Origin of the sequence: Mycobacterium sp. PSTR-4-N, from assembly GCF_022348085.1 — a bacterium.
Taxonomy (GTDB): Bacteria; Actinomycetota; Actinomycetes; order Mycobacteriales; family Mycobacteriaceae; genus Mycobacterium.
The window spans coordinates 115344-229412 of sequence record NZ_JAKRFN010000003.1 but is presented as its reverse complement, the minus strand read 5'-3'; the positions used below and the strand labels follow the sequence as shown (position 1 = coordinate 229412).

At 69.1% G+C, this 114069-nt stretch carries 109 protein-coding genes and 1 pseudogene (2 of these 110 running past the window's edge); 72 read left to right on the top strand and 38 right to left on the bottom strand.

Annotated elements, in window-relative coordinates:
* The 4 genes in view from uvrC to whiA are tightly spaced (each overlapping or abutting the next) and all read left to right on the top strand, a layout consistent with a single transcriptional unit that may run on beyond the window.
* A protein-coding gene (gene uvrC, locus MHN84_RS06205) for an excinuclease ABC subunit UvrC (protein WP_241203743.1) crosses the window boundary here: on the top strand, positions 1-600 show its 3' end. The gene continues 1452 nt to the left of window position 1, outside the view; only the last 600 of its 2052 coding nucleotides appear in the window; its start codon lies off the left edge, out of view; it ends in the stop codon at positions 598-600.
* Positions 597-1487, top strand: coding sequence for an RNase adapter RapZ (gene rapZ / locus MHN84_RS06200; RefSeq protein WP_241203742.1), 891 nt, complete (start codon positions 597-599; stop codon positions 1485-1487). Before uvrC ends, rapZ begins: the two co-directional genes overlap by 4 nt.
* Positions 1484-2515 (top strand): uridine diphosphate-N-acetylglucosamine-binding protein YvcK, encoded by a 1032-nt coding sequence (gene yvcK / locus MHN84_RS06195; RefSeq protein ID WP_241203741.1) that lies wholly within the window; start codon positions 1484-1486, stop codon positions 2513-2515. The genes rapZ and yvcK overlap by 4 nt, the downstream gene beginning before the upstream one ends.
* Positions 2512-3489: a DNA-binding protein WhiA gene (whiA, locus tag MHN84_RS06190; protein WP_221361351.1), complete on the top strand. Its 978-nt coding sequence runs from the start codon at positions 2512-2514 to the stop codon at positions 3487-3489. The genes yvcK and whiA overlap by 4 nt, the downstream gene beginning before the upstream one ends.
* A gap of 2 nt (positions 3490-3491) precedes the next feature.
* Here whiA and MHN84_RS06185 read toward each other — a convergent pair whose 3' ends face one another.
* Positions 3492-4136 carry a hypothetical protein gene (locus MHN84_RS06185; RefSeq protein ID WP_241203740.1) on the bottom strand — a complete coding sequence of 215 codons (645 nt, stop codon included), beginning with the start codon at positions 4134-4136 and terminating at the stop codon, positions 3492-3494.
* Positions 4133-5377, bottom strand: a complete 1245-nt coding sequence (locus MHN84_RS06180; protein ID WP_241203739.1) for a threonine/serine exporter family protein — start codon at positions 5375-5377, stop codon at positions 4133-4135. Before MHN84_RS06180 ends, MHN84_RS06185 begins: the two co-directional genes overlap by 4 nt.
* Before the next feature lie 32 nt (positions 5378-5409).
* On the opposite strand from MHN84_RS06180, the gene MHN84_RS06175 reads away from it, so the two are divergent.
* From MHN84_RS06175 to secG, 5 genes are all read left to right on the top strand, one after another.
* The gene (locus tag MHN84_RS06175) at positions 5410-6012 is read left to right on the top strand and encodes an ABC transporter substrate-binding protein (protein ID WP_241203738.1); all 603 of its coding nucleotides are present in this window, start codon (positions 5410-5412) and stop codon (positions 6010-6012) included.
* Between the two features lie 104 nt (positions 6013-6116).
* Positions 6117-7139, top strand: a complete 1023-nt coding sequence (gene gap, locus MHN84_RS06170) for a type I glyceraldehyde-3-phosphate dehydrogenase (RefSeq protein WP_143817730.1) — start codon at positions 6117-6119, stop codon at positions 7137-7139.
* Between the two features lie 4 nt (positions 7140-7143).
* Positions 7144-8352: a phosphoglycerate kinase gene (pgk, locus tag MHN84_RS06165; protein WP_241203737.1), complete on the top strand. Its 1209-nt coding sequence runs from the start codon at positions 7144-7146 to the stop codon at positions 8350-8352.
* A gap of 20 nt (positions 8353-8372) precedes the next feature.
* On the top strand, positions 8373-9158 hold the full coding sequence (gene tpiA, locus MHN84_RS06160; protein WP_241203736.1) for a triose-phosphate isomerase: 786 nt from the start codon (positions 8373-8375) through the stop codon (positions 9156-9158).
* A 124-nt stretch (positions 9159-9282) separates the two neighbouring features.
* Positions 9283-9516 carry a preprotein translocase subunit SecG gene (secG, locus tag MHN84_RS06155; RefSeq protein ID WP_046361928.1) on the top strand — a complete coding sequence of 78 codons (234 nt, stop codon included), beginning with the start codon at positions 9283-9285 and terminating at the stop codon, positions 9514-9516.
* On the opposite strand, the gene MHN84_RS06150 is transcribed toward secG, so the two are convergent.
* Positions 9503-10747 carry an NAD(P)/FAD-dependent oxidoreductase gene (locus MHN84_RS06150; RefSeq protein ID WP_241203735.1) on the bottom strand — a complete coding sequence of 415 codons (1245 nt, stop codon included), beginning with the start codon at positions 10745-10747 and terminating at the stop codon, positions 9503-9505. The two genes, secG and MHN84_RS06150, sit on opposite strands and share 14 nt — an antisense overlap.
* A 60-nt stretch (positions 10748-10807) precedes the next feature.
* Between MHN84_RS06150 and ppc the strand changes: the two genes are divergently transcribed.
* Positions 10808-13612, top strand: coding sequence for a phosphoenolpyruvate carboxylase (gene ppc, locus MHN84_RS06145; protein WP_241203734.1), 2805 nt, complete (start codon positions 10808-10810; stop codon positions 13610-13612).
* Positions 13613-13618: 6 nt separating this feature from the next.
* On the opposite strand, the gene MHN84_RS06140 is transcribed toward ppc, so the two are convergent.
* Positions 13619-13993 (bottom strand): ATPase, encoded by a 375-nt coding sequence (locus tag MHN84_RS06140; RefSeq protein ID WP_241203733.1) that lies wholly within the window; start codon positions 13991-13993, stop codon positions 13619-13621.
* Between the two features lie 55 nt (positions 13994-14048).
* Between MHN84_RS06140 and MHN84_RS06135 the strand changes: the two genes are divergently transcribed.
* The 3 genes from MHN84_RS06135 to MHN84_RS06125 are packed head-to-tail and all read left to right on the top strand — an operon-like array spanning position 14049 to position 16868.
* Complete coding sequence (locus MHN84_RS06135) at positions 14049-14789, top strand: (Fe-S)-binding protein (RefSeq protein ID WP_241203874.1); 741 nt, start codon at positions 14049-14051, stop codon at positions 14787-14789.
* The gene (locus MHN84_RS06130; protein ID WP_241203732.1) at positions 14786-16255 is read left to right on the top strand and encodes a lactate utilization protein B; all 1470 of its coding nucleotides are present in this window, start codon (positions 14786-14788) and stop codon (positions 16253-16255) included. Before MHN84_RS06135 ends, MHN84_RS06130 begins: the two co-directional genes overlap by 4 nt.
* Positions 16248-16868: an LUD domain-containing protein gene (locus MHN84_RS06125; protein WP_241203731.1), complete on the top strand. Its 621-nt coding sequence runs from the start codon at positions 16248-16250 to the stop codon at positions 16866-16868. The genes MHN84_RS06130 and MHN84_RS06125 overlap by 8 nt, the downstream gene beginning before the upstream one ends.
* On the opposite strand, the gene pgl is transcribed toward MHN84_RS06125, so the two are convergent.
* From pgl to tkt, 5 genes are read right to left on the bottom strand one after another with little or no spacing between them, the layout of a single operon-like run.
* A complete protein-coding gene (gene pgl, locus MHN84_RS06120; protein ID WP_241203730.1) occupies positions 16865-17596 on the bottom strand; it encodes a 6-phosphogluconolactonase in 732 nt (243 codons plus the stop codon). The genes MHN84_RS06125 and pgl overlap by 4 nt on opposite strands.
* Complete coding sequence (gene opcA, locus MHN84_RS06115) at positions 17593-18504, bottom strand: glucose-6-phosphate dehydrogenase assembly protein OpcA (RefSeq protein ID WP_241203729.1); 912 nt, start codon at positions 18502-18504, stop codon at positions 17593-17595. The genes pgl and opcA overlap by 4 nt, the downstream gene beginning before the upstream one ends.
* Positions 18501-20030 carry a glucose-6-phosphate dehydrogenase gene (gene zwf / locus MHN84_RS06110; protein WP_241203728.1) on the bottom strand — a complete coding sequence of 510 codons (1530 nt, stop codon included), beginning with the start codon at positions 20028-20030 and terminating at the stop codon, positions 18501-18503. The genes opcA and zwf overlap by 4 nt, the downstream gene beginning before the upstream one ends.
* A 10-nt stretch (positions 20031-20040) precedes the next feature.
* On the bottom strand, positions 20041-21156 hold the full coding sequence (gene tal, locus MHN84_RS06105; RefSeq protein WP_241203727.1) for a transaldolase: 1116 nt from the start codon (positions 21154-21156) through the stop codon (positions 20041-20043).
* Between the two features lie 24 nt (positions 21157-21180).
* A complete protein-coding gene (tkt, locus tag MHN84_RS06100; protein WP_241203726.1) occupies positions 21181-23274 on the bottom strand; it encodes a transketolase in 2094 nt (697 codons plus the stop codon).
* 193 nt (positions 23275-23467) lie between these two features.
* Here tkt and MHN84_RS06095 point away from each other — a divergent pair, with 193 nt between their 5' ends.
* The gene (locus MHN84_RS06095; RefSeq protein ID WP_241203873.1) at positions 23468-24406 is read left to right on the top strand and encodes a heme o synthase; all 939 of its coding nucleotides are present in this window, start codon (positions 23468-23470) and stop codon (positions 24404-24406) included.
* Position 24407: 1 nt separating this feature from the next.
* Here the strand turns inward: MHN84_RS06095 and MHN84_RS06090 are convergent, their stop codons facing one another.
* Positions 24408-25385: a quinone oxidoreductase gene (locus tag MHN84_RS06090; protein ID WP_241203725.1), complete on the bottom strand. Its 978-nt coding sequence runs from the start codon at positions 25383-25385 to the stop codon at positions 24408-24410.
* A gap of 19 nt (positions 25386-25404) precedes the next feature.
* Here MHN84_RS06090 and MHN84_RS06085 point away from each other — a divergent pair, with 19 nt between their 5' ends.
* Positions 25405-26361, top strand: coding sequence for a hypothetical protein (locus tag MHN84_RS06085; protein WP_241203872.1), 957 nt, complete (start codon positions 25405-25407; stop codon positions 26359-26361).
* On the opposite strand, the gene MHN84_RS06080 is transcribed toward MHN84_RS06085, so the two are convergent.
* Positions 26311-27246, bottom strand: a complete 936-nt coding sequence (locus tag MHN84_RS06080) for a heme A synthase (protein ID WP_374238330.1) — start codon at positions 27244-27246, stop codon at positions 26311-26313. The two genes, MHN84_RS06085 and MHN84_RS06080, sit on opposite strands and share 51 nt — an antisense overlap.
* 54 nt (positions 27247-27300) lie before the next feature.
* Positions 27301-27888, bottom strand: a complete 588-nt coding sequence (locus MHN84_RS06075; protein ID WP_241203724.1) for a TetR/AcrR family transcriptional regulator — start codon at positions 27886-27888, stop codon at positions 27301-27303.
* A gap of 97 nt (positions 27889-27985) precedes the next feature.
* Here MHN84_RS06075 and MHN84_RS06070 point away from each other — a divergent pair, with 97 nt between their 5' ends.
* Positions 27986-28627 carry a hypothetical protein gene (locus MHN84_RS06070; protein ID WP_241203723.1) on the top strand — a complete coding sequence of 214 codons (642 nt, stop codon included), beginning with the start codon at positions 27986-27988 and terminating at the stop codon, positions 28625-28627.
* Here MHN84_RS06070 and MHN84_RS06065 read toward each other — a convergent pair.
* Genes MHN84_RS06065 through mptB form a run of 3 tightly spaced genes read right to left on the bottom strand, consistent with a single transcriptional unit; the run spans position 28595 to position 32018 of the window.
* Positions 28595-29410, bottom strand: a complete 816-nt coding sequence (locus MHN84_RS06065) for an ABC transporter permease (RefSeq protein WP_241203722.1) — start codon at positions 29408-29410, stop codon at positions 28595-28597. The genes MHN84_RS06070 and MHN84_RS06065 overlap by 33 nt on opposite strands.
* Complete coding sequence (locus tag MHN84_RS06060; RefSeq protein ID WP_241203721.1) at positions 29407-30342, bottom strand: ABC transporter ATP-binding protein; 936 nt, start codon at positions 30340-30342, stop codon at positions 29407-29409. The genes MHN84_RS06065 and MHN84_RS06060 overlap by 4 nt, the downstream gene beginning before the upstream one ends.
* Positions 30339-32018: a polyprenol phosphomannose-dependent alpha 1,6 mannosyltransferase MptB gene (gene mptB, locus MHN84_RS06055; protein ID WP_241203720.1), complete on the bottom strand. Its 1680-nt coding sequence runs from the start codon at positions 32016-32018 to the stop codon at positions 30339-30341. Before mptB ends, MHN84_RS06060 begins: the two co-directional genes overlap by 4 nt.
* Before the next feature lie 48 nt (positions 32019-32066).
* Between mptB and MHN84_RS06050 the strand changes: the two genes are divergently transcribed.
* The 7 genes from MHN84_RS06050 to MHN84_RS06020 are packed head-to-tail and all read left to right on the top strand — an operon-like array spanning position 32067 to position 38387.
* Positions 32067-32897, top strand: a complete 831-nt coding sequence (locus MHN84_RS06050; protein ID WP_374238319.1) for a helix-turn-helix transcriptional regulator — start codon at positions 32067-32069, stop codon at positions 32895-32897.
* Complete coding sequence (sufB, locus tag MHN84_RS06045) at positions 32894-34333, top strand: Fe-S cluster assembly protein SufB (RefSeq protein ID WP_241203718.1); 1440 nt, start codon at positions 32894-32896, stop codon at positions 34331-34333. Before MHN84_RS06050 ends, sufB begins: the two co-directional genes overlap by 4 nt.
* Before the next feature lie 14 nt (positions 34334-34347).
* Positions 34348-35514 carry a Fe-S cluster assembly protein SufD gene (gene sufD / locus MHN84_RS06040; protein ID WP_241203870.1) on the top strand — a complete coding sequence of 389 codons (1167 nt, stop codon included), beginning with the start codon at positions 34348-34350 and terminating at the stop codon, positions 35512-35514.
* A gap of 2 nt (positions 35515-35516) precedes the next feature.
* Positions 35517-36287 carry a Fe-S cluster assembly ATPase SufC gene (sufC, locus tag MHN84_RS06035; protein WP_241203717.1) on the top strand — a complete coding sequence of 257 codons (771 nt, stop codon included), beginning with the start codon at positions 35517-35519 and terminating at the stop codon, positions 36285-36287.
* 17 nt (positions 36288-36304) lie between these two features.
* Positions 36305-37579, top strand: coding sequence for a cysteine desulfurase (locus tag MHN84_RS06030; protein WP_374238329.1), 1275 nt, complete (start codon positions 36305-36307; stop codon positions 37577-37579).
* Complete coding sequence (sufU, locus tag MHN84_RS06025; RefSeq protein WP_241203715.1) at positions 37576-38046, top strand: Fe-S cluster assembly sulfur transfer protein SufU; 471 nt, start codon at positions 37576-37578, stop codon at positions 38044-38046. Before MHN84_RS06030 ends, sufU begins: the two co-directional genes overlap by 4 nt.
* Positions 38043-38387 (top strand): metal-sulfur cluster assembly factor, encoded by a 345-nt coding sequence (locus tag MHN84_RS06020; RefSeq protein ID WP_241203714.1) that lies wholly within the window; start codon positions 38043-38045, stop codon positions 38385-38387. Before sufU ends, MHN84_RS06020 begins: the two co-directional genes overlap by 4 nt.
* Here the strand turns inward: MHN84_RS06020 and MHN84_RS06015 are convergent, their stop codons facing one another.
* Positions 38388-39056, bottom strand: a complete 669-nt coding sequence (locus MHN84_RS06015; protein WP_241203713.1) for a haloacid dehalogenase type II — start codon at positions 39054-39056, stop codon at positions 38388-38390.
* A 102-nt stretch (positions 39057-39158) separates the two neighbouring features.
* On the opposite strand from MHN84_RS06015, the gene MHN84_RS06010 reads away from it, so the two are divergent.
* Positions 39159-39875, top strand: coding sequence for a flavodoxin family protein (locus MHN84_RS06010; protein ID WP_241203712.1), 717 nt, complete (start codon positions 39159-39161; stop codon positions 39873-39875).
* Between the two features lie 71 nt (positions 39876-39946).
* Here the strand turns inward: MHN84_RS06010 and MHN84_RS06005 are convergent, their stop codons facing one another.
* On the bottom strand, positions 39947-40249 hold the full coding sequence (locus MHN84_RS06005; protein WP_241203711.1) for a hypothetical protein: 303 nt from the start codon (positions 40247-40249) through the stop codon (positions 39947-39949).
* A 73-nt stretch (positions 40250-40322) separates the two neighbouring features.
* Between MHN84_RS06005 and MHN84_RS06000 the strand changes: the two genes are divergently transcribed.
* The 5 genes from MHN84_RS06000 to MHN84_RS05980 all read left to right on the top strand — a co-directional run bounded on the left by MHN84_RS06000 (position 40323) and on the right by MHN84_RS05980 (position 45045).
* On the top strand, positions 40323-41813 hold the full coding sequence (locus tag MHN84_RS06000; protein WP_241203710.1) for a family 16 glycosylhydrolase: 1491 nt from the start codon (positions 40323-40325) through the stop codon (positions 41811-41813).
* Between the two features lie 40 nt (positions 41814-41853).
* A complete protein-coding gene (trxA, locus tag MHN84_RS05995) occupies positions 41854-42216 on the top strand; it encodes a thioredoxin (RefSeq protein WP_241203709.1) in 363 nt (120 codons plus the stop codon).
* Positions 42217-42248: 32 nt separating this feature from the next.
* The gene (locus MHN84_RS05990) at positions 42249-43061 is read left to right on the top strand and encodes an enoyl-CoA hydratase (RefSeq protein ID WP_241203708.1); all 813 of its coding nucleotides are present in this window, start codon (positions 42249-42251) and stop codon (positions 43059-43061) included.
* 91 nt (positions 43062-43152) lie between these two features.
* Positions 43153-44781, top strand: coding sequence for an ABC-F family ATP-binding cassette domain-containing protein (locus MHN84_RS05985; RefSeq protein WP_241203707.1), 1629 nt, complete (start codon positions 43153-43155; stop codon positions 44779-44781).
* A 63-nt stretch (positions 44782-44844) separates the two neighbouring features.
* Positions 44845-45045: a helix-turn-helix domain-containing protein gene (locus tag MHN84_RS05980; RefSeq protein ID WP_255729998.1), complete on the top strand. Its 201-nt coding sequence runs from the start codon at positions 44845-44847 to the stop codon at positions 45043-45045.
* Here MHN84_RS05980 and MHN84_RS05975 read toward each other — a convergent pair.
* A complete protein-coding gene (locus MHN84_RS05975; protein WP_241203706.1) occupies positions 45042-45617 on the bottom strand; it encodes a TetR/AcrR family transcriptional regulator in 576 nt (191 codons plus the stop codon). The genes MHN84_RS05980 and MHN84_RS05975 overlap by 4 nt on opposite strands.
* Positions 45618-45628: 11 nt before the next feature.
* Entirely contained in the window at positions 45629-48448 is a 2820-nt protein-coding gene (locus tag MHN84_RS05970) for an aconitate hydratase (RefSeq protein ID WP_241203705.1), read from the bottom strand.
* A gap of 167 nt (positions 48449-48615) precedes the next feature.
* Here MHN84_RS05970 and MHN84_RS05965 point away from each other — a divergent pair, with 167 nt between their 5' ends.
* The 10 genes from MHN84_RS05965 (at position 48616) to MHN84_RS05920 (ending at position 58412) form a co-directional block, all read left to right on the top strand.
* Complete coding sequence (locus MHN84_RS05965) at positions 48616-49155, top strand: DUF6676 family protein (protein WP_241203704.1); 540 nt, start codon at positions 48616-48618, stop codon at positions 49153-49155.
* 175 nt (positions 49156-49330) lie between these two features.
* Positions 49331-50740, top strand: a complete 1410-nt coding sequence (gene ripA / locus MHN84_RS05960; protein WP_374238328.1) for an NlpC/P60 family peptidoglycan endopeptidase RipA — start codon at positions 49331-49333, stop codon at positions 50738-50740.
* The gene (ripB, locus tag MHN84_RS05955) at positions 50740-51426 is read left to right on the top strand and encodes an NlpC/P60 family peptidoglycan endopeptidase RipB (protein ID WP_374238327.1); all 687 of its coding nucleotides are present in this window, start codon (positions 50740-50742) and stop codon (positions 51424-51426) included. Before ripA ends, ripB begins: the two co-directional genes overlap by 1 nt.
* Positions 51427-51569: 143 nt before the next feature.
* Positions 51570-52715 (top strand): MoxR family ATPase, encoded by a 1146-nt coding sequence (locus tag MHN84_RS05950; protein ID WP_241203702.1) that lies wholly within the window; start codon positions 51570-51572, stop codon positions 52713-52715.
* A gap of 46 nt (positions 52716-52761) precedes the next feature.
* On the top strand, positions 52762-53679 hold the full coding sequence (locus MHN84_RS05945; RefSeq protein WP_241203867.1) for a DUF58 domain-containing protein: 918 nt from the start codon (positions 52762-52764) through the stop codon (positions 53677-53679).
* Between the two features lie 34 nt (positions 53680-53713).
* The gene (locus tag MHN84_RS05940; RefSeq protein ID WP_241203701.1) at positions 53714-54721 is read left to right on the top strand and encodes a VWA domain-containing protein; all 1008 of its coding nucleotides are present in this window, start codon (positions 53714-53716) and stop codon (positions 54719-54721) included.
* Positions 54718-55728 carry a VWA domain-containing protein gene (locus MHN84_RS05935; protein WP_241203700.1) on the top strand — a complete coding sequence of 337 codons (1011 nt, stop codon included), beginning with the start codon at positions 54718-54720 and terminating at the stop codon, positions 55726-55728. Before MHN84_RS05940 ends, MHN84_RS05935 begins: the two co-directional genes overlap by 4 nt.
* An 87-nt stretch (positions 55729-55815) precedes the next feature.
* A complete protein-coding gene (fabG1, locus tag MHN84_RS05930) occupies positions 55816-56547 on the top strand; it encodes a 3-oxoacyl-ACP reductase FabG1 (protein ID WP_241203699.1) in 732 nt (243 codons plus the stop codon).
* Between the two features lie 20 nt (positions 56548-56567).
* A complete protein-coding gene (gene inhA / locus MHN84_RS05925) occupies positions 56568-57377 on the top strand; it encodes an NADH-dependent enoyl-ACP reductase InhA (protein WP_241203698.1) in 810 nt (269 codons plus the stop codon).
* 12 nt (positions 57378-57389) lie between these two features.
* Positions 57390-58412, top strand: a complete 1023-nt coding sequence (locus tag MHN84_RS05920; RefSeq protein WP_241203697.1) for a ferrochelatase — start codon at positions 57390-57392, stop codon at positions 58410-58412.
* On the opposite strand, the gene MHN84_RS05915 is transcribed toward MHN84_RS05920, so the two are convergent.
* Positions 58409-59266, bottom strand: a complete 858-nt coding sequence (locus MHN84_RS05915; RefSeq protein WP_241203696.1) for a hypothetical protein — start codon at positions 59264-59266, stop codon at positions 58409-58411. The genes MHN84_RS05920 and MHN84_RS05915 overlap by 4 nt on opposite strands.
* A 59-nt stretch (positions 59267-59325) precedes the next feature.
* Here MHN84_RS05915 and MHN84_RS05910 point away from each other — a divergent pair, with 59 nt between their 5' ends.
* The 3 genes and pseudogenes from MHN84_RS05910 to MHN84_RS05900 all read left to right on the top strand — a co-directional run.
* Positions 59326-59760, top strand: a complete 435-nt coding sequence (locus MHN84_RS05910; protein ID WP_241203695.1) for an NfeD family protein — start codon at positions 59326-59328, stop codon at positions 59758-59760.
* A 12-nt stretch (positions 59761-59772) separates the two neighbouring features.
* Positions 59773-60990 (top strand): SPFH domain-containing protein, encoded by a 1218-nt coding sequence (locus MHN84_RS05905; RefSeq protein ID WP_241203694.1) that lies wholly within the window; start codon positions 59773-59775, stop codon positions 60988-60990.
* 14 nt (positions 60991-61004) lie between these two features.
* A pseudogene (locus MHN84_RS05900) lies at positions 61005-61340 on the top strand (DoxX family protein); the annotation flags it as partial.
* Here the strand turns inward: MHN84_RS05900 and MHN84_RS05895 are convergent.
* A complete protein-coding gene (locus MHN84_RS05895; RefSeq protein ID WP_241203866.1) occupies positions 61234-61968 on the bottom strand; it encodes a TVP38/TMEM64 family protein in 735 nt (244 codons plus the stop codon). The pseudogene MHN84_RS05900 and the gene MHN84_RS05895 overlap by 107 nt on opposite strands.
* A gap of 132 nt (positions 61969-62100) precedes the next feature.
* On the opposite strand from MHN84_RS05895, the gene mutA reads away from it, so the two are divergent.
* The 5 genes from mutA (at position 62101) to MHN84_RS05870 (ending at position 69999) form a co-directional block, all read left to right on the top strand.
* Entirely contained in the window at positions 62101-63963 is a 1863-nt protein-coding gene (mutA, locus tag MHN84_RS05890) for a methylmalonyl-CoA mutase small subunit (RefSeq protein WP_241203693.1), read from the top strand.
* On the top strand, positions 63960-66224 hold the full coding sequence (gene scpA / locus MHN84_RS05885; protein ID WP_241203692.1) for a methylmalonyl-CoA mutase: 2265 nt from the start codon (positions 63960-63962) through the stop codon (positions 66222-66224). Before mutA ends, scpA begins: the two co-directional genes overlap by 4 nt.
* Positions 66225-67211 carry a methylmalonyl Co-A mutase-associated GTPase MeaB gene (meaB, locus tag MHN84_RS05880; protein WP_241203691.1) on the top strand — a complete coding sequence of 329 codons (987 nt, stop codon included), beginning with the start codon at positions 66225-66227 and terminating at the stop codon, positions 67209-67211. It begins immediately after the preceding gene.
* Between the two features lie 59 nt (positions 67212-67270).
* Positions 67271-68539 carry a serine hydrolase domain-containing protein gene (locus tag MHN84_RS05875; protein WP_241203690.1) on the top strand — a complete coding sequence of 423 codons (1269 nt, stop codon included), beginning with the start codon at positions 67271-67273 and terminating at the stop codon, positions 68537-68539.
* Positions 68540-68847: 308 nt separating this feature from the next.
* Positions 68848-69999, top strand: coding sequence for an MEDS domain-containing protein (locus MHN84_RS05870; RefSeq protein ID WP_241203689.1), 1152 nt, complete (start codon positions 68848-68850; stop codon positions 69997-69999).
* On the opposite strand, the gene MHN84_RS05865 is transcribed toward MHN84_RS05870, so the two are convergent.
* Complete coding sequence (locus tag MHN84_RS05865; protein ID WP_241203688.1) at positions 69980-70714, bottom strand: hypothetical protein; 735 nt, start codon at positions 70712-70714, stop codon at positions 69980-69982. The two genes, MHN84_RS05870 and MHN84_RS05865, sit on opposite strands and share 20 nt — an antisense overlap.
* 12 nt (positions 70715-70726) lie before the next feature.
* Positions 70727-71098, bottom strand: a complete 372-nt coding sequence (locus MHN84_RS05860) for an XRE family transcriptional regulator (RefSeq protein ID WP_241203687.1) — start codon at positions 71096-71098, stop codon at positions 70727-70729.
* 136 nt (positions 71099-71234) lie between these two features.
* Between MHN84_RS05860 and MHN84_RS05855 the strand changes: the two genes are divergently transcribed.
* Positions 71235-71843, top strand: coding sequence for a hypothetical protein (locus MHN84_RS05855; RefSeq protein WP_241203686.1), 609 nt, complete (start codon positions 71235-71237; stop codon positions 71841-71843).
* 218 nt (positions 71844-72061) lie between these two features.
* Positions 72062-75178 carry an isoleucine--tRNA ligase gene (gene ileS / locus MHN84_RS05850; RefSeq protein WP_241203685.1) on the top strand — a complete coding sequence of 1039 codons (3117 nt, stop codon included), beginning with the start codon at positions 72062-72064 and terminating at the stop codon, positions 75176-75178.
* Positions 75179-75181: 3 nt separating this feature from the next.
* Here the strand turns inward: ileS and MHN84_RS05845 are convergent, their stop codons facing one another.
* On the bottom strand, positions 75182-75388 hold the full coding sequence (locus tag MHN84_RS05845; RefSeq protein WP_241203684.1) for an RNA-binding S4 domain-containing protein: 207 nt from the start codon (positions 75386-75388) through the stop codon (positions 75182-75184).
* A gap of 32 nt (positions 75389-75420) precedes the next feature.
* Between MHN84_RS05845 and MHN84_RS05840 the strand changes: the two genes are divergently transcribed.
* Positions 75421-76809: a DNA polymerase IV gene (locus MHN84_RS05840; RefSeq protein WP_241203683.1), complete on the top strand. Its 1389-nt coding sequence runs from the start codon at positions 75421-75423 to the stop codon at positions 76807-76809.
* On the opposite strand, the gene MHN84_RS05835 is transcribed toward MHN84_RS05840, so the two are convergent.
* Entirely contained in the window at positions 76774-77658 is an 885-nt protein-coding gene (locus tag MHN84_RS05835) for an asparaginase (protein ID WP_241203682.1), read from the bottom strand. The genes MHN84_RS05840 and MHN84_RS05835 overlap by 36 nt on opposite strands.
* 33 nt (positions 77659-77691) lie before the next feature.
* Between MHN84_RS05835 and lspA the strand changes: the two genes are divergently transcribed.
* The 5 genes from lspA (at position 77692) to dnaE (ending at position 84406) form a co-directional block, all read left to right on the top strand.
* A complete protein-coding gene (gene lspA, locus MHN84_RS05830; RefSeq protein ID WP_374238318.1) occupies positions 77692-78288 on the top strand; it encodes a signal peptidase II in 597 nt (198 codons plus the stop codon).
* Positions 78285-79214: an RluA family pseudouridine synthase gene (locus MHN84_RS05825; protein ID WP_241203680.1), complete on the top strand. Its 930-nt coding sequence runs from the start codon at positions 78285-78287 to the stop codon at positions 79212-79214. Before lspA ends, MHN84_RS05825 begins: the two co-directional genes overlap by 4 nt.
* The gene (rarD, locus tag MHN84_RS05820; protein ID WP_241203679.1) at positions 79211-80101 is read left to right on the top strand and encodes an EamA family transporter RarD; all 891 of its coding nucleotides are present in this window, start codon (positions 79211-79213) and stop codon (positions 80099-80101) included. Before MHN84_RS05825 ends, rarD begins: the two co-directional genes overlap by 4 nt.
* Before the next feature lie 52 nt (positions 80102-80153).
* Positions 80154-80777, top strand: a complete 624-nt coding sequence (locus MHN84_RS05815) for a TetR/AcrR family transcriptional regulator (protein ID WP_241203678.1) — start codon at positions 80154-80156, stop codon at positions 80775-80777.
* A 92-nt stretch (positions 80778-80869) separates the two neighbouring features.
* Complete coding sequence (gene dnaE, locus MHN84_RS05810; protein ID WP_241203677.1) at positions 80870-84406, top strand: DNA polymerase III subunit alpha; 3537 nt, start codon at positions 80870-80872, stop codon at positions 84404-84406.
* Positions 84407-84425: 19 nt separating this feature from the next.
* Here the strand turns inward: dnaE and MHN84_RS05805 are convergent, their stop codons facing one another.
* Positions 84426-84656: a hypothetical protein gene (locus MHN84_RS05805; protein ID WP_241203676.1), complete on the bottom strand. Its 231-nt coding sequence runs from the start codon at positions 84654-84656 to the stop codon at positions 84426-84428.
* Positions 84657-84737: 81 nt separating this feature from the next.
* Between MHN84_RS05805 and MHN84_RS05800 the strand changes: the two genes are divergently transcribed.
* Positions 84738-85718: a GlxA family transcriptional regulator gene (locus MHN84_RS05800; RefSeq protein ID WP_241203675.1), complete on the top strand. Its 981-nt coding sequence runs from the start codon at positions 84738-84740 to the stop codon at positions 85716-85718.
* Here the strand turns inward: MHN84_RS05800 and MHN84_RS05795 are convergent.
* The 3 genes from MHN84_RS05795 to MHN84_RS05785 are packed head-to-tail and all read right to left on the bottom strand — an operon-like array spanning position 85693 to position 87709.
* Entirely contained in the window at positions 85693-86118 is a 426-nt protein-coding gene (locus MHN84_RS05795) for a cupin domain-containing protein (RefSeq protein WP_241203674.1), read from the bottom strand. The two genes, MHN84_RS05800 and MHN84_RS05795, sit on opposite strands and share 26 nt — an antisense overlap.
* Positions 86115-87032 (bottom strand): NADP-dependent oxidoreductase, encoded by a 918-nt coding sequence (locus MHN84_RS05790; protein ID WP_241203865.1) that lies wholly within the window; start codon positions 87030-87032, stop codon positions 86115-86117. The genes MHN84_RS05795 and MHN84_RS05790 overlap by 4 nt, the downstream gene beginning before the upstream one ends.
* A gap of 38 nt (positions 87033-87070) precedes the next feature.
* A complete protein-coding gene (locus MHN84_RS05785; protein ID WP_241203673.1) occupies positions 87071-87709 on the bottom strand; it encodes an HD domain-containing protein in 639 nt (212 codons plus the stop codon).
* Positions 87710-87882: 173 nt separating this feature from the next.
* Between MHN84_RS05785 and ilvA the strand changes: the two genes are divergently transcribed.
* Positions 87883-89175: a threonine ammonia-lyase IlvA gene (gene ilvA / locus MHN84_RS05780; protein ID WP_241203864.1), complete on the top strand. Its 1293-nt coding sequence runs from the start codon at positions 87883-87885 to the stop codon at positions 89173-89175.
* Here ilvA and treZ read toward each other — a convergent pair.
* From treZ to MHN84_RS05760, 4 genes are read right to left on the bottom strand one after another with little or no spacing between them, the layout of a single operon-like run.
* Entirely contained in the window at positions 89163-90896 is a 1734-nt protein-coding gene (gene treZ / locus MHN84_RS05775) for a malto-oligosyltrehalose trehalohydrolase (protein ID WP_241203672.1), read from the bottom strand. The genes ilvA and treZ overlap by 13 nt on opposite strands.
* Positions 90889-93183 carry a malto-oligosyltrehalose synthase gene (gene treY / locus MHN84_RS05770; RefSeq protein WP_241203671.1) on the bottom strand — a complete coding sequence of 765 codons (2295 nt, stop codon included), beginning with the start codon at positions 93181-93183 and terminating at the stop codon, positions 90889-90891. Before treY ends, treZ begins: the two co-directional genes overlap by 8 nt.
* Positions 93183-95324 (bottom strand): glycogen debranching protein GlgX, encoded by a 2142-nt coding sequence (glgX, locus tag MHN84_RS05765; RefSeq protein WP_241203670.1) that lies wholly within the window; start codon positions 95322-95324, stop codon positions 93183-93185. Before glgX ends, treY begins: the two co-directional genes overlap by 1 nt.
* Positions 95306-97483: an acyltransferase family protein gene (locus MHN84_RS05760; RefSeq protein WP_241203669.1), complete on the bottom strand. Its 2178-nt coding sequence runs from the start codon at positions 97481-97483 to the stop codon at positions 95306-95308. Before MHN84_RS05760 ends, glgX begins: the two co-directional genes overlap by 19 nt.
* 32 nt (positions 97484-97515) lie before the next feature.
* On the opposite strand from MHN84_RS05760, the gene MHN84_RS05755 reads away from it, so the two are divergent.
* The 4 genes from MHN84_RS05755 to MHN84_RS05740 are packed head-to-tail and all read left to right on the top strand — an operon-like array spanning position 97516 to position 101180.
* Complete coding sequence (locus tag MHN84_RS05755; protein ID WP_241203668.1) at positions 97516-98808, top strand: adenosylmethionine--8-amino-7-oxononanoate transaminase; 1293 nt, start codon at positions 97516-97518, stop codon at positions 98806-98808.
* A gap of 34 nt (positions 98809-98842) precedes the next feature.
* Positions 98843-99985, top strand: coding sequence for an 8-amino-7-oxononanoate synthase (locus tag MHN84_RS05750; RefSeq protein ID WP_241203667.1), 1143 nt, complete (start codon positions 98843-98845; stop codon positions 99983-99985).
* Complete coding sequence (bioD, locus tag MHN84_RS05745) at positions 99982-100659, top strand: dethiobiotin synthase (protein ID WP_241203666.1); 678 nt, start codon at positions 99982-99984, stop codon at positions 100657-100659. The genes MHN84_RS05750 and bioD overlap by 4 nt, the downstream gene beginning before the upstream one ends.
* Positions 100659-101180, top strand: a complete 522-nt coding sequence (locus MHN84_RS05740) for a 2'-5' RNA ligase family protein (RefSeq protein WP_241203665.1) — start codon at positions 100659-100661, stop codon at positions 101178-101180. The genes bioD and MHN84_RS05740 overlap by 1 nt, the downstream gene beginning before the upstream one ends.
* Here MHN84_RS05740 and MHN84_RS05735 read toward each other — a convergent pair.
* Positions 101177-101752, bottom strand: a complete 576-nt coding sequence (locus MHN84_RS05735; RefSeq protein ID WP_241203664.1) for a TetR/AcrR family transcriptional regulator — start codon at positions 101750-101752, stop codon at positions 101177-101179. The two genes, MHN84_RS05740 and MHN84_RS05735, sit on opposite strands and share 4 nt — an antisense overlap.
* 76 nt (positions 101753-101828) lie before the next feature.
* Between MHN84_RS05735 and bioB the strand changes: the two genes are divergently transcribed.
* From bioB to MHN84_RS05720, 3 genes are read left to right on the top strand one after another with little or no spacing between them, the layout of a single operon-like run.
* A complete protein-coding gene (bioB, locus tag MHN84_RS05730; protein ID WP_241203663.1) occupies positions 101829-102824 on the top strand; it encodes a biotin synthase BioB in 996 nt (331 codons plus the stop codon).
* Positions 102824-103051, top strand: coding sequence for a hypothetical protein (locus tag MHN84_RS05725; RefSeq protein WP_241203863.1), 228 nt, complete (start codon positions 102824-102826; stop codon positions 103049-103051). The genes bioB and MHN84_RS05725 overlap by 1 nt, the downstream gene beginning before the upstream one ends.
* Positions 103048-103674, top strand: coding sequence for a DUF2567 domain-containing protein (locus MHN84_RS05720; RefSeq protein ID WP_241203662.1), 627 nt, complete (start codon positions 103048-103050; stop codon positions 103672-103674). Before MHN84_RS05725 ends, MHN84_RS05720 begins: the two co-directional genes overlap by 4 nt.
* Here the strand turns inward: MHN84_RS05720 and MHN84_RS05715 are convergent.
* Positions 103610-104962, bottom strand: coding sequence for a lipase family protein (locus tag MHN84_RS05715; protein ID WP_241203661.1), 1353 nt, complete (start codon positions 104960-104962; stop codon positions 103610-103612). The two genes, MHN84_RS05720 and MHN84_RS05715, sit on opposite strands and share 65 nt — an antisense overlap.
* Before the next feature lie 42 nt (positions 104963-105004).
* Positions 105005-105682, bottom strand: coding sequence for an NUDIX domain-containing protein (locus MHN84_RS05710; RefSeq protein ID WP_241203660.1), 678 nt, complete (start codon positions 105680-105682; stop codon positions 105005-105007).
* A 47-nt stretch (positions 105683-105729) separates the two neighbouring features.
* Between MHN84_RS05710 and nadA the strand changes: the two genes are divergently transcribed.
* From nadA to MHN84_RS05690, 4 genes are read left to right on the top strand one after another with little or no spacing between them, the layout of a single operon-like run.
* Entirely contained in the window at positions 105730-106761 is a 1032-nt protein-coding gene (gene nadA, locus MHN84_RS05705) for a quinolinate synthase NadA (protein ID WP_241203659.1), read from the top strand.
* The gene (locus tag MHN84_RS05700; RefSeq protein WP_241203658.1) at positions 106758-108335 is read left to right on the top strand and encodes an L-aspartate oxidase; all 1578 of its coding nucleotides are present in this window, start codon (positions 106758-106760) and stop codon (positions 108333-108335) included. Before nadA ends, MHN84_RS05700 begins: the two co-directional genes overlap by 4 nt.
* Positions 108335-109198, top strand: a complete 864-nt coding sequence (gene nadC, locus MHN84_RS05695) for a carboxylating nicotinate-nucleotide diphosphorylase (RefSeq protein ID WP_241203657.1) — start codon at positions 108335-108337, stop codon at positions 109196-109198. Before MHN84_RS05700 ends, nadC begins: the two co-directional genes overlap by 1 nt.
* A 3-nt stretch (positions 109199-109201) precedes the next feature.
* Entirely contained in the window at positions 109202-109651 is a 450-nt protein-coding gene (locus MHN84_RS05690; protein WP_241203656.1) for a hypothetical protein, read from the top strand.
* Between the two features lie 3 nt (positions 109652-109654).
* Here the strand turns inward: MHN84_RS05690 and MHN84_RS05685 are convergent, their stop codons facing one another.
* Together MHN84_RS05685 and MHN84_RS05680 are read right to left on the bottom strand one after the other, a co-directional pair.
* The gene (locus tag MHN84_RS05685) at positions 109655-110293 is read right to left on the bottom strand and encodes a LysE family transporter (RefSeq protein ID WP_241203655.1); all 639 of its coding nucleotides are present in this window, start codon (positions 110291-110293) and stop codon (positions 109655-109657) included.
* Positions 110290-110715 (bottom strand): nitroreductase family deazaflavin-dependent oxidoreductase, encoded by a 426-nt coding sequence (locus MHN84_RS05680; RefSeq protein ID WP_241203654.1) that lies wholly within the window; start codon positions 110713-110715, stop codon positions 110290-110292. The genes MHN84_RS05685 and MHN84_RS05680 overlap by 4 nt, the downstream gene beginning before the upstream one ends.
* A 63-nt stretch (positions 110716-110778) precedes the next feature.
* On the opposite strand from MHN84_RS05680, the gene hisD reads away from it, so the two are divergent.
* The 4 genes in view from hisD to hisH are tightly spaced (at most 10 nt apart) and all read left to right on the top strand, a layout consistent with a single transcriptional unit that may run on beyond the window.
* Positions 110779-112095: a histidinol dehydrogenase gene (gene hisD, locus MHN84_RS05675; RefSeq protein ID WP_241203862.1), complete on the top strand. Its 1317-nt coding sequence runs from the start codon at positions 110779-110781 to the stop codon at positions 112093-112095.
* Positions 112092-113198 carry a histidinol-phosphate transaminase gene (locus MHN84_RS05670; protein WP_241203653.1) on the top strand — a complete coding sequence of 369 codons (1107 nt, stop codon included), beginning with the start codon at positions 112092-112094 and terminating at the stop codon, positions 113196-113198. Before hisD ends, MHN84_RS05670 begins: the two co-directional genes overlap by 4 nt.
* Positions 113195-113812 (top strand): imidazoleglycerol-phosphate dehydratase HisB, encoded by a 618-nt coding sequence (gene hisB, locus MHN84_RS05665; RefSeq protein WP_241203652.1) that lies wholly within the window; start codon positions 113195-113197, stop codon positions 113810-113812. Before MHN84_RS05670 ends, hisB begins: the two co-directional genes overlap by 4 nt.
* A 10-nt stretch (positions 113813-113822) precedes the next feature.
* Positions 113823-114069, top strand: partial view of an imidazole glycerol phosphate synthase subunit HisH gene (gene hisH / locus MHN84_RS05660; RefSeq protein ID WP_241203651.1) — the 5' portion only. 374 nt of this gene lie beyond the right edge of the window; only the first 247 of its 621 coding nucleotides appear in the window; its start codon is at positions 113823-113825; the stop codon falls past the right edge of the window.

The window sequence follows — 114069 nt, the reverse complement described above, 5'->3', positions numbered from 1 at the left end:
ACCCAGCAGCCCGTGCAGCATGACCGAGAGGCCGCCGGTGCTCGACGTTTTGCATACCCGCCCAACCTGTTCGTCGTCGACGGTGGCGCCCCGCAGGTCAACGCGGCCGCGGCGGTGCTCGACGACCTCGGTGTCACCGATGTGGCGGTGATCGGGCTGGCCAAGCGGCTCGAAGAGGTGTGGGTGCCGTCCGAAGCGGACCCGGTGATCATGCCTCGCAACAGCGACGGGCTGTATCTTCTGCAGCGGGTCCGCGACGAGGCCCACCGGTTCGCGATCAGCTATCACCGCAGCAAGCGGTCGAAGCGGATGACCGCCTCGGCGCTGGATTCGGTGCGGGGACTGGGGGAGCACCGGCGCAAGGCGCTGGTGACGCACTTCGGTTCGTTGGCGCGGCTGCGTCAGGCGTCGGTGGAGGAGATCACCGCCGTGCCCGGCATCGGCGTGGCCACGGCCACGGCCGTGCTGGAGGCGCTGGGGGTGACGGTCGACGAGCCACCTGCAGCCGACCCGGTTGCCGAAGCCGATGCGCAACAGCACACCGAACACGGGGCGGGGGCGTCGCAGATCGGCGATGATCGGAGCACGGTGACGGGATGACAGAAGCGGACATGCACAGCGAATCGGGCGGAATCGACGTGGTCCTGGTGACCGGTCTGTCGGGAGCCGGTCGCGGCACCGCGGCCAAGGTCCTCGAAGACCTGGGATGGTACGTCGCCGACAACCTGCCGCCGGAGCTGATCGCGCGGATGGTCGACCTCGGGCTGGCCGCAGGTTCGCGGATCACCCAGCTGGCCGTGGTGATGGACGTGCGCTCCCGCGGCTTCACCGGCGACCTGGACGGCGTGCGCAGCGAGTTGGCGGCGCGCGACATCACTCCCCGTGTGGTGTTCCTCGAAGCGTCCGACGACATGCTGGTACGCCGCTACGAGCAGAATCGACGAAGCCATCCGCTGCAGGGCAATCAGACGCTGGCCGAGGGGATCGCCGCCGAGCGGGCACTGCTCGCCCCGGTGCGGGCCGCCGCGGACCTGGTGATCGACACGTCGTCTCTGTCGGTGCACGGTCTCCGGGAGAGCGTCGAGCGCGCGTTCGCGGCCGAAACCGTGGCCAACACCAACGTCACCGTCGAGTCGTTCGGGTACAAGTACGGGCTCCCCATGGACGCCGACACGGTGATGGACGTGCGATTCCTGCCCAATCCGCACTGGATCGACGAGCTGCGCCCGCACACCGGGCAACATCCCCGGGTTCGTGACTACGTCCTCGGCCAACCCGGTGCCGTGGAGTTCATCGACTCCTACCATCACCTGTTGGACGTCGTGATCGACGGATACCGGCGGGAGGGGAAGCGCTACATGACCGTGGCCATCGGCTGCACTGGGGGCAAACACCGCAGCGTCGCCATGGCCGAGGCACTGGCCGACCGGCTCCAGGACGCCGCGCTCACGGTGCGTGTCCTGCACCGGGACCTGGGGCGCGAATGAGTGTGCGCATCGTCGCCCTCGGCGGTGGGCACGGCCTGTACGCCACCCTGTCGGCGGCGCGGCGCCTCACCCCGCACGTCACCGCCATCGTGACGGTCGCCGACGACGGCGGCTCGTCGGGCCGGCTGCGCAGCGAACTGGACATCGTGCCGCCGGGCGATCTGCGAATGGCATTGGCGGCGTTGGCATCCGACAGCCCGCACGGTCGGCTGTGGGCCACCATCATCCAGCACCGCTTCGGGGGCAGCGGCGCACTGGCCGGCCATCCCATCGGGAATCTGATGCTCGCCGGCCTCAACGAGGTGCTCGCCGATCCGGTGGCCGCGCTCGACGAACTGGGTCGCATCCTGGGCGTCAAGGGCCGGGTGTTGCCGATGTGCCCGATGGGATTGAGCATCGAGGCCGACGTCGCCGGCCTGGAGTCCGACCCGCGGGTCAGCCGCGCCATCCGCGGTCAGGTCGCCATCGCCACGACCGTCGGGAAGGTGCGCAGGGTGCGGTTGCTGCCGGGCGATCCGCCGGCCACCCACCAGGCCGTCGACGCGATCATGGACGCCGATCTGGTGGTCCTCGGGCCGGGCTCGTGGTTCACCAGCGTCATCCCGCACGTGCTCGTGCCCCAACTGGTCGCGGCCCTGCAGAGCACCACCGCACGGCGCGCGCTGGTGCTCAACCTGGTCGCCGAACCCGGCGAGACGTCCGGGTTCTCCGTCGAGCGCCACATCCACGTGCTGGCCCAGCACGCGCCCACCTTCACGGTCAACGACATCATCGTCGACTCGTCGCGGGTCCCCAGCGAGCGTGAGCGGGACCAACTGCGCCGCACCGCGACGATGCTCGAGGCCCGCGTCGAATTCGCCGACGTGTGCCGACCTGGTACACCTTTACATGACCCCGCGAGGTTGGCGGCGGCGCTGGAAGGCGTGCTCCGACGGGGCACGCCAGGGGGAGCAGCACCCCCCGGCACACCGCAGACGGTGCCCACACCGACAGTGAACCGACCGAGAGGTGACGACCCGTGGCGATGACAGCCGAGGTCAAAGACGAGCTCAGCAGGCTCGTGGTGAATTCGGTCAGCGCTCGCCGCGCCGAGGTGGCCGCGCTGTTGCGGTTCGCCGGCGGCTTGCACATCGTGTCGGGGCGGGTTGTCGTCGAGGCCGAGGTGGACCTCGGCATCATCGCGCGCCGGCTGCGCAAGGACATCTACGACCTGTACGGCTACCACGCCGTCGTGCACGTGCTCTCGGCCAGCGGTATCCGCAAGAGCACCCGCTACGTGGTGCGGGTGGCCAAGGACGGCGAGGCGCTGGCGCGCCAGACCGGGCTGCTGGATCTGCGTGGCCGTCCGGTGCGCGGCCTGCCCGCGCAGGTGGTCGGCGGCAGCGTGGCCGACGCGGAAGCCGCTTGGCGGGGAGCGTTTCTCGCGCACGGGTCGCTGACCGAACCGGGCCGATCCTCGGCGCTGGAGGTGAGTTGCCCGGGCCCGGAAGCTGCACTGGCGCTCGTCGGTGCCGCCCGCCGGCTGGGTGTGAGCGCCAAGGCGCGCGAGGTGCGCGGCGCCGACCGGGTGGTGGTCCGCGACGGCGAGGCCATCGGCGCGCTGCTGACCCGCATGGGTGCCCAGGACACGCGGCTGACCTGGGAGGAGCGCCGGATGCGGCGCGAGGTGCGTGCGACGGCCAACCGGCTCGCCAACTTCGACGACGCGAACCTGCGCCGGTCCGCCCGCGCTGCCGTGGCCGCGGCCGCACGGGTCGAGCGGGCACTGGAGATCCTGGGCGACACGGTGCCCGACCATCTGGCCGCCGCGGGCAGCCTGCGTGTCGCGCACCGGCAGGCGTCGTTGGAGGAGCTGGGCCGGCTCGCCGACCCGCCGATGACCAAAGATGCTGTGGCAGGACGTATTCGGCGACTGCTGTCGATGGCCGACCGCAAGGCCAAGATCGACGGCATCCCCGACACCGAGTCGGCGGTGACGCCGGATCTGCTCGAGGACGCCTGAATCTAGCGTTCGAGCAGGTGCTCGAGCGTGTCCCGGTCGATCGCGTCGAACTCGTGGTCCTCGACGTGCATGTAGTGGCGCACCCGGTTGACGAAGTCGTTGATCGAGGAGTTGAACGCGTCGGTGGCCGCGTTGCGCTGCTCCAGGGACAGGGCACTGGTGATCTCCTGGGCGAACGCGGTGTAGATGACGCGCTGCGCACTGTCGGCGATGTCGCTCGGCGCGACCAGGCGCAGTTCGGTCAGCAGCGTGATGGCGCGCTTGACGTCGTCCTCGAGCACCCCGGTGGCGCGCACCACCCGGAACAGCACGGCCAGCCGATCCATGCTCTCGGGGATCGACGGGTCGGACTCGCGCGCCAGCGCCAGGAATTCCTCGCGGTCGGTGGTGCGGGCCAGCTTCTTGGTCATCTCCGCCCACTCCGCGGACAGCTGTGTGAGCCCGGTACTGGCCACCGAGATCTCCGTCATCGCGGCGATGAAACGGATAGTCGTATCCCGCAACAGGTCGAACCGTTGCCGTTCCTCGTCGACCACGCTCTGGCGCTCGTGCGTCTTCTTCGCCGTCCAGTACGTCGCGATCCCGCCCACCATGGTGCCGAGCAGGCTGGCTGAGGCGGTGATCGCCGGGATCACCCAATCGGTCATGGACGGCAGTATCGCGCTCCGCGCCCGAGCGCGGCAGGCAACTGCCGACACGCACTCCACACCAGCAGCCCTGCCTGGATGCCGAGGGCGATCGAGATCATCGAGATCACCGTGACCCCGACGGCGTCGGAGCTGTCGTTGCCGATCAACTCCGTGACGCCGATGAACCCCAGCGAGCCGGGCACGAGCAGCCAGAACCCGGGCAGCAGCAGCGTGGCGGCCGACGGGGTGTTCGGCCGGCGCGCCACGAACAGCGCGCACAGCGCCAGCGCCAGTCCGCCGCCGAAACCACTGGCGTAACTCCCCAGCGTCGCGTTGCCGGCGAGCTGACCGGCGTAGGAGACGAACAGGATCACCAGCATCCAGCCCATGAAGCGGGTCGGCGGGCCGTGGTACAGGAAGAGGCCGACGGCGTAGAGCGCGCAGCCCACCCACGGCGCCCACGGCCCGAACCGGTCCACCACCGCCACGCTGAGTTCGCTCGCGGTGAGACCGACCAGCTGGGCGGCGATGAGGATGCCGAAAGCCAACTGCGCCAACCGCATTGCGCCGGCGATCAAACGGGCCGAGCCCGAGATCATGTCGCGGGTGCTGAGCTCGATGACCGCCAGCGTGATCGCGGTGCCGGGCAGGAACATCACCAGTGCCGGGGCCAGTGCCCTCAGGCTGCCCTCGCCCAGATGCAGCAGGCGGCCCAGGCTGAACGAGCACAGCGCGACGGTGAACGCCGCGAGCACGGGAAGGAGCTGGGTCAGCGGTTCGCTGCGGCGGGCCAGCACGCCGGCCACCCCGACACCGAACCCGAACAGCGTGGCCGCGCCGAGTGCCACCAGGTTGGGCTGCAGGATGAGGGCGAACGCTGCGCTCTGCAGCGTGTAGCCGAGCACGAATGCCCACGAGCCGAAGCGGGCGTCCATCGCGTCGATGCGGGCCAGCTCGGCGAGGCCGTCAACCGGGCTGATCTCGCCGCGACGGGCCTGCCCGACCAGGGTGGCCAGCGGAAAGGTCTGGTCGAAGCGCACCTCGACCTCGGCGCTTTTCATCTCCAGCGAGTCGCCGCCGCTCAACTGGATGTGGTTGGGCAGCACCAGCATCTCGCCCGTGACGCCGTAGCTGCCGGCGCAGGTGGCCAGCGTCGTGCGCACGGTCCCGATCGGATATCCGGCGGCGATCATCGCCGCGCCCAGACGGGTGAGGAACAGCGTCGGGCTCGCCCGCATGTCTGTCGATTCGTCTCCCACCGGGCGCACAGTAAACCCCTTACGGTGGGGTCATGGGCACATTGCGGGCGGGGCTGGTCGGGCCGTACCCACCCTTCACTGCCGAGGACGGCGGTCTGGACGTCGACCTGATCTCCGCGTTGGGCGAGCGCCTCGGCGACGACGTCGTCACCACGCCCGTCGAGAGCGTCGCCGCTGCGGGGGAGTTCGACTGCATCCTCGGCGGGCTGACGACCGGCAGCGAGGGTCTGGCCTTCCTGCCCCCGTACGTGATCACCGGCGACGGGCTCGCGGTGAACACCCGCCGCCTGCCGCACGTGCACTCGGCGGCCGACCTCGACGGGCTGACGGTGCGCCGCTGTGACCGCGGCGGGCTCGTCGCCGCGGTCGCCGACCTGGCCTCGGGCGCCTGTGACGCGCTGATCGACCTCGCGCCGGTCCTCGGTGAACTGGTCCGTGACGTGCCCGACGTCGAGGTGGTGGCGCGGGGGCTGTCGGTCGACGAGATCGCGATCGCGGTGGCGGGGGAGGACACCGCGCTGCTGGCGCGTCTGCAGGTGGGGCAGGCAGAGCTGGAGGAGGACGGCACGCTGCAGCGGCTGCGCCGGAAGTGGCTCGGCAATCCCTTCGTCGACCAGGCCGCGGCGGTGCACTAGAGCAGTCCCGGGGCAACCGCGCGCATGCACAACGCCACGCACTAGGCTGGCTGCGAGTGTTTCAACGACTGCGAGAAGTTCAACGAACCGAGTAGGAGACTGACGTGACGATCCGGGTAGGCGTGAACGGTTTCGGCCGTATCGGGCGCAACTTCTTCCGCGCCCTGGACGCGCAGAAGCAGGCGGGCAAGAACACGGACATCGAGATCATCGCGGTCAACGACCTCACCGACAACGCGTCGCTGGCCCACCTGCTGAAGTTCGACTCGATCCTGGGCCGGTTGCCCTATGAGGTCGGGCTGGAGGGCGACGACACGATCGTCGTCGGTGACGTCAAGATCAAGGCGCTCGAAGTCAAAGAGGGACCGTCCGCCCTTCCCTGGGGTGACCTGGGTGTCGACGTCGTCGTCGAGTCCACCGGCATCTTCACCGCCCGCGCCAAGGCGCAGGGCCACCTCGACGCCGGCGCCAAGAAGGTGATCATCTCCGCGCCCGCGAGCGACGAGGACATCACGATCGTGCTCGGCGTCAACGACGACAAGTACGACGGCAGCCAGAACATCATCTCCAACGCCTCCTGCACCACGAACTGCCTCGGCCCGCTGGCCAAGGTGCTCAACGACGAGTTCGGCATCGTCAAGGGCCTGATGACCACGGTGCACGCCTACACCCAGGACCAGAACCTGCAGGACGGCCCGCACAAGGATCTGCGCCGTGCCCGCGCTGCCGCGCTGAACATCGTGCCGACCTCGACCGGTGCCGCCAAGGCCATCGGCCTGGTGCTGCCCGAGCTCAAGGGCAAGCTCGACGGCTACGCGCTGCGCGTGCCGATCCCGACCGGGTCGTGCACGGACCTGACCGCCGAGTTGTCGAAGGCCGCGTCGGCCGACGAGATCAACGCGGCGATGAAGGCCGCCGCCGACGGCCCGCTCAAGGGCATCCTCAAGTACTACGACGCGCCGATCGTGTCCAGCGACATCGTCACCGACCCGCACAGCTCGATCTTCGACGCCGGGCTGACCAAGGTCATCGACAACCAGGCCAAGGTCGTGTCCTGGTACGACAACGAGTGGGGCTACTCCAACCGGCTGGTCGACCTCGTCGGCCTGGTCGGCAAGTCGCTGTAGCCCGATGGCGATCAAATCCCTCGAAGACCTGCTCGCAGAGGGAGTTTCGGGGCGGGGCGTGCTCGTGCGCTCCGACCTGAACGTCCCCCTCGACGGCGACACCATCACCGATCCGGGCCGGATCATCGCGTCCGTGCCGACATTGAAGGCACTCAGCGACGCGGGCGCCAAGGTCGTCGTGACCGCGCACCTGGGCCGGCCCAAAGGTGAACCCGACCCGAAGTTCTCGCTGAAGCCGGTGGCCGCGGCGCTGGCCGACAAGCTCGGTCGGCACGTCCAGCTCGCCGGTGACGTGGTCGGTAGCGACGCCCTGGCCCGCGCCGAGGGTCTGACCGACGGCGACATCCTGCTGCTCGAGAACATCCGCTTCGATCCGCGGGAGACCAGCAAGGACGACGCCGAGCGGCTGGCGTTGGCCAAGGCGCTCGTCGAGCTCGTCGGCGAGGATGGTGCTTTCGTTTCCGACGGCTTCGGTGTGGTGCACCGCAAGCAGGCGTCGGTGTACGACGTCGCGACGCTGCTGCCCCATTACGCGGGCACGCTGGTCGACACCGAGGTCAAGGTGCTCGCCCAGCTCACCGAATCGACGCAGCGGCCCTACGCCGTGGTGCTGGGCGGGTCGAAGGTCTCGGACAAGCTCGCCGTGATCGAGAACCTCGCCACCAAGGCCGACAGCCTGATCATCGGCGGTGGCATGTGCTTCACTTTCCTTGCCGCGCAGGGGCTTTCGGTCGGTAGCTCGCTGCTAGAAGAGTCCATGATCGACACGTGCCGAAAGCTGCTCGACGATTACGGCGACGTGCTGCACCTGCCGGTCGACATCGTCGTCGCTGAGAAGTTCGCAGCCGATTCGCCGGCGGAGACGGTGGCGGCCGACGCGATCCCCGACGCCAAGATGGGCCTGGACATCGGACCGGAGTCGGTGAAGCGGTTCGCGGCGCTGCTGTCGAACGCCAAGACGATCTTCTGGAACGGCCCGATGGGTGTGTTCGAGTTCCCGGCGTTCGCCGCCGGCACCAAGGGTGTGGCCGAGGCCATCATCGGGGCGACCGGCAAGGGCGCGTTCAGCGTCGTCGGCGGCGGTGACTCGGCGGCCGCGGTGCGCCAACTCGGCCTGCCCGAGGACGGTTTCTCGCACATTTCCACCGGTGGCGGTGCGTCGCTGGAATACCTTGAGGGCAAACAACTGCCCGGTATCGAAGTTCTTCAGTAGTACTTGATTAGGAGACGCACGTGTCCCGTAAGCCGCTGATCGCCGGCAACTGGAAGATGAACCTGAACCACTTCGAGGCGATCGCGCTGGTGCAGAAGATCGCATTCTCGTTGCCGGACAAGTACTTCGACCGGGTCGACGTGACGGTGATCCCGCCGTTCACGGACCTGCGCAGCGTGCAGACGCTCGTCGACGGCGACAAGCTGCGGCTCACCTATGGGGCCCAAGACGTCTCGCAGCACGACTCGGGCGCCTACACCGGTGAGATCAGCGGTGCGTTCCTGGCCAAGCTGGGGTGCACCTTCGCCGTCGTCGGACACTCGGAGCGCCGCACCTATCACCACGAGGACGACGCGCTGGTGGCCGCCAAGGCCGCGGCCGCACTCAGGCACGGGCTGACCCCGATCGTCTGCATCGGTGAGCCGCTCGAGGTGCGTGAGGCGGGCGACCACGTCGAGTTCAACGTGACGTCGCTGCGCGGTTCACTGGCCGGGCTGTCCGCCGAGCAGATCAGCAAGACCGTCATCGCCTACGAGCCGGTGTGGGCGATCGGTACCGGCCGGGTCGCGAGCGCCGCCGACGCGCAGGAGGTGTGTGCCGCCATCCGCAAGGAACTGGGGGAGCTCGCGTCTGCGGAGATCGCGGCGGGGGTGCGCGTGCTCTACGGCGGCTCGGTGAACGCCAAGAACATCGGCGAGCTCATCGGGCAGGGCGATGTGGACGGTGCGCTGGTCGGCGGGGCCTCACTGGACGGCGAGCAGTTCGCCACGCTGTCGGCGATCGCCGCGGGCGGCCCGCTGCCCTGACCTGAACGACGCCCAAACCGATGTTCGGGCGTAGATTTTCGAGACGGGCACGCCTTTTCGCCGATCTCGGCGCGACCGGGGCGTGATTGGCTGCCGGTGATCAGCGCCCTGTAGTCTGGCGGCCATGGAATTGGCCCTGCAGATCATCCTGGTCGTGACCAGCGTGCTGGTCGTGCTCTTGGTTCTGCTGCACCGTGCCAAGGGTGGCGGTCTGTCCAGCCTCTTCGGTGGCGGCGTCCAATCCAGCCTCTCGGGCTCCACCGTGGTCGAGAAGAACCTGGACCGGTTGACGCTGTTCATCACCGGCATCTGGGTGGTCTCGATCATCGGCATGGCGCTGCAGATCAAGTACAGCTGAGCACCGCCTCGGCGGCTCGCCGCCCGCTGACCAGCGCTCCCTGAATCGAGGCCGTGTCGCGGTGGTCGCCGCACACCCACAGGCCCGACGGGTCGCGTACCGGTTTGCGCACCACCAGTGGCGGCAGCTGGGGCGGCAGTGCGTCGCGCACCACGTGCCGGATCACCGGCTGCCAATCCGTCCCGGTCACCCCGAGGATCGTCGCCGCATGCGCGCGCATCTGCTCTTCACGGGGCTCGGGATGTCGCGGCCCCAGCAGCGCTGACGCGGCGACCAGGTGCCGCCCCGGCGGCGCATAGCTGGGTGCTGCGGCGCTGATGACGGCGGTGTTCACCACCGGTCCCGTCGCTCCCGGCCTGCCGTCCACCCACAGCATGGGCGGACCGTGCCACGGCTGATCGGTGGCCCACCAGTCGGTGACGACGCCGTGCATCCCGGCGGGGGTGCCGTCGATCCACTGCGCGGCCCGGGGCGCGTCCGTCGCGACCACCACCTCTCGCGCGTCCACCGTGCTTCCGTCCTCGGCGCGCACCAGCCACCCGGCGCCCGCCCGCGTGATCTCGACGACCCGGCGGTGCAGGACCACACGATCGCCGAGCGGTGCTGCGAGCTGGCGGGGAAGCGCCGCCATGCCCTCTGCCGGCAGCGACGGCACGCCGAGCGCGAACGTGCGCACCAGCAGCAGCGCGAACGCGTTCGACGTGTCCCCCGAATCGTCGAGCACGACCCCGGACAGGAACGTGTCGATCACGCGGCGCAGCTCACCGGAGACGCCGCTGCGGTCCAGCGCCGCCGAGAGCGAGGTGTCGCCGCCTCGCTTGAGATGCCCCGGCCGCAGTGCGTCATGGGCCCAGCGCGCCACCGCCAGCACGTCCTTGGGGGAGACCGCTCGGCGCGCCAGCATCGCCGGTACGCGCGACGGCGCCCGCAGCGGGTGCGCCAGCACGACGTCGCCGCGCTGCCGGCGCACCCCCACCCCCGCGCCGAACGGTTGCAGCTGCAGCGCCGCGAGGTCGATGCAGCGGTCCAGTTCCGGATAGGCGGGATTGAGCACCTGGAAACCGCGGTCGCAGCGGAATCCGTCGACGACATCGGTTCGGATGCGGCCGCCCACGTCGTCGGCGGCCTCCCACAGCTGCACCTCACGCCCCGCGTCGGCCAGCATCGATGCGCACCGCAACCCGGCCAGACCGGCGCCGACCACCAGGACCTCAGCTTCGGTGACGCTCATCCGGCCACGCTACCGTGGCTCGCCGTGCGTCCCCTTCTGGCTGCGTCGATACTGGGCACCATGCCGCCGACAACCGACAGCCTGCTCGAACCCATCGGAGCCGTCCAGCGCACGCAGGTGGGGCGCGAAGCCACCGAACCGATGCGGGAGGACATCCGCCTGCTCGGCGCGATCCTCGGCGACACCGTGCGCGAACAGAACGGCGACGAGACGTTCGGACTGATCGAGCAGGCCCGGGTCGAGTCGTTCCGGGTGCGCCGCTCGGAGATCGACCGCTCGGAGCTCGCGCAGCTGTTCGACGGCATCGACGCCCGTCGGGCGATCCCGGTGATCCGCGCGTTCACCCATTTCGCGCTGCTGGCCAACGTCGCCGAGGACATCCACCGCGAACGCCGTCGCGCCGTGCACGAGGCGGCCGGGGAACCCCCGCAGGACAGCACCCTTGCCGCGACCTACCGCAAGCTCGACGACGCCGACCTCGACAGCACGGAGGTGGCGGACGCGCTCGCGGGCGCGCTGGTCGCCCCGGTCATCACGGCGCACCCCACCGAGACGCGGCGCCGCACCGTGTTCGACACCCAGCACCGCATCACCGAGTTGATGCGGATGCGGCTGCGCGGGCTCACCCACACCGAAGACGGCCGCGACATCGAGCGCGAGCTGCGTCGCCACATCCTCACGCTGTGGCAGACCGCGCTGATCCGGTTGTCGCGCTTGAAGATCTCCGACGAGATCGAGACAGGTCTGCGGTATTACCCGGCGGCGTTCCTCGACGTCATACCGCGGGTCAACGCCGAGGTGCGCGCGGCGCTGCAGAGCCGCTGGCCCGACGCGGACCTGCTGGCCGAGCCGATCCTGCGCCCAGGGTCCTGGATCGGCGGTGACCGCGACGGCAACCCGAACGTCACGGCCGAGATCGTGCGGATGGCGACCGGGAGCGCGGCGTACACCGCGTTCGCGCACTACTTCGCCGAGCTCAGCACTCTCGAGCAGGAACTGTCGATGTCCGTCCGGCTGGTCCACGTCAGCGAGGAGCTGGCCGCCCTGGCCGATGCGTGCACCGAGCCGGCCCGCGCCGACGAGCCCTACCGGCGCGCGCTGCGCGTCGTGCACGCGCGGTTGACCGCCACCGCCGGTCAGATCCTGGACCGGCAACCCGAACACCAACTCGACCTCGGCATGGCGCCCTATGACACGCCCGCCGAGCTGTCCGCCGACCTCGACATCGTCGATGCGTCGCTGCGGGCCAACGGCAGCGCGGTGGTCGCCGATGATCGCCTGGCTCGGCTGCGGGAAGCGGTGCGCGTCTTCGGTTTTCACCTCAGCGGTCTGGACATGCGGCAGAACTCCGACATGCACGAGGAGGTGGTCGCCGAGCTGCTGGCCTGGGCCGGCGTGCACGCCGACTACGCGTCGCTGGGCGAGGACGAGCGGGTCGAGTTGCTCGCCGCCGAGCTCGCCACCCGCCGCCCGCTGATCGGCCCGGGTGCACAGCTGTCGGATCTGGCCCGCAAGGAACTCGACATCGTGATCGCCGCCGCGCGCGCGGTGCGCGTGTTCGGGCCCGCCGCGGTGCCCAACTACATCATCTCGATGTGTCAGTCGGTGTCGGACATGCTCGAGGCGGCGCTGCTGCTCAAGGAGGCTGGGCTGCTCGACGCGTCGGGGGAGCACCCCTATGCGCCGGTCGGCATCGTGCCGCTGTTCGAGACGATCGACGACCTGCAGCGCGGCTCGGCGATCCTGCAGGCTGCCCTGGACCTTCCGCTGTACCGGGCCGTCGTGGCCGCACGCGGGGACAGCCAGGAGGTGATGCTCGGCTACTCCGACTCGAACAAGGACGGCGGGTACCTCGCCGCGAACTGGGCGCTGTACCGGGCCGAGCTGGACCTCGTGGAGACGGCGCGCACCGCAGGAATCCGGTTGCGGCTCTTCCACGGACGCGGTGGCACCGTCGGACGCGGCGGGGGTCCGAGCTACGACGCGATCCTGGCCCAGCCGCCGGGCGCGGTGAACGGGTCACTGCGCATCACCGAGCAGGGCGAGGTGATCGGCGCGAAGTACGCCGAACCCCGTCTCGCGCACCGCAACCTGGAGACGCTGCTGGCCGCCACGCTGGAGGCCACCCTGCTCGACGTCGAAGGTCTGGGCGACGAGGCAGAACCGGCCTACGCCGTTCTCGACGACCTGGCAGCGCGTGCGCAGCGCGCCTACGCCGAATTGGTCCACGAGACACCGGGTTTCGTCGATTACTTCAAGGCCTCGACGCCGGTCAGCGAGATCGGCGCCCTGAACATCGGGAGCAGGCCGACCTCGCGCAAGCCCACCACGTCGATCTCCGACCTGCGGGCCATTCCGTGGGTGCTGGCCTGGAGCCAGTCACGGGTCATGCTGCCCGGCTGGTACGGCACCGGCACCGCGTTCGAGGACTACATCGGCGACGGCCCCGACAGCGAGGCGCGGCTGGAGGTGCTGCAGGACCTGTACCGGCGGTGGCCCTTCTTCGCGACGGTGCTGTCGAACATGGCGCAGGTGCTGGCGAAGTCGGACCTGGGGTTGGCGGCGCGCTACGCCGAACTGGTCGACGACGTCGAGCTGCGACACCGTGTGTTCGACAAGATCGTCGACGAGCACGCCCGCACCATCAGGATGCACGAGCTCATCACCGGTCACGACGATCTGCTCGCCGACAATCCGGCGCTGGCACGGTCGGTGTTCAACCGCTTCCCCTACCTGGAGCCGCTGAACCACCTGCAGGTCGAACTGCTGCGCCGCTACCGCTCCGGCGACGAGGACGAGCTGGTCCAGCGGGGCATCCTGCTCACGATGAGCGGGCTGGCCACCGCGCTGCGCAACAGCGGCTAGATCGGGTCAGCCCAGCCCGGCGCCCTTCCTCACTTTGTCCAGGACCCCGCGGACGACCTGATCGGTGATGGCCAGCGGGGCGACCAGCGATTCGCCCACCCCGACGATCCGCTCGACCCGTGTCACGATCCCCTCGAGTCGGTCGACCACTGCGATCAGGCGGGGAGCCAGCTCGTCGATGCTGCTGATGGTGTCATTGAAGCGGGCCAGGGTCGCATCCAGGTTGCCCGTGGACTTGTCCAGGTCCTCCAGCGTCTCGCTCAACCCCTCCAGGATGGTGTCGACCTGTTCGACGGTGACGTCGGCGTTCATCGCGGCCTGCGCCAGCTTGCGGATGCGCTCGGACCCGGTGCGCACGGGCCTACCGCTTCGATCTGCCATGTCGGCCAGTATGACCCGCCCGGTCGGATACGGTGGTCAAGATGTCCGTATGAGCATGCGGGTGGGGCTGTTCGCCGCCTGCTACAACGACCTGATGTGGCCGGAGACGCCGAAAGCCGTTGTCCGGCTTCTGCGCCGGCTGGGCTGCGAGGTGGACTTCCCACGCGCCCAGACCTGTTGTGGGCAGATGTTCACCAACACCGGGTACGCACTCGAGGCCGTACCCGCCGTCCGTGCGTTCACCTCGGCCTTCGCCGACCACGACGTCGTCGTCGCACCCTCGGGATCCTGTGTCGGATCGGTGCGGCACCAACACCGCGAGATCGCCGCCCGGTCGGGCGACGAGGAGTTGGCGGCGCGGGTGGCCGCCGTCGCGCCGCGGGTCTACGAGCTCTCCGAGTTCCTCGTCGACGTGCTCGGTGTCACCGACGTCGGGGCGTACTTCCCGCATCGGGTCACCTACCACCCGACGTGCCACTCGCTGCGTCTGTTGGGGGTGGGGGACCGGCCCCGCCGGCTGCTCGAGGCGGTCCGCGGCCTCGAGCTCATCGAGCTGGAACAAGCCGACCAGTGTTGCGGGTTCGGTGGCACATTCGCGACGAAGAACGCCGACACGTCTGTCGCGATGGGTTCGGACAAAGCTCGCGCGGTCCGCAACACCGGCGCCGAAGTGCTTGTCGCCGGCGACAATTCGTGTCTCGCCCACATCGGTGGGCTGCTGTCGCGCCAGCGGTCCGGCGTACGGGTCCTGCACCTGGCGCAGGTGCTCGCCGGCACCGAGGAGCATCCGACATGACCGAAGCTCCCGGGTTCCTCGGTTTCCCCTCCTTCCCCGTCGCGGCCAAGGCCGCCCTGGACGATTCGGTGCTGCGCCGCAACCTGACCCACGCGACCGGCACGATTCGCGCCAAACGCGCCAACGTCGTCGCGGAGATCGCGAACTGGGAGGACCTGCGGCTGGCGGCAGCCGCGATCAAAGACGCGGCGCTGCACCGGCTCGACGAACACCTGCAGGCGTTCGAGGCCAACGCCACCGCGGCGGGGGCCACCGTGCACTGGGCGCGCGACGCTGCCGAGGCCAACCGCATCGTCGTCGAGCTGGTGCGGGCGCAGGGCGCCTCCGAGGTCGTCAAGGTCAAGTCGATGGCCACTCAGGAGATCGAGTTGAACGAGGCGCTGGCCGAGGCCGGCATCGATGCCTGGGAAACCGATCTGGCCGAACTCATCGTCCAGCTCGGCGACGACCGGCCGAGTCACATCCTTGTCCCGGCGATCCACCGCAATCGAGCCGAGGTGCGCGAGATCTTCCTGCGCGAGATGGGCCGGGTGGGCCGGCCCGCGCCCGCGGATCTCACCGACGAGCCGCGTCGCCTCGCCGAGGCGGCACGGCTGCATCTGCGGGAGAAGTTCCTGCGGGCGCGGGTGGCCGTCTCGGGTGCCAATTTCGCGATCGCCGACACCGGCAGCCTGGTGGTGGTGGAGTCGGAGGGCAACGGGAGGATGTGCCTGACGCTGCCCGACACGCTGATCTCCGTGGTGGGAATCGAAAAGGTGCTGCCGTCGTGGCGCGACCTCGAGGTGATGTTGCAGGTGCTGCCGCGCAGCAGTACCGGGGAGCGGGAGAACCCGTACACATCGATCTGGACGGGCTCCGCTGCGGGCGACGGGCCCACCACCGTGCACATCGTGCTGCTCGACAACGGCCGCACCGACGTGCTGGCCGATCCGGCCGGCCGCGACGCGCTGCGATGCATCCGATGCTCGGCGTGCCTCAACGTGTGCCCCGTCTACGAACGCACGGGTGGGCACTCCTACGGCTCGGTGTATCCCGGGCCGATCGGCGCCGTGTTGACCCCGCAACTGCGCGGCACCGCGAGCGCGATCGACAGATCGCTGCCCTACGCGTCGAGTCTGTGCGGTGCCTGCTTCGACGTCTGCCCGGTGCGCATCGACATTCCGTCGATGCTGGTGCACCTGCGGACCCGCGTGGTCGACGAGCACCGCGACGGGCTGCCGTCGACAGAGCAGGCGGCGATGACGGCGGCGAGTTGGTTACTCGCCGACCACCGGCGCCTCGAGGCTCTCGAGAAGACCGCCGCCGTCGGGGCGAAGATGATGCGCAGCAAGCTGTTCGGCGGTAAGGATCGACTGCGCTGGCTGCCATGGCCCGCCAGCGCGTGGTCGGGGGCGCGCGACGCGCCGGTGCCGCCGACGGAGTCGTTCCGGTCGTGGTGGCAGCGCACCGGTGGCGGCCATGAGTGAGGCACGCGAAGCGATCCTCGCTCGGATCCGCGCTGCGCTGGCCGATCGGCCGGCGCCGGCCGACATCCCGTGGCGCTACGGCGCTGACGTCGGGACCGGCGAACAGGAGCTGGTGGCGCGGTTCTGCGACAGGGTGGCCGACTACCGGGCCCGTGTCGACCGGGTCGCCGAGGCCGATGTCGACGCGGTTGTCGCCGCCGCGCTACACGGCGCCCGAAGTGTGGTCGCCGACGCCGTGGTCCAGGCGGCGTGGCCGGACGCCGCGTCGTGGGTCTCCGACACCGAGCTGAGCGCCGATGAACTCGACGCCGTGGATGCCGTGGTCACCACCGCGACCGTGGCGATCGCCAACACCGGGACGCTCGTGCTCGACCACGGCCCGGGCCAGGGCCGGCGGGCGGTGAGCCTGGTGCCCGACCTGCACGTGTGCGTGGTCCGGGTCTCCCAGATCGTCGACGACGTGCCCAACGCCGTTGCGCGACTCATCGATTCGGGTGCGCACACTCGACCGTTGACGTGGATCAGCGGACCGAGCGCCACCAGCGACATCGAGCTCGACCGGGTCGAGGGCGTGCACGGTCCGCGCACGCTGCACGTGATCGTCGTCGACTAGAGTTTGCTCGCCGCGTCCTCGTCGAGCAGCCACACCGTCGCTTCGCGGCCGACGGCGCCCGCGGCGGGCAGGTCGACCGGCGCGGCCCCGCCCAGTGCGGCCGCCACCGCATCGGCCTTGCCCTCGCCGGAGACCACCAACCACACCTCGCGGGAACGCGCAACGGCGGGCAGGGTCAACGTGATCCGGCGCGGCGGCGGTTTGGGGGAGTCGGTCACGCCGACCACCGTGCGCTCGGTCTCCTTGACCGCGTCGGTGTCGGGGAACAGTGAGTTGATGTGTCCTTCGGGCCCCATACCCAGCAGATGGACGTCGAACTCGCGGTCAGGGGCGACGAACGTCTCGTTCAGCAATTGCTCATAGCCTGCCGCCGCCGCGTCGAGGTCGTCGCCGAACTCGCCGTCGCTGGCGGCCATCGCGTGCACGTTGACCGCCGGAATGTCGATGTCGTCCAACAACGCCTCCCGGGCCTGCTTGTCGTTGCGCTCGTCGTCGTCGGCGGGAACGAACCGCTCGTCGCCCCAATAGAGGTGCACCTTCGACCAGTCGATCTCGCCGCTGCGCTCCTTGACCCGCTCGAGCAGTCCGATGCCGGTGCCGCCGCCGGTCAGCACCACGCTGGCCTGTCCTCGAGCCGCGACGGCCGCGGTGATCGTGTCCACCAGACGATCCCCGGCGGCTTTGACCAGTGCGTCTTTGTCGGCGTAGCGCTCCACGGTCGCATTCACACGTACTGCACTTTCTCGATTCCCTGCAGGGCCTCGTGGTAGATCTCGTCGGCGTCGAGGCGCCGCATGTCCTCTGCGAGGCACTCGCGAGTTTCCCTGCGCGCCAACGGCACCAGTGCTTCCGGTTGGGACGTGCGGGTGAGTTTCGCGGTGACTCCGTCCTGGGGTCGGCTCAGCGAGATCGTCTCGCCGTCGCGGACCAGCTCCACTTTCAGCTCACCCACCGCGCGTCGCACCGGCCCGTCGATGCGGTAGGCCAACCACCCGGCCAGCACGTCGAGCGCCGGCTCGGTGGCCAGCCCGGAGACCAGCGCCGAGGTGATCGGCTCGTGCGGGGGAAGGTCGACCGCCGAGGTGAGCAGCGCCCGCCAGTACGTGATCCGGCTCCATGCCAGGTCGGTATCACCCGGCGTGTAACCCTTGAGGCGCCCCTTGATCGATGCCAGCGGGTCGGTGCCGTTGGTGGCATCGGTGATACGCCGGATGGCGAGTTTGCCCAGCGGATCCTCGGCGGGCACATCGGGTGCGACGTCGGGCCACCACGTCACCACCGGGGTGTCGGGGAGCAGGAACGGCATCACCACACTGCTCGCGTGGTTGGCCAGCGGACCGGAAAGGCGAAGGCACACGACCTCGTTCGCGCCTGCGTCCCGTCCCACGCGTAACTGTGCGTCGAGCCTGGCCTTGTCGGCGAGGCGGTCACCGGGCGCGACGACGACGACGCGACAGGGATGCTCGCGGCTCGCCGCGTTCGCCGCCTCGATCGAGTCCTCGAGCAGTGCCTCGGTGGTGGGGGCGATGACCAGGGTCAGCACCCGACCCAGCGTGATCGCGCCGCCCTCTTCGCGCAGCGCGATGATCTTCTTGTTGATGACGTCGGTCGTGGTGTCCGGCAGATCGAGGATCACGGCCTCCTCCATTCCCGGCCGGTGCGCCGCAACATCTCGAAGGCGGATTCAGGACCCCACCCGCCCGCTTCGTAGGGGTCCGGCTTCCCATGCGAGGCCCAGTACTCGAGGGCGGGATCGAGGATGCGCCAGGCCAATTCGACCTCCTGGTTGACCGGGAACAGCGACGGCTCGCCGAGTAGGACGTCGAGGATCAGGCGCTCGTAGGCTTCCGGCGATTCCTCGGCGAACGCCGATCCGTAGGAGAAGTCCATGCTGACATCGCGGACTTCCATCATGTTGCCCGGCACCTTGGACCCGAAGCGCAGCGTGATGCCCTCGTCCGGCTGGACTCGGATCACCAGTGCGTTCTGCCCCAGCTCTTCGGTCATGGTGGCGTCGAACGGCAGGTGCGGGGCGCGCTTGAAGATCAGCGCGATCTCGGTGACCCTGCGGCCCAACCTTTTTCCGGTCCGCAGGTAGAACGGCACACCGGCCCAGCGGCGGGTGTCGACGTCGACGGTGATCGCGGCGAACGTCTCGGTGGTCGAAGTCTTCGAGAATCCCTCCTCCTCCAGCAGCCCGACCACCCGCTCACCCCCCTGCCAGCCCGCGGTGTACTGACCCCGCGAGGTGGTCTCGTCGAGCGGCTCGGCCAGCTTGCTCGCCGAGAGCACCTTGATCTTCTCCGCCTGCAGCTCGTCGGGGGAGAAGCTGACGGGTTCCTCCATCGCTGTCAGCGCCAGCAGCTGCAGCAGATGGTTCTGGATCACGTCACGGGCCGCGCCGACACCGTCGTAGTACCCGCCGCGTCCGCCGAGCCCGATGTCCTCGGCCATCGTGATCTGCACACTGTCCACGTAGTGCGAGTTCCACACCGGCTCGAACAGCTCGTTGGCGAACCGCAACGCCAGGATGTTCTGCACCGTCTCCTTGCCGAGGTAGTGGTCGATGCGGAACACCGACGACTCCGGGAAGACGTTGTTGACGATCGCGTTGAGCTCTTCGGCGCTCTTCAGGTCGTGACCGAACGGCTTCTCGATGACGACGCGGCTCCAACTGCCCTCGGGCTTCTTGGCCAGGCCGGTACGGGAGAGCTGTTCGAGCACCTGAGGAAACGCCTTCGGCGGAATCGACAGATAGAACGCGTGATTGCCGCCGGTTCCGCGCTCGGCGTCGAGCTTGCCCAGCGTCTCGGCCAGGCTCTCGAACGCTTTCTCGTCGTCGAAGGTGCCCTGCACGAAGCGCACCCCTTCGGACAAGCGGTCCCAGACCTCCTGGCGGAACGGCGTGCGGGCGTGCTGCTTGACCGCGTCGAGGACGACCTGGGAGAAGTCCTGGTCGGCCCAGTCCCGCCGCGCGAAACCGACCAGGGCGAACGACGGCGGCAGCAGCCCCCGATTGGCCAGGTCGTAGATCGCGGGCATCAGCTTCTTGCGGGCGAGATCCCCGGTGACACCGAAGATCACCACACAGCACGGGCCCGCGATGCGGGGCATGCGTTTGTCGCGCTTGTCCCGCAGCGGGTTCTGCCAGGCTTCGCTCATCTCGCCCGGATCACTTCTTCTCGTCGAGCTGGCCTTGCGTGGCTTCGATGAGCTCCTGCCACGACTTCTCGAACTTCTCCACGCCTTCGTTCTCCAGCACCAGGAACACGTCGGTGAGGTCGATGCCCACACCCGAGAGTTCGTCGAAGATCTCCTGCGATTCCGCGCCCTTGCCGGTGACCGTGTCGCCGGTGACCACGCCGTGGTCGGCGACCGCGTCCATCGTCTTCTCCGGCATGGTGTTCACGGTGTTGGGGGCCACCAGCTCGGTGACGTAGAGGGTGTCGGAGTAATCGGGGTTCTTCACGCCCGTCGACGCCCAGAGCGGCCGCTGCACGCGTGCGCCGTCGTTCTTGAGCTTCTCGAAGCGCTCCCCGCCGAGGAACACCTCTTCGTAGGCGGCGTAGGCCAGTCGGGCGTTGGCGACGCCGGCCTTGCCGCGCAGCGCCAGCGCCTCGTCGGAACCGATGTCCTCGAGCCTCTTGTCGATCTCGGTGTCCACGCGGGAGACGAAGAACGACGCCACCGAATGGATGCGGGACAGATCGTGGCCCGCTTCCTTGGCCTTCTCGAGGCCCTTCAGGTAGGCGTCCATCACCAGGCGATAGCGCTCGACGGAGAAGATCAGCGTCACGTTCACCGAGATTCCCTCGGCGAGAACGGAAGCGATCGCGGGAACACCGGCCTCGGTGGCGGGGATCTTGATCAGCAGGTTGGGCCGGTCGACGATCTTCCACAGCTCGATCGCCTGCAGGATCGTCTTGTCCGTGTCATGGGCCAGCCGCGGGTCCACCTCGATGGACACCCGGCCGTCGACGCCGTCGGACTGCTCGTAGATCTTGGCGAACACGTCGCACGCGTTGCGCACGTCGTCGGTGGTGACGGTCCGGATGGTGGCGTCGACGTCGGCGCCACGCTCGGCGAGTTCTTTGATCTGGTCGTCGTAGGCGTCACCCTTGGACAGCGCCGCCTGGAAGATCGACGGGTTGGTGGTCACGCCCACCACCGACTTCGTGTCGATGAGCGACTGCAGGTTGCCGGTCTGCAGCCGTTCGCGGGACAGGTCGTCGAGCCATACGGAAACGCCTGCGGCCGAGAGAGCCGCCAAATTCTCGTTCTGGGTCATGTCAATTCCTCGATTGTTCGCTGGCTAGTTCGCAATGCTGCGTTCCGCGGCGGCCACCACTGCCTCTGGGGTGAAACCGAATTCGCGGAACAGCGTCTTGTCGTCGGCCGACTCGCCGAAGTGCTCGATCGAGATGATCTCGCCGGTGTCGCCGACGATCTTCCACCAACTCTGCGCGACCGCTGCCTCGATGGCGACCCGAGCCGACACCTGCGGAGGCAGCACGCTGTCCCGGTACTCCTTGGGCTGGGACTCGAACCACTCCAGGCACGGCATCGACACCACGTAGGCGTTGATGTTCTTCTCCCGCAACGCTTTCTGCGCTTCGACTGCGATCTGCAGTTCGGAGCCCGTGCCGATCAGGATGACGTCGGCGTCGTCGGCGGGGGAGCCGCCACCAAGCACGTACCCGCCCCGGGCGACGCCCTCGGCGTCGGTGCCCTCCAGCACGGGGATGCCCTGACGGGTAAGGATGAAACCGACCGGGCCGCTGCCGTTACCGCGGGCGAGGATGCTCTTCCACGCGTACGCCGTCTCGTTCGGGTCACCCGGGCGCACCACCGACAGGTTCGGGATGGCTCGCAGCGCCGCCAGGTGCTCGATGGGCTGGTGGGTGGGCCCGTCCTCGCCCAGGCCGATCGAATCGTGGGTCCAGATGTAGATGGTGTCGATGTCCATCAGCGAGGCCAACCGCACCGCGGGACGCATGTAGTCGGAGAACTGCAGGAACGTCCCGCCGAACGCGCGCGTCGGGCCGTGCAGCACGATGCCCGACAGGATCGAGCCCATCGCGTGCTCGCGGATACCGAAGTGCAGCACCCGGCCGTACCAGTCGGCCTCGAAGTCCGACGTCGAGATCGACGGCGGGCCGAACGACTTGACGCCCTTGATCGTGGTGTTGTTGCTGCCCGCCAGGTCGGCCGAGCCGCCCCACAGTTCGGGCAGCTTCGGCGCGACGTCGTTGAGCACCTGCCCGAACGCCGCGCGGGTGGCGACGGCCTTGGAACCGGGCTCCCAGTAGGTGATGTCGGAGTCCCACCCGTCGGGCAGTTCCTCGGCGGTCAGGCGGTCCAGCAGCTTCTTGCGCTCGGGCTCACGTTCGGCCCAGGCGTCGAAGCCCGGCTGCCACTTCTCGTGCGCCTCGCGTCCGCGGTCGACCAACTTGCGGGTGTGCTCGAACACCTCGTCGCTGACCTCGAAAGTCTTGTCCGGGTCGAAGCCCAGGATCTTCTTGGTGGCCGCGACCTCGTCGTCGCCGAGAGCCGACCCGTGCACACCGCCGGTGTTCATCTTGTTCGGCGCCGGATATCCGATGATCGTGCGCAACGCGATGAACGACGGCTTGTCGGTCACCTTTTTCGCTTCCGCGATCGCCTGTTCGATGGCAACCACGTTCTCGCCGCCCTCGATCTCCTGCACGTGCCAGCCGTAGGCCCGGTAGCGCGCGGCGACGTCCTCGCTCAGCGCGATGTTGGTGTCGTGCTCGATGGAGATCTGGTTCTTGTCGTAGAACACGATCAGGTTGCCGAGCTGCTGGGTGCCGGCGAGCGAGGACGCCTCGCTGGTGACGCCTTCTTCGATGTCTCCGTCGGAGGCGATCACGTAGATGTAGTGGTCGAACGGGCTTTCACCGGCCGGGGCGTCTGGGTCGAACAGGCCACGCTCGTAGCGTGACGCCATCGCCATGCCGACCGCCGAGGCCAGCCCCTGCCCCAGCGGGCCGGTGGTGATCTCCACGCCCCTGGTGTGGCGGAACTCGGGGTGGCCGGGCGTCTTGGACTTGAACGTCCGCAGCGCCTCGATGTCGGACAGTTCGAGCCCGAAGCCACCCAGGTAGAGCTGAAGGTAGAGCGTCAGGCTGGAATGCCCGCAGGACAGGATGAACCGGTCGCGGCCCAACCAGTCCGTGTCGCTGGGATCGTGGCGCATCTGGCGCTGGAACAGCGTGTAGGCCAGGGGCGCCAGACTCATCGCCGTCCCGGGGTGACCGTTGCCCACCTTCTGGACGGCGTCGGCGGCCAGCACGCGGACGGTGTCCACCGCGCGGGAGTCCAGCTCGGTCCAGTCGTCGGGATGGTTCGGTCGGGTCAGCGAAGAGATCTCTTCGAGCGTGGTCACGAGGCGCACTCCTTGGACTTGGTGGGGCGTGTCGATCCGCACCAACCACCCTAGTGCTCACCGACGCCGGGACGCAGGGGTGATACCCACGGTGCCGGGAACCATCCGTGACACCCCGAGATTTCGGCGACGGCCCCGAGCGGTCTACCATCGCCTGTAGTAGACGCGGCGTGAAGGAGTTGGTTGGGTGAGGATCCGCGAAGGCGACCTCGTCGGGGATTCGGCCGACGCCGCCCCGCGCGGTTTCCGCACCACCCTGCTCGGCTACCTGGCTCTGACGAAACCGCGCGTCATCGAACTCCTGCTGGTCACCACGATTCCGGCGATGCTGCTGGCCCACCGCGGCAGCGTGGACCCGCTGCTGATCCTCAACACGATGTTCGGCGGACTGCTGGCCGCCGCCGGCGCCAACACGCTCAACTGCGTCGCCGATGCCGACATCGACAAGGTGATGAAGCGCACCGAGCGCCGTCCGCTGGCGCGCGCCACGGTGCCCCGCAGCCACGCCCTGGTGTTCGGCTTGGCGCTCTCGGTCGGGTCGTTCTTCTGGCTGTGGTGGACCACCAACATGCTCTCGGCGCACCTGGCCGGCGCCACGATCGCGTTCTACGTGCTGGTGTACACGCTGCTGCTCAAGCGGCGGACCTCGCAGAACGTCGTGTGGGGCGGAGCCGCCGGCTGCATGCCGGTGATGATCGGCTGGTCGGCGGTGACCGGCACGATCAGCTGGCCCGCGATCGTGATGTTCTTGATCATCTTCTTCTGGACGCCGCCGCACACCTGGGCGCTCGCCATGCGCTACAAGGAGGACTACAAGGCGGCGGGCGTGCCGATGCTGCCGGTGGTCGCGACCGAGGTGCAGGTCACCAGGCAGATCCTCGTCTACACCTGGTTGACCGTGATCGCGACGCTGGCGCTGGCCATGGCCACCGGCTGGCTGTACGCCTCGGTGGCCATCCTGGCCGGTACCTGGTTCCTGGTGATGGCCCATCAGCTCTACGCCGGCGTGCGGCGCGGGGAACCGGTCAAGCCGCTGCGGCTGTTCCTCCAGTCGAACAACTACCTCGCGGTGGTGTTCTGCGCGCTGGCCGTCGACTCGGCTCTGAACCTGCCCACCCTGCTGCACCTCTGAGTCAGCCGGGCAGCAGCACCACCGATCCGACGGTCTTGCGGCCCTGCAGGTCGCGGTGTGCCTGCTCCGCATCGGCGAGCGCATAACGGTTGCTGACGGTCACGGTCAGCGTGCCGTCGGCGATGGCGCTGAGCAGTTCGCCCGCCCGCCACGAGAATTCGTCGGCCGTGCGGGTGTGGTGGGCGAGATTCGGTCGCGTCAGGAACACCGAACCGGCGGCGTTGAGGCGCTGCGGATCGAACGGCGGCACCGGCCCGCTCGCCGCTCCGAACAGCGCCAACGTGCCGCGCACCGCGAGGCTTGCCAGGCTCGCCTCGAACGTCGAGGCACCCACCCCGTCGTAGACCGCCTGCACGCCCTGGCCGTCGGTCAGCTCCCGGATGTGCGCGCCGAACGTCTGCGGATCGTCCGGATAGTCGAGCACCTCGACCGCACCGGCCTGGCGGGACAACTCGGCCTTGTCGGACGTCGAGACCGTCGTGATCACCTTGGTCGCGAGGCTGGTGGCCCATTGGGTCAGGATCAGACCGACGCCGCCGGCGCCGGCGTGCACCAGCACGGTGTCGCCCTGCTGGATCGGGTAGGTGGACTTGATCAGGTAATGCGCCGTCATACCCTTCAACAGCGCCGAGGCGGCCACGTCGGGTGCCACGCCCTCGGGCACGTAGGCGACGAAGTCGGCAGGGGCCAGGCAGTAGTCGGCGTAGGCGCCGAGAGCCTGGGCGGTCACCACACGGTCGCCGACGTTGAGCGCGGCGACATCGTCGCCGACGGCCTCGATCGTGCCGCACACCTCGGTGCCGACGACGAACGGCAGCTCCCGCGGATACAGCCCAGAACGGAAGTACGTGTCGATGAAGTTGACGCCGATCGCCTCGGCCTTGATCAGCACCTGATCGGGTCCGGGTGCGGGGCGGGACTTCTCGACGTAGGACAGAACTTCCGGCCCGCCGGTCTCGGCGACTTCGATCGCGTACATAGGTGACATCATGCCCGTCATGAAGCTCGCCCGCCCCGAGGTGTTCCATCCGCGCATCGTGCTGGCGGGATGCCCCGCGCTGCCCGAGGGCGACGGTGACGATGCCGGCTTGGTGGGGGCGCTGCGGACGCGCGGACTTCACGCCCGGTGGCTCTCCTGGGACGACCCCGCAACGCTGGATGCCGACGTGGTGATCCTGCGCGCGACGTGGGACTACACCGAACGGCTTGGCGAGTTCATGGCCTGGACCTCTCGGGTGCGCAGGCTGCTCAACGGGCGCGATGTGGTCGCGTGGAACACCGACAAGCGGTATCTGGCCGACCTCGCGGCCGCCGGCGTGCCGACCGTACCAAGCGCGTTCTTCGCGCCGGGGGAGCCGGTCGTCATCGGGGAGGTCGGTGGGGAGGTCGGTGGGGAGATCGTGGTGAAACCAGCGGTCGGCGCCGGATCGGTGGGGGCGATGCGGTTCCGCGACGCGGACGCGGCGTACGCGCATGCCGTGGCCTTGCAGGCCGACGGACGGACGGCGCTGGTACAGCCCTACGACGCTCGGGTGGCCGACGGCGAGACCGCGATGGTGTTCCTGCGCGGTGAGCCGTCACACGCCTTCACGAAGGGTCCGATGCTGCCCGAGGCGGGCCGGGGGCCGGTGCTCGATCCGTCCGGCACCTACGCCGAGGAGCGTCTGCAGCGCGCGGACCCGGCGGACGAGCTGTGGGAGGTCGGCCACGCCGCCCTCGCCGCCGCGGCGGCGCATCTGCGCATCCGGGTCACCGATCTGCTGTACGCGCGCGTCGATGTGTTGGGTGGACCGGATGCGCCGGCGCTGCTGGAACTCGAGCTCGTCGAGCCGTCACTGGGGTGGCGGCAGCTCGATCAGGCGGCCCGGGACCGGCAGCAGCGCCGATTCGCGCTGGCGCTGGAGTCAGCCCTCGACGAGCTCGGGCTGGGTCCGTTCGCGCATCGCGGCCCATAGCGCGGCCGTCGCGGCGGTACACGCCGCGGCCCCCGCGACGTGGAACGCCACCAGCACCGCCGGCACCCCGGTCGCGAACTGGACCGCACCGAGCAGCCCCTGCGCGGCGATCAGGACCACCAGCACCCGCAATCGCCTCAGCACCGGAGGCGCCGTGCGGGTCGCCAGCAGCCCGAAGCCCAGCCCTATCACCAGCGACAGGTAGGCCACGAGCAACGACGAGTGCAGGTGGACGAGCGTGGTGATCTCGACCTCCAGCCGTGGCACCGGGCGCTCGATGCTCTTGTCGCCGGCGTGGGGTCCCGCCCCGGTGACCATCGTGCCGGTGACGAGCACCGCGGCGAGGGTCAGTGCGCTCAGTGCGGTCAGCTGGCGCAACGCTCGTGGCGCGCGTGAGACCGTCACGCCCTGATCGGGTTGACCGATCTTGACGAACAGCAGGACCGAGAGCCACACCATCAGCATCGAGGCGAGCAGGTGCACCGCCACGGTCCACCACAGCAGGCCGGTGAGAACCGTGATGCCGCCGATCACGGCCTGCAGCACGGTCGAGGCCGGCATCAGCCAGGCGTAGATGAGCACCTCGCGGCGGCGCCGGGCCCGGGTCACCACGATGACGGCCGCGGCCGCGGTCAGCACGACCAGGAACGTGATCAACCGGTTGCCGAACTCGACGGCTTGATGGATGCCCGGAACCTCGGCATGGGGGACGGGCGTGAAGCTGCCGGGGAAGCACTGCGGCCAGGTCGGGCAGCCCAGTCCCGACGCAGTGACACGCACGATGGCGCCGGTCACGGCGATGCCGCCCTGGGTCAGGATCACCGCGGCGGCGACGATGCGCTGCACGCGCAGGCTCGGCTCCGGGAAGAGATCGACGAGCCGCACGAAGAGCCGTGGCAGGAGTCGTCGGCTGGGCACGGTGTCGATGGTAGAGCCCGGCTAACTACGGGTCGTAGTAGGGGCGGTGAGCGGCACCAGCACCTCGTCGACGAGCGTGAGCACCAGGTCGTCGTCGATGGGGTCGCCGGTGATCAGGAGGTGGTGCCACAGCACGCTCTGGCCGAGTTCCCTGACGACGCCGATCGGGATGTCGGCCCGCACGTCCCCGCGGTCGATCCCGCGCTGCACCAGGGCGGTCACGTCGGCCTTGCGGCTGCCGATGACGTCGGCGTGGAACGTCTCGGCCAGTTCGGGGTCGGCCGCCACCGCCATCACGATCGAGCGCATCAACGGTCCGCGTGGGCCGGCGAACAGCTCGGCCCACCCGCGCAGCACGGCCAGCATGTCGGTGCGGAACCCGCCGGTGTCCGCGGTGGGGATCGCCGCCGAGGCGACCTCGATGAGGGTGTCGCGCAGGAGGGCGCGGCGGTCGGACCACCGCCGGTAGAGCACGGGCTTGCTGGTGTGGGCGGCCGCGGCGACCGCCTCCATCGTGACGCCGTCGGGTCCGTGCGCGGCCAGCAGATCCATGACGGCCGACTTGATCGCCGCATCGAGCTCCGGGCCGCGTCGACGGGTGGTGGGCATGATCACACTCGATTCCGAAGAGAAACGCTTGCGTATCTTATTGCGGCCATCGTACCGTCTCTCTTTAGAAACGCAAACGTATCTTCTAAGGACGGACATGTACCACCCGCCACTTCCCGTGCTGTACCCGATGCGGCCGATCGACTCGGCATCGGTGCAGTTCATCGACTGTGCCCACGGCCGGCGCCGGATCACGATCGACCACCGACCCCTGGCCGGGGTCACCCCGGCGATGCTGCTCGACTGGTTCACCCACCTGGACGGCACGATGCAGTACGGCGGACGGATCGTCGATCGCTATCTGGCCTGGCACCCGACCGATCACATCCGGTGGGAGCTGTGGCGGCCCGCGCCCGGTGGCGGAGCCGGCGAAGGTGCCCGGTTCCACGTCGTCGAGGCGTTCGGCGGTGATCCCAGGTTCGGCGTCGACGTCGTCGACCGGGTCGAGAAACTCGACGTCACCGGCATCCGGTTGGTGCAGCGGCTCGCCGGGGTGCCGATCGTCGCCCTCGAGCACACGTGGTCGGCGGGCGTCGAGGGCGCCCACTACGTGTCCGTGCTGGACATCGGCGCGCGCAGCGCGGTGATGGCCCCGGTCAATGCGCTGCTGCGACGCCGCTTCCCGCCGACGATGGCCGAAGCATGGGTCCGGCACAACATCGAGGAGGTCGGTCGGCTGGAGTATCTGCTGCCTCAGGTGGCGAGCTCAGGTGAAGCGGAACCAGCGCAGCGCGCATAGCGCGGCGGCCGCGCCCCAGATCGCCATCACCGCAAGGCCGAACCAGTCGACCGACAGCGTCATCGCCTGCGTCAGCGCCTCGGTCAGCGCGCCCGACGGCGTCAACCGCGCGATCCACTGCACAGCGGCCGGCACGATGCCCCCGTCGGTACCACCCTCGACGGTCAGCGCGCCCACCCCGGCGAAGACGAACCACATCAGGTTCGCCACCGCGAGCACGATCTCGGCGCGCAGGGTGCCGCCGAGCAGCAGACCCAGCGCGGCGAAGATCGCGGTGCCGAGCGCGATGATCACCGCGCCCAGCGCGAGGCCGGCCGGCGCGGGCCGCCAGCCCAGGCCGAGGCCGATGGCGCCCAGCAGGATCGACTGCAGGAACACCACGGTCACCACTGCCAGCGATTTTCCGGCGATGATGCCCCACACCGGCAACGCGGTGGCTCCGAGCCGCTTGAGGGCGCCGTACCGGCGATCGAAGGCCACCGCGATGGCCTGCCCGGTGAATGCGGTCGAGATGACCGCCAGCGCCATGATCGCGGGGGTGAACGTCCCGGCGCGATCCGGACCGAACGAGCCCAACGGAAGCAGGGTCAACCCGATCAGCAGCGTGATCGGGATGAACATCGTCAGCAGCAGCTGCTCGCCGTTGCGCAGCAGCAGCCGCAGTTCCAGTCCGTACTGCGCGGCCAGCATCCGCGGCACGGGGGCCGGCCGCGGATCGGGGGAGAAGGTGCCCTCGGCGAAACGGTTCGAGGTGTGCTTCGGTGTGTTCCTCGGCGTGCTCATTGCCGCAACTCCCGCCCGGTGACGTCGAGGAACACGTCCTCGAGGCTGCGCTGCTCGACACGCATGTCGGTGGCGAGCACGTCGAGCCGGGCGCACCACGCCGTGACCGTCGCCAGCACCTGCGGATCGATGCGTCCCTCGATGAGGTACTCACCGGGCGAGGGCTCGGTGGCCCGGTAGCTCTCGGGCAGCGCCGCGATAAGCAGCGAGAGGTCCAGCATGCGCGGCGCCCGGAATCGCAGCTGGTTCTCGGCGCCACTGCGCATCAGCTCGGCGGGCGTGCCGCCGGCCACGGCCTGGCCCCTGTCGATGATCAGGATGTGGTCGGCCAGTTCCTCGGCCTCGGTGAGCTGATGGGTGGTCAGCACCACCGTCACGCCGTCGCGCCGCAGCGCGTCGATCAGCTCCCACACCACCAGGCGTGCGTGCGCGTCCATCCCTGCCGTCGGCTCGTCCAGGAACACCAGCTCGGGCCGGCCGACCACCGCGCAGGCCAGGGCCAGCCGCTGCTGCTGGCCACCGGAGAGCCGCCGGTAGGCGGTGCGCGCCGAATCGGTCAGGCCCAGGGTGTCCAGCAGCCACGCCGGGTCCAGCGGATTGGCCGCATACGAGGCCACCAGCGCCAGCATCTCGCCGGCGCGTGCGGCCGGGTAGGCGCCGCCACCCTGCAGCATCACCCCGGTCCGTGCCCGCACCTCGGCGTTGTCGGCCACCGGGTCGAGCCCGAGAATCTCGATGCTGCCGTCGTCGGGACGGACGAAGCCCTCGCACATCTCGACCGTCGTCGTCTTACCGGCGCCGTTGGGTCCCAGCAGCGCGAAGATCTCCGCCGCTCCCACCTCGAGGTCCAACGTGGACACCGCCACGGTGTCGCCGTACCGCTTGGTCACGCCACGCAGTCGCACGGGCGCGTCGCCGGAACGGGAGGTCACGGAGATTCAGCGTAGGCGTCGGCCTTGGGATCGGCCGTGGGGGCCGCTCCTACCGGCTCGTCGAGGCGACCTGTCGCGGCTGCCGGCACCGCGCGCCACGGCAGCCACCGGTAGGTCAGCGCGATCAGGGTGGCCACGATCACGGTGCTGGCCAGTGTCGCGAGCACGATCTGGAACAGGGCGAAGCGGTCGCCGTTGGCGGTGGGGCCGAAGATCCCGACGATGAGGGTGACGGCGATGACCGCGGCGCGGAACCCCGGCCGGGTGGCCCAGGCGGCCAGCGGGATGATCGGCCACAGCAGATACCACGGTTGCACCACCGGGAACAGCAGCACGGTGACGCCGAGCGCGACGCCCAGGCCGCCGACCGGATGCAGGCGGTTACGCAGCACGGCGAACAGCAGCCAGGTGACGATCATCGCGATCAGGGTCACGCCGATCGCGCGGGTCAGACCGAGAACAGCGGTGGTGTGGTCGCCCAGGCCCAGCAGGATGCCCACCTGACCGGTGCCCAGGGCCAGCAGCGTCGGCGGGGACATCCAGCTGCGGACGACGTTGGCAGTGCCGAGGGTGAACAGCCAGCCGAAGCCCAGCCCGCTGGCCCACCCGATCAGCGCCATCACCGCCAGGGACACCGCGCCCAGCGCGCTGCCGGCCATCAGGAACGCCTTGACTGTGCCGCCCCACCGCGCGGCCAGCGCCATCGCTACGAAACCGAGCGCCAACAACCCCGGCAGCTTGACCTGCGAGGACATCGTGATCAACACCGTTCCGGCCAGCAGCATGGCCGGCGCGTACCCGCGGTGCCGGACGGCGTCACCCACCGCGGTGCCCCTGGGAAAAGCGGAGATACCGCGCAGCGCGAATTCGGTGCCGGCCAGCATCAGACCCAGCATCAGCGCCTCGTTGTGGATGCCGGCGATCAGATGCATGAACAGCAGCGGGTTGGTCGCGCCCAGCCAGAGTGCGCTGACCTCGGCGACGCCGCAGCGGCGTGCCAGCCGGGGCGTCGCCCACACGATCAGGCCGACGCCCAACAACACCATCAGCCGGTGGAACAGCACCGCTTCGACGATGTTCTCGCCCGTGATCCGCGAGATGCCGCGCCCGATCCACAAAAACAGCGGCCCGTACGGGGCGGGCGTCTCGCGCCACAGGCTGGGTACCGACAGCGTGAAGACGTGATCGAGCCCCAGACCGGGGGCCGGCCCGACCCGGTAGGGGTCGTTGCCCTGCAGGGAGATCTCGCTCTGGGCCAGGTAGGAGTAGACGTCCTTGCTGTACATCGGCGGGGCGATCAGCAGCGGTAGCGCCCACAGCAGCAACGTGCGATCGACCTGGCTGCGGGTCATGCGGCGCTTGCCCAGCGCGAACCGGCCGAGCATCAGCCAGGCCAGTGCCATCATCACCGCGCCGGTGGTGGTCATGGTCAGTGACACCGTCTGGATGCGCGATGGCAGATTGAGCAGGCGCACGCCGAAGGTGGGGTCCTGCACGACGGGGCGCGCACCGGCCCCCAGCGCGCCGATCGCCATCAGCACGGTGCCCGTCGCGCCGAACAGGCGGGTGCGGTGCAGCGCAACCAATTCGGCGGGGTCCAGGGGGCTGCCGACGGTGCGCTCGTCGCCGTGGAGACCGGCGATGGAGGTGCTGAGCGAGTGTCGGCGGGCTGCCACTCAGGCAGCGTAGCGGGCGGCTATTCCCGGTTCGGCCGCCCAGACGGTGTGAGAAGTATGACGACGTCGCTAAGGGTGGCCTTGGTGGACCCGGTCTGGCAATTGCGTCACACTGGTGTTGTGAAATTCCGTCCGGAGGGCACTGTCGTGCCGACTGAGGGGGCCCCGGCGCTGTCGGTGTCACCCTCGGCTGCCGACGGTGACACCAGGACGGCGATCGTGCGTCTGCTGCTGGAGTCCGGTTCGACGACGGCAAGCAGCATCGGCGAGCGACTCGGCCTTTCGGCGGCCGGGGTGCGCCGACATCTCGACGCACTGATCGAGGCGGGCGACGCGCAGGCCAAGTCCGCTGCCGCCTGGCAGCAGGAAGGCCGCGGCCGGCCCGCCAAGCGCTACCAGCTCACCGCCGCCGGACGCGCGAAACTCGAGCACACCTACGACGATCTGGCGTCGGCGGCCATGCGGGCGCTGCGCGAGATCGGCGGGGACGACGCGGTGCACACGTTCGCCCGGCGGCGCATCGACACGATCCTGTCCGGCGTCGCGCCCGCGGCGTCCGAGCGCGCCGAGGACGTCGAGGCCGCCGCAGAGCGCGTCGCCGACGCGCTGAGCCGGGCCGGCTACGCCACGACGACCACGCAGGTGCGCGGTCCGCTGGGCGGGGTGCAGATCTGCCAGCACCACTGCCCGGTGTCCCACGTCGCCGAGGAGTTCCCCGAACTCTGCGAGGCCGAACAGCAGGCGATGTCCGAGGTACTGGGTACTCACGTCCAGCGGCTCGCCACGATCGTCAACGGGGATTGTGCCTGCACCACCCACGTTCCGGCGCACAGCCCGCGCCGGAGCCCGTCAGCTAGCAAAAGGAGTGTGTCGCAATGACACTCACACCTGAGGTCAAGCCCGAAACGCTGACCCAGGAGGAGACCATCGCCTCCCTGGGCAAGTACGGGTACGGCTGGGCCGACTCCGACGTCGCCGGTGCCAGCGCACAGCGCGGCCTGTCCGAGGCGGTGGTGCGCGACATCTCGGCGAAGAAGAGCGAGCCCGAGTGGATGCTCGACATCCGCCTGAAGGCGCTGCGCACCTTCGACAAGAAGCCGATGCCGAACTGGGGGTCCAACCTCGAGGGCATCGACTTCGACAACATCAAGTACTTCGTGCGCTCCAGCGAGAAGCAGGCCGCCACCTGGGACGATCTGCCCGCGGACATCAAGAACACCTACGACAAGCTCGGCATCCCCGAAGCCGAGAAGCAGCGCCTGGTCTCGGGCGTGGCCGCCCAGTACGAGTCGGAGGTCGTCTACCACTCCATCCGCGAAGACCTCGAGGCCCAGGGCGTCATCTTCCTCGACACCGATTCCGGTCTGCGCGAGCATCCCGAACTGTTCCGGGAGTACTTCGGCACCGTGATCCCGGCCGGGGACAACAAGTTCTCCGCGCTCAACACCGCGGTGTGGTCCGGCGGGTCGTTCATCTACGTCCCCAAGGGCGTGCACGTCGACATCCCGCTGCAGGCCTACTTCCGGATCAACACCGAGAACATGGGTCAGTTCGAGCGGACGCTGATCATCGTCGACGAGGACGCCTACGTGCACTACGTCGAAGGCTGCACGGCGCCGATCTACAAGAGCGACTCGCTGCACAGCGCGGTCGTCGAGATCGTCGTCAAGCCCGGCGGGCGGTGCCGGTACACGACCATCCAGAACTGGTCGAACAACGTGTTCAACCTGGTCACCAAGCGGGCCCGCGCCGAGGCCGGTGCCACGATGGAGTGGGTCGACGGCAACATCGGCTCTAAGGTCACCATGAAGTACCCGGCGGTGTGGATGACCGGTGAGCACGCCAAGGGCGAGGTCCTCTCCGTCGCGTTCGCCGGCGAGGGACAGCACCAGGACACCGGCGCCAAGATGCTGCACCTGGCGCCGAACACGTCGTCCAACATCGTGTCCAAGTCCGTCGCCCGCGGCGGTGGCCGCGCGTCGTATCGCGGCCTGGTGCAGGTCAACAAGGGTGCCCACGGATCGCGTTCGAGCGTGAAATGCGATGCGCTGCTGGTGGATACGATCAGCCGTTCCGACACCTATCCCTACGTCGACATCCGCGAGGACGACGTCACGATGGGCCACGAGGCCACCGTGTCGAAGGTCAGCGAGGATCAGATGTTCTACCTGATGAGCCGCGGCCTGACCGAGGACGAGGCGATGGCGATGGTGGTCCGCGGTTTCGTCGAGCCGATCGCCAAGGAGCTCCCGATGGAGTACGCGCTGGAGCTCAACCGGCTGATCGAGTTGCAGATGGAAGGCGCGGTCGGCTAGTGGCAGAGTCTGATGTGACGACGAATGTGACGGCAGCCCTCGAGGGTGCCAACAAAGGCGAGCTGTTCACCTCGTTCGACGTCGACGCCTTCGAGGTGCCCGGCGGCCGTGACGAGATCTGGCGTTTCACCCCGCTCAAGCGGCTTCGCGGTCTGCACGACGGCTCGGCGGTCGCCACCGCGGAGGCCACCGTCGAGGTGGCCGGTGCCGATGTCGTGCGGGTCGAGAAGGTGTCCCGCACCGACGATCGCCTGGGCGACGCCGGCGTTCCCGCCGATCGGGTTGCCGCCCAAGCCTATTCGGCATTCGGCGCGGCCACGCTGATCGAGGTGCCCGCCCAGGCCGTCGTTCCCGACCCGATCGAGGTGACGATCACCGGTCCCGGCGAGGGGGCGACCGCCTACGGGCACATCCAGATCCGCGTCGGTGAGTTGGCCGAAGCGGTCGTCGTGCTCGACCACCGCGGCAGCGGAACCTACGCCGACAACATCGAATTCGTGGTCGGTGACGGTGCGACACTGCGTGTGGTGTCCATCGCCGACTGGGCCGACGACGCGGTGCACGTCAGCATGCATCACGCGACGTTGGGCCGGGACGCGGTGTTGCGCCACGCGGCCGTCACGCTCGGCGGCGACGTGGTCCGGTTGACGGGCCGGGTGCGCTACACCGCGCCGGGCGGGGACGCCGAACTGCTCGGCCTCTACTTCGCCGACGACGGTCAGCACTTCGAGTCCCGGCTGCTGGTCGACCACGCACAACCGAACTGCCGCTCCAACGTGACGTACAAGGGTGCGCTGCAAGGAGATCCGGCCTCGCGGCGACCCGACACCCACACCGTCTGGGTGGGCGATGTGCTGATCCGCGCCGAAGCCACCGGCACCGACACCTTCGAGGTGAACCGGAACCTGGTGCTCACCGACGGCGCGCGCGCCGACTCGGTGCCCAACCTGGAGATCGAGACCGGCGAGATCGTCGGCGCCGGCCATGCGAGCGCCACCGGCCGATTCGACGACGAGCAGCTGTTCTATCTGCGCGCCCGCGGCATCCCGGAGGAGCAGGCCCGCCGTCTGGTGGTCCGCGGCTTCTTCGGCGAGATCATCGCCAAGATCTCCGTCCCCGCCGTCCGGGAGCGCCTGACCGACGCCATCGAACGCGAACTAGCGATTACCGAGAAGAGTTGACCATGACCACACTGGACATCAAAGATCTGCACGTCTCGGTGAACACCCCCGAGGGTGAAGAGATCCCGATCCTCAAAGGCGTTGACCTGACCGTGAAGTCGGGGGAGACCCACGCCGTGATGGGCCCGAACGGGTCCGGCAAGTCGACGCTGTCCTACGCCATCGCGGGGCATCCGAAGTACACCGTCACGGGCGGCTCGATCACCCTCGACGGCGACGACGTCCTCGAGATGAGCGTCGACGAGCGTGCCCGGGCCGGCCTCTTCCTGGCCATGCAGTACCCCGTCGAGGTACCGGGTGTGTCGATGTCGAACTTCCTGCGCACCGCCGCGACCGCAGTCCGCGGCGAGGCCCCCAAGCTGCGCCACTGGGTCAAGGAGGTCAAGGGTGCGATGACCGACCTCGGCATCGACCCGTCCTTCGGCGAGCGCAGTGTCAACGAGGGGTTCTCCGGTGGCGAGAAGAAACGTCACGAGATCCTGCAGCTCGGCCTGCTCAAGCCGAAGATCGCGATCCTCGACGAGACCGATTCCGGTCTGGACGTCGACGCGTTGCGCGTGGTCAGCGAGGGGGTGAACCGCTACGCCGAGGCCGAGCACGGCGGCGTGCTGCTGATCACGCACTACACCCGCATTCTGCGCTACATCCAGCCACAGTTCGTCCACGTCTTCGTGGCCGGGCGAATCGTCGAATCCGGCGGCCCCGAACTCGCCGACGAGCTGGAGGCCAACGGCTACGAGCGCTTCACTCAGGCTGCCGCCGCGGGGGCCTGATCGTGACGGCTGCGCGCGTGCTCGATGCGGCCGAGGTGGCCCGGGTCAGGGCGGATTTCCCGATCCTGTCCCGGGTGATGCGCGGTGGTAACCAGCTGGCCTACCTGGACTCCGGAGCGACGTCGCAGAAGCCGCTGACCGTGCTCGACGCCGAGCGGGAATTCCTGCTCACCTCCAACGGGGCGGTGCACCGCGGCGCCCATCAGTTGATGGAGGAAGCGACCGACGCCTACGAACAGGGCCGCGAGGACATCGCGTCGTTCGTCGGCGCCGACACCGATGAGCTGGTGTTCACCAAGAACGCCACGGAGGCCATCAACGTGGTGGCCTTCGCCTTGGGCGACAAGCGGTTCGAGCACGCCGTCGGCCCCGGGGACGTCATCGTCACCACTGAGCTCGAACACCACGCGAACCTGGTTCCCTGGCAGGAGCTGGCGCAGCGCACCGGAGCGACGCTGCGCTGGTACGGGATCACCGACGATGGTCGCATCGACCTCGACTCCCTCGAGCTCGACGAGCGCGTGAAAATCGTTGCCTTCAGCCACCATTCGAACGTCACCGGAGCCGTCGCGCCGGTCGAGGAGTTGGTGGCCCGCGCCCGCGCGGTGGGCGCCCTGGTGCTGCTCGATGCCTGCCAGTCGGTGCCGCACCAGCCGGTCAATCTGCACGGTCTCGACGTCGACTTCGCGGCGTTCTCCGGACACAAGATGCTCGGCCCCACCGGCATCGGCGTGCTGTACGGCAAGCGGGCACTGCTCGATGCGATGCCGCCGGTGCTGACCGGCGGCTCGATGATCGAGACGGTCACGATGGAGGCCACCACGTTCGCGCCCGCGCCGCAGCGCTTCGAGGCGGGCACCCCGATGACGTCCCAGGTTGTCGGATTGGCGGCGGCCGCACGCTATCTCGACGCACTCGGCATGCCGGCCGTCGATGAGCACGAACGCGACCTCGTGGCCGCCGCGCTGGCGGGGCTGTCGCAGATCGAGGGTGTGCGGGTGATCGGTCCGACATCGATGACCGACCGCGGGTCGCCGGTGTCCTTCGTGGTCGACGGGGTGCATGCGCACGACGTCGGCCAGGTGCTCGACGACGACGGCGTGGCGGTGCGGGTGGGCCACCACTGCGCGTGGCCGCTGCACCGCCGGTTCGGCATCGCCGCGACGGCCCGCGCCTCGTTCGCCGTCTACAACACCATCGACGAGGTGGACCGGCTGGTGGCCGGGGTGCGGCGCGCCGTGGAGTTCTTCGATCCGGCGGGCAGGAGCGAAGCGACCCGGGGTCGTTCATGAGGCTGGAGCAGATCTACCAGGAGGTGATCCTGGACCACTACAAGCACCCGCACCACCGCGGGCTGCGGGAGCCGTTCGCCGCCGAGGTGCACCATGTCAATCCGACCTGTGGCGACGAGGTGACGCTGCGCGTGGCCCTGTCCGAGGACGGCGAGACCGTCATCGACATCTCCTACGACGGACAGGGCTGTTCCATCAGCCAGGCCTCGACGTCGGTGCTGACCGACCAGGTGATCGGTCAGACCGTCGGGGATGCGCTCAAGACCGTGGCGGCGTTCTCGGAGATGGTGTCGTCGCGGGGCACGATCGACGGGGACGAGGATGTGCTCGGCGACGGCGTCGCGTTCGCCGGCGTGGCGAAGTACCCGGCGCGGGTCAAATGCGCGCTGCTGGGTTGGACGGCTTTCAAAGCAGCTTTGGCGCAAGCACACGGGCCGGACGAGACTTCTGTGGAGGAGAACCGATGAGTGAGACCGCACCGACCGAAGAACAACTCGCCGACATCGAGGAGGCGATGCGTGACGTCGTCGACCCCGAGCTCGGCATCAACGTCGTGGACCTCGGGTTGGTCTACGGCGTCAACGTCGAGAAGGGCGAGCAGGGTGACGTCGCGCTGATCGACATGACGCTGACCTCGGCGGCGTGCCCCCTGACCGACGTGATCGAAGACCAGTCCCGCACTGCCCTCGTGGGCGCCGGACTGGTCAACGAGTTGCGCATCAACTGGGTGTGGAACCCGCCGTGGGGCCCGGACAAGATCACCGAGGACGGCCGCGAGCAGCTGCGCGCCCTGGGCTTCACCGTCTGATCACTCGAGCAGGCGAGCCAGCTCGAGGAGGTCGCCGGCGACGACCGTCGGTAGCGGCAGGGTCGGAACGACCGCGTTGCCCGGCCGGGCCACAAACGCCCCCGACATCCCGGCGCTCTGGGCGCCGATCGTGTCCCAGACGTGTGCGGCGACCAGCATGCAATCGGTGGGTGCGACGCCGAGGTCCTGCGCCACGTGCTGGTAGAGCCGGGTGGCCGGTTTGAACACCCGGTACGTGTCGACACTGAATTGCCGCTCGATGTAGTCGCCCAGACCCGCCCGCTCCAGCGGGGTCGGCGCACCGCTGACCGGCGGCGAATTCGTCAGCGTGACGAGCCGGTGGCCGCGGCCGCGCAGCTCGGCGAGGCCGTCGGCGACGTCGGGGTGGGCGGGCATCGAACGCAGTGCTTCGGCGACGTGCTGAAAGTCGTCGTCGGCGATCGGGACACCGTGGGTGTCACCGACCATCTGCAGGACCCCGCGGGCGAGCCCGAAGAAGTCGGTGTAGCCGCCGGCGAGACTCGCCGTCATCGAATAGAGGATCAACTGCGCGAACCACTCCCGCAGTACCCGCCGGTCGCCGAAGATGTCCTCGAATGCGGGCGCCAGCGTCTCGATGTCGAGCAGCGTCTCGTTGACGTCGAAGATCAGCACAGGGGGAGAGGGCACGGGTCTCATCATCTGCCCATAGCCGTTGTCCGCGGCATGTAACGCGCAGGTGCGCGCGGCGCACTGCACATCGACACCCTCATTCGACGGCAGGAGCGCACGATGGCCGACATCGACCCCGATTTCAGTGCCCTACGCGCGCTGTTCATCAACTGCACGCTCAAGCGGTCCCCGGAGGTGAGCAACACCGACGGCCTGATCCGGATCAGCACCGCCATCATGGCCGGCCACGGCGTCGCGGTCGACGTCGTGCGGGCCGTGGATCATGACATCGCGACCGGCGTCTGGCCCGACATGCGGGAGCACGGCTGGGCCACGGACGACTGGCCGGCGATCTTCGAGAAGGTGCTCGCCGCCGACATCTTGGTGCTGGCAGGTCCGATCTGGTTGGGCGACAACAGCTCCGTGATGAAAAGGGTGCACGAGCGGCTCTACGGCGGCTCGCATCTGCTCAACGATGCCGGTCAGTACCTCTTCTACGGCCGTGTCGGCGGATGCCTGATCACCGGTAACGAGGACGGCGTCAAACACTGCGCCCAGAACGTTCTCTACACGCTGCAACACATCGGTTACACCATTCCTCCGCAGGCCGATGCCGGCTGGATAGGCGAAGCGGGTCCGGGACCGTCGTATCTCGATCCCGGTTCCGGTGGGCCCGAGAACGACTTCACGAACCGCAACACGACGTTCATGACGTGGAACCTGATGCACCTCGCCCGATTGCTGAAGTCGGCCGGCGGGGTGCCCGCCCACGGCAACATCCGTTCGGGGTGGGATGCCGGTTGCCGGTACGACTTCGTCAATCCCGAGTACCGCTGAGGACATGACGGCGGCGCCGGCCGTGCTCTGAGCAGGGTGCGTCGCTGGCCGGGGCCTGACGGCAGCCATGGTCAGGCGCGGTTACCGGTGTTCTTGCCGCCGTCGATGCGGTTACGGCGGGTTCCGCAGCGGCGACGCGCCGACCACGGCAATCCGTCGAGCGGTTGAGGGTCAGCGAATCGTCTCCGGTGCGCTGCAAATGCATTTGAGCGAATGCCCGGTGCGTGTCGAATATGACGATCCGAGGCCGGGGAAGAAATTGTCGAGAAAGCGCCGAACATCCGCTCCCAGTGTGTATAACGTTTGCTGAGCATCCGGACTTCGGTGATCACGACGCTCTGAACTGCAGATATCACGTAACTGTCGTTCGGCACCGATTACTGATCTACGGTGTTCAGTTTGCTTCGCCTTTCGTTAAATGTCTCGGCAAGAGAAATGGATTCGGTGATGCAATCCACCCAGCGTTCAGGTACGTCAGCCCTCAGCGGCAAACACATTCTGGCCGGCGGCATCGTCGCGGCCGGTCTGCTGGCGGCGGGGGTGGCGGGGGCGGGCACCGCCATCGCAGCCCCCGACGATGCGGGCTCGGCGACTCCGCACTCGGTCTCGGCGCCCGACGCGACGTCAGCGGGTGTGGTGAGCAGACCGTCGCGCCTGTCCCCGCGGAGGCAGGTCAGGGAATCCGAGGAACGCAGCACCGATACGCACCAGCGCCGTGTCATCCGCCCGCGCGCCGACACCGACGAGACGGCGGCGGAGGACAGCCGCCCGCACCGGCGCGACCGCGGCCGCCGCGCCGAGCGTGCGGCGACGCTCGAGACGGCGCGCCCGGCGCGCACCGTGACGTCGCCGGCTCGAGAACCGGCCCCGGAAACGAGCAGGGTCAGCGTCGCCCCGGCCGCGCTCACGTCGGCCCGCACCTCGGCGGTGGCCCCGAGCAGCGCCACCCCCGACGCCACGCTGCTGGCCGCGGCGACCAGCACCCGGGTCACCATCGGCTCGATGATCGTCGACTCGCTCTATTCGATGGGCATTCGCAGTCGGCGGATGGGCACGGACTGGCTCGACATCCCGGTGTCGGCGGCCAAGGCCCAGCGCTGGCTGGTGCGCCGCCAGGACATCTACCGCGATGTGCTCAACAGCCAGCCCCCTGCGCAGCCCGGCTCCTCCGATCCGAAACTGTTGTGGGAGACGAACTTCAGCAGCCGGGAGGAGGCGCTCAAATACTGGGGCTCGCAGACCGGGCGGTGGGGGCAGTCGGCCGGGGAGAACCAGTACTACACCGACGGCGACAACATCACCGTCGACGGCGACGGGAACCTCGTCATCCAGGTGCGTCGGGAGAAGGCGCCGGACGGCCTCGGCGCCCCCTACAACTACACCTCGGCGCGCGTGGTCACCTACGGCAAGCAGTCGATCGGCGTCGGCACCCGGGTCGAGGCACGCATCCAGGTGCCGCCCGATCAGGGTCTGCTGCCGGCGTTCTGGACGGTCGGTCTGGAACCCGGCCACGAGTTCGACTGGCCACGCCAGGGCGAGATCGACATCATGGAGATCCCCGGATTCGGCACCCCGGCCTCGCGGCGTACCTGGACCGGCAACATCCACGGCCCGGCCAAGGGCAACAAGAACGTCGACGTCAAGATGGACGACATCGATGCCGACCTCGGGCTCGACCTGTCTGCCGGCTTCCACACCTACGGGATGGACTGGTACGCCGACCGCATCGTCTGGCGGGTCGACGGCGTGCAGGTGGGGCAGGTGACCAAGGCGGACTACGAGGCGCGCGGAGGCGACTGGACCCCGTTCTCCGGCGAGTGGGAGCACTACCTGATCCTCAACGTCGCCGTCGGCAACCCGTGGACGGGGGATCCGAGCGCATCGGTGCCGATGAACGCCGAGATGAAGGTCGATTGGGTCCGGGCGTATCAGCTCTGACGCGGGGAACACAGGCCCGCGGCTCGACGTTGACGTCAACATGGCTACGAAAGACATCACCGCCGAAGAGTTCAACGCCACCATCACCGAGAACGAGATCGTTCTCGTCGATTTCTGGGCGTCTTGGTGCGGGCCGTGTCGTGCCTTCGCCCCGACGTTCAAGGCGTCGTCGGAGAAGCATCCCGACGTCGTCTACGCCAAGGTCGACACGGAGGCCGAGCAGCAGCTCGCGGCGGCTGCCGACATTCGCTCGATCCCCACGCTGATGGCGTTCAAGAAGGGCAAGCTGGTGTTCAACCAGGCGGGTGCGCTGCCGGCCGCCGCGCTCGAAGACCTGGTCCAGAAGGTCAAGGAGTTCGACATCGACGCGGCGATGGCCGCCCAGGACGACAACCAGGGCTGACCTGGCCCGAGCGCGCCGGATAGCCTGCTGGCGTGCCCCCGTTCGTTCTCGTCGACACCCCCCGCCCGCACGTCGCGCTGGTCACCCTGAACCGGCCTGAGCGGATGAACTCGATGGCGTTCGACGTCATGGTGCCGTTGAAGGCGGTGCTCGAGGACCTGACTCACGACAACGACGTCCGCGTCGTGGTGCTGACAGGAGCAGGCCGGGGGTTCTCCTCCGGTGCCGATCACAAGTCGGCCGGTTCGGTGCCGCACGTCGACGGGCTCACCCGGCCCAGCTTCGGCCTCCGGTCGATGGAGCTGCTCGACGACGTCATCCTGGGCATGCGCAAGCTGCACCAACCCGTGATCGCCGCGGTCAACGGCGCAGCGATCGGCGGCGGCCTGTGCCTGGCGCTGGCCGCCGACATCCGCGTGGCCTCGACCGAGGCCTACTTCCGCGCAGCGGGCATCAACAACGGCCTGACCGCCAGCGAGCTGGGCCTGAGCTACCTCCTCCCGCGGGCCATCGGCTCGTCGCGCGCGTTCGAGATCATGCTGACCGGCCGCGACGTCACCGCCGAGGAGGCGGAGCGAATCGGTCTGGTGTCCCGGCAGGTCGCCCCTGCCGACCTGCTCGACACCTGCTTCGACCTGGCCGAGCGGATCGCCGCGTTCTCCCGGCCCGGCACCGAACTCACCAAACGCACCCTGTGGAGCGGACTCGACGCCGGATCGCTCGAAGCGCACATGCAGGCCGAAGGCCTCGGCCAGCTCTACATCCGGCTGCTGACCAACAACTTCGAGGAAGCCGTCGCGGCGCGCAAGCAGAACCGCGCGGCCGTCTTCACCGACGACAAGTAACGATTGGCGGCAGGACCGCCGCTGCCATTAGCCTGGTGAGGCAATCGCAGCAGCGGTCTCACGCTGCCCATTCACATTCAGGAGCCTCAGCGTGATCACCGCAACGGACCTCGAGGTCCGCGCCGGAGCGCGCACGCTGCTCGCCATCGAGGGATCGGCTCTGCGTGTCCAGCCGGGCGACCGGATCGGTCTGGTCGGCCGCAACGGGGCGGGCAAGACCACCACGATGCGCATCCTGGCCGGTGAAGGGGAGCCCTACGCCGGGACGATCACCCGCACCGGTGAGATCGGATACCTGCCCCAGGACCCCAAAGAGGGTGACCTCGATCAGCTCGCCCGCGACCGGGTGCTCTCGGCACGCGGCCTGGACACGCTGCTGTCCGACTTGGAGAAGCAGCAGGCGCTGATGGCCGAGGTGGCCGACGACAAGGCCCGCGACAAGGCGGTGCGCCGCTACGGCGAACTCGAGGAACGCTTCGCCGCGCTCGGCGGCTACGCCGCCGAAAGCGAAGCGGGCCGCATCTGTGCGAGCCTCGGCCTTCCCGACCGTGTGCTGACACAACCGCTGCGCACGCTCTCCGGTGGGCAGCGACGCCGCGTCGAACTCGCGCGGATCCTGTTCGCCGCCTCTGACACCGGTTCCGGCTCGGCGACGACGCTCCTGCTCGACGAACCCACCAACCACCTCGACGCCGACTCGATCACCTGGCTGCGGTCATTCCTGCAGAACCACGCCGGCGGGCTCGTGGTGATCAGCCACGACGTCGGCCTGCTCGCCGATGTGGTGAACCGTGTGTGGTTCCTCGACGCGGTGCGCGGCGAGGCCGACGTCTACAACATGGGCTGGCAGAAATACCTCGACGCCCGCGCGACCGACGAGCAGCGCAGGCGGCGGGAACGCGCGAACGCCGAGAAGAAGGCGAGTGCGCTGCGCGCCCAGGCCGCCAAGATGGGTGCCAAGGCCACCAAGGCCGTCGCCGCCCAGAACATGCTCAAACGTGCCGACCGGATGTTGGCCGCCCTCGACGAGGAGCGGGTGGCCGACAAGGTGGCGCGCATCAAGTTCCCGACGCCGGCGCCGTGCGGCAAAACGCCGTTGATCGCCAAGGGGCTCACCAAGACCTACGGCTCGCTGGAGATCTTCACCGGTCTGGACCTGGCCATCGACCGCGGGTCGCGCGTCGTCGTGCTGGGGCTCAACGGCGCAGGTAAGACCACGCTGCTGCGGCTGCTGGCGGGCGTGGAGAAGCCCGACGCGGGCGTGTTCGAACCGGGCCACGGGCTCAAGATCGGCTACTTCGCCCAGGAGCACGACACGCTCGACAACATGGCGTCGGTGTGGGAGAACATCCGCCACGCCGCCCCGGACACCGGTGAGCAGGATCTGCGCGGCCTGCTCGGAGCGTTCATGTTCACCGGTCCGCAGCTCGAACAGCCGGCCGGCACGTTGTCCGGGGGTGAGAAGACCCGGCTGGCCCTGGCCGGCCTGGTCGCCTCCACCGCCAACGTGCTGCTTCTCGACGAGCCGACCAACAACCTGGACCCGGCCTCGCGCGAGCAGGTGCTCGACGCGCTGCGCAGCTACGAGGGTTCCGTGGTGCTGGTGACCCACGATCCCGGGGCCGCGGAGGCGCTGGATCCGCAGCGGGTGCTGCTCCTGCCCGACGGGACCGAGGACTTCTGGTCCGACGACTACCGGGAGCTCATCGAACTCGCCTGATCGTCAGATTCAAGCCCCCCGGGCCCGGGTATGCGTGTGCCGCAGATCACTGGAGGGGCATCGATGAAGAAGAACGTGAAGGACATTCAGGAGAACAGGGAGCAGCTCATCAGCGAGCTGCGCACCGCCTACGAAGGGGGAGCCAGCATCCGGACCCTCGTGGCCTCGACCGGTCGCTCCTACGGTTCGGTGCACAGCATGCTGCGTGAGGCCGGTGCCACCATGCGCAGCAGGGGCGGGCCCAACCACCGCGGCCGACGCTAGGACTGGCCGGCCTGCTGGCGCACCGATTCCTCGACCATGTCCAGGACGGCGCCCAGCCGGTGCGGATCGTCACCGGAGGCCAAGCGCGCCACCAGTCCGTCGAGTACCAACTCCAGATAGGTGCGTAGCACCTCACCCGGCACGTCGTCGCGCAGGCGGCCCGCCTGCTTCTGTCTGCGCAGCCGCTCGGTGGTCGCCGCGGACAGCTCGGCAGACCGCTCGGCCCAGCCCCGGCTGAACGCGGGATCGTTGCGCAGCTTCCTCGCGATCTCCAACCGCGTTGCCAGCCAGTCGAACTGATCCGGCGCAGCCAGCATGTCCCGCATCACCTGGATCAAGCCCTCGCGCGCCGCCACCTCGGCCATCCGCTCCGCGTCCTCACGCGCCAGTTCGAAGAACAGCGTGTCCTTGTCGCGGAAGTGGTGGAAGATGGCGCCGCGCGAGAGCCCGATCGTCTGCTCGAGCCGCCGCACCGTCGCACGGTCGTAGCCGTACTCGGCGAAGCATCGCCGGGCGCCGTCGAGGATCTGGCGACGGCGCGCCGCCAGATGATCGTCGGTCACCCTCGGCATCGGTTACGACTTCAGTTCGACGACTTCAGCATGTTGCGCAGCACGTACTGCAGGATGCCGCCGTTGCGGTAGTAGTCGGCCTCACCGGGGGTGTCGATGCGCACCACCGCGTCGAACTCGATCGCGTCGCCACCCTCTTTGGTTGCCGTGACGTGCACCGTCTTCGGCGTCTTGCCCTCGTTGAGCTCCTCGATGCCGGTGACGTCGAAGGTCTCGGTGCCGTCGAGCTTCAACGACGCGGCCGACTCGCCCTCGGGGAACTGCAGCGGGATCACCCCCATGCCGATCAGGTTCGAGCGGTGGATGCGCTCGAACGACTCGGCGATCACCACCCGCACGCCCAGTAGGCGCGTGCCCTTGGCCGCCCAGTCGCGCGAGCTGCCGGAGCCGTACTCCTTGCCGCCGAGCACCACCAGCGGGATGTCCTGTGCGGCGTAGTTCTGTGCCGCGTCGTAGATGAACGCCTGCTCGCCGCCGTTGGTGAAGTCCCGGGTGTAGCCGCCGGACACGTCGTCGAGCAGCTGGTTGCGCAGCCGGATGTTGGCGAAGGTCCCGCGGATCATCACCTCGTGGTTGCCGCGGCGCGACCCGTAGGAGTTGTAGTCCTTCTTCTCCACCCCGTGGGAATCGAGGTACTGCGCGGCCGGGGTGCCCGGCTTGATGCTGCCGGCCGGTGAGATGTGGTCGGTCGTGACCGAATCGCCCAGCAGCGCAAGCACTCTGGCGCCGTGGATGTCACTGACCGGCTCCGGCTCGGCGGGCATGCCGTCGAAATACGGAGGCTTGCGCACGTACGTCGAGTCCTGGTCCCACTCGAAGGTGTCGCCGCTGGGCGTGGGCAGGTTGCGCCACCGCTCGTCGCCGGCGAACACATCGGCGTAGTTCTTGACGAACATCTCGGTGTTGATCGCCTCGGCGATGGTGTTGTCGATGTCCTTCTGCGTGGGCCAGATGTCTTTCAGGAACACATCGTTGCCGTCGTTGTCCTTGCCGAGGGGCTCGGTGTTGAAGTCGAAGTCCATCGTTCCCGCGAGCGCGTAGGCGATGACCAGCGGCGGGGACGCGAGGTAGTTCATCTTCACGTCGGGGTTGATCCGGCCTTCGAAGTTGCGGTTGCCCGAGAGCACCGCGGTCACCGACAGGTCGTTGTCGTTGATCGCCTTGCTGATCTCCTCGGGCAGCGGCCCGCTGTTGCCGATGCAGGTGGTGCAGCCGTAGCCGACCAGGAAGAAGCCCAGCTTCTCCAGGTAGGGCCACAGTCCGGCCTTGTCGTAGTAGTCGGTGACCACCTGCGAGCCCGGGGCCATCGTCGTCTTGACCCACGGCTTGGTCACCAGGCCCTTGTCGACGGCGTTCTTGGCCAACAGGGCGGCGCCGAGCATGACCTCCGGGTTGGAGGTGTTGGTGCACGACGTGATCGCGGCGATGACGACGGCGCCGTGGTCGATGACGCAGTCGCCGCGCTCCTCGGAGCGCACGGTGACCGGGTTGGTCGGCCGGCCCTCAGCACCGTTGGCGGCCGACGGCGTCGCGTCGACCGCGTCTTCCTCGACGAACGACAGCGACACGGGGTCGCTGCCGGGGAACGTCTCCTCGACGGCCTCGTCGACGTTCGAGTGCGCCGGCGAGTCCCCGTTTTCCACGTAGTTGTGGATGTCCTTGCGGAACGCCGACTTCGCGTCGTCGAGCGCGATGCGGTCCTGCGGACGCTTCGGGCCGGCGATCGAGGGCACCACGTCGGCCAGGTCGAGCTCGAGGTACTCGGAGAACTTCGGCTCGCGGCTCGGGTCGTGCCACATGCCCTGGGCCTTGGCGTAGGCCTCCACCAGGGCGAGCTGCTTATCGCTGCGGCCGGTCATCCGCAGGTAGTCGATCGTGACGTCGTCGATCGGGAAAATGGCTGCAGTGGAACCGAATTCGGGGCTCATGTTGCCCAGCGTGGCGCGGTTGGCCAGCGGCACCTCGGCGACACCGTCGCCGTAGAACTCGACGAACTTGCCGACCACGCCGTGCTTGCGCAGCATCTCGGTGACGGTGAGCACGACATCGGTGGCGGTCACACCGGCGCGGCGCTCGCCGGTCAGCTTGAAGCCGACGACGCGGGGGATGAGCATCGACACGGGCTGGCCGAGCATCGCGGCTTCGGCCTCGATGCCGCCGACGCCCCAACCGAGCACGCCCAGGCCGTTCTCCATCGTCGTGTGGCTGTCGGTGCCCACACAGGTGTCGGGGTAGGCGAGCCCGTCGCGGTCCATCACGACGCTGGCCAGGTATTCGATGTTGACCTGGTGCACGATGCCGGTGCCCGGCGGGACGACCTTGAAGTCGTCGAACGCGCCCTGGCCCCACCGCAGGAACTGATAGCGCTCGCCGTTGCGCTCGTATTCGATCTCGACGTTGCGCTCGAAGGCGTTGGCGGTGCCGAAGAGGTCGGCGATCACCGAGTGGTCGATCACCAGATCGGCGGGGGCGAGCGGGTTCACCTTCTGCCGGTCGCCGCCGAGGTCGCCGACGGCCTCGCGCATGGTGGCGAGGTCGACGATGCAGGGCACTCCGGTGAAGTCCTGCATGATCACCCGGGCCGGGGTGAACTGGATCTCGATGCTGGGATCGGCGGACGGATCCCAGTTCGCGATCGCCTCGATGTGGTCTTTGGTGATGTTGGCGCCGTCTTCGGTGCGCAGCAGGTTCTCGGCGAGCACCTTGAGGCTGTAGGGAAGTTTCTCGGTGCCCGGCACCGCGTCCAGACGGTAGATCTCGTAGCTGCTGTCCCCGACCTCGAGCGTGTCCTTGGCTCCGAACGAGTTCACGGATGAATTCTTGCTGCTCACATCAACTCCCGGCTTGAATCATCGCCGCGACGGGCTGTGTCGACGGCGTTTGTCACCCTAACAGTACGCTTGTCCTGTATGTAATCCCAGGGTGCTGCCCAGTCTTGTCGTCCGCGGCCCGGCACGCCACCCACTGCTGCGTACCGGCGTTCGGTTACGGTGCTCGTGTGACCGGACCGCACGTGATTCCGTTCCTGCCGGCCTACATCCCGCCGTCGATCGACATGGACCGTGTGCAGGCCGACGTCAAAGACGACGGCATCAGCGTGCCGCCCGCCGATCAGGCCGAGGTGCCGGCGCTGCGCGAGATCGTCGCACAGGCCCAGCAGCAGGGGATCGACCTCAAGGTCGTGGTCATCGCCGAGAACCCGCCGATCGACACACCGCTGCGCGACATCGCCACCGAGGTCGGCGCCGCCAACCCGGGTTCGACGGTGCTGGCGCTCAGTCCGTCGTTCGCCGGCACGTTCAGCACTCGCTTCGATCGGACCACGCTGGAGGCGGGCCAGGACATCGCCCGCACCGGGGATCCGGTCCAGTCGACGAAGAATTTCGTGGGGGAGTTGACGACCCCGCACTTTCCCTGGACCGCATTCACGATTGTGCTCGTTTTCGCGGTGCTGATCGCCGCCATCGGGACGCGTGTGCTGCAGAAATGCAGCAAACGGTCGACCGTCCCCAACGCAGCGTCCACCAGCGACGATTAAGTAATTGCCGCGCACTGCGCGAATGCAAACATCACCGTTTGATAACGGCAATTGCAATTACATTGTTGTAATTCGTGACTAAAGTTTCTTTAGCGTCAGATGTGACGTACGGTGCAATCGGTGCCTGTAGTTGCAGTTGTGCTTGATGTGACTTCTGCGCGGAGCCTGAGGAGACCTGAGTCGAATGAGACGCCCCCTTGGCGGCGCGCCCGCCACCCGGTTGTGCGCCGTATCGCTCGCGTTCGGCATGGTGCTCACGACACCACAGCTGGCCTACGCGCAGCCCGGCGACAACCTCGCTGAACTGGTGACCGAGGTCGCCAACGTCAACCAGAAGCTGCAGGACCTCGGGGCGGCCATCCAGAGCCAGCAGGAGAGCGTCAACAAGGCGATCCTGGACGTGCAGACCGCCCGCGACACCGCCTCCGCCGCGCAACGCGACGTCGACGCCAGTGCGCGCAGCGTCAAGGACGCCGATGCGGCGATCTCCGCCGCCCAGAACCGGTTCGACCAGTTCGCGGCCGCGATGTACGTGCACGGCCCGTCGAGTTCGTACCTGACGGCCAAGGACCCGATCGACATCCTCGGTACCGCGGCCACCGGCCAGGCGCTGTCGCTGTCCACGCAGAAGGTGATGTCCGATCTGGCGCGCGCCCGCACCGAGCAGGTGAACCGGGAGTCCGCCGCCCGGCTGGCCAAGCAGCAGGCCGACGATGCGGTCAAGGCCGCCGAGACCAGCCAGCAGACCGCCGTCGAGGCGCTGACCAACGCCCAGCAGACGTTCAAGGCCCAGCAGGCCGATCTGGACCGGCTCACCGCCGAGCGGGCCGAGGCTCAGACGAAACTGCAAGCCGCACAGGCGCTCTCGGCCCCGACCGGGCGTTCCGGTGGGTCAGCCGCGCCGGCCGGTCCGGGCGCCAAACCGGCCCCCGCGGGCGTCAACCCCGACTGGGATGCGGATCCGTCCACCGGCAACCGCAACACCGCCTGGGACATGACGCTGCCCCAGATCCCGAGCGCCTTCGTCAGCGGCGACCCGGTCCAGATCATCAACGCCGTCCTCAAGATCATCACCACCTCGCTGCAGGTGACCCAGGACCTGGGTCGGAAGTTCCTGCAGAGCATCGGCCTGCTGCCCACACCGACGGGGATCACCAACGGCGCCATCCCGACGCTGTACGGCCGGCAGGCCACCGAGTACGTGATCAAACGCGGCATGTCACAGATGGGTGTGCCCTACTCGTGGGGCGGCGGAAACGCCTCGGGGCCCAGTCGGGGCATCGACTCCGGCGCCGGCACCGTCGGCTTCGACTGCTCGGGCCTGATGCTGTACATGTTCGCCGGCGTCGGGATCAAGCTCGACCATTACTCGGGCTCGCAGTACAACGCCGGTCGCAAGGTGCCCTCGTCGCAGATGCGCCGCGGAGACATGATCTTCTACGGTCCCAACGCCAGCCAGCACGTCGCGATGTACCTCGGTGACGGGCAGATGCTCGAGGCGCCCTACACCGGTTCGGTGGTCAAGATCTCGCCGGTGCGGACCAGCGGTATGACGCCGTACGTCACCCGAATGATCGAGTGGTGATCGCCCTGCGCCGCCTCCTCCTGTCCCTGACGGTCGTGGTCGGGGTCCTGCTCGGTGCCGCCACTCCCGCCGCGGCCCAACCCGAGGCCGGTCAGTGGGACCCGACGCTGCCCAAGCTCATCAGCGCGGGCGCCCCCGGCGATCCGTTGGCGATCGCGAACGCCTCGTTGGCCGCGACCGCGCAGGCCACCCAGGTCACGATGAACCTCGGGCACAAGTTCCTGCAGAGCCTCGGCCTCGCGCCGGCCGACCCGACCAGCGTCGCGCCGGGCGTCGTGCGCGGGCCCGCGGCCATCGAGTACGCGATCCGTCGCGGCGGCAGTCAGATGGGGGTGCCCTACTCCTGGGGCGGCGGCAAGCCGACCGGACCCACACGCGGCATCGAGTCCGGCGCCAACACCGTCGGGTTCGACTGTTCGGGACTCACCCAGTTCTCGTACGCCGGCGTCGGGGTGCTGATCCCGAAGTACTCCGGCGATCAGTACAACACCGGGCGCAAGGTGCCCATCGCCCAGGCCAAGCGCGGCGACCTCCTGTTCTGGGGCCCCGGTGGCAGCCAGCACGTCGCGATGTATCTCGGCGGAGGCCGGATGCTGGAGGCATCCGGCAGCGCCGGCAAGGTCACCGTCAGCCCGGTGCGTACCTCGGGTCTGCAGCCGTACGCGGCGCGCATCATCGAATCCTGAGTAGCGGCTGAGTTAATTCGGGCGGCGTCGACGGATTCTGACCCGCCTGGAATAGTTGACGGCGGGTGTCGTGACGGCGCCCGTGTCAGTCGAGGTGTGCGCCGCACAGACCATCAGGTACTGCGCATGTGGAAGGAATGTTGATGACCTCACCGAGTGGTCCGCCGCAGGGCTCTGGAGGATTCCCCGGACAGGCTCCCGGCCCCGGCTATCCCACGGGTGCGCATGCCGCGCCCGCCCCGTCGGCCGCCGCGCAGTCCAACGGTGGCCTGCAGAGCGAGGTGCACACCCTGGAGCGGGCGATCTTCGAGGTCAAGCGCATCATCGTCGGCCAGGATCAGCTGGTCGAGCGCATGCTCGTCGGGTTGCTGGCCAAGGGTCACGTGCTGCTCGAAGGTGTGCCCGGCGTGGCGAAGACCCTGGCGGTCGAGACGTTCGCGAAGGTCGTCGGCGGCACGTTCGCACGTATCCAGTTCACGCCCGACCTGGTGCCCACCGACATCGTCGGTACCCGCATCTACCGCGCGGGCAAGGAAGAGTTCGACATCGAGCTCGGTCCGGTCGTGGTCAACTTCCTGCTCGCCGACGAGATCAACCGCGCACCGGCCAAGGTGCAGTCCGCGCTCCTCGAGATCATGGCCGAGCGCAAGATCTCCATCGGCGGCAAGACCTTCCCCCTGCCCAGTCCCTTCCTGGTGATGGCGACGCAGAACCCGATCGAGCAGGAAGGCGTGTACCAGCTTCCCGAAGCGCAGCGCGACCGCTTCCTGTTCAAGCTGAACGTCGACTACCCCTCCCCGGAGGAGGAGCGCGAGATCATCTACCGGATGGGCGTCAAGCCCCCGGAGCCCAAGCAGATCCTCAACACCGGTGATCTGCAGCGGCTCCAGGATGTCGCGGCCAACAACTTCGTGCACCACGCTCTGGTCGACTACGTCGTGCGCGTCGTGACCGCCACCCGCGAGCCGGACCGATTCGGGATGCCCGACGCCAAGGCGTGGATCGCCTACGGCGCCTCGCCGCGTGCCTCGCTCGGCATCATCGCCGCGTCGCGGGCACTGGCCCTGGTCCGAGGCCGCGACTACGTGATCCCGCAGGACGTCGTCGAGGTGATCCCGGACGTGCTGCGGCACCGCCTCGTGCTCACCTACGACGCGCTGGCCGACGAGATCTCCTCCGAGACAGTGATCAACCGCATCCTGCAGACCGTGGCGCTGCCGCAGGTCAATGCCATCCCGCAGCAGGGGCACTCGGTTCCGGCCGCGGCGGCCGCGGCGAACGGCCGCTGACCTGGTGGCGTCCACTCCTGGTCCCGGCCCTGGCCGAACGGTCGATCTGCCGTCTCTGCAGCGCGGAGAGATCCGCGACCCGGCGCTGACGGCCGCGCTGCGCAAGCTCGAACTGACGGTGCGCCGCAAGCTCGACGGCGTGCTGCACGGCGATCACCTGGGTCTGCTGCCCGGTCCCGGTTCCGAGCCGGGGGAGTCGCGCGTCTACCAGCCCGGCGACGACGTGCGCCGGATGGACTGGTCGGTGACGGCCAGGACCACCCAGCCGCACGTACGGCAGATGATCGCCGACCGCGAGCTGGAGACCTGGCTGGTCGTCGACGTGTCGGCCAGCCTGGACTTCGGGACCACCGGATGCGAGAAGCGTGATCTGGCGGTCGCCGCCGCGGCGGCCATCGCGTTCCTCAACAGCGGTGGCGGCAACCGGCTCGGCGCGGTCATCAGCAACGGTGACACCCTGCGCCGCGTGCCCGCGCTGTCCGGCCGGATGCACGAGCAGGAGCTGCTGCGCGCCATCGCGACGACGCCCCGAGCCCCGGTGGGGGTGCGCGGTGATCTCGCTGCGGCCATCGACGCGCTGCGCCGGCCGGAGCGGCGCCGCGGCATGGCCGTGATCATCAGCGACTTCCTGGGGCCGATCAACTGGATGCGGCCGCTGCGTGCCATCGCGGGGCGCCACGAGGTGCTCGGCGTGGAGATTCTCGACCCTCGCGATGTCGAGCTCCCGCCCGTCGGAGACGTGGTGCTGCAGGACGCCGAGACGGGCCGGACCCGGGAATTCACCATCGACGAGCAGTTGCGCGCCGACTTCGAGAGGGCCGCCGCGGCGCACCGCGCCGACGTCGCGCGCACGCTGCGTCGGTGCGACGCACCGCTGCTGAGCCTGCGGACGGACCGCGACTGGATCGCCGACGTCGTGCGGTTCGTCGCGAGCCGGCGCCGCGGCGCGCTCGCGGCGCGGTGAGCCCGAGCCGAGACGACCGAAAGCCCCGCCTCGTATGACTCTGCCCCTGCTCGGTCCGACCTCGCTGTCGGGCTTCAAGCACCCGTGGTTCTTCCTGTTCCTGATCGCGGTCGCTGCGCTCGTCGCGCTCTACGTCGTCGTGCAGCGCCGCCGGCAGCGGCGGATGCTGCGGTTCGCCAACATGGAACTGCTCGAGACCGTGGCGCCCGCCAAGCCGCGGCGGTGGCGGCACCTACCCGCGATCCTGCTGGTTCTCGCGCTGGTGTCGTTGACGACCGCGATGGCCGCGCCGACCAACGACGTGCGGATCCCCCGCAACCGGGCCGTGGTCATGCTGGTGATCGACGTGTCGCAGTCCATGCGCGCCACCGATGTGGCGCCCAGCCGCCTGATCGCCGCGCAGGAGGCGGCCAAGCAGTTCGCCGACCAGCTCACGCCGGGCATCAATCTCGGTCTGATCGCCTACGCGGGCACCGCGACTGTCCTGGTGTCGCCGTCGGTCAACCGGGAGGCGGCCAAGAGCGCGATCGACCGGCTGCAGCTCGCCGATCGCACCGCGACCGGTGAGGGCATCTTCACCGCGCTGCAGGCCATTGCGACCGTCGGCGCGGTCCTCGGCGGTGGGGACGGCCCGCCGCCGGCGCGGATCGTGCTGATGTCGGACGGCAAGGAGACCGTGCCGTCGAACCCGGATGCGCCCAAAGGCGCCTACACGGCTGCGCGCACCGCCAAGGACCAGGGTGTCCCGATCTCGACGGTGTCGTTCGGCACCCCGTACGGCTACGTCGAGATCAACGATCAGCGCCAGCCCGTTCCGGTCGACGACGAGATGCTGGCCAAGATCGGTGAGCTCTCCGGGGGCGACTCCTACACCGCATCCACACTGGAGCAGCTCAAGGGCGTGTTCACCAACCTCCAGGAACAGATCGGCTACGAGACCGTCAAGGGCGACGCGAGCGTCGGCTGGCTCCGGATCGGGGCGCTGATCCTGGCCGTCGCCGCGCTGGCGGCGCTGCTGCTGAATCGGAGGCTGCCGGGATGACCCTTCCCCTCCTGGGCCCCTTGTCGCTGACGGGTTTCCAGCACCTGTGGTGGTTGGTGTTCTTCCTGATCGTCGCCGCCGCCCTCGTCGGGCTGTACGTGCTGATGCAGATGTCGGCGCGCAAGCGGCTGGAGCGGTTCGCCAACACCGATCTGCTCGACAGCGTGTCCCCGCGGCGCCTGGGCCGCCGCCGACACGTGGCGCCCGCGCTGATGGCGGTCGCGCTGCTGGTGTTCGCGATCGCGCTGGCGGGCCCCACCCAGGACGAACGGATCCCGCGCAACCGTGCGGTGGTGATGCTGGTGATCGACGTGTCCCAATCGATGATGGCCAACGACGTCGAACCCAACCGCCTGGCCGCCGCGCAGGCGGCATCGAAGAAGTTCGTCGACGAGCTCACCCCCGGCATCAACCTCGGCGTGATCTCCTACGCGGGCACCGCGACGGTGCTGGTCTCGCCGACGACCAACCGGGACGCCAGCAAGCGGGCGATCGACAGCCTCCAGGTGGCCGACCGGACCGCTACGGGCGAGGCCATCCTCACGGCGTTGACGGCGATCAACACCGTCGGCGCGGTGATCGGTGGCGGCGACGCGCCGCCGCCGGCCCACATCGTGTTGTTCTCCGACGGCAAGGAGACGGTGCCGGCGAACCCGGACAATCCGAAGGGCGCCTTCACCGCCGCCCGTGCCTCCAAGGATCAGGGCGTGCCGATCTCCACGATCGCGTTCGGCACGCCCAGCGGTTCGGTCGAGGTCAACGGCGAGCGCGTCGACGTCCCCGTCGACGACGACATGCTCAAGAAGATCGCCTCGCTCTCCGGCGGCGACTCCTACACCGCGTCGAATCTGGACGAGCTGAACCGGGTGTACACCACCCTGCAGGAGCAGATCGGCTACGAAACCACCCGCGGCGACGCCTCGGCCGGATGGCTCCGGCTGGGCACGTTGCTGGCGGCCGCCGCCGCGGTGTGCGCGCTGCTGATCAACCGCAGGATGCCTCTCTGAGCGACGCGCGGCGCCGGAGCCGATTTCGAGGTCGAGCCGGCCAGGCACTAGGTTGACGATCATGGCGAGCACTCGAGGAGCGAACAGGTGAGCGACAACGGCCGTCCCGCATTCGTGTCCCGCTCGGTCCTCGTGACCGGCGGAAACCGGGGGATCGGTCTGGCCATCGCGCAGCGGCTTGCCGCCGACGGGCACAAGGTCGCGGTCACCCATCGCGGCTCCGGCGCACCCGAGGGCCTGTTCGCCGTCGAGTGCGACGTCACCGACAGCGCGGCCGTCGACCGGGCCTTCACCGAGGTCGAGGAGCATCAGGGGCCGGTCGAGGTCCTCGTCTCCAATGCCGGCATCTCCAAGGACGCGTTCCTGATGCGGATGACCGAGGAGCGGTTCACCGAGGTCATCGACGCGAACCTGACCGGAGCGTTCCGGGTGGTGCAGCGCGCGTCGCGCAGCATGCAGCGCAACCGATTCGGACGCATCATCTTCATCGGCTCGGTGTCGGGTATGTGGGGGATCGGCAACCAGGCCAACTATGCGGCCGCCAAAGCCGGCCTGATCGGTATGGCGCGGTCGATCTCCCGGGAGCTTTCCAAGGCCGGCGTCACGGCCAACGTCGTCGCGCCCGGCTTCATCGACACCGACATGACACGCGCGCTCGACGACCGCATCCAGAAAGGCGCGCTGGAGTTCGTGCCGGCCAAACGGATCGGCACCGCCGCCGAGGTCGCCGGCGCCGTCAGCTTCCTGGCGTCCGAGGACGCGAGCTACATCGCCGGCGCGGTGATCCCGGTCGACGGCGGCATGGGCATGGGCCACTAGAACAGAAGAGGAAGACAACCATGGCAGGACTTCTAGAGGGCAAGCGGATCCTCGTCACCGGCATCATCACCGACAGCTCGATCGCGTTCTACATCGCCAAGGTCGCCCAGGAGGCGGGCGCGGAACTGGTGCTCACCGGCTTCGACCGGATGAAGCTGATCCGCCGCATCGCCGACCGGCTGCCGAACCCGGCGCCCCTGATCGAGCTCGACGTGCAGAACTCCGAGCATCTCGACACGCTCGCCGACCGGATCACCGCCGAGATCGGTGACGGCAACAAGATCGACGGCGTGGTGCACTCCATCGGCTTCATGCCCCAGACCGGCATGGGCATCAACCCGTTCTTCGACGCGCCCTACGAAGACGTCGCCAAGGGCATCCACATCTCCGCGTACTCGTATGCGTCGCTCGCCAAGGCCGTGTTGCCGATCATGAATCCGGGCGGCGGCATCGTGGGCATGGACTTCGACCCGACTCGGGCGATGCCGGCCTACAACTGGATGACGGTCGCCAAGAGCGCGCTGGAATCGGTGAACCGCTTCGTCGCCCGCGAGGCCGGCAAGGTCGGCGTGCGCTCCAATCTGGTTGCCGCAGGCCCGATCCGGACCCTGGCGATGAGCGCGATCGTCGGCGGCGCGCTCGGCGAGGAGGCCGGCGCGCAGATGCAGCTCCTCGAGGAGGGCTGGGATCAGCGGGCGCCGCTGGGCTGGAACATGAAGGACCCGACGCCGGTCGCCAAAACGGTGTGCGCGCTGCTGTCCGACTGGTTGCCGGCGACGACGGGGACGATCATCTTCGCCGACGGCGGGGCGAGCACCCAGCTGCTGTGACGGGACACCGCCATGTTTGACGCGCTGCTCCTGCTCTCCTTCGGGGGGCCGGAAGGCCCCGACCAGGTGATGCCGTTCCTGGAGAACGTCACTCGGGGCCGCGGCATCCCGCGGGAGCGGCTGGCCAGCGTCGCCGAGCACTACCTGCATTTCGGTGGGGTGTCGCCGATCAACGGCATCAACCGGGATCTGATCACCGCGATCGAGGCCGAGCTCGCCCGGCGCGGCACGGACGTCCCGGTCTACTTCGGCAACCGCAACTGGCACCCGTTCGTCGAAGACACCGTTGCACAGATGCGCGACAACGGAATTCGTCGTGCTGCGGTGTTCTCCACCTCGGCTTGGGGTGGCTACTCCGGCTGCACCCAGTACCAGGAGGACATCGCCCGCGCCCGCGCCGCTACCGGCCCGGAAGCGCCGCAGCTGACCAAGCTGCGTCAGTACTTCGACCATCCGCTGCTAATCGAGATGTTCGCCGACGCGATCCGCGACGCCGCCGCCACGCTGCCCGGGGAACTGCGGGACGACGCGCGTCTGGTGTTCACCGCGCACTCGATTCCGCTGCGTGCGGCCAACCGATGCGGCCCGGATCTCTACGAACGCCAGGTCGGCTACGCCTCTCGATTGATCGCGGCCGCCGCCGGCTACGCCGATTTCGACCAGGTGTGGCAGTCGCGCTCGGGCCCGCCGCAGGTGCCGTGGCTGGAACCCGATGTCGGCGACCACCTCGACAGCCTGGCGCAGGCCGGCACGAAGGCCGTGATCGTCTGCCCGGTCGGCTTCGTCGCCGATCACATCGAGGTCGTGTGGGACCTCGACAGCGAACTGGCGGAGCAGGCCGACGCGGCCGGGATCGCGCTGGCGCGGGCCACGACACCCAACAGCAGTCCGCGATTCGCGCGCCTGGCGGTCGATCTGATGGACGAGGTGGTTCGCGGCCTGCCCACCGCGCGTGTCGAGGGGCCCGACCCGGTGCCGGGGTACGGGTGCAGCGTCAACGGCGCACTGTGCACGCCGAACTGCAGTAGTTCCTAGGGTCGCCAGGCCGACTGCAGGATCGCGTCGACGGCGGCCAGTCGCGCCGAGCGGACCACCGCGGTCAGCGGACGCAGGGCATCGGTGGCCAACTGGACCTCCGATGAACTCTGCCCGATGGGAAGCAACCCGGAGCTCACGGTGATGATCGCATCGACGTGTGCCGCATTCTCCAGCACCCGGACCGCCCGCTCGGGTGCGTGGTCTGGAATGCGGTGCGCGCGTGTGGATTCGAGCACCTGCTCGACGAGGCGACGCGGATCGGCGACGTCGGCGCCCGTCGCTCCGGCGCGGAGCGACACCAGGGCGTCGGCGGCCGACCGGACGGCGTCACGCAGGGTGTACTCGGCCTCGCCGAGGTCGGTGTGCGAGCTCATCGGCGCACGATCGAGCGAGTAGACGGTCCAGGACAGGCCGCACAACTCGGGCTCGAACTCGTCCTCGTCGACCGAGTCGGTGTACTCGTCGAGGTACTCGAAGTCGGGCACCACACCGATCGCAGCGCGGACGTCACCGACGATGATCGCCTCGCCGACGGCGATGGCGTCGCGGCCGAACTGGGTGCCCGGCGGCAAGCCCCGGACGTCCCCGGGCACCGGCAGGGCCAGCGCTATCGCGGGCTGAGCGCTCGCGGGCCGGGCCACCGTCCGCATCGTCTGCAGCAGCGACATGACGCCCGCATTGTCCAGATCCGGCCACGGCAGCCCGGTCCGATTGGCGGCCACGGAATCGTAGGCGGTGACCGAATGGGATTGCGTCCATTGGGATAACGCGTCCAACACGTCGTCGGGCGCGGCGACACCGGCCAGCCAGGAGTTGGCCCACACGGACAGCGAAACACTGGGACACCACATGATGGCTGCAGTGTAGTTGTTAGCAGCTCCTGTAGCCGGTTGCGCGTTAGTCTTTTGGTATGCCCGTACCGCTGATCTGGCTGATCGCAGCACTGGCGTTGGCCGGCGCCGAAGCGCTGACGGGTGATCTGTTCCTGTTGATGCTCAGCGGCGGCGCGCTGGCCGCCGCGGGGTCGAGCTGGCTGCTGGACTGGCCGGTGTGGGCCGACGGGCTGGTCTTCCTCGTGGTGTCGGTGCTGCTGCTGGTGGGGGTCCGCCCGGCGTTGCGCCGCCGCATGCACGCGGGCACGGGACTGCCGGAACCGGTCAGGGCCCTCGAGGGCAAGAGCGCGCTGGTGCTCGACCGGGTCGCTCGGGACGCCGGGCAGGTGAAGCTGGCCGGCGAGGTCTGGACGGCCCGGCCCTACAACGAGAACGATGTCTATGAACCCGGCGACCAGGTGACCGTCGTGCACATCGACGGCGCCACCGCGGTCGTGTCCAAGATCGCTTGAGAAGGAGTCACAGTGGACGGTGCGATTGCAGGTCTGGTTCTCCTCGCGGTGCTGGTGGTGTTCGCGATCATCATCGTCGCGAAGTCGGTCGCGCTGATCCCGCAGGCCGAGGCCGCGGTGATCGAGCGATTGGGCCGATACAGCAAGACGGTGTCGGGGCAGCTGACGTTGCTGCTGCCGTTCGTGGACAAGATTCGCGCCCGAGTCGATCTGCGGGAGCGCGTCGTCTCGTTCCCGCCGCAGCCGGTGATCACCGAGGACAACTTGACGGTCAACATCGACACGGTGGTGTACTTCCAGGTCACCAACCCCCAGGCCGCCGTCTATCAGATCAGCAACTACATCGTCGGCGTCGAGCAGCTGACCACGACGACACTGCGTAACGTCGTCGGCGGGATGACGCTGGAGCAGACGCTGACCTCGCGTGACTCGATCAACGGTCAGTTGCGCGGCGTTCTCGACGAGGCCACCGGCCGGTGGGGGCTGCGCGTCGCCCGCGTCGAACTGCGCAGCATCGATCCGCCGCCGTCGATCCAGGACTCGATGGAGAAGCAGATGCGCGCCGACCGGGAGAAGCGCGCCATGATCCTGACCGCCGAGGGCAATCGGGAAGCGTCGATCAAGCAGGCCGAAGGGCAGAAGCAGGCGCAGATCCTCGCCGCCGAGGGTGCCAAGCAGGCCGCGATCCTGGCCGCCGAGGCTGACCGGCAGTCCCGCATGCTGCGCGCGCAGGGTGAACGCGCCGCGCAGTACCTGCAGGCGCAGGGTCAGGCCAAGGCAATCGAGAAGACGTTCGCCGCGATCAAGGCGGGCCGGCCCACCCCCGAGCTGCTGGCCTACCAGTACCTGCAGACGCTGCCGCTGATGGCCAAGGGGGAGGCGAACAAGGTCTGGGTGGTGCCCAGCGACTTCGGGTCGGCGCTGCAAGGGTTCACGAAGCTGCTCGGCGCCCCCGGCGACGACGGCGTGTTCCGCTACCAGCCCTCGCCGGTGGAGGACGACCTGGCCAAGCCGGAGGATGACTCTGCCGAGGTGGCGGAGTGGTTCAACACCCAGACCGACCCGGAGATCGCGCAGGCGGTGGCCCAGGCGGTCGCCGAGGCGCGCACCCCGGTCGCGGGCTCGCTCGGCGCCGGGCCGCAGTATCCGCCGCTGTCGCAACAGACGCAGCCCCCGGCCACCGATTACACCCAGCAGGCGGCGCCGCGGCACGGCGCGGGCGACCAGTGACCGCGGCGGCGGTGCTGCACTCGCGGCGGGCCTATGCCGTCCTGGCGGCGCTGCAGGCCGGCGACGCCGTGGCCTGCATCGGCCCGATCGCGCCCGTGCGTGCGGCCCTCGACGCCGTGGGCCTGCCCGAGAACGTGCGCCCGGTGCTGCCGATCGTCAAGGCCGCGTCCGCGGTGGGGCTGCTGTCGGTGTACCGGTTCCCTGCGCTGGCCAGGCTGACGACGTTCATGTTGACGGTGTACTTCACGCTGGCGGTCGGTGCCCACGTCCGGGCGAAGGACTGGAGTCCGGGGCTGGCGGCGGCGTCGTCGTTTCTCGTGTTGTTCGGGGCGATGACGGTGCAGGGTCCGCCGCCCGGCGATGGGACCGCACCTCGAAGATGAGGCCGGCCACCCCGAGTGCGGCCGTACTGAACGACACCACGAACAGCAGCGGGCTGACGTTGCCGGTCAACGCGTCGCCGAGCACGACGACCGCGGCGGTGCCTGGCAGCAGGCCTGCGATCGTGGCCAGGGTGTAGGGCAGCAGGCGCACCGCGGAGGCTCCCGCTGCGTAGTTCAGCACCGAGAACGGCACGGCCGGGATCATCCGCATGGCCATCACGGCGACCCAGCCGCGCTCGCGCAGCCGCGCGTCGAGCGCGTCGACCTTCGGGTGGCTGACCAGCGTGGCCAGCTGCCAGCCGGCGGCACGTACCAGCGCCACGGCGAGTACGGCGCTGAGCGTGCTCGCCACGACGGCCAACGGGATGCCGAGATAGGGCCCGAACAGCAGGCCTGCGGCGAGGGTGAACGCCGTGCGGGGGAACGGGAACACCGTCACCACCACGTGGGCGGCCAGAAACGCCAGCGGGAACCAGGCGCCGAGGGAAGTGGCCCAGTCGCGCAGTTGCACGGCGGTGGGTAGCGGTACCAGCAGCACGACTGCGACGAGGATCACACCGGTGCCGATCATCGCCAGCAGCCGGGTCCGAGGCATCGCCCGCAGCGTGGCGAGCACGGTCGCCGGCACGGTGCGCAGCGCGCTGACGACGGGTTTCACGGCTTTCCACCCTACGGGTAGGGCGGTGATCACCTCTCGGCACCGACGTGAGGAACATCATTTAGCCTGATGGCTGTGCAGACAACGGGCGATGTCGACCGATGGCGTTCTGCGGTGGCGGGTGTGCTGGCGAAGTCCAGCCGCCGCGATCCGGCCGAGTTGGGTGCTGAGCCGGAGCGGGCGCTCGACTCGGACACCTACGAGGGCTTCCCGATCCGTCCGCTCTACAGCGAGGCCGACGAGCTGCCCGAACCCGCGCTGCCGGGGCGCTGGCCGTACGTCCGAGGCGGTGACGCGCTGCGCGACGTCAAGTCGGGCTGGAAGGTCGCCGAGGTGTTCCCGGCTGACGGATCGAGTGACGACGAGGTCAACGGTGCGATCCTGCTCGCGTTGACCGAAGGCGTCAGCGCGCTGTCGCTGCGCGTGGGCCGCGCAGACTCAGGCCAGGGGGTAATCGACCCGGCCGACCTGGCCCGCGTGCTCGCCGGCGTCTACCTGGATCTGGTGCCGATCGTCGTGGAGGTCGCCGGCGCCGGGCCGGTGTACCGCACCACCGCCGAGACGCTGCTCGGGATGCTGACAGGCCTCGACGAGGACCAGCGGTCCCGCCTGTCGGTGGACCTCGGTGGTGATCCGCTGCTCGCGCCGCTGGCTGATCGCGCGGCGCCCACCCTGGCGGAGGTGACCGCTGTCGCGCAGGCCGCGGCACAGGATTTCGACGGGCACGTGCGCGCGGTCACCGTCGACGGACCGGCCCTGCACGACCTCGGCGCCAACGCGTCCTGGGAGCTCGGTGCCGCGATCGGTGCGGGCGTGGCCTACCTGCGGGCACTGCTCGACGCCGGCCTGCCCGTCGCGACCGCGCTGCGCCAGATCTCCTTCCGTGTCGCCGCCGACGACGACCAATTCATGACGATCGCCAAACTCCGTGCGGTGCGGCAACTCTGGGCTCGCGTGGCCGCCGTGGCCGGCGCGCCCGAGGCCGGGGCCGCCACGGTCCACGCGGTCACCTCGCTGCCGATGATGGCGCAGCGTGATCCCTGGGTGAACATGTTGCGGACCACGGTCGCGGCGTTCGGAGCCGGCGTCGGGGGAGCGGACACCGTGCTGGTGCACCCGTTCGACGTCGCGATCGACGGCGGATACCCCGGTACGGCGCGGACGTTCGCACGGCGCATCGCCCGCAACACCCAGTTGTTGTTGCTCGAGGAATCACACCTCGGGCGCGTCCTCGACCCGGCCGCCGGCTCGTGGTTCGTGGAGGACCTCACCCGAAGCGTGGCCGAGTCGGCCTGGCGCGCCTTCCAGGAGATCGAAGCCGGTGGCGGTTTCGAGGCGGCACGCGACCACGTGCGCGCCCGCATCGCCGAGGTCGCCCAGCGGCGTGACGTCGACATCGCCCATCGGCGCACCGCGGTCACCGGCGTCAACGAGTTCCCCAATCTCGCCGAAATGCCGCTCCCGCAAGGCAATCCGTTGCCGACCGTGCACCGCTACGCAGCGCACTTCGAGGCGCTGCGGGACCGCTCCGATGCGTTCCTGGCTCGCACCGGGGCCCGGCCCGCCGCAGTGCTGCTCCCGCTGGGCCCGCTGGCCGAACACAACATCCGCACCACGTTCGCGGCGAACCTGCTCGCAGCCGGCGGCATCGACGCAGTGAATCCCGGGCCGGTCACCGCCGATGGGGTGGCCGCCGCGATCGCCGCGGCGGGCTCCACCGAGGTCGCGATTCTGTGCGGTACCGACGCCCGATACGGGCAGGAGGTGGCCGACGCGGTGGCCGCCGCTCGCGCCGCTGGGGTGCGCCACATTCTGATGGCGGGCCCGGAGAAGGCGGTCGCCGATGCCGACATCAAACCCGACGGCTACGTCACGGCCAAGATCGACGCGGTGTCCGTTCTGTCGGATCTGCTGACCCGATTGGGGGCATGAAGGTGACCGCTACTGAACCCCGCACAGCCATCGAGAGTTTCGCCGATGTTCCCTTGCACGCCGACGGTGACGCCGCCGCGCCGACGCGCGACCAGGTGACCGAAGCGGCTGTCGCGGCGGCGCAGGCGCACGGGTACACGGCCGATCAACTGGACTGGGCCACCCCGGAGGGCATCGACGTCAAGCCCGTCTACATCGCCGCCGACCGAGATGACGTCGTCGCTGCGGGATACCCGCTCGGCAGCCTGCCGGGCCTGCCGCCGTTCGTCCGCGGTCCCTACCCGACGATGTATGTCAACCAGCCCTGGACCATCCGGCAGTACGCAGGGTTCTCCACCGCCGCCGAATCGAACGCGTTCTATCGCCGCAACCTCGCCGCGGGCCAGAAGGGGCTGTCGGTGGCCTTCGACCTGGCCACCCACCGCGGGTACGACTCCGACCACCCGCGGGTGGCCGGTGACGTCGGGATGGCCGGCGTGGCCATCGATTCCATCCTCGACATGCGCCAGCTGTTCGACGGCATCGACCTGGGTTCGGTGTCGGTGTCGATGACGATGAACGGCGCTGTGTTGCCGATCCTCGCCCTCTATGTGGTGGCCGCCGAAGAGCAGGGTGTGCCGCCGGAGAAGCTCGCCGGGACCATCCAGAACGACATCCTCAAAGAGTTCATGGTCCGCAACACCTACATCTATCCGCCGAAGCCCTCGATGCGGATCATCTCCGACATCTTCGGCTACACCAGCGTGAAAATGCCCAAGTTCAACAGCATTTCGATCTCGGGCTACCACATCCAGGAAGCCGGTGCCACCGCCGATCTCGAGCTGGCCTACACGCTGGCCGACGGCGTCGAGTACATCAAGGCGGGCCTCGACGCCGGGCTGGACATCGACTCTTTCGCGCCGCGACTGTCCTTCTTCTGGGGCATCGGGATGAACTTCTTCATGGAGGTCGCCAAGCTGCGCGCCGGGCGGCTGCTGTGGAGCGAGCTGGTCGCCCAGTTCGAACCTCGGAACCCGAAATCCCTGTCGCTGCGTACTCATTCGCAGACCTCCGGCTGGTCGCTGACCGCCCAGGATCCGTTCAACAACGTCGCCCGCACCTGCGTGGAGGCGATGGCGGCGACCCAGGGCCACACCCAGTCGCTGCACACCAACGCCCTCGACGAGGCACTGGCGCTGCCCACCGACTTCTCGGCCCGCATCGCACGCAACACCCAGCTGCTGCTGGCCCAGGAGTCGGGAACCACCCGGCCGATCGATCCCTGGGGCGGCTCGTACTACGTGGAGTGGCTCACCCACCAGCTCGCCGAGAAGGCTCGCGAACACATCCGCGAGGTCGCCGAGCACGGCGGCATGGCGCAGGCGATCGACGAGGGCATCCCGAAACTGCGCATCGAGGAGGCCGCCGCGCGGACCCAGGCCCGCATCGACTCGGGCCAGCAGACGGTGATCGGGGTCAACCGCTACCAGGTCGACGAGGACCACGAGATCGAGGTCCTCAAGGTCGAGAACAGCAGGGTGCGCGCGGAGCAGATCGCCAAACTCGAGGCGTTGCGCGCCGAACGCGACAACGCCGCCACGCAGGCTGCACTCGACGAATTGTCCCGGGCCGCAGCGGCTTCCGGTCGCGCCGGCGAGGACGGGTTGGGTAACAACCTGATGGCGCTGGCGATCGCCGCCGCGCGCGCCAAGGCGACGGTCGGGGAGATCTCCGATGCGCTGGAGAAGGTGTACGGGCGGCACCAGGCCGAGATCCGGACGATCGCCGGGGTGTACCGGGACGAGGTGGGCATGGCCAGCAATGTCAGCAGCGCCACCGAGCTGGTGACCAGGTTCGCCGAGGCCGACGGCCGCCGGCCCCGCATCCTGGTGGCGAAGATGGGCCAGGACGGTCACGACCGCGGGCAGAAGGTGATCGCGACGGCGTTCGCCGACATCGGCTTCGACGTCGACGTCGGGTCGCTGTTCTCCACGCCGGACGAGGTGGCACGCCAGGCTGCCGACAACGACGTGCACGTGGTCGGAGTGTCGTCGCTGGCGGCGGGACATCTCACGCTGGTGCCCGCCCTGCGCGATGCGCTGGCCGAGGTCGGTCGGCCCGACATCATGATCGTCGTCGGCGGCGTCATCCCGCCCGGCGATTTCGACGAGCTCTACGCCGCCGGTGCCACGGCGATCTTCCCGCCGGGCACCGTGATCGCCGACGCCGCGATCGGGTTGTTGACCAAGCTCGCCGAGCGCCTCGGGTACGACCTCTCCTAGATGAGCTCACCCGTCGAACTTGCTGCGGCGCTGCGCGGCGGTGACCGCTCGGCACTCGCGCGGGCGATCACGCTGGTCGAGTCGACCCGCGCCGATCATCGCGAGCGCGCCCAGGAGTTGCTGCTCGAACTGATGCCCGATGCCGGCAGCGCCCTGCACGTCGGCATCACCGGTGTGCCCGGCGTGGGCAAGTCGACGACCATCGAAGCGCTGGGCATATACCTGATCGAGCAGGGCCATCGCGTCGCGGTGCTGGCCGTCGATCCGTCGTCGACCCGGACGGGCGGCTCGATCCTCGGCGACAAGACCCGGATGGCGCGGCTGGCTGTGCACCCGGACGCCTACATCCGCCCGTCGCCGACCTCAGGGACGCTCGGCGGCGTCGCGAAGGCCACCCGCGAGACCATCGTGCTGCTGGAGGCGGCCGGCTACGACGTGATCCTGGTGGAGACCGTCGGCGTCGGGCAGTCCGAGGTGACCGTCGCCAACATGGTGGATACGTTCGTGTTCCTGACGCTGGCACGCACCGGCGATTCGCTACAGGGCATCAAGAAGGGGGTTCTGGAGCTCGCCGACGTCGTTGTGGTGAACAAGGCCGACGGCGAACACGCGGTCGAGGCGAAAGCCGCCGCGCGTGAGCTCGCAGGCGCGATCCGTTTGCTCTATCCCCGCGAAACCCTGTGGCGCCCGCCGGTTCTCACCATGAGCGCACTGGAAGGCACGGGGCTGCAGGAGATGTGGGCGACGGTGCTGCGGCACCGGGACGTGCTGACCGAGGCGGGGGAGTTCGAGGCCCGGCGGCGCACTCAGCAGGTGGAATGGACCTGGTCGATGGTGCGCGACGCCGTGCTCGACCGGGTGTTGTCGCATCCCGGGGTGCGCGAGATCCGGGCCGACGTGGAGCGCGCGGTGCGCGACGGCGAGCTGACGCCGACGCTTGCTGCCCAGCAGATCCTGGCCGCCGCTGAGGCCCCGGCAAATCCTTAGACTAACGAATCGGTAACTCCGCACCGCTTTGCCGCAGCGAGGCGTATGTTCGTTGCATTGTGACGGGCGTCAAATCCGACGAGCGCGACGGAGCGCTTCCCCACGGGGTGCAGGGAGCTGCAGACCCCGCTTTCTCGTGGGCGGTCCGAGCGTTCAAGCAGATGTTCCCGCACCGCAGGTTCGGCGGTGGCGCGCTGGCGGTGTACCTGAACGGCGAGCCCGTCGTCGACGTCTGGACCGGCTGGTCCGACCGTAGGGGCAGACGGCACTGGACCGCCGACACGGCGCCGATGGTGTTCTCCGCGACCAAGGGCGTGGCGGCCACGGTCATCCACCGGCTCGCCGATCGCGGCCTCATCGACTACGACGCGCCGGTGTCGGAGTACTGGCGGGAATTCGGCGCGAACGGCAAGGCGAAGATCACGGTGCGCGACGCGATGCGCCACCGGGCCGGGCTGTCGCAACTGAACGGGGCTGCGGGTCCCGACCTGATGGACCACATGGTGATGGAGGATCGTCTCGCCGCGGCGCCGGCGAGTTGGCTGGTGGGCCGCCCGGCCTACCACGCGTTCACCTTCGGTTGGCTGCTGTCCGGGTTGGCCCGGTCGGTGACGGGCACCGGGATGCGTGAGCTGATCCGCAGCGAGGTTGCCGCACCGCTGAACACCGACGGGCTGCACCTCGGACGTCCGCCGGTGCACGCCCCGACGCAGCCGGCCCGCATCATCGGCCCGCAGAGCAGACTCCAGAATCCGTTGTTCAACCTCGTCGCGCCGCGGGTGGCCGCGCTGCCGATCTCGGCGGGCTTCGGCGCCATGTACTTCCCGGGCGTCAAAGCGTTCGTCCAGGGTGACACCCCGCTGCTGGACGGCGAGATCCCGGCGGCCAACGGCGTCGCCACCGCCCGGGCGCTGGCCCGCATGTACGGCGCGATCGCCAACGAGGGGCGCATCGACGGCACCCAGTTCCTGTCCCGGGAGACGGCCGCGGCACTCGTGGGCAGGCGGAGCCTGCGCCCCGATCACAGCCTGATCATGCCGCTGTCGTTCCATCTCGGCTATCACGGGCTTCCGCTGTTCGGCATCCTGCCCGGATTCGGCCACGTGGGTCTGGGCGGCTCGCTGGGCTGGGCGGACCCGGAGCGAGGGCTGGCGTTCGGCTTCGTCCACAACCGGCTGCTCACCCCGTTCGTGGTCAGCGATCAGGCCGGCTTCGTGACCACGGCGGCCCTGATCCGGCGGGGTGCGGCGGTGGCCCGAACCAGGGGGTACCGGCCCGTGCCGGACTTCGGGGCACCCTTCGAGGACGTGACTGCGACGGCCGTCTGAGTCTGGGCGCTGGGGTGGCGACTCGGGTCAGTGCTGTTTGCTGAACACTGCAATCGCGGTCCACGTCGTCGCCGGGCGGCGGAGCAGAAGCGACCATTCCCCGTCCGGCGCCCGAGCCATGGTATCGCTGGTTTCGCTCAGCGGATAGAGGACAGGCCGGTGCAAGCGTCATTTTTGACGTTACCGTCGCGGTTTTGCCGACACATGGCGCGGCACGCATATGGCTGCCTCCACGGTCGCCGAATGGGGAAGCGGTGCCAGGGGGCGGGCGTAGGGTTTCCCCTGGATCGCGCGAATGGGGTGAGGTGATGACCAGCCGGCTTCACGGTGTCGTCGGGTCAGCGGCCGGCCTGCTCCCGTTCGGTCACCTCGGCTGGGGGTATCGCGACCGGCGCGACTTCCATCACCGCGCCGCGGAGTACCTCACCGACGGGATACGGCAGGGCCAGTTGGTGGTGTTCGTCGGCGGCGGGAGCTCCCGATCGCTGACCGCAGAACTGGCCGCGGTGCGAAACACCATGAGTACAGACGTCGCCGACGCGCCCGTGACCGTCATCCCCGCAGACCGGTTCTACAGCTTCGTTCCCGGCACCGACATGGTCGACCCTGAGACGTCGGTAGCCGAGCGGGTGGCCGCGACCGAACGGGCCGTCGCCGACGGTTACACCGGCTTCCGAGCGGTGGTGGACGCCACCCCGGTCGCACGCACCGAAACCCAGCGTCGGGCGTTCGCACGTTTCGAGATACTCGTGGACCAACAGATGGCGCGCTTTCCCGTCTCTGCGTTGTGCGCCTACGACCTGGCTGCACTCGACGGCGCGGCTGACCTGGCGTGCTTGCATCCCTTCGTCAGTCACGACGGTGGCGCCTACCGTGTTTTCGCCGCCGCGGACGCCGATGTCGCGGTCGCCGGTGTGGTGGACGCCGAGCACGCCACCGCCGTCGTCGACGCGGTGCGGACGGCTTTGCCGCCGCCGAGTTCGACGTCGGTGACCGTGGACGCCGGTGGTGCGGACCACCTGTCCGCCGAGTTCGTGTCGGGTCTGGACCGCGCCGCTCGGTGCGACGGCCGGTCGATCACCCTGCTGGTCCGGGCGTCGGCGGTCGAATCGATCGATGACCGTCTGTCGCACGTGCGCATCGGGCCGGTGGTGGTGCCGGGTCCCGATCCCGTGGTGATCGCCGAACTGCAGGCCAAGATGAGTCAGCTGAACAACCGGTTGGCCAGCCAGCCGGCCATCGAGCAGTGCAAGGGCATGCTGATGTCGGCCTTCGGACTGACCGCCGACGACGCATTCGAACTGATGAAGTCGTTGTCCCAGAACGGCAACCTGAAGCTGCGAGAGGTCGCTCACGCAATCGTCGACGAATGGCGTACTGACGGGCCGCGGCCCGACTACGACAAGACGACCGAGTTTCTGCTCCGTGCCCGCGACGCCGTCAGGCGCCCGCGCGGGTGAACCACTTCGTACGCAGGCGCCACGAGTGCGCCGACGTCAGCGCGAAACCGGCACCGCAGGCGCACGCGAAGAACCACACCAGCGTGCTGCCTTGGACCGTCTGAAGGTCGGGGACGAGCGCGGTCACGATCCGCACCAGGCATGCGATGATCCCCATCGCCGAGGCAAACAGGTAGATGTTGGCGATGTGGCGGGATCGCGGATCGCTGCGCAGGATCAGGAGTGCGCGCGACCCGTAGCTCAGCAGGTAGATCAGCATTCCGCACAGCAGCAGCCAGTACAGGTTCAGCCACAGGTCGGTGGGCACCTCGAAGAAATCCGGGCGATAGATCGCCGCGCCGTTCCCGAGCCAGAACGCAGCGAGCAGCAGTGGAATACACAGCGTCGCGGGCCGCTCGACGAACTGCTTGAACCTCTGGTGCATGGCGTGGTCGGTCTCGAGCCGGCCGAGCGTGTTGTAGACCACCGCGGATGCGGCCACGATGTAGGCATCGTGGCCGAGGTAATCCTCCAGGTTCCACTTGCCGGTCAGTGAATACAGCCAGTGGCCGACCGTTTCGGAGGCCCACGGCGACATCAGTGCCACCGCGATGCCTTGCAGCGCGATGTTCAGCGTCGCGGCCACCTCCCAGCGGCACGACCACGTGACACGCCGAATCCACAAGCTCCATGCGATACACAGCAGCGTGATCGCGATGAGGGACGCCAGGGCCATCGGGACCGTCTCTTACAGGGGCGGGGCGTCGAGCCGCGGCGTCAGCTCCGACAACCGAGGCCGACGCCGGGTCTGCGCAGCCACCGCCGGTGCTGAGGTCTGGCGGGTCGCCACCGAGGCGCGGGCCGACTCGACGTAGGTGAACACTTCTTGCCGGGTCATCAGACCGAACTGGATCTGCAGATCCGGATAGCTGAGGTCGAAGCGATCGGCGACCCGGCGGAGCTCTTCGGCGTTCGGGTAGTCGTGCTCTTTGATGCGTCGGTAATACGTGCTGCTGGACGTCCCGAGGGCGTCGTAGATGTCCTTCGCGTCGATCTCCCCGTCGAGCAGGTAGTCGAGCAACGCCTTGAGCTGTCTGCCGTTCTCGTCTGTCCTGGGCACCTGAACACTGTAAACCGGGAACGGCCGCCAGGTCAGCCCTGGCGGCAAACAGATCAGACTTTTCTTAATTGACACGGCCGTCACAGTTTTGGGAGCAGTCTCCCAATTCTGGGACATCCGCGCTACGGTTAGCTGCATGGTCGCTCCCTTCCTGCCTGACGAGGTCAAGCACGCCTTGGCCATTGCGGCGCCGATAGCGTTGGACATCTTCGACCGGGGGGCGGCGCCGTCGGCCCCTGCCCAGTTGGTCACCCACGCGAGCGCTGCATCGAGCGAACTCGCCGCCGAACTCGACGGAGCGGCGGAGTGGCTCGGTGTACGGGCCGAGGAGATCCTGCTCGCCGCCCTCGGGCGCACGCTGGGCCGCACCCGCGGGGACGGCGCTGTCGCGGTGGCCGTCCGCAGCAAGGCCTTCGGATCGCCTCGTGCGGTGACGCTGCTGTGCGCGGCCGGCATGCCGATGGGGCCCAGTGAGATGCTGCAGGGGGCGCACAATGCACTCTCTGACGCCCTGTCTGAGGCCGTCTCCGATGCACCCGCCGACATCGCTCTGTTGCTCGACGGAGCGGTCGTCGCCTCGGACACCGCCGCCCTGCAGATCGACGTCCGACGCACGGCTGACGCCCTGCAGGTCGACTGGACCTATGACGCCGCCCGGTTCGACGCCTACTCGGTCGAGGAGCTGGCCGAACAGTTCGGCCTCGCGCTGATCGAGATCACCTCCGACGCCGGCGCGCCGCTGTAACCGTCCCCGCTAGACTGGCGGCACTGGCGTCGATCCGGCCATCACCGGGGAGCCTTCGGAAGAACGGCGCGCCGAGCGCTCACTAGACCCGAACGGGTGGGCCCGTCACAGCCTGCGAACGAGCGGCGCACCGCAGGTGCGCAAGCGGGGTGGTACCGCGGCGCTCGCGCACCGCGCGACGTCGTCCCCGTGCCTGCAAGTGGCACAGGAGACAGACGGTGAGTGCGTACCCCAAGCCGGCGAGTGGATCGCCCGACTTCCCGAGCCTGGAACTCGGCGTCCTCGACTACTGGGACCGTGACGACACGTTCCGTGCGAGCATCGCCCAGCGCGACGATGCGCCGGAGTACGTGTTCTACGACGGGCCGCCCTTCGCCAACGGTCTGCCGCACTACGGTCACCTGCTCACCGGCTACGTCAAGGACATCGTGCCGCGCTACCGGACGATGCGCGGGTACAAGGTCGAGCGGCGGTTCGGCTGGGACACCCACGGCCTGCCCGCCGAACTGGAGGTGCAGCGTCAGCTGGGCATCACCAGCAAGGCGCAGATCGAGGAACTCGGCATCGAGAAGTTCAACGACGCCTGCCGCGCGTCCGTGCTGAAGTACACCGACGAGTGGCGCAGCTATGTCACCCGCCAGGCCCGCTGGGTCGACTTCGACAACGACTACAAGACCCTGGATCTGGGGTTCATGGAGTCCGTGCTGTGGGCGTTCAAGCAGCTGTGGGACAAGGGGCTGGCCTACGAGGGCTACCGGGTACTGCCGTACTGCTGGAACGACGAGACCCCGCTGTCGAGCCACGAGCTGCGGATGGACGACGACGTCTACCAGAGCCGGCAGGACCCGGCGCTGACCGTCGGCTTCCGCATCACCGGGGGTCCCCAGCCGGACCTGATCGGCGCCCATCTGCTGATCTGGACCACCACCCCGTGGACGCTGCCGTCGAACCAGGCCGTGGCGGTCAACCCCGACGTGACCTACGTCGTCGTCGAGCAGGACGGACGGCGCTACGTGATCGCCGAAGCCCGGCTCGGCTCCTACACGCGGGAGCTGGGGGAGGAGCCCACGGTGGTCGCCACCTACACCGGTCGCGACCTTCTCGAGGTCACCTACGCCCCGCCGTTCCCGTATTTCATGACCTCGCTCAACGCCTTTCGCGTGCTGCCCGCCGATTTCGTCAGCACCGAGGACGGCACCGGCCTGGTGCACATGTCACCGGCCTACGGCGAGGACGACATGACGACCGCGTCGGCGGGCGGGATCGAGGCCGTCACCCCCGTCGACGCGCGGGGCCGCTTCGACGCGACCGTGCCCGACTACCAGGGTCAGCACGTCTTCGAGGCGAACCCGCACATCATCCGCGACCTGAAGAACGGCACCGGCCCGGCGGCTGCCAACGGCGCGGTGCTGCTGCGTCACGACACCTATGAGCACTCCTATCCGCACTGCTGGCGGTGCCGCAATCCGCTGATCTACCGCGCGGTGTCGTCGTGGTTCATCAAGGTCACCGAGATCCGGGATCGGATGGTCGAGCTCAACCAGGAGATCACCTGGTATCCCGAGCACGTCAAGGACGGGCAGTTCGGCAAGTGGTTGGCCGGCGCCCGCGACTGGTCCATCTCTCGAAATCGCTACTGGGGCAGTCCGATTCCGGTCTGGAAGTCCGACGACCCGGCCTATCCTCGAGTCGACGTCTACGGCAGCCTCGACGAACTCGAACGCGACTTCGGGGTACGCCCGGACAACCTGCACCGGCCCTACATCGACGAGCTGACCCGGCCCAATCCCGACGATCCGACCGGCCGTTCCACGATGCGGCGCATCGAGGACGTCTTCGACGTGTGGTTCGACTCGGGCTCGATGCCCTACGGGCAGGTGCACTATCCGTTCGAGAACCAGCAGTGGTTCGAGTCGCACTTCCCCGGCGACTTCATCGTCGAGTACATCGGTCAGACCCGCGGCTGGTTCTACACGCTGCACGTGCTGGCCACCGCACTGTTCGACCGCCCGGCGTTCCGCACGTGCGTGAGCCACGGCATCGTGCTGGGCAACGACGGCCAGAAGATGAGCAAGTCGCTGCGCAACTACCCCGACGTCACCGAGGTGTTCGACCGGGACGGCTCCGATGCGATGCGGTGGTTCCTGATGGCATCGCCGATCCTGCGCGGCGGCAACCTCGTGGTCACCGAGCAGGGCATCCGCGAAGGCGTGCGGCAGGTGCTCCTCCCGCTGTGGAACGCGTACTCCTTCCTTGCGCTCTACGCCCCGCAGAAAGGGACCTGGCGCACCGACTCCACCCATGTGCTGGACCGCTACATCCTGGCCAAGCTCGCGGTGCTGCGTGACGAGCTGACGGAGTCGATGGACGTCTGCGACATCTCGATGGCCTGCGACCAGCTCCGCCAGTTCACCGAGGCGCTGACGAACTGGTATGTGCGGCGGTCGCGTTCGCGGTTCTGGGAGGAGGACCGCGACGCCATCGACACCCTGCACACCGTGCTGGAGGTGACGTGCCGGCTCGCCGCGCCGCTGCTGCCCCTGGCCACCGAGCGGATCTGGCGCGACCTCACCGGCGAACGATCGGTGCATTTGACCGACTGGCCGGAACCCGACACCCTGCCCGCCGATCCCCAGCTGGTCGCCGACATGGACCTGGTGCGCGAGGTGGCCTCGGTGGGCTCGTCGCTACGTAAGGCCAAGAAGCTGCGGGTGCGCCTACCTCTACCGAAACTCGTTGTTGCCGTTGATGATCCGAATCGGTTGACGGCGTATCGAGAGTTGCTGGCCGACGAGCTCAACGTCAAGGCGGTCGAGCTGACCGACGACATCGCCGCGCACGGCCGGTTCGAGCTGGCCGTCAACGCCCGTGCGGCCGGCCCGCGGATCGGCAAGGACGTGCAGGCCGCGATCAAGGCGGTCAAGGCGGGGGAGGGCGTGCTCAACGCCGATGGCACCTTGACCGCCGGACCCGCGGTGCTGCTGCCCGAGGAATTCACGTCCCGGCTGGTCGCGGCCGATCCGCAGTGGACCGCGGCGCTGCCCGACGGTGCCGGTCTGGTGGTGCTCGACGGCACGCTGACCCCGGAACTGGAGGCCGAAGGCTGGGCCAAGGACCGCGTCCGTGAGCTGCAGGAGTTGCGAAAGACCTCGGGACTCGACGTCTCCGATCGCATCCGGGTCGTGATGTCCGTACCCGCCGACAAACAGCCGTGGGCGCATGCGCACGCCGGGCTGATCGCGGGGGAGATCCTCGCGACGGACTTCTCGTTCGGCGAGCCCGTCGACGGTGCCGAGATCGGTGACGGGGTCCGGGTCAGCCTCCAGAAGGTCTGACGGTCAGCCGACCCGCGCGCTCTGTCCGCCGAAGCTGACGACGTCCCCGGCCCTGAGTTGACGGCCGCGCCGCGTCTCGACGACGTCGTTGACGGCGACCAGTCCGTCGGAGATCACGCCCTTGGCGTCGGCGCCGCTGTCGATCAGGTTCGCCAGCTTCAGGAACTGGCCGAGGCGGATCGTCTCGTCGCGGATCGGTACGTCGTGCACGCCGCCCACGCTAGCCGCCTACAGTCAGCGGTGTGGGCGCGCGATGGGTCCTGCACCTGGACATGGACGCGTTCTTCGCGTCGGTGGAGCAGCTGACGCGGCCCACGCTGCGTGGCAGGCCGGTGCTCGTCGGCGGTCTGGGTGGCCGGGGCGTGGTGGCTGGGGCCAGCTACGAGGCACGCCGGTTCGGGGCGCGGTCGGCGATGCCGATGCACCAGGCACGTCGTCTGGTGGGCGCCGGCGCGGTGGTACTGCCGCCCCGCGGCGTGGTCTACGGGCTGGCCAGCCGCCGGGTCTTCGACACGGTGCGGGCGAGAGTGCCTGTGCTCGAACAGCTTTCCTACGACGAAGCCTTCGGGGAACCGGTCGAGCTGGCGGGTGCGAGTGCCGGCGAGGTCGAGGCGTTCTGCGAGCGGTTACGGGCCGACGTGCGGGAGGCGACCGGCCTGGTGGCCTCGGTGGGAGCCGGGTCGGGCAAGCAGATCGCCAAGATCGCGTCGGGCCTGGCCAAGCCCGACGGCGTGCGGGTGGTCGACCGTGACGAGGAGGTGCCGCTGCTGGCCGGTCTGCCCGTCCGGCGGCTGTGGGGGATCGGCCCGGTGGCCGAGGACAGGCTGCACCGGCTCGGCATCGAGACGATCGGCGCGCTGGCCGCGCTCACCGAAGCGGAGGTGGCCGACGTCCTGGGCGCCACGGTCGGACCGGCACTGCACCGGCTGGCCCGCGGTGTCGACGACCGGCCGGTCGCCGAGAACGCCCCGGCCAAGCAGATCAGCGCCGAGTCGACGTTCGCCGAGGACCTGATCACGCTGGCGCAGCTGCGCGAGGCGATCGGGCCGATCGGCGATCACGCGCACCGCCGGCTGGAGAAGGACGGCCGCGGGGCGCGCACCATCACGGTCAAGCTCAAGCGCTCGGACATGAGCACGCTGACCCGGTCGGCCACGTTGCCGTACGCGACCACCGAGGCGGCGACGCTCATCGGCACCGCGCGCAAGCTGCTGCTCGACCCGGTGGAGATCGGCCCGGTTCGTCTTGTCGGCGTAGGGTTCTCGGGGCTGACCGAGGTGCGGCAGGAGCCGTTGTTCGCCGATCCCGGGCTCATCGCCGCGTCCCAGACCTCCGACGCGGGGGTGCCGGACACGGTGACCGACGTCGCGGCGACCGCACCGGCCTGGCGGATCGGCGACGACGTGGCCCACACCGGGTACGGGCACGGCTGGGTGCAGGGCGCCGGGCACGGCGTGCTGACGGTGCGGTTCGAGACCCGGGCACACGGCCCCGGCATCGCCCGCACGTTCTCCGGCGACGACCCTGCGCTGTCACGGGCCAATCCCGTCGACAGCCTGGATTGGCCGGAGTTCGTCGATCAGCTCGGCGCGGAGTCAACCCCAGCGGGCGAAGACATCGTCGACCGGTGAGCCGGCGGCCAGCGCCGCCATCAGCAGCACGCGTGCCTGCGGCGGCCGCACCGTGGGCACCAGCACCGCACCCGCGGTCACCAGGTCATGGCCGGGGCCGTAGCCGGCGGTGACCCGGCCGCCGGGCACCCGCGTCGACACCACCACCGCGACGCCGGCCGCGCAGTGCCGCCGCACCCCCTCGATCAGCGCGGTGCCCACGTTGCCGGCGCCCATCGCCTCGACCACGACACCGCGGGCCCCGGCCGCTGCGCAGGCGTCCAGCGCGGCGCTGTCCGCGCCGGGATACGCGGCGACGATGTCGACCCGCGGTGCGTCGGCCGCACGCAGCGCACCGAGGTGCGGGCGTCCTCCGGGCGTGCGCCCCGCGAAGCTCTGGTCGCTGTCCGTACTCACCTTGGTGAGCCCGAGCGCTGCGAAAACCTCACCGGCGAACGCCACCACCACATTGCTGCGCATCGTCGGATCGGCCGCCACGGCGAGCGCGTGGCGCAGATTGGCCGGGCCGTCGGCGTCCGGGGCATCCGCGCTGCGCTGCGCACCGGTCAGCACCACCGGCACCGCTCCCGAGTATGTGAGCGCCAGCCAGAGCGCGGTCTCCTCGAGGGAGTCGGTGCCGTGGGTGACGACGATCCCGTCGGCACTCTCGGCCGCCTCGTGCACGGCGGCGGCGATGACGTCCCAGTCGGCGGGCACCATCTGGGAGCTGTCGGTGCGCAAGGCTTCGACGACCTCGACGTCGAGACCGGCGGTCAGCTCGGCACCCGACCGGGTGGGACGCTTGACGCCGTCGGCATCGGCACTGGTGGAGATGGTGCCGCCGGTGGCGATCACGACGAGGCGGGCCATGGCTGGATTCTTCCCCATCGCCGCTTTGCGATGATGGACGGCGTGACTGACGAATCCTCCAGCCCGGCCGAACCGGCGACCGGCGATGCCGCGGACCCGCCGGCAGCCGATTCCGGGGCCGAGACCCCGCGCCGGCGGCTGCGCCTGCTCCTGGGGGTCGCCGCCGTGGTGCTGGTGGTCGACATCGTCACCAAGATCCTCGCGGTCGAACTGCTGACCCCCGGACAGCCCGTCTCCATCATCGGCGACACCGTGACGTGGACGCTGGTCCGCAACTCCGGGGCCGCGTTCTCGATGGCGACCGGTTACACCTGGGTGCTGACCTTGGTGGCCATCGGCGTGGTGGTGGGCATCATCTGGATGGGGCGCCGGCTCGTCTCGCCGTGGTGGGCGCTCGGGCTGGGCATGATCCTGGGCGGCGCGATGGGCAACCTCGTGGACCGGTTCTTCCGCTCGCCCGGCCCGCTGCGCGGCCACGTCGTCGACTTCCTGTCGATCGGATGGTGGCCCGTCTTCAACGTCGCCGACCCGTCGGTGGTGGGCGGGGCGATCCTGCTGGTGGCCCTCTCGCTGTTCGGGTTCGACTTCGACAGGCCCGGCCGGCGCCGCGCCGGCGACACCGAGCAATGACCACACGGTCCTTGCCGGTGCCCGAGGGCCTCGCGGGCATGCGGGTCGACGCGGGTCTCGCACGGCTGCTGGGGCTGTCCCGGACGGCGGCCGCGACGCTGGCCGAAGAGGGCGGGGTGGAACTCGACGGGGCGCCGGCGGGCAAGTCCGACAAGCTCATCGCGGGCGCATGGCTCGAGGTGCGGCTGCCCGAGGCGCCGCCGCCGGTCGAGAACGTGCCCGAGGACATCGAGGGCATGGCCATCCTGTACTCCGACGACGACATCGTCGCCGTCGACAAACCCCCGGGGGTGGCAGCACACGCGACCGTCGGCTGGCACGGCCCGACGGTGCTCGGGGGACTGGCCGCCGCCGGGTTCCGGATCAGCACCTCGGGCATCCATGAACGTCAGGGCATCGTGCACCGGCTCGACGTCGGTACGTCGGGGGTGATGGTGGTGGCGCTGTCCGAACGTGCCTACACGGTGCTCAAGCGGGCCTTCAAGCAGCGCACGGTCGACAAGCGCTACCACGCGCTGGTGCAGGGCCACCCCGATCCGTCCAGCGGCACGATCGACGCGCCGATCGGGCGTCACCGCGGCCATGATTGGAAGTTCGCGGTGGTCGAGGGCGGCCGCAACAGCGTCACCCACTACGACACGCTCGAAGCCCACCAGGCCGCCAGCCTGCTCGACATCCACCTCGAGACCGGGCGCACTCACCAGATCCGCGTGCATTTCGCCGCACTGCACCACCCCTGCTGCGGGGACCTGACCTACGGCGCGGACCCGACGCTGGCCGCCCGCCTGGGCCTGACCCGGCAGTGGCTGCACGCCCGCTCTCTGGCGTTCGCCCATCCCGCCGACGGCAGGCAGATCGAGATCACCAGCCCGTACCCCGCCGATCTGCAGCAGGCCCTGGACGTCTTGCGCGGTCCCGGACGGTGAGATCGGGCCTGCTATTCGGCGCCGGCGCCTACGGCATGTGGGGACTGTTCCCCGCGTTCTTTCCGCTGCTCAAGCCGGCCGGCGCAGTGGAGGTGCTGGCGCACCGCATCATCTGGAGTTTCCTGCTGATGGTGGTCGTGGTCGCCGTCGTGCGCCGCCTCGGCGATCTCCGGCGGATCACCGGACGGGTGTGGCTGCTGCTGACCGCCGCGGCCGCGCTGATCTCGATGAACTGGCTGATCTATGTCTACGCGGTCAACAACGGACACGTCGTCGACGCCGCACTCGGGTACTTCATCAACCCACTGGTGTCCATCGCGCTGGGGATGCTCATCTTCCGGGAACGGCTGAACCGCTGGCAGATCGGGGCGCTGACGATCGCGGTGGTCGCGGTCGTGGTGTTGACCGTCGAGGTCGGTTCGCCGCCGCTGATCGGGCTGGGGCTGGCGCTGTCGTTCGGCCTCTACGGCGCGGTGAAGAAGCTGGTGCCGACCGATCCCCGCGTCAGCGTGGGGGTGGAAGCCGGGCTGGCGACGCCGTTCGCGCTGGCGTACGTGGTCGTGCTGACGCTGTCCGGTCATGCGACGTTCGGCGATCACGGAGCGCCGCACGCGTTGCTGCTGGTGCTCTCGGGTCTGCTGACGGCGCTGCCGTTGCTGCTGTTCGCCGCCGCCGCCCAACGGCTGCCGATGGTGACGCTGGGGCTGTTGTTCTATCTGACACCGGCGATGCAGCTGTCCTGGGGGGTGCTCGTCGGCCACGAACCGATGCCGCCGGCACGCTGGTTGGGCTTCGCGTTGATCTGGGTGGCGCTCGCGGTGTTCACCCTCGACGCGGTGCGGCGCGCCCGCGCCGAACGCCGGGTCCAGGATCCGTGTGCCGCCTAGTTTTGCCGGTTTGCTGATTGACCCGCTGGCAGCAATGTCCTAACGTTTGCTCGTGGACTCCGCGACCGGCACGAGGGGCCGCGGCCGCCCCGTGGGTGCGGATTCCGAGCGGACCCGGCAGACCATTGTGCGGGCCGCGCGGGACGTCATCACCGAGTGTGGTTATCCCGCGGCGACGTTCCAGCAGATCGCGGTGCGAGCCGGGGTCAGCAGACCCACGCTCCACTACTACTTCCAGACCCGCGACCAGGTCTACGAGACGCTGGTCCAGGCCGTGCACGCGCAGATCACGGCCTGTATCGCGCACGCGCGGCAGCGGTCGGATTCCCGCGGGCAACTCGTCGCGTTCACCGAAGAGGTCGTGCGCCTCTGCGGGGAGGACCCCGGCGCGCTGCGTTTCCTGGTGACAGTGCAGGTCGAGCAGCGTCGAGGCGTGCACCGCAGCCCGACCGCCGAGTCGGTGATCGCGGCGATTCACGGGTTCTACGGCTCACTGGCTGCTGCCGTGTCGGACGACGGCGCCCGCGGGCTTGCCGATCTGCTCGCGTCGGTGTTCTGGGGGATCGCGTTCCACGCGGGATTCGTGGCCCGCGACGGAAAGGGTCCAATGGTTGCCAGGCAACTGTTGAATGCCTTTGATGACCAATTGCTGACGGCGCAGTCTGGCGGGCGCTGACGCACCCTTCGAGACCTGCTCGAGACACGCCCGGGAACACGCCCGGCGACACGCCCGACGGTGTCGGTGCGCGGCCATAGACTGGCCTGCCTATGAGCGGGTCATTCGTGCATCTCCACAACCACACCGAGTACTCGATGCTGGACGGCGCCGCGAAGGTCAAGCCGATGCTCGCCGAGGCCCAGCGTCTCGAGATGCCCGCGATCGGCATGACCGACCACGGAAACATGTTCGGCGCCAGCGAGTTCTACAACGCGGCGACCGATGCCGGCATCACGCCGATCATCGGTATCGAGGCCTACATCGCGCCGGCCTCCCGTTTCGACACCAAGCGCGTGCTGTGGGGCGATCCGAGCCAGAAGTCCGACGACGTCTCGGGCAGCGGTTCCTACACGCACATGACGATGGTCGCGGAGAACGCGACGGGGCTGCGCAACCTGTTCAAGCTGTCATCGCTGGCGTCGTTCGAGGGCCAGCTCGGCAAGTGGTCCCGAATGGATGCCGAGATCATCGCCGAACACGCCGAGGGCATCATCGCCACCACCGGCTGTCCGTCGGGGGAAGTGCAGACCCGGCTGCGGCTGGGGCATCAGAAAGAAGCGCTCGAGGCGGCGGCCAAGTGGCGGGAGATCTTCGGTCCCGAGAACTTCTTCCTCGAGCTGATGGACCACGGCCTCGACATCGAGCGCCGCGTCCGCGAGGGCCTGCTGGAGATCGGCAGGAAGCTCGACATCCGTCCCCTGGCCACCAATGACTGCCACTACGTCACCCGGGACGCCTCGCAGAACCACGAGGCGCTGCTGTGCATCCAGACCGGCAAGACCCTCTCGGATCCGAACCGGTTCAAGTTCGACGGGGACGGTTACTACCTCAAGTCGGCCGCCGAGATGCGGGCGCTCTGGGACGACCAGGTGCCGGGCGCCTGCGACTCGACGCTGCTCATCGCCGAACGCGTCCAGCCCTACACCGACGTCTGGGCGCCCAAGGACCGGATGCCGGTGTTCCCGGTGCCCGATGGCCACGACCAAGGGTCCTGGCTCACCCATGAGGTCATGACCGGACTGGCGGAGCGACGGTTCCACGGCGCGCCCGTTCCGGAGGAGTACCTCGACCGTGCCGAGTACGAGATCAAGGTCATCTGCGACAAGGGCTTCCCGGCGTACTTCCTCATCGTCGCCGACCTCATCAACTACGCCCGCTCCGTGGGCATCCGCGTCGGCCCGGGCCGCGGTTCGGCCGCGGGTTCGCTGGTGGCCTACGCGATGGGCATCACCAACATCGACCCCATTCCGCACGGCCTGCTGTTCGAACGGTTCCTCAACCCCGAGCGTCCGTCGGCCCCCGACATCGACATCGACTTCGACGACCGTCGGCGCGGCGAGATGCTGCGCTACGCGGCGAACAAGTGGGGAAGCGACCGGGTTGCCCAGGTCATCACGTTCGGCACGATCAAGACCAAAGCTGCGCTGAAGGATTCGGCGCGGGTGCACTACGGTCAGCCCGGTTTCGCGATCGCCGACCGGATCACCAAGGCGCTGCCGCCGCCCATCATGGCCAAGGACATCCCGGTGTCCGGCATCACCGATCCGACCCACGAGCGGTACAAGGAAGCCGCCGAAGTCCGCGCGCTGATCGACACCGACCCCGACGTCCGGACGATCTACGAGACCGCGCGGGGGCTCGAGGGCCTCGTCCGCAACGCAGGCGTCCATGCCTGCGCGGTGATCATGAGCTCCGAGCCGCTGATGGAGGCCATCCCACTGTGGAAGCGTCCGCAGGACGGTGCGGTCATCACCGGCTGGGATTACCCGTCGTGTGAGGCCATCGGCCTGCTGAAGATGGACTTCCTCGGGCTGCGCAACCTGACGATCATCGGCGACTGCATCGACAACATCAAGGCCAACCGCGGCGAGGACGTCGACCTCGAATCGCTCGCTCTCGACGACCCGAAGGCCTACGAACTGCTGGGCCGCGGTGACACGCTCGGGGTGTTCCAGCTCGACGGCGGGCCGATGCGCGACCTGCTGCGCCGCATGCAGCCCACGGAGTTCAACGACATCGTCGCCGTGTTGGCGCTGTACCGGCCCGGCCCGATGGGCATGAACGCCCACAACGACTACGCCGACCGCAAGAACGGGCGCCAGGCGATCAAGCCCATCCACCCCGAACTCGAGGAACCGCTCAAGGAGATCCTGGCCGAGACCTACGGTCTGATCGTCTACCAAGAGCAGATCATGTTCATCGCGCAGAAGGTCGCCGGCTACTCGATGGGCAAGGCCGATGCGCTGCGCAAGGCCATGGGCAAGAAGAAGCTCGAGGTCCTCGAAGCCGAGTACAAGGGCTTCCTGGAGGGCATGACGGCCAACGGATTCTCCGCCGCCGCGGTGAAAGCGTTGTGGGACACCATCCTTCCGTTCGCCGGGTACGCGTTCAACAAATCGCACGCCGCCGGGTACGGGCTGGTGTCTTATTGGACCGCTTACCTGAAGGCGAACTATCCCGCCGAGTACATGGCCGGTCTGCTCACCTCGGTCGGCGACGACAAGGACAAGGCCGCGGTGTATCTGGCCGACTGCCGGCGCCTCGGCATCACGGTGCTGCCGCCGGACGTCAACGAGTCGGTGCAGAACTTCGCCTCGGTGGGCGACGACATCCGCTTCGGGCTCGGTGCGGTGCGCAACGTGGGCGCCAATGTCGTTGCTTCCCTTGTCAATACGCGTGCCGAGAAGGGCAAGTACGCCGACTTCTCGGACTACCTCAACAAGATCGACATCACCGCCTGCAACAAGAAGGTGACGGAGTCGCTGATCAAGGCCGGGGCCTTCGACTCGCTGGGGCATCCGCGCAAGGGTTTGTTCCTCGTGCACACCGACGCGGTCGACTCGGTGCTCGGCACCAAGAAGGCCGAGGCGATGGGGCAGTTCGACCTCTTCGGGGGCGGTGATTCCGAGACGGAATCGGTCTTCACGATCAAGGTGCCCGACGATGAGTGGGAGGACAAGCACAAGCTCGCACTGGAGCGCGAGATGCTGGGCCTCTACGTGTCCGGGCATCCGCTCAACGGGATCGCGCACCTGTTGGCCGCGCAGGTCGACACCCAGATCCCGGCGATTCTGGAAGGCGACATCGCCAACGACACCCAGGTCCGCGTCGGCGGCATCCTGGCCTCGGTCAACCGGCGGGTGAACAAGAACGGCCTGCCCTGGGCGTCGGCACAGATCGAGGACCTCTCCGGCGGTATCGAGGTGCTGTTCTTCCCGCAGACGTACTCGATGTTCGGCGCCGAGATCGCCGATGACGTGGTGGTGCTGATCGGCGCCAAGGTGGCCAAGCGCGACGACCGGATCTCGCTGATCGCCAACGAGCTGATCGTCCCCGACTTCTCCAGCGCGCAGGTCAACCGGCCGGTCGCGGTGAGCCTTCCGACGCGGCAGTGCACGGTCGACAAGGTCAGTGCGCTCAAGCAGGTGCTGGCGCGGCATCCGGGAACCGCTCAGGTGCATCTGCGCCTGATCAGCGGGGAGCGCATCACCACGCTGGAACTGGATCAATCCCTGCGCGTGACGCCGTCGTCGGCGCTGATGGGAGACCTCAAGGAGTTGCTCGGGCCGGGTTGCCTCGGCGGGTGAACGCGCCGGGCCGGGGCGGTCAGCTCTCGGAAGAGCTCAGCAGACCCGCGGTGAGCCACACCACGGTTGCCGCGCCCGCGCCGCTGAGCACCGCCGCAGCGGCTGTCGACGTCACCACGGCCACGGCGGCGAAGACGATCAGACCGACGACCAACGCCACCACCTTGTAGGTGGGCCACAGCACGCCGGCGATCGAGACCGTGCCGGCGGGCCGGCTCACGGCATCGCCGAATTCCTGCGCGGTGGTCATGTGGTCCACGATAGCCCGTAGATGAGGTTTCGGCTAGCCGAAACTGTGATGTGGCGTGTCCGTTCAGCAGATAATCGGGCGATGGTCGTGCGCTCCGTCGCGATCCTGGTGTACGACGGCGTGAGTCTCCTCGACGTCGCTGGACCGGGCGAGGTCTTCACCGAGGCGACCCGTCTCGGCGCTCCGTATGCACTGACGCTGGTGTCACCCCACGGCGCTGACGTGACGTCCAACCAGGGCGTGAGGGTGGCCGTCGACGCGGCCGTCGCCGACATTGCCGAACCCGACATCTACGTGGTGCCCGGCTCCGACCTCTATCCGAGCACCCGCGTACCCGCCGACCTGGCCGTTGCGGCGGCTCGGCCGGCCGCGGGCGCGCGTCGGATCGTGTCGATCTGTACCGGGGCCTTTCTCCTGGCCGCCGCGGGTCTGCTCGACGGCAAGCGGGCGACCACACACTGGAAGGTCGCCCACCAGCTGGCTGCGCAGTGCCCGACGTGCCGGGTGGAGCCCGACGCCATCTACGTGCGCGACGGTCGCGTCTACACCTCTGCAGGGGTGACGGCGGGCATAGATCTCGCGCTGGCGCTGGTGGAGGAGGACCACGGGGCAGATCTCACCCGCCAGGTGGCCCGGCTCCTGGTTGTCTACTTGCAGCGCTCGGGCGGCCAGTCGCAGTTCTCCGCGCCGCTTCAGGTGCCACCCCCGCAGTCACCCGATGTGCGGACGATCACCGACCGGGTCACCGCGGACCCGTCCGGCGACCATTCGCTGCACGCGCTCGCCGAGTACCTGCACGTCAGCTCACGTCACCTCACGCGGCTGTTCCGGGAGGAACTGGCCACCACGCCGGCGCGCTACGTCGAAAGCGTCCGCTTCGACCTGGCCAGGGCGCTGCTCGATCGGGGCCACACCGCGACCGAGGCGGCGACGGGCGCCGGCTTCGGAAGCTACGAGAGCATGCGCCGCGTCTTCGCTCGGGAGCTGGGGTTGAGCCCCACCGCCTATCGGCGCCGGTTCAGCACCGCGCAGCGCGTCAGTGGCCGGGATCGTCGCTCTTGAGCGCAGCCCCGGTGGGCGCGACGAAGACCACGAGCAGCCTCGCTTCCTCGGTGGCACTGACGTTCTCGGTCAGCACGTGGTGCGCGCCCGGCGGTTCGGACCAGTTCTCGCCGCGGTGGAAGACTTGCGGTGGCTGCCCGTCGAGCTGGCTGCGCAGCGACCCATCGAGAACATAGGCGTAGACGAACGCGTCGCCGTGGCGGTGCGGCGCAGCGCGCGCCTTCGCGGGGAAGCTCACCAGCATCGACGTGAGCGTCTCGCCCGGAATGTCCGGCAGCGGCGCGGAGAACAGCGGCAACACCGTCTCGCGGGGGACGTCAGCGTGGGCGGCGGGGGAGCAACCGGCGACCAGCGCTGCCGCGGTCATGACGGTCACCGTCACTGCGCCCGGCCGCCTCATGACCGCTCTCCGCTCACCGTGATGATCGTCTTGCCCGGAACCCGCCGGGGTGCGCTGAACGCGTCGGCAGCCTCAGCCAGCGGCCGGATCTCACCGACGAGTGGCCGCAGCCGTCCCGACCGCACCCGCTGGACGATCTCGGCGAGCTGGGTCCGGTCGGGTTCGACGACGAAGAACACCGTCCGGACACCGTCGGGTGCCGCGCGCACCGGTTCGGCGATCGACACCAGCGAGCCACCGGGGCGCAGCAGGGCCCCGGATCGCAGGGCGATGTCCCCGCCGAAGACGTCGAGCACCATGTCGACCGGACCGAGTGTGTCCCATGGGTCGTCGTCGAGAGCGGCGAACACGTCGGCGCCCAGCCCGGACACGACATCGCGGTCGCGGGTGCGGCCGGTGCCGATCACGCGGGCACCGGCCTCGCGCGCGAGTTGAACGGCGATCGATCCGACGCCGCCCGCGGCCCCGTGCACCAGCACGGTCTGACCGGGCTCGATCCGGCCGTGGACGAACAGCGCCTGCCAGGCGGTGAGCCCGGAGACGGGCAGTGCCGCGGCCACGGTGTGCTCGATGTCCGCGGGCAGCGGGGCGAGATTGCGTGCCTCGACGGCCACGTACTCGGCCAGGGTGCCGTTACGGGCCCAGTCGGTGAGCCCGAACACCCGCTGTCCGAGGGACAGACCCGTTGTGCCGTAACCCAATTCGACGACCACGCCGGACACTTCGTGGCCGGGTATGGATGGTGCGCGGTTCCGGCCGGCCCGGTCGGTCCACGTCGTCGGCCACTCCAGCTCGCCGGGTGTGAACCCAGCGGCGTGGACAGCCACCACGACGTCGTTCTCCGCGGCGTGCGGGTAGGGAGCGGTGGTCAGTGTCAGGCCGTTGTGCCGGCCCTCGGCTGTCAGCGCGTGCATCTCGGCGTGCATCTCAGTGTGCATCTCGGCGCCCGTCATCAGCTCGGCCAGCCGGCGCCCAGCACGCGGTCGACCATCGTGACGCGCCGGAAGTCGGGCTGAAAGTGTTCCAGCACATCGGAGTTCACGGTGCCGTTGGTCGTCTCGGGCCGGTTCTTGATGCCGTCGAAGTAGGCGCGCAGGAATGCGTTCTTGAAGTCGCCGCGCGGGTGTTGGGCGAGCACGAGGTCGACCTGAGCGGGGTCGAGGCGGTCGAGCCCGGCCCCGATGACGTCGGTGAGTACGCCGAGGTGGGTGGCGGCGATCTCGGCTCCCATGCGGTCCGGGATTCCGGGGGTGGTGTGCAGGGCGATCGCCGTCCACACCGTGTCGGCCTGGGCGGAGGTGAAGCCGTGGTCGAGCAGGAACGCGCGGGCGTGGTCGGCGCCGTCGACCTCGAAGCGCTGCTCCTTCGCGCAGTACGGGGTCGCTAGCCCGGTGTCGTGGAACAGCGCGGCCAGGTAGAGCAGCTCGGGATCGGGGTGCAGTCCTTGCAGCCGGGCGTGCATCTGGCCGAAGAAGTAGACACGGCGGGAGTGGTGGTAGATCAAGGGGCCGGCCATGTCGCGGACCAGACGGGTCGCCTGAGCCACGGCGGGGGTGTCCGGAACGCTCAGTTCGGTAGTGAGGACGTCCATGGGGGGTACCTTTCTCGTCAGTGCGGCGGCTTCTGTGCCCTCCATGCTCGTTCTCACCGGTGCCGCCGCGCCGCCCTCTTCGGGCCGTGAATCCCTCGGATGTGGACATGGCATCGGGTGTGTCGAAGTCCGGCATTTCCGCTGCAGGAGCATCCGGTGGCACCATGGTCGGCGTGTCCACCGAGCTGAGCCAGAGCCCACGATTCGATTTGGCCGGCGCGCCGCTGCGCGCCGCCGACATCGACGAGGCCGCTCAGCGAATTTCGGGCGTGGTGTCGAAGACCCCGCTGCAGTACAGCGACCGGCTCTCGGCGCTGACCGGCGCGCAGGTGTACCTGAAGCGCGAGGATCTGCAGGCCGTGCGCTCGTACAAGCTGCGTGGCGCCTACAACCTGCTGATGCAGCTGAGCGCGGAGGAGAAGGCTGCCGGCGTCGTGTGTTCGTCGGCGGGCAACCACGCGCAGGGGTTCGCGCTGGCCTGCCGGTCGATGGGCGTGCACGGCCGGGTGTACGTGCCGGCCAAGACACCGAAGCAGAAGCGCAACCGCATCCGCTATCACGGCGGGGAGTTCATCGAGCTCATCGTCGGCGGCAAGACCTATGACCTTGCCGCCGAGGCCGCCCGCGACGACGTCGCCCGAACCGGGGCGACGCTGGTGCCGCCCTACGACGATCTGCGCACGATGGCCGGGCAGGGCACCATCGCGGTCGAGATCCTCGAGCAGTTGGGTACGGAGCCCGACCTGATGATCGTGCCGGTCGGTGGCGGTGGCTGCATCAGCGGCGTGACCACGTATCTGGCCGAGCGCACGGCGACGACGTCGGTGCTGGGCGTCGAGCCGGCCGGTGCGGCGGCGCTGGTGGCCGCGCTGGCCACCGGGGAGCCGGTGACGTTGACCGACGTCGATCAGTTCGTCGACGGCGCCGCGGTGGCCCGGGTCGGCACGCTCCCGTTCGCCGCGCTCTCTGCTGCGGGCGACATGGTGTCGATCACCACGGTCGACGAGGGTGCGGTGTGCACCGCGATGCTCGATCTGTACCAGAACGAGGGCATCATCGCCGAGCCCGCGGGTGCGCTGTCGGTGGCAGCGCTTGTGGAGGCGGACATCGAGCCGGGCGCCACGGTGGTGTGCCTGATCTCGGGCGGCAACAACGACGTGTCCCGCTACGGCGAGGTGCTCGAGCGGTCCCTGGTGCATCTGGGGCTCAAGCACTACTTCCTGGTCGACTTCCCGCAGGAGCCGGGCGCGCTGCGCCGTTTCCTCGACGAAGTACTGGGCCCCAACGACGACATCACGTTGTTCGAGTACGTCAAGCGCAACAACCGGGAGACCGGCGAAGCGCTGGTCGGCATCGAGATGGGCTCAGCGTCCGACCTCGAGGGCTTGCTGTCGCGGATGAACACCTCGGAGTGCCATGTCGAGCTGCTCGAGCCGGGTTCGCCGACGTACCGCTACCTGACCTGACGCAGCACCGCGACGGCGTGCCCGCCCATGCGGGTGGCGTCCGTGCCGACCTCCGCGTCGCCGAACGTGAGCACCGCGTCACCGGTGACCGGCACGTCGACGTCGCTGTCCCCGAGGGTGCAGACCACGGCGAAGGCACCCCGGTGCATCACGAACCAGCGCGCATCCTCGTCGTAGTCGATGCGGAGATGGTCGAGCCACGGATCGGCCAGATCGGGTTCGGATCTGCGCAGCGCGATCAGGCTCTGATAGAACGCCCGCAGCCGGCCGTGGTCACCCTCGTCGACCTCGTCCCAGTTCAGCTTGGACCGCTCGAACGTCGCCGGATCCTGCGGATCGGGGATCTCGTCGGCGTCCCATCCGTGGTCGGCGAACTCCTTCTTGCGCCCCTCGGCGGTCGCCCGCGCCAGATCGGGCTCGGGGTGGCTGCTGAAGAACTGGAACGGTGACGACGACGCCCACTCCTCACCCATGAACAGCATCGCGGTGTAGGGGGATCCCAGTGCGAGCGCCGCCTTGACGGCCAGCTGACCGGTGGTCAGGTTCTGCGACGGCCGGTCACCGATGGCCCGGTTGCCCACCTGGTCGTGGGTGAGCGTGTAGGCGAGCAGGCGGGTCGCCGGGATCGTGGCCGTGTCCAGCGGTCTGCCGTGGCGGCGTTGCCGGAACGACGAGAACGTGCCGGCGTGGAAGTAGCCGTGTCGCAGCGTCTGCGCGAGCGTCTCCAAAGTGCCGAAGTCGCCGTAGTAGCCCTGCCGCTCACCGGATACGGCGGTGTGGATCGCGTGGTGGATGTCGTCGTCCCACTGCGCGGTCATGCCCAGCCCGCCCTGGTCGCGCGGGGTGATCAGACGCGGGTCGTTGAGGTCGCTCTCGGCGATCAACGACAGCGGCCTGCCCAGATCGGCTGCCAGAGAATCGGTTTCGGCCGACATCTCTTCGAGGATGTGGATCGCGGTGGTGTCGACCAATGCGTGCACGGCATCGAGGCGCAGACCATCGGCATGGAAGTCACGCATCCAGCGCAGCGCACAGTCGAGAATGTAGCGGCGCACCTGATCAGCACCCGCGTCACCGATGTTGATCGACTCGCCCCACGGGTTGGAGCCCGAGGAGAGGTACGGGCCGAACTCAGGCAGATAGTTGCCCGAGGGGCCCAGGTGGTTGAACACCGCGTCGATGAGCACACCGAGCCCGCGCCGGTGGCAGGCGTCGACGAAGCGAATCAGGGCATCGGGGCCGCCGTACGGTTCGTGCACGGCGTACCAGAGGACGCCGTCATAGCCCCAGCCGTGGGTGCCGCCAAAGGCGTTGACCGGCATGACTTCCACGAAGTCCACGCCGAGGTCGACGAGGTAGTCCAGCTTGTCGATCGCGGCGTCCAGGGTGCCGGCCGGGGTGAAGGTGCCGATGTGCAGCTCGTAGATCACCGCACCTTCGATCGACCGCCCGGCCCACTCGCTGTCGGACCACGCGTCGGCTGCGGGTTCCCACAGCTGCGAGCGTTCGTGCACGCCTTCGGGCTGACGCGGCGATCGGGGATCGGGCAGCACCTTCGGGTTGTCGTCGAGGACGAATCCGTAGCGCGCATCCGGTGCGGCCTCCACCCTCGCCCGCCACCATCCGTCGTCGCTGCGCTCCATCGGGTGCAGCGTGCCCTCGAGGTCAAGGCTCACCCGGTCGGGCCGCGGCGCCCACACTGCGAACTCGTGCTCAGGCATCGGCGCGCACCAACAGAGCGACCGGGAGGTCACCGAACAACTCGGCGGCCGGCACGGTGCCGGAATGCGTACGACCGCTCAGCCGGTCGGTCCACGTTCCCTCGGCGAGTGTCACTGTCGTGTCCCCCCATTCGGTGAGCCGCGTGGTCCATCTGCTGACGGCCACCACGACGTCCTGGCCCCGGCCGAACGCGACCAGGTGCTCGGCGCGGGTGCCGTCGGTGGGCACCGGGCGGTAGCCGCCGGCCAGGAACGTCTCGGGGCGTTCCCTGCGCAACCGCAGCGCCTCGGTGACCACCCGCATCTTCGGGTGGCCGCCGTCGCTCAACGCGGCGCGCCGCGCCGGGTAGTCGATGGCGCGCCGGTTGTCGGGATCGACCAGGCTGTCTTCCCACAGCTCGGTGCCCTGGTACACATCCGGCACCCCGGGGCCGGTGAGGGCGATGAGCTTCTGGCCCAACGCATCTCCGCGCGCGTGCTGGTCCAGCCGCTTCACCAGCGCGGTCAGTTCGGTGGCGACGGGCCCGTCCAGCACGCTGTCGAGCCAGCTGTGCACCGCGGTCTCGAACTCGGTGTCGGGATCGTTCCACGTCGTGTGCAGCGCTGCCTCGCGGATGGCCTTCTCGGTGTAGGCGTGCAGCCGCTCCCGCAGCTCGTCCGTCACGGTTCCATCGACCGGCCAGACGCCGAAGATGTTCTGCCACAGAAAGAGTCCGGTCAGGGGATCGGGGGAGGGCGTCAGGCGTTCCCAGCCCTGCACCATCTCCGTCCACAGCGAGGGCACCTGCGAGAGCACACCGATCCGGGCCCGGACGTCCTCGCCGCGCTTGGTGTCATGGGTGGACAGCGTGGTCATCGCCGACGGCCACAGTGCCGCGCGTGCCTGCGCCCGGGCGTGGAACTCCGCGGCACTGACCCCGAAATGCTCGGGCTCTCCGCCGACCTCGTTGAGCGAGACGAGCCGGGCGTCGCGGTAGAACAGGCAGTCCTCCATCGACTTCGCGGTCGCCGCGCCGCACAGCTGCTGCAGCCGCACACCGACTTCCGAACCGGGCGTCACCGCTGCGGTCAGCAGCGTCAACGGTTCCGCCAGATCAGGGCGCGCCGCCGTGGTCTCGGCGAGCGCGGCCGGCAGCACCAGCGACAGGGTCAGGTAGTCGGAGCGGTACACCCCGATGTGGCTGAGCAGTTCGGCGATCGCCTCGGGCAGCAGCTCGTGGTCACGTCCGGTGCTGGCCACGACGGCTCGGCGCAGCCGCGCCAGTTCGCTGGCGAGCGTGACGGTCACGGCGTCGACCTTGAGTCGGCGCGCCTCGTCGGCCATGCCGGCGTAGTCCAGACCGGCCGAGGAGACCAGCTCGGTCAGCGACGGCTCACCGGTGGGGTCGACGAAGACGCCGCCCGCCTCGCGCAGCGCGTCGTAGCCGGTGGTGCCTGCGACGGGCAGGCTCGGGTCCAGCGGCTCGTCGACGGCGAGGATCTTCTCGATCACGATCCACGCCTGCGGTCCCGCGAGCTCCCGCAGCCAGCCCAGATAGCCTGTGGGATCGGACAATCCGTCCGGGTGGTCGATCCGGATACCGTCGACCAGGCCCTCGTCGAACCAGCGTTTCACCTCGACGTGCGTGGCGTCGAACACCGCGCGGTCTTCCTGTCGCAGCCCGGCCAGCGAAGTGATGGAGAAGAACCGGCGGTATCCGCAGATGCCGTGGCGCCAGCCGATCAGCTTGTAGTGCTGCCGGTCGTGCACCTGCGCACCGGAGGCGCCGTCGTCGGCCGTCCCCGGGGCGATGGGATAGACCAGATCACCGAGCCGCAACGTGTCGCCGTCCACGGTCAGGTTCGCGACGTCGTCGTCGGAGCCGAGCACCGGGAGCACGATCCTGCCGTCGGGATCCAACGTCCAGTCGATGTCGAAGTACGACGCGTACGACGACTGGCGTCCGTGGGTGAGCAGGTCCCACCACCAGGCGTTCTGCCGGGGCACGTCGACGCCGACGTGGTTGGGCACGATGTCGACGATCACACCGAGGCCCGCCGCGCGGGCGGTGGACACGAGGCGGGAAAACCCTTCTGCACCGCCGAGTTCGGCGGAGATCGTGGTCGGATCGGTGACGTCGTAGCCGTGCGTCGAGCCTTCCGCGGCGGTCAGGATCGGGGAGAGATACAGGTGCGACACCCCGAGTTCGGCCAGGTAGTCGACCAGCTTCTCGGCGTCGGCGAACGTGAAGGCCTCACCGCTGGCCGCGCCGCGCATCTGCAGGCGGTAGGTGGACAGGACGGCCATCAGGCGGTCTTACGCAACACGAGCAGGGACCGGGGCGCGAGTGTGATCTTCTCGCCGGCAGCCACCGTCACCCCGCCGGCACCGCGGGGGTCGGCGGTGTCCAGGTCGGCCACCCACTCCTTGGCGTAATCGTCTTGAGGCGCAACGAAGTCCTGCTCCTCACCATGGGCGTTGAAGCACAGCAGGAAGGAGTCGTCGATGATCCGCTCACCGCGTGCGCCGGGCGCGGGAATCGCCTCACCGTTGAGGAAGACCGCCACGCACTGGCCCAGGCCGGTCTCCCAGTCGGCGTAGTCCATCTCCTTGCCCGACGGGGTGAGCCAGGCGATGTCGCGAACCTGGTCTCCGGTGCGGATCGGTTTGCCCTCGAAGAAACGGCGCCGGCGGAACACGGGGTGCTCGGCGCGGAATCTGATCACCTTGCGGGTGAATTCGAGCAGATCGGCGTTCGTCTCACACAGCGACCAGTCCATCCACGACAGCTCGGAGTCCTGGCAGTAGACGTTGTTGTTGCCCTGCTGGGTGCGGCCGATCTCGTCGCCGTGGGCGATCATCGGGGTGCCCTGGGAGAGCATCAGCGTGCCCATGATGTTGCGCATCTGCTGGCCCCGCAGCGCGACGATCTCGGGGTCGTCGGTGGGTCCTTCGACACCGCAGTTCCACGACCGGTTGTGGCTCTCACCGTCCCGGTTGTCCTCGCCGTTGGCCTCGTTGTGCTTCTCGTTGTAGGAGACCAGGTCGTTCAGGGTGAACCCGTCATGGCAGGTGACGAAGTTGATGCTGGCACTCGGCCGCCGGCCGGTTGCCTCGTAGAGGTCGGACGACCCGGTCAGCCGGGACGCAAATTCACCAAGGGTTGCGGGCTCTCCCCGCCAGTAGTCGCGCACAGTGTCGCGATACTTCCCGTTCCATTCCGTCCACAAACCTGGGAAATTACCGACCTGGTAACCGCCTTCGCCGATGTCCCACGGCTCGGCGATCAGCTTCACCTGGCTGACCACCGGATCCTGTTGGACGAGGTCGAAGAACGCCGAGAGCCGATCGACGTCGTAGAACTCGCGGGCCAGCGTCGCGGCCAGGTCGAAGCGGAAGCCGTCGACGTGCATCTCCAGGACCCAGTAGCGCAGTGAGTCCATGATCAGCTGCAGCGTGTGGGGGTGGCGGGCGTTGAGGCTGTTGCCGGTGCCGGTGAAGTCCTTGTAATACCTGCGGTCTTCGTCGAGCAGTCGGTAGTAGGCGGCGTTGTCGATCCCGCGGAAGTTCACGGTGGGCCCGAGGTGATTGCCTTCGGCGGTGTGGTTGTAGACCACGTCCAGGATGACCTCGATGCCCGCCTCGTGGAAGGACCGCACCATCGTCTTGAATTCGGAGACGGCGCCGCCGGCGTGGGTGGCGGCCGCGTATTGGTGATGCGGGGCGAAGAAGCCGAACGTGTTGTAGCCCCAGTAGTTTCGCAATCCGAGGTCGAGCAGCCGGTGGTCGTGCATGAACTGGTGGACGGGCATCAGTTCGATCGCGGTCACGTTGAGCGACCTGAGGTGGTCGATGATCGCGGGGTGGCCCAACCCGGCGTAGGTGCCGCGCAGCTCCTCGGGGATGCCCGGATGCTGCTGCGTCATGCCCTTGACGTGCGCCTCGTAGATAACCGTCTCGTGGTACGGGGTGCGCGGAGCTCGATCGGAGCCCCAGTGGAAGAACGGGTTGATCACGACGCTGGTCATCGTGTGGCCCAGCGAGTCGACGCGCGGCGGTACACCGCCGCCGGCCAGGTCGTCGGCGTCGAGGTCGTACGAATAGAGCGCCTGAGAGAACGCGAAATCGCCGTGGAACGCCTTGCCGTACGGGTCGAGCAGCAACTTGCTGGCATCGCAGCGGTGGCCGGAGGCGGGATCCCAGGGACCGTGCACGCGGAACCCGTAGCGCTGCCCCGGATTGACCCCGGGCAGGTAGGCGTGCCAGACGTAGCTGTCGACCTCGTCGAGCTCGACCCGCGTCTCGGTGCCGTCCTTGGCGATCAGGCACAGCTCGACCCGCTCGGCGACCTCGGAGAACAGCGAGAAGTTCGTGCCCCCGCCGTCGTAGGTGGCACCCAGGGGATAGGGCGTACCGGGCCAGACGGTGGTCATCCGACGGGCCACCATCCGGTCGCGACGCCCAGCTGCCGGCCCAGTTCGCCGGTCATGGTGCGCATGTAGGTCGCCGAGATGTGATGAGCGTCGTGGTAGATCAGCACGTTCCCCTCCACGGCTCGGCAGTAATCCGGACGGCACACCGCATCGCTCATGTCGAGCGGCTTGAGCAACGGGAACCGGGCGAGGTAGTCCAGCGTCGGGTTATGGTCCGACAGTACTTCGGATCGCTTGATTCCGCAGGAGATGGCATCACCTCCGTCGGCGAGACAGTCCGACGGGAAGAACGGTTCGCCGTCGCGCACCATCCAGGGTGTGTCGCGCATGCCGAGAATCGGAATGTCGTTGTCGGACAATTCTTTCCAGATGCCGAGGTAGTTGGACGGCATGACGTCGCCGGGTTTGATGTTCCACGGCCGCGTGGAGGTGGTGAACACGAAGTCGGGTTTGTCGGCGATCAGCTTGGCCATCACCCGCTGGTTCCACTGGTGGCACTTGGGGTAGGGGTCGTTGTTGCCCATCACCAGCGGGACCTTCTCGGTGGTCAGCGGGCAACCCATCTTCAGGTAGGTGACGACCTTGAAGTGGTGCGTCCTGCCGAGCTGGTCGAGGGCGGTGATCCAGTGTTCGGCATGGGAGCCGCCGGCGAGCGCGATGGTGCGGGTGGCGGCTTTGTCGCCGTAGGTGCAGTTGATGACGTCGACGTTGTCGAAGTCGCTGATGCAGCCGTCGGTGGTGGATTCGGGGACGTCGTTCTTGGCTTCGAGTGCCGTGGGGCGGAACGGCAGCTTGGGTACGCGGACGTGGTTGATCAGTGCGCGCGCGCCGGGGTAGTCGCGCGGGGACAGCCCCAGGAGCTCCTGACCGTTGGCCCGCAGCACGGTGACGTGCTCGCGCCAGGTGAACGAGGTCGCGGTCAGGGCGACGCCCAGCAGGGCGACGGTCGAGCCCAGCACGATCGTCGGGCGCCGTAACCGGGTGCGCAGCGGCAACCGCGGCGCTTTGGGCCGCGCGGGCTGGCTCCGCCCGCTGCGCAGTGGCTCCTCCACATACCGCGTGGTCAGCCAGGCCAGCACACCCGACACCAGCAGCACGCCGGCACCCTCGACAACGTTCACCGACGGGCGTCCGGTGTAGGCGAGGTAGAAGATCAGCAGCGGCCAGTGCCACAGGTACAGCGAGTAGGCCATGGCGCCGAGCGCGACGAACGGGGCGCTGGCCAGCAGGCGGTTCGGCGCGGGGATGCGGCCGTCGGTGTGCGGGTCGGCGTAGCGGTTGGCGGCCGACAGGATGAACAGTAGGGCGGCGCCCACCGGCACCAGCGTCCACGGGCCGGGGAATTCCTTCACCCCGTCGATCAGCGCCCCGCATGCCAGGATCGTGCCGAGCCCCACCACTGCGGCCAGGGTGCGCAACCACATCGGGCAGCGCAGCGACGGCACGACGGCTCCGACGAGGGCGCCGAGCAACAGCTCCCAGGCTCTGGCGAAGCTGTTGTAGTACGCGGTGGACTGGTCGGCGTCGTGCGCGATGATCGCGTAGACGAACGATGCGATCGCGCAGACGCTCAGCAGCACGACGAACGCGGCCCGCATGTGCCGGCCCTGTGATCGTCGGAACACGCGCCGGAACAGCAGGGCCGAGCCGAGGATCAGCGCGAGGAACGCGATGTAGAACTGGCCCTGCACCGACATCGACCAGATGTGCTGTAGCGGGCTGACCGCCTCGCCTGCGCGCAGGTAGTTCGACGCGGTCGCCGCCAGCTCCCAGTTCTGGTAGTAGCCCAGGCTCGCCAGGCTCTGATCGGCGAAGGTCTCCCAGCGGGTCTCGGGCTGGATCAGGATCGTCAGCACCGCCGAGGCCGCGAGGACCACGACGAGTGCGGGCAGCAACCGCCGGATCAGCCGGGTGATCTCGGGCACCGGGCGCGGGATCGGCCCGGGGCTGAGCACGCCGCGCAGCAGCCGGCCGCCGAAGAAGAATCCGGACAGCACCAGGAACACGTCGACGCCGCCGGACACCCGCCCGAACCACACGTGGAACACCGCGACCAACGCGATCGCGACACCGCGCAGCCCGTCGAGGTCGTGGCGATAGAACCCGGAGCTCCGCGTCCCCATCTGGGTCACCGGAGCCGTCGCAGCGGGCCGGGCGGAGGAGAGGGTCTTCATGATCGACGGCTAATCTACCGAAGGTGCCTGCGATGACGCCTATCGAGATCAGCGCGGTCGACGCGGCTCACATCTGGCATCCGTACAGCCCGATCGGCGCCGATGCGATGACGCCGATGGTGGCGACGGCGGCGCGGGGTGCCTGGCTCACGCTCGACCGCGGCGGCCGTCCGGTCGAGGTGCTCGATGCGATGGCCTCGTGGTGGACCGCGGTGCACGGCCACGGCCACCCCGCCCTGGACGCCGCGCTGACCCGTCAACTCGCAGCGATGAACCACGTCATGTTCGGCGGCCTGACCCACGAGCCGGCGGCCCGGCTGGCGCGGCTGCTCGTCGAGATGAGTCCGGCAGGGCTGGAGACCGTGTTCTACAGCGACTCGGGCTCGGTGTCGGTGGAGGTCGCCGTGAAGATGGCGCTGCAGTACTGGCGCAGCAGCGATCGCCCCGGCAAGAGCCGGCTGATGACCTGGCGCGGCGGCTACCACGGCGACACGTTCACCCCGATGAGCGTCTGCGATCCCGACGGCGGCATGCACACGCTGTGGACCGGGGCGCACTCCCTGCTCGCCGACCAGGTCTTCGCGCCGGCGGTGCCGCGCGAGTACGACCCCGCCTACAGCGCGGCCTTTGCCGAGCAGCTCGCCCGCCACGCCGACGAACTCGCCGCGGTGATCGTCGAACCCGTCGTGCAGGGCGCGGGCGGCATGCGATTCCACGACCCGCGCTACGTGGCCGACCTGCGCCGCATCTGCGACGAGCACGATGTGCTGCTGATCTTCGACGAGATCGCCACCGGGTTCGGCCGCACCGGCGCATTGTTCGCGGCCGACCACGCCGGGGTCAGCCCCGACATCATGTGCGTGGGCAAGGCCCTGACCGGCGGCTACCTGACGCTCGCGGCGACGCTGTGCACCCGCGAGGTGGCGGAGACGATCAGTGAACGTCCGCCCGGGGCGCTGATGCACGGCCCGACGTTCATGGCCAACGCGCTGGCCTGCGCCGTCAGCGTCGCGTCCCTGGAGTTGCTGGGCACCGGCGACTGGCGGGCCCAGGTGCAGGGCATCGAGGCGGGGTTGCGATCCGGTCTGGCGCCCGCGGCCGAGCTGCCGAACGTGGTCGACGTACGGGTGCTGGGTGCGATCGGTGTGCTGGAACTCGACCGCGACGTCGATCTGCGCGTCGCGACACCGGTGGCCGTCGAGCACGGGGTGTGGCTGCGGCCGTTCCGGAATCTGGTCTACGTGATGCCTCCCTACATCTGCACCGCCGGCGAGATCGACCAGATCACCACCGCGATGATCGAGGTCGCGCGTGCACTAACCTGAACGGTGTTCAAGTAGCCCGTCAGGAGGAGTGCCCGTGACACGCGTGGGTCTGGATCCCCTGGCCTGGCTCGACGATGTCGCGACCCAGCGGCGCGACGCCGGCCTGCGTCGCACGCTGCGCGCCCGCCCGCCCGTCGGCGCCGAGCTCGACCTGGCCTCCAACGATTACCTCGGCCTCGCCCAGCACCCCCGGGTGCTCGACGGCGGTGTGGCCGCGCTGCGCACCTGGGGTGCGGGCGCCACGGGGTCCCGGCTGGTCACCGGCAACACCGAGCTCCACGAAGCCTTCGAGCGCGATCTCACCGCGTTCGTGGGCGCGGAGTCCGCGCTGGTCTTCTCGTCCGGCTACACCGCCAATCTCGGTGCGGTGGTCGCTCTTTCGGGCCCGGGCACGCTTCTGGTGTCGGATGCGCTGACCCACGCCTCACTGGTGGACGCCTGCCGCCTGTCGCGGGCCCGGGTGGTCGTCACCCCGCACGGCGACGTCGCCGCCGTCGAGTCCGCACTCGCCGGACGTGCGGAGGCCCGGGCGGTCGTGATCACCGACTCGGTGTTCTCCGCCGACGGTGTGCTGGCCCCGCTGACCGCGCTGCACGACGCGTGCCGCGCCCACGGCGCGCTGCTGATCGTCGACGAGGCACACGGGCTCGGGGTGCGCGGGGAAGGTGGCCGCGGCCTGCTGCACGAGGTCGGGTTGGCCGGAGCGCCCGATGTGGTGATGACGACGACGCTGTCCAAGGCGCTGGGCAGCCAGGGCGGTGCGGTCCTCGGCCCGGCCGCGGTGCGTGAGCATCTGGTGGACGCCGCGCGACCGTTCATCTTCGACACCGGACTGGCGCCCGCCGCCGTCGGCGCGGCGCATGCGGCTCTCGGCGTGCTGATCGACGAGCCCTGGCGGGCTCGCCGCGTGCTCGACCACGCCGCGGCGCTGGCCGAGATCTGCGATGTGGCCGAGGTGCCGACCTCGGCCGTCGTCTCGGTGATCCTCGGCGAACCGGAGGTGGCGTTGGCGGCGGCCACGGCGTGCCTCGAGCAGGGTGTGCGGGTCGGCTGCTTCCGGCCGCCGAGCGTGCCTGCCGGTACCTCGCGGCTGCGGCTGACCGCGCGGGCGTCGCTGTCCGAGCACGAGATGGCCCTGGCCCGCCGGGTGCTGACCGATGTCTTGGCGGCGCGATGAGCGTGCTCGTCATCACCGGCACCGGGACCGGGGTCGGCAAGACCATCGCGACCGCGGCGCTCGCCTGCCACGTCCGGCTCGCCGGTCACGACGTGGCGGTGTGCAAGCCCGTGCAGACCGGCACCGACGACGGTGACGACGATCTGGCCGAGATCGGCAGGCAGGCCGGGGTGACGCAGCTGTTCGCAGGGTGGCGGTACCCCGAGCCGCTGGCGCCGGTGGCTGCGGCACAGCGGGCCGGTGCCGCGCTGCCCACGGGTGCCGAACTCGTCGACCTGGTGCGGCGCGCGGATGCCCCCGACCGGCTGACCCTGGTGGAGGGTGCCGGCGGGCTGCTCGTGGAGCTGGGTGCCGGCGGGGTGACGCTGCGGGATCTGGCCGCCGAGCTCGCTGCGCCGGTGCTGATCGTGGTGGCAGCGGGGCTGGGGACCCTCAATCACACGGCGCTGACGCTGGAAGCGCTTGCTGCACGCAACATCCCGTGTGCGGGTTTGGTCATCGGTTCCTGGCCGGCGCAGCCCGGCGTCGCCGAGATCGACAACCGGGACGCGCTGGCGCGGTTGGCTCCGGTGCGGGCGGCGCTGCCCGCGGGCCTCGGCACGCTCGGTGCCTCCGACTTCGCGCAGATCAGTGCCCGGGCGTTCGACCCGGCGTGGGTCGCCGGGCTGCGCTAGTGGTGCACTCGGTCGAGGCACTGTTCGATGCGGGCACCGAGGCGTCGGTGCGGGGGCTGTGGGACGGCCTGGCCGTCGCCGGCGTACCGAGCCAGGCCGGGCACACCGCCCCGAGTAACCGGCCGCACCTGACGATCACGGTCGCCGAGCTGATGTATGACGCCGTCGACCAGGCGCTGCGACCACTGCTCGAGCTGTTGCCCCTGCCCTGCGTGATCGGGGCGCCCATGCTCTTCGGGGGCGGACGCACCGTCACGCTGGTGCGCCTGGTCGTGCCGTCGGCCGACCTGCTCGCCCTGCACACCGCTGTCCACGCCACCTGCCGGCCACACACGGCCAAAGGCGCTCTGCCACATGCCGACCCGGGCCGGTGGACGCCGCATGTCACGCTCGGTCGCCGGATCCGGCCCGATCTCTTGCCGCTCGCGCTGGCGGTACCCGACATCGCCCGCGACATCGAGGGCGAGATCACCGCACTACGGCACTGGGACGGCGACGCCAAACAGGAGCACTGGATCTAGACGGGCTGTTCGCGGCGTGCCAGGATGCCGTCGATCAGCAGTCGCACCCCGAAGTCGAACCGGGTGTCCTGATCGTCGGCCAGCAACGACGCGTCGGGCAGGTCCGCGCCGGCCGCGTCCCACTGCCGGCGCGACTGCTCGTCGACGGTGAAACCCAGGACGTAATAGACGAGGGTGCGGGCGGTCAGCTCGGCGTTGGCCGCCGGCACGCCGGCCTGGACGGCGGCGTCGGTCAATTGGCCCACCACGTCAGTCATGACCGCGGACTGCCCGGCGGCGAAGCTCGCCGATACCAGCTCGGCACCGTCGGTGTGGGACAGCAGCGCATCGCGCACCTGACGGCACAGCGTCACCACGCGGGTGTGCCAGTCACCCGCGGGCCCCGTCACCGGCGCCAGAACGTGGTCGGCGACCGCTCCGAGCAGTTGCTGCTTGTTCGCGAAGTGCCAGTAGAGCGCGCCCGGTGACACCTCGAGCTCCCGAGCGAGCCGTCGCATCGACAGGTCGGCCAGGCCGTAGTCGTCGAGCAGCGACGTCGCCGCGGCGACCACGTCGCGTTTGTGGAGCTGCACGCCAGTACCCTAACCTGAACACCGTTCAATTGTCGGCTCCGCCGACGGTGTTCAACAGCGGAGAGAAGAGGTATCGATGAGCGACATTCTGGCGGTGGCACGCGAACAGGTGCTCGAGCGGGGTGTCGGCCTCGACCAGGACCAGACGCTGCAGGTGCTGCAGCTGCCCGATGATCGCCTCGATGACCTGCTCGCGCTGGCCCACGAGGTCCGGATGGCGCATTGCGGCCCCGACGTCGAGGTCGAGGGCATCATCAGCCTCAAGACCGGCGGCTGCCCCGAGGATTGCCACTTCTGTTCGCAGTCAGGACTTTTCGCCTCTCCGGTGCGCAGCGCCTGGCTCGACGTGCCGAGTTTGGTGGAGGCCGCCAAACAGACCGCCAAGACCGGTGCCACCGAGTTCTGCATCGTGGCCGCCGTCCGCGGACCCGACGAGCGGCTCCTGGCCCAGGTGGCCGCGGGCATCGAAGCGATCCGCAACGAGGTGGACATCCAGATCGCCTGCTCGCTGGGCATGCTCACCCAGGAGCAGGTGGACCGCCTGCGGGACATGGGTGTGCACCGCTACAACCACAACCTCGAGACCGCGCAGTCGTTCTTCACGAATGTGGTGACCACCCACACCTGGGAGGAGCGCTGGGAGACACTGCAGATGGTGCGTGAGGCCGGCATGGAGGTGTGCTGCGGCGGCATCCTCGGGATGGGGGAGACGCTCGAGCAACGCGCCGAGTTCGCGGCCAATCTGGCCGAGTTGGACCCGCACGAGGTTCCGCTGAACTTCCTCAACCCCCGCCCCGGCACCCCGTTCGGCGAGCTCGATGTGCTGCCCGCGGCCGAGGCACTCAAGGCCGTCGCCGCGTTCCGGCTCGCACTGCCCCGGACCATGTTGCGCTTCGCCGGCGGCCGGGAGATCACGCTCGGCGACCTCGGTGCCAAGAAGGGCATTCTCGGCGGCATCAACGCCGTGATCGTCGGCAACTACCTGACCACGCTCGGCCGGCCCGCCGAAGCCGACCTCGAACTGCTCGAGGATCTGCAGATGCCGATCAGGGCACTCAACGCCAGCCTGTGATGGTGCACGAGCTGCCCGCGCCGGTCGGCGCCGGGATCTACAACGTCTACACCGGCGAACCCGCGGGGTCGACGGTGCCCACCGCGGCTGCGCTCGGTCTGGAGCCGCCGCGGTTCTGCGCCGACTGCGGCAGGCGGATGGTCGTGCAGGTCCGTCCGGACGGCTGGTGGGCCACCTGTTCCCGGCACGGTCAGGTGGATTCGAAGGATCTGGAGCAGTACAGGTGACCGGGTCGCGGGTGAACGCCGTTCTGCGGGTCGTCGTCGGGCTCGCGGTCGCCGGCGCACTGTGTGGAGCGCTGTGGGCGTGGCTGGCGCCGCCGATCCACGGCGTCGTCGCGCTGACCCGCAGCAACGACCGGGTCAAGGCCTATCTCGGCAACGAGGGCGATCACTTCTTCACCGCGGCGTTCCTGATGGTCGGTTTCCTCTCGGTCCTCGCCGTGATCGCCGCGGTGGCGGTGTGGCAGTGGCGCGCGCAGCGCGGACCGGTGATGATGGCGGCGCTCTGCGTGGGTTCGATCGTGGCGTCGGCCGCCGCGGCCGGGTCCGGGGCGGGGCTCGCGCGGCTGCGATACGGCCATCTCGACATCGCCGCCGTCGACGTCACCGAGCAGAACCGGGTGAGCTACGTCGTCGAGGCGCCATCGGTGTTCTTCGGCCACACGCCGCTGCAGGTGGCGCTGACACTGCTGTTTCCCGCCGCGGTCGCGGCGATGGTGTACGTGCTGGGCGCGGTGTCGACCACCCGTGACGATCTCGGCGGCTGGCCGCCCAGAGACCCTGCTACCGATCGAACCGCGACAGCGGCTGACGTTCCACCTGTCGCCCCGTCAGCACCTTCACCGTGATCTTGCCCAGCGTGAACATGCCGCGGTAGGTCGACGGGTTCAGCAGTGTCGGCCACTTGGTGCGCTTGATGTTCTCGCGCAGCGGCCGTCCCGCGAACCGGTCGCGCAGCCAGCGCAGCGTCATCGGCGCGGACATCGGGTGCAGCAGGAGGTGCTCGCTGAACAGGTCGCGGTGGTAGGTGACGCGGGCGCCGCCGCGCACATAGGTGTGGGCCAGTTCGTCGATGTCGTCGACCGAGATGATGCGGTCGTGGACGGCCTGCACGATCAGCACCGGGACCGACGGCGCCGCGGTGCCCAGCTTGATGCTGTCGAACACGTGCTGCACCTCGGGGCTGAGCAGGATCTCCTCGAGCGGCCGGTCGATCATGTCGGCCATGTCGCGGCCGGCGCAGGTCACCATCGCCTGCGCGGTCGTCATCGTCTGGATGCGGTCGAGCAGTTTCCTGCCCTCGGGGGTGGCGTGCTCGGAGATGATGCGGTCCAGGTCCGGGTAGATGTGGCTCAGCGCGGCGACCACCAGGGCGGGCAGGCCCGAGTAGATGCTGCCGTTGAGGCGCCGGAACGTGTGCCCGAGATCGCCCACCGGGGAGCCGAGGACCGCGCCGACGACGTTGAGTTCCGGCGCGTAGGCGGCCTGCACCTCCGCGGCCCAGGCCGAGGCGAGCCCGCCGCCGGAGTACCCCCACAGTCCCACCGGGGAGTCGGCGGCCAGCCGGAACGCCGGGTGGTTGAGCGCGGCCCGGATGCCGTCGAGGATGTGGTAGCCGGGCTCGTAGGGGGCGCCCCACATCCCGGTCGAGCCCTCGTGATCAGGTACCGACACCGCCCATCCTTCGGCCAGTGCGGCGGCGATCAGCAAGAACTCGAACTGGGCGAAGGCGCCGACGGCCTTGGCGCCGCGGCGCATCGCGTAGGAGGGGAAACAGCGGCTGGACACCGCATCGATGGCGCACTGGTAGGACATCACCGGAAGCGGCCGCTCAGGATCGCGCTCGGTCGGGATCAGCACCGTCGTGACGCCGGCCTGCGGATCGCCCTGGAAGTCGGTGGTGCGGTAGAGCAGCTGGATGGCGCTGAACTTCTGCGGCACCAGACCGAGAAAGGCGAGCTCGACCTCGCGGGAGCGCAGCACCGTGCCGGGGCGGGCGTGCTCGTAACCCTCGGGCGGTTCGTAGAAGGCGTCCTCGGACGGCAACACCGGGCGCTGCCTGGGGCGGAGCGCCTCGTGGTGTGGTTGGCCGATCCACTCGGCCCCTGTCGCCCGCGCCGCGCTGCCCACGTCCATCCAGGCATTCTTACTTAAGAATGCGTTAAGAAGCCAGCCGACTCACCCGGGCGGTCGCAATGCAGCGAATTCGTCGGTGACGCGATAGCGGGCGTCGGCGAACCGGTACAGCGCCGCCGGGCGCCCCCCGCTGCGTCCCGAGCGCGCCGTGGTGCCGGTCCGTGTGATCACGTGGCGACGCTCCAGGACGCGCTGCAGGTTGGTCGCGTCGACCGGGTGCCCGAGGGCGGCGCTGTAGATGTCACGCAGCGTCGAGAGCGCGAATTCGTCTGGTGCAAGCGCGAATCCAATGTTCGTGTAGGAGAGCTTAGCGACCAGTCGGGTGCGTGCGTGGTCGACCATCGGGCCGTGGTCGAAGGCCATCGGGGGCAGGTCGCCGACCGGGTGCCAGCGGGTGTCGGACGGCAGTTCGGGGGTTGCGGGGGAGGGCACCAGGCCCAGGAAGGTCGAGGCGATGGTGCGCTCGCCGGGCACCCGATCCGGTTCGGAGAAGACGGCCAACTGCTCGAGATGGGCGAGTTCCCGCAAATCGACCTTCTCCGCGAGCTGGCGGCGCACCGAGTCGGTCAGGGTCTCGTCGTGGCCGAGGCGGCCGCCGGGGAGCGCCCAGCGGTCGCGTTGCGGGTCCAGCGCGCGCTGCCAGAGCAGCACGTGCAGCGTGTTGTCGCGAACCTGAAACACCACGGCCAGGACTTCGTGCTGGGTGCTACGATGTGGCATGTTTTCGATTGTAAGTCGAAAACCTCGATCGAGGTAAGGAGACGGCGATGACCGTGCTCGCAACCGACAGTGCCGACCGCATCGTCGACGGTCCCGACGGTTACACCGGCGTCGACGGTGACGCCGCCTGGGCCGCCGAGGTGCGGCGACTGCTCGACCTTCGCGGCGCCACGCTGCTGGCCCACAACTACCAGCTGCCCGCGATACAGGACGTCGCCGACCATGTCGGGGATTCCCTGGCCCTCTCGCGGATCGCCGCCGAGGCGCCCGAGGACACGATCGTGTTCGCCGGCGTCCACTTCATGGCCGAGACGGCCAAGATCCTGTCGCCGGACAAGACGGTGCTCATCCCCGATCAGCGGGCCGGCTGCTCGCTCGCGGACTCCATCACCGCCGACGAACTGCGGGCGTGGAAAGCCGAGCACCCCGGCGCGGTCGTCGTCTCCTACGTCAACACCACGGCCGCGGTGAAGGCCGAGACCGACATCTGCTGCACGTCGTCGAACGCGGTCGAGGTGGTCGCTTCCATCCCCGCCGACCGGGAGGTGCTGTTCTGCCCGGATCAGTTCCTCGGCGCCCACGTGCGGCGCATGACCGGCCGACAGAACCTGCACGTCTGGGCCGGCGAATGCCACGTGCACGCAGGCATCAACGGTGACGAGCTCGCCGAGCAGGCGCGCACGCACCCCGACGCCGAACTGTTCGTGCACCCCGAGTGTGGCTGCGCCACATCGGCTCTCTACCTGGCCGGCGAAGGGGCTTACCCGGCCGACCGGGTGAAGATCCTGTCCACCGGCGGGATGCTCGACGCCGCGCGCGAGACCGGCGCACGGCAGGTCCTGGTCGCCACCGAGATCGGCATGCTGCACCAATTGCGCCGTGCCGCACCCGATGTCGACTTCCAGGCCGTCAACGACCGCGCATCCTGCCGGTACATGAAGATGATCACTCCCGCGGCCATGCTGCGCTGCCTGGTCGAGGGTGCCGACGAAGTGCATGTCGATCCCGACACCGCCGCGCGGGCGCGAGCCAGCGTCACGCGGATGATCGAGATCGGGCAGCCCGGCGGCGGGGAATGACCGCCGGCACCGGGATCAGCCCGGGCTGCGGCGGCTCGGGCGGCTGGCGCCTGCGGGCCGACGTCGTCGTCGTCGGGACCGGGGTCGCCGGTCTGGCTGCGGCGTTGGCCGCGAACCGGCGCGGCCGCTCCGTGATCCTGCTGAGCAAGGCGGCCGAGACCGCCACGTTCTACGCCCAGGGCGGGATCGCCGTCGTGCTGCCCGATGGCATCAGGGGTCCCGACGACTCCGTCGATGCGCACGTGGCCGACACACTCGCCGCGGGCGCCGGGCTGTGCGACCCCGCCGCGGTGCGCTCGATCGTGGCCGACGGTGCTCGCGCAGTGTCCGAATTGATCGGTGCAGGAGCCTGTTTCGATGAGTCGGCGCCGGGTCGTTGGGCACTGACCCGGGAGGGCGGGCACACACGGCGGCGCATCATCCACGCCGGCGGTGACGCCACGGGTGCCGAGGTGCAGCGCGCGCTGGACCACGCCGGAGCCTCGCTCGACATCCGCCGCAACCACGTCGCGCTCGAACTGCTGATCGACGGCGGCGCCGTCGCCGGGGTCTCGGTCCTCAGCGACGACGGCCCCGGCGCCATCTACGCGCCGTCGGTCATCCTCGCCACTGGCGGGGTCGGGCACCTCTACCGGGCCACCACCAACCCGGAAGGCTCCACGGGAGACGGTGTCGCGCTGGCGATCTGGGCCGGGGTGCCGGTCTCCGACGTGGAGTTCGTCCAGTTCCATCCGACGATGCTCTACACCGGCTCGGTTGCCGGCCGACGCCCGTTGATCACCGAGGCGCTGCGTGGAGAGGGTGCGACACTGATCGATCGGCACGGCGATCCGGTGACGGCCGGGGTGCACCCGATGGGTGATCTGGCCCCGCGCGACGTCGTGGCAGCGGCCATCGAGGCACGCCTGGCGGCCTCCGGTGATGCCTGTGTTTACCTCGACGCCCGAAAGGTGGCCGGCGTGGCGCGCCGGTTCCCCACCGTCACGGCCGCATGCCGCGCTGCGGGTATCGACCCTGCGCGGCAACCGATTCCGGTGGTTCCCGGCGCTCACTACAGCTGCGGCGGAGTCGTCACCGACGTGCACGGGCGCACCGCGATCGACGGGTTGTTCGCCGCCGGGGAAGTGGCGCGCACCGGCATGCACGGCGCGAACCGCCTGGCGTCGAACAGTCTGCTCGAAGGCCTCGTCGTCGGCGGGCGCGCCGGCGTCGCCGCTGCAGAGCACGCCGAGGTGGCCGGGCCGCCCCGGGTCGTGGTCGCAGACCCCTCGCTGCGGCCGGTGCTCGCGCGGCCCGCCTTGCAGGAGGCGATGAGCAGGTATGCCTCCGTCGTCCGCGACGACGACGGGCTGGGCCGGTTGGGGGCGCAGCTCGACACAGCAGAGTCGCGAATGATCGCATCGCGCCGTGTGTTCGAAGACGCCGCGCTGACCGCGGTGGCCGGTGTCATGGGCGCGGCGGCCCGGGCGCGCACGGAGACCCGCGGCTGCCACCACCGCAGCGATCACCCCGACACCGATACCGCCCAAGCGGTCAGCATCGTGTGCGGTCCTGTCGCGTCAGGCTGCCGGTGATGGCCGCGGTACTCGCGGCCGGTGAGGAGGCCGAGGCCCGCTCGATCGTCTCCCGCGCCCTCGACGAGGATCTGCGCTACGGCCCCGACGTCACGACGCTGGCCACAGTCGCCGACGACGCCGTCACGACGGCCGCGGTGGTGGCGCGGGAACCGGGCGTCATCGCCGGCGGTGACCTCGCACTGATCGTGTTCGACGAGGTGCTCGGCGCCGGGGGATACCGGGTCATCGAGCAGGTGCCCGACGGCGCACGCCTACAGCCGGGCGATGCTGCTCTGGTGGTCGAGGGTCCGACACGGGGGCTGCTCACCGCCGAGCGCACCATGCTCAACCTGCTCTGCCATCTGTCCGGCATCGCCACGGCGACCGCGGCCTGGGTGGATGCGGTGGCGGGCACCCAGGCCCGGATCCGCGACACCCGCAAGACACTTCCCGGGATGCGAGCGCTGCAGAAGTACGCCGTGCGCGTCGGCGGCGGCGTCAACCACCGCATGGGGCTCGGTGACGCGGCGTTGATCAAGGACAACCACGTGGCCGCCGCGGGCTCGGTGGTGGAGGCGCTGCGCAGAGTCCGCGAGGTCGCGCCCGATCTGCCGTGCGAGGTCGAGGTCGATTCGCTCGAGCAGCTCGACGATGTGCTGGCCGAGGGCGTCGAGCTGGTGCTGCTGGACAACTTCCCGGTGTGGCAGACGCAGATCGCGGTGCAGCGCCGGGCCACCCGATCGCCGCACACGATGCTGGAATCCTCGGGCGGGTTGTCGTTGGAGTCCGCGGCCGACTACGCGGGTACCGGCGTCGACTACCTGGCCGTCGGCGCACTCACGCATTCTGTGCGGGTGCTCGACCTCGGCCTGGACCTGTAGCCGATGCGCGTCTCACCATCCCTGGCGCTCGCCGTGGCGTTGCTGTCGACGGGTCTGTCGGCGGCGGCGCTGGTGCGCACGCTCGACCGCAGTCCCGACTACACCGACGCGCAGCGCTCCGCGGCCACGGCGCGGATCTGCACGGCGTTCGACACCGTGCGCACCGGCGTCGCCACCAACACGAACGTGACCGCACCCGGCGACATCAGTGGGTCGCTCGCGGCCGCCGCCAACGCCCGCCTGGCTTTGTCCGACGGTGGTTTGTACCTGCTGGCGCGGCTGGACCCTGCTACGCCAGAGGACCTCGCCGAGGCCGTTCACACCTTCGCGGACGCGCTGCTCGACATCGGCGCAGCCGCCACGGCGGGCGTGCCGAACACCGATCCGGCGCAGGCCAAGCGGCTGGAGTCAGCGGAGTCGGCCAGCGCGGCAGTCAGCAACCGCTGTCGCTGAGGTTCAGGCCGGCATCGGCCCGCGCCGCAGCAGCGAGAGCACCACCGCGGCGGCGGCGAACAGGCCGGCGAACACGCGGTTGAGCACGGTCTGCTGCCGCGGGGTCCGCAACCACGTCAGCAGCCGCACCGCCAGGCCGGTGTAGAGCCCCATCACCACCAGGTCGACGGCGACCATCGTGATCCCGATCGCGAGGTACTGCGGCAGCAGCGGCGCGGTCGGCACCACGAACTGCGGCATCACCGCGAGGAAGAACAGCAGGCCCTTCGGGTTGGTGGCGTTGACCAGGAAGCCGCGGACGACCAGCGCCCGGCGGCTGCCGGGGACCACCTGATCGACCTGGGCGCGCAGATCCACGCCGACGCTGCGCCACTGCCGGAACGCCAGATAAGCCAGGTACGCGACACCCAGCCATTTGATGATCGTGAACGCCAGGATCGAGTTCGCGACCGCGGCACCCAGCCCGACCGCCACGAGCGTCAGCTGCAGCATCAGCCCGATCTCCAGACCAAGGATGCTCCAATAACCGCGGCGCACCCCGTGGGTCAGGCCCGTGGCCATCGATTGGATGGCGCCGGCGCCGGGGGAGATCGCGATCAGAATGGCCGCGCCGAAGAACGCGAGCCACATCTGCAACGTCACGAGGCGATTTCCGCGACGAACACCCCGGATCGTTTGGCGACCATCTGTGCCATCCGGGGCAGCGACGGGTCGCTGGTGCCGGCAGGCAGCACCCGCGGCCGCACGAGGTGCAGCGTCTCGCTGCCGATCGTGATGTCGGCCTCACCGGCGGCCAGCACGTTCTTGACCCAGTTCGTCTTCCCGTGCGCCAGCCCGATCGCCAACACCGAGCCCTTGCGGTACGGCGTGACGATCGTCTCGTACTCGGTGCCGGAGGTGCGGCCGCGGTGGCGGATCACCGCCAGACCCGGCATCCGCCGGGAGAGGGGCCGCAGCAGCGGATTGATGTACTTGATCTGCAGCCTTTCGAACCACGGCGGGAAGATCATCGGCACGCCGGGCGCGTTGTTGGGGTGGCTGCTCCTGCTCGGCCGGTCCGGCATGACGCCTCCGATTCTGATTTGTGCTGCTCTGGGACAATGGTCAGCGTGAATGTATCGCCACCGCTGCTGCGGCGCATCGACCTGCGTGGCGCGACGCTGTCGGCCGCCCGTCTGCGGACCGCGCTGCCCCGGGGTGGCGTCGACGTCGACGCGGTGCTGCCCAAGGTCCGGCCGATCGTCGACGCGGTCGCCGAGCGCGGCGCCGACGCTGCGCTCGAGTACGGCGCCTCCTTCGACGGGGTGCGGCCGGACCGGGTCCGGGTCCCCGGCGAGACGCTGGCCGCGGCTCTCGATGCACTCGACGCCGAGATCCGGACCGCGCTCGAGGTCGCCATCCAGCGCGCTCGCGCCGTACACGCCGACCAGCGCCGCACCGACACCACCACCACGCTCGCCCCGGGGGCCACGGTCACCGAACGCTGGGTCCCGGTGGAGCGGGTGGGGCTCTACGTCCCGGGCGGCAACGCCGTCTATCCGTCCAGCGTGGTGATGAACGTCGTCCCGGCGCAGACCGCAGGCGTGGAGTCGCTGGTCATCGCGAGCCCGCCGCAGGCGGCGCATGGCGGACTGCCGCACCCGACGATCCTGGCCGCCGCGGCACTGCTCGGCGTCGACGAGGTGTGGGCAGTCGGCGGGGCCCAATCCGTCGCGCTACTCGCCTACGGCGGCACCGACACCGACGGCGCCGAACTCGCTCCCGTCGACATGATCACCGGGCCCGGCAACATCTACGTCACCGCCGCCAAACGGATCTGCCGATCGCGGGTCGGCATCGACTCCGAGGCCGGACCCACCGAGATCGCGATCCTGGCCGACCACACCGCCGACCCGGTGCACGTCGCCGCGGATCTGATCAGCCAGGCCGAGCACGACGAGATGGCCGCCAGTGTGCTGGTCACCGACAGCAGCGAACTGGCCGAGGCCACCGACGCGGAGTTGACCCGCCAATTGGAGACGACGGTCCACCGCGAGCGGGTGAGCACGGCGCTGGGCGGTCAGCAGTCGGCGATCGTGCTGGTCGACGACGTGGACGCCGGTCTGCGCGTGGTCAACGCCTACGCTGCCGAGCATCTGGAGATCCAGACCGTCGACGCGGCGGGCGTCGCGGCGCGGGTCCGCTCCGCGGGCGCGATCTTCGTCGGGGCGTGGTCCCCGGTGAGTCTGGGTGACTACTGCGCCGGCTCCAACCACGTCCTGCCCACGGCGGGGTGTGCCCGGCACTCCAGCGGGCTGTCGGTGCAGACGTTCCTGCGTGGAATCCACGTCGTCGACTACACCGAGGCGGCACTCAAAGACGTTGCCGGACATGTCATCACGCTGGCCAATGCAGAGAACCTGCCCAGCCACGGGGAAGCGGTGCGGCGGAGGTTCGAGAGGTGAACCCCGGTCAGAACGTCACGCTCGCGGAGCTGCCGCTGCGCGAGGATCTGCGCGGCAAGTCGCCGTACGGGGCGCCGCAGCTCACGGTGCCGGTGCGGCTGAACACGAACGAGAACCCGCACCCGCCGACACAGGCGCTCGTCGACGACGTCGCCGCGTCGGTACGCGAGGCCGCCGCCGAGCTGCACCGCTACCCCGATCGTGACGCCGTGGCGTTGCGTACCGACCTCGCCGCGTATCTGAGTGCGCAGACCGGCGTCCTGGTCGGCGTGGAAAACGTCTGGGCTGCAAACGGTTCCAACGAAATCCTGCAACAGCTCCTGCAGGCGTTCGGCGGACCCGGCCGCAGCGCCATCGGTTTCGTGCCGTCGTACTCGATGCACCCGATCATCTCCGACGGCACCCAGACACAGTGGCTGGCCGCGCACCGCGCCGACGACTTCGGCCTGGACGCCGCGGTCGCCGCCAACGCCATCAAGGAGCACAACCCCGACGTCGTGTTCGTCACCAGCCCGAACAATCCGTCGGGGCAGAGTGTGTCGCTCGACGACCTGCGGCTGCTGCTCGACGCGATGACCGGCGGCGTGATGATCGTCGACGAGGCCTACGGCGAGTTCTCCTCGCAGCCCAGCGCACTCGCGCTGATCGACGAGTATCCGGCTCGCGTGGTCGTATCGCGGACCATGAGCAAGGCGTTCGCGTTCGCCGGTGGCCGGCTGGGCTACCTGGTGGCGGCCCCGGCCGTCGTCGACGCGATGCTGCTGGTGCGTCTGCCGTATCACCTGTCGTCGCTGACCCAGGCCGCCGCCCGGGCCGCGTTGCGGCACGCCGACGACACCCTCGGCAGCGTCGCGACGCTGATCAGTGAACGGGAACGGGTCGCGAATGGTCTGTCCGACATGGGTTTTCGGGTGATCCCCAGTGACGCGAACTTCCTGCTGTTCGGGGAGTTCGCCGATGCCGCCGCGACGTGGCGGGCCTATCTGGACGCCGGGGTGTTGATCCGCGACGTCGGCATCCCCGGCTACCTGCGCACCACGATCGGCCTCGCCGATGAGAACGACGCGCTGCTGAGCGCCAGCGCCCGACAAGGAGTGAAGTGACCCGTCCCCACAGGTACGCCAAGGTCGAACGCAAGACCAAGGAATCCGACATCGTCGTCGAGCTCGACCTCGACGGCACCGGTCAGGTGAACATCGACACCGGCGTACCGTTCTTCGACCACATGCTGACCTCGCTGGGCAGCCACGCTCGGTTCGACCTGACGGTGAAAGCCGTGGGAGACATCGAGATCGAGGGCCACCACACGATCGAGGACACCGCGATCGTGCTGGGTCAGGCGCTGGGACAGGCGCTGGGCGACAAGAGCGGTATCCGCCGGTTCGGCGACGCGTTCATCCCGATGGACGAGTCGCTGGCGCACGCCGCGGTCGACGTGTCGGGCCGGCCGTACTTCGTGCACACCGGGGAGCCGGAGTTCATGGTGAGCTTCACGATCGCGGGATCGCAGGCGCCGTACCACACCGTGGTCAACAAGCACGTCTTCGAGTCACTGGCCTTCAATGCGCGCATCGCGCTGCACGTGCGCACGCTGTACGGCCGCGATCCGCACCACATCACCGAAGCGCAGTACAAGGCCGTGGCACGCGCACTGCGCGAGGCCGTCGAGTACGACGAGCGGGTCAGCGGCGTGCCGTCGACCAAAGGGACCTTGTGAGAGTGATGTTGTGACAAGCAAACTCGTGGTGCTCGACTACGGGTCGGGAAACCTGCGGTCGGCTCAGCGGGCACTCGAGCGGGTCGGTGCGCAGGTCGAGGTGACCTCTGATCACGGCGCCGCCATGGCAGCCGACGGTCTGGTCGTGCCGGGGGTCGGCGCGTTCGAGGCCTGCATGACGGGACTGCGTGCGGTCGGCGGCGAGAAGGTCATCGCCGAGCGCGTGGCCGCCGGGCGGCCCGTACTCGGTGTGTGCG

Coding starts and splice junctions, on each gene's coding strand:
- rapZ (WP_241203742.1), top strand. CDS start 597: ATGACAGAAGCGGACATGCACAGCGAATCGGGCGGAATCGACGTGGTC.
- yvcK (WP_241203741.1), top strand. CDS start 1,484: ATGAGTGTGCGCATCGTCGCCCTCGGCGGTGGGCACGGCCTGTACGCC.
- whiA (WP_221361351.1), top strand. CDS start 2,512: ATGACAGCCGAGGTCAAAGACGAGCTCAGCAGGCTCGTGGTGAATTCG.
- MHN84_RS06185 (WP_241203740.1), bottom strand. CDS start 4,136: ATGACCGATTGGGTGATCCCGGCGATCACCGCCTCAGCCAGCCTGCTC.
- MHN84_RS06175 (WP_241203738.1), top strand. CDS start 5,410: ATGGGCACATTGCGGGCGGGGCTGGTCGGGCCGTACCCACCCTTCACT.
- pgk (WP_241203737.1), top strand. CDS start 7,144: ATGGCGATCAAATCCCTCGAAGACCTGCTCGCAGAGGGAGTTTCGGGG.
- secG (WP_046361928.1), top strand. CDS start 9,283: ATGGAATTGGCCCTGCAGATCATCCTGGTCGTGACCAGCGTGCTGGTC.
- MHN84_RS06150 (WP_241203735.1), bottom strand. CDS start 10,747: ATGAGCGTCACCGAAGCTGAGGTCCTGGTGGTCGGCGCCGGTCTGGCC.
- ppc (WP_241203734.1), top strand. CDS start 10,808: ATGCCGCCGACAACCGACAGCCTGCTCGAACCCATCGGAGCCGTCCAG.
- MHN84_RS06140 (WP_241203733.1), bottom strand. CDS start 13,993: ATGGCAGATCGAAGCGGTAGGCCCGTGCGCACCGGGTCCGAGCGCATC.
- MHN84_RS06135 (WP_241203874.1), top strand. CDS start 14,049: ATGCGGGTGGGGCTGTTCGCCGCCTGCTACAACGACCTGATGTGGCCG.
- MHN84_RS06130 (WP_241203732.1), top strand. CDS start 14,786: ATGACCGAAGCTCCCGGGTTCCTCGGTTTCCCCTCCTTCCCCGTCGCG.
- MHN84_RS06125 (WP_241203731.1), top strand. CDS start 16,248: ATGAGTGAGGCACGCGAAGCGATCCTCGCTCGGATCCGCGCTGCGCTG.
- zwf (WP_241203728.1), bottom strand. CDS start 20,030: ATGAGCGAAGCCTGGCAGAACCCGCTGCGGGACAAGCGCGACAAACGC.
- tal (WP_241203727.1), bottom strand. CDS start 21,156: ATGACCCAGAACGAGAATTTGGCGGCTCTCTCGGCCGCAGGCGTTTCC.
- MHN84_RS06090 (WP_241203725.1), bottom strand. CDS start 25,385: ATGTACGCGATCGAAGTCGCCGAGACCGGCGGGCCGGAAGTTCTGTCC.
- MHN84_RS06085 (WP_241203872.1), top strand. CDS start 25,405: ATGAAGCTCGCCCGCCCCGAGGTGTTCCATCCGCGCATCGTGCTGGCG.
- MHN84_RS06075 (WP_241203724.1), bottom strand. CDS start 27,888: ATGCCCACCACCCGTCGACGCGGCCCGGAGCTCGATGCGGCGATCAAG.
- MHN84_RS06070 (WP_241203723.1), top strand. CDS start 27,986: ATGTACCACCCGCCACTTCCCGTGCTGTACCCGATGCGGCCGATCGAC.
- MHN84_RS06065 (WP_241203722.1), bottom strand. CDS start 29,410: ATGAGCACGCCGAGGAACACACCGAAGCACACCTCGAACCGTTTCGCC.
- sufB (WP_241203718.1), top strand. CDS start 32,894: ATGACACTCACACCTGAGGTCAAGCCCGAAACGCTGACCCAGGAGGAG.
- sufC (WP_241203717.1), top strand. CDS start 35,517: ATGACCACACTGGACATCAAAGATCTGCACGTCTCGGTGAACACCCCC.
- sufU (WP_241203715.1), top strand. CDS start 37,576: ATGAGGCTGGAGCAGATCTACCAGGAGGTGATCCTGGACCACTACAAG.
- MHN84_RS06020 (WP_241203714.1), top strand. CDS start 38,043: ATGAGTGAGACCGCACCGACCGAAGAACAACTCGCCGACATCGAGGAG.
- MHN84_RS06010 (WP_241203712.1), top strand. CDS start 39,159: ATGGCCGACATCGACCCCGATTTCAGTGCCCTACGCGCGCTGTTCATC.
- MHN84_RS06000 (WP_241203710.1), top strand. CDS start 40,323: ATGCAATCCACCCAGCGTTCAGGTACGTCAGCCCTCAGCGGCAAACAC.
- trxA (WP_241203709.1), top strand. CDS start 41,854: ATGGCTACGAAAGACATCACCGCCGAAGAGTTCAACGCCACCATCACC.
- MHN84_RS05980 (WP_255729998.1), top strand. CDS start 44,845: ATGAAGAAGAACGTGAAGGACATTCAGGAGAACAGGGAGCAGCTCATC.
- MHN84_RS05975 (WP_241203706.1), bottom strand. CDS start 45,617: ATGCCGAGGGTGACCGACGATCATCTGGCGGCGCGCCGTCGCCAGATC.
- MHN84_RS05950 (WP_241203702.1), top strand. CDS start 51,570: ATGACCTCACCGAGTGGTCCGCCGCAGGGCTCTGGAGGATTCCCCGGA.
- MHN84_RS05940 (WP_241203701.1), top strand. CDS start 53,714: ATGACTCTGCCCCTGCTCGGTCCGACCTCGCTGTCGGGCTTCAAGCAC.
- MHN84_RS05935 (WP_241203700.1), top strand. CDS start 54,718: ATGACCCTTCCCCTCCTGGGCCCCTTGTCGCTGACGGGTTTCCAGCAC.
- inhA (WP_241203698.1), top strand. CDS start 56,568: ATGGCAGGACTTCTAGAGGGCAAGCGGATCCTCGTCACCGGCATCATC.
- MHN84_RS05920 (WP_241203697.1), top strand. CDS start 57,390: ATGTTTGACGCGCTGCTCCTGCTCTCCTTCGGGGGGCCGGAAGGCCCC.
- MHN84_RS05915 (WP_241203696.1), bottom strand. CDS start 59,266: ATGTGGTGTCCCAGTGTTTCGCTGTCCGTGTGGGCCAACTCCTGGCTG.
- MHN84_RS05910 (WP_241203695.1), top strand. CDS start 59,326: ATGCCCGTACCGCTGATCTGGCTGATCGCAGCACTGGCGTTGGCCGGC.
- MHN84_RS05895 (WP_241203866.1), bottom strand. CDS start 61,968: ATGCCTCGGACCCGGCTGCTGGCGATGATCGGCACCGGTGTGATCCTC.
- mutA (WP_241203693.1), top strand. CDS start 62,101: ATGGCTGTGCAGACAACGGGCGATGTCGACCGATGGCGTTCTGCGGTG.
- scpA (WP_241203692.1), top strand. CDS start 63,960: ATGAAGGTGACCGCTACTGAACCCCGCACAGCCATCGAGAGTTTCGCC.
- meaB (WP_241203691.1), top strand. CDS start 66,225: ATGAGCTCACCCGTCGAACTTGCTGCGGCGCTGCGCGGCGGTGACCGC.
- MHN84_RS05870 (WP_241203689.1), top strand. CDS start 68,848: ATGACCAGCCGGCTTCACGGTGTCGTCGGGTCAGCGGCCGGCCTGCTC.
- MHN84_RS05865 (WP_241203688.1), bottom strand. CDS start 70,714: ATGGCCCTGGCGTCCCTCATCGCGATCACGCTGCTGTGTATCGCATGG.
- MHN84_RS05855 (WP_241203686.1), top strand. CDS start 71,235: ATGGTCGCTCCCTTCCTGCCTGACGAGGTCAAGCACGCCTTGGCCATT.
- MHN84_RS05835 (WP_241203682.1), bottom strand. CDS start 77,658: ATGGCCCGCCTCGTCGTGATCGCCACCGGCGGCACCATCTCCACCAGT.
- lspA (WP_374238318.1), top strand. CDS start 77,692: ATGGACGGCGTGACTGACGAATCCTCCAGCCCGGCCGAACCGGCGACC.
- MHN84_RS05825 (WP_241203680.1), top strand. CDS start 78,285: ATGACCACACGGTCCTTGCCGGTGCCCGAGGGCCTCGCGGGCATGCGG.
- dnaE (WP_241203677.1), top strand. CDS start 80,870: ATGAGCGGGTCATTCGTGCATCTCCACAACCACACCGAGTACTCGATG.
- MHN84_RS05805 (WP_241203676.1), bottom strand. CDS start 84,656: ATGACCACCGCGCAGGAATTCGGCGATGCCGTGAGCCGGCCCGCCGGC.
- MHN84_RS05800 (WP_241203675.1), top strand. CDS start 84,738: ATGGTCGTGCGCTCCGTCGCGATCCTGGTGTACGACGGCGTGAGTCTC.
- MHN84_RS05795 (WP_241203674.1), bottom strand. CDS start 86,118: ATGAGGCGGCCGGGCGCAGTGACGGTGACCGTCATGACCGCGGCAGCG.
- MHN84_RS05790 (WP_241203865.1), bottom strand. CDS start 87,032: ATGCACGCGCTGACAGCCGAGGGCCGGCACAACGGCCTGACACTGACC.
- MHN84_RS05785 (WP_241203673.1), bottom strand. CDS start 87,709: ATGGACGTCCTCACTACCGAACTGAGCGTTCCGGACACCCCCGCCGTG.
- treZ (WP_241203672.1), bottom strand. CDS start 90,896: ATGCCTGAGCACGAGTTCGCAGTGTGGGCGCCGCGGCCCGACCGGGTG.
- treY (WP_241203671.1), bottom strand. CDS start 93,183: ATGGCCGTCCTGTCCACCTACCGCCTGCAGATGCGCGGCGCGGCCAGC.
- glgX (WP_241203670.1), bottom strand. CDS start 95,324: ATGGTGGCCCGTCGGATGACCACCGTCTGGCCCGGTACGCCCTATCCC.
- MHN84_RS05760 (WP_241203669.1), bottom strand. CDS start 97,483: ATGAAGACCCTCTCCTCCGCCCGGCCCGCTGCGACGGCTCCGGTGACC.
- MHN84_RS05755 (WP_241203668.1), top strand. CDS start 97,516: ATGACGCCTATCGAGATCAGCGCGGTCGACGCGGCTCACATCTGGCAT.
- bioD (WP_241203666.1), top strand. CDS start 99,982: ATGAGCGTGCTCGTCATCACCGGCACCGGGACCGGGGTCGGCAAGACC.
- bioB (WP_241203663.1), top strand. CDS start 101,829: ATGAGCGACATTCTGGCGGTGGCACGCGAACAGGTGCTCGAGCGGGGT.
- MHN84_RS05725 (WP_241203863.1), top strand. CDS start 102,824: ATGGTGCACGAGCTGCCCGCGCCGGTCGGCGCCGGGATCTACAACGTC.
- MHN84_RS05715 (WP_241203661.1), bottom strand. CDS start 104,962: ATGGACGTGGGCAGCGCGGCGCGGGCGACAGGGGCCGAGTGGATCGGC.
- MHN84_RS05710 (WP_241203660.1), bottom strand. CDS start 105,682: ATGCCACATCGTAGCACCCAGCACGAAGTCCTGGCCGTGGTGTTTCAG.
- nadA (WP_241203659.1), top strand. CDS start 105,730: ATGACCGTGCTCGCAACCGACAGTGCCGACCGCATCGTCGACGGTCCC.
- MHN84_RS05700 (WP_241203658.1), top strand. CDS start 106,758: ATGACCGCCGGCACCGGGATCAGCCCGGGCTGCGGCGGCTCGGGCGGC.
- nadC (WP_241203657.1), top strand. CDS start 108,335: ATGGCCGCGGTACTCGCGGCCGGTGAGGAGGCCGAGGCCCGCTCGATC.
- MHN84_RS05690 (WP_241203656.1), top strand. CDS start 109,202: ATGCGCGTCTCACCATCCCTGGCGCTCGCCGTGGCGTTGCTGTCGACG.
- MHN84_RS05680 (WP_241203654.1), bottom strand. CDS start 110,715: ATGCCGGACCGGCCGAGCAGGAGCAGCCACCCCAACAACGCGCCCGGC.